The organism is Clostridium sp. AM27-28 (assembly GCF_003480955.1).
Classification (GTDB): Bacteria; Bacillota; Clostridia; order Lachnospirales; family Lachnospiraceae; genus Otoolea; species Otoolea fessa.
This window is the reverse complement of record NZ_QUJT01000001.1, coordinates 290,858-404,174: the sequence shown is the minus strand read 5'-3', so window position 1 is coordinate 404,174 and position 113,317 is coordinate 290,858. Positions and strand designations below refer to the sequence as shown.

Annotated in this window: 124 protein-coding genes, 3 pseudogenes and 2 riboswitches (2 of these 129 cut by a window edge); of the genes and pseudogenes, 11 read left to right on the top strand and 116 right to left on the bottom strand. The window is 49.8% G+C overall.

Features of this window, described 5'->3' with window-relative positions; all coding sequences use genetic code 11:
• Together DW720_RS02005 and DW720_RS02000 are read left to right on the top strand one after the other, a co-directional pair.
• Positions 1–1,674: the 3' portion of a diguanylate cyclase gene (locus DW720_RS02005; RefSeq protein ID WP_118749241.1), read on the top strand. It extends 87 nt beyond the left edge of the window; the window shows 1,674 of its 1,761 coding nt (coding positions 88–1,761); its start codon lies beyond the left edge, outside the window; the stop codon is at positions 1,672–1,674.
• Positions 1,675–2,044: 370 nt separating this feature from the next.
• Positions 2,045–2,335, top strand: a complete 291-nt coding sequence (locus DW720_RS02000) for a hypothetical protein (protein WP_182436504.1) — start codon at positions 2,045–2,047, stop codon at positions 2,333–2,335.
• On the opposite strand, the gene DW720_RS01995 is transcribed toward DW720_RS02000, so the two are convergent.
• Positions 2,321–3,472 (bottom strand): HAMP domain-containing sensor histidine kinase, encoded by a 1,152-nt coding sequence (locus tag DW720_RS01995; protein WP_118749195.1) that lies wholly within the window; start codon positions 3,470–3,472, stop codon positions 2,321–2,323. The genes DW720_RS02000 and DW720_RS01995 overlap by 15 nt on opposite strands.
• Positions 3,469–4,146 (bottom strand): response regulator transcription factor, encoded by a 678-nt coding sequence (locus tag DW720_RS01990; RefSeq protein ID WP_074925768.1) that lies wholly within the window; start codon positions 4,144–4,146, stop codon positions 3,469–3,471. Before DW720_RS01990 ends, DW720_RS01995 begins: the two co-directional genes overlap by 4 nt.
• Positions 4,147–4,293: 147 nt before the next feature.
• Between DW720_RS01990 and DW720_RS15665 the strand changes: the two genes are divergently transcribed.
• From DW720_RS15665 to DW720_RS01975, 4 genes and pseudogenes are all read left to right on the top strand, one after another.
• Complete coding sequence (locus DW720_RS15665; RefSeq protein ID WP_181357199.1) at positions 4,294–4,440, top strand: CD1871A family CXXC motif-containing protein; 147 nt, start codon at positions 4,294–4,296, stop codon at positions 4,438–4,440.
• 25 nt (positions 4,441–4,465) lie between these two features.
• Positions 4,466–5,359 carry a 4Fe-4S binding protein gene (locus tag DW720_RS01985; RefSeq protein WP_182436508.1) on the top strand — a complete coding sequence of 298 codons (894 nt, stop codon included), beginning with the start codon at positions 4,466–4,468 and terminating at the stop codon, positions 5,357–5,359.
• 11 nt (positions 5,360–5,370) lie between these two features.
• Complete coding sequence (locus tag DW720_RS01980; RefSeq protein WP_182436507.1) at positions 5,371–6,321, top strand: TlpA disulfide reductase family protein; 951 nt, start codon at positions 5,371–5,373, stop codon at positions 6,319–6,321.
• Positions 6,322–6,410: 89 nt separating this feature from the next.
• A pseudogene (locus DW720_RS01975) lies at positions 6,411–6,652 on the top strand (peptide-methionine (R)-S-oxide reductase); the annotation flags it as partial.
• 336 nt (positions 6,653–6,988) lie between these two features.
• On the opposite strand, the gene DW720_RS01965 reads toward DW720_RS01975, so the two are convergent.
• On the bottom strand, positions 6,989–7,141 hold the full coding sequence (locus tag DW720_RS01965) for a hypothetical protein (protein WP_243099684.1): 153 nt from the start codon (positions 7,139–7,141) through the stop codon (positions 6,989–6,991).
• Positions 7,142–7,337: 196 nt separating this feature from the next.
• Entirely contained in the window at positions 7,338–8,654 is a 1,317-nt protein-coding gene (locus DW720_RS01960) for a hemolysin family protein (protein ID WP_107000749.1), read from the bottom strand.
• A gap of 636 nt (positions 8,655–9,290) precedes the next feature.
• Between DW720_RS01960 and DW720_RS15660 the strand changes: the two genes are divergently transcribed.
• Positions 9,291–10,673 carry a helix-turn-helix transcriptional regulator gene (locus DW720_RS15660; protein WP_182436503.1) on the top strand — a complete coding sequence of 461 codons (1,383 nt, stop codon included), beginning with the start codon at positions 9,291–9,293 and terminating at the stop codon, positions 10,671–10,673.
• 26 nt (positions 10,674–10,699) lie between these two features.
• Positions 10,700–11,365, top strand: coding sequence for a type I restriction-modification system subunit M N-terminal domain-containing protein (locus DW720_RS16175; RefSeq protein WP_347560688.1), 666 nt, complete (start codon positions 10,700–10,702; stop codon positions 11,363–11,365).
• Between the two features lie 521 nt (positions 11,366–11,886).
• On the opposite strand, the gene DW720_RS15855 is transcribed toward DW720_RS16175, so the two are convergent.
• From DW720_RS15855 to DW720_RS01510, 87 genes and pseudogenes are all read right to left on the bottom strand, one after another.
• A complete protein-coding gene (locus tag DW720_RS15855; protein WP_227589447.1) occupies positions 11,887–12,048 on the bottom strand; it encodes a hypothetical protein in 162 nt (53 codons plus the stop codon).
• Positions 12,049–12,342: 294 nt separating this feature from the next.
• Positions 12,343–13,272 (bottom strand): thioredoxin-disulfide reductase, encoded by a 930-nt coding sequence (gene trxB / locus DW720_RS01930; RefSeq protein WP_117796825.1) that lies wholly within the window; start codon positions 13,270–13,272, stop codon positions 12,343–12,345.
• 14 nt (positions 13,273–13,286) lie between these two features.
• Complete coding sequence (locus tag DW720_RS01925) at positions 13,287–13,610, bottom strand: thioredoxin family protein (RefSeq protein ID WP_107000750.1); 324 nt, start codon at positions 13,608–13,610, stop codon at positions 13,287–13,289.
• 161 nt (positions 13,611–13,771) lie between these two features.
• A complete protein-coding gene (locus DW720_RS01920; protein ID WP_117470959.1) occupies positions 13,772–14,953 on the bottom strand; it encodes an MBL fold metallo-hydrolase in 1,182 nt (393 codons plus the stop codon).
• A 37-nt stretch (positions 14,954–14,990) separates the two neighbouring features.
• Positions 14,991–16,034 (bottom strand): ribonucleotide-diphosphate reductase subunit beta, encoded by a 1,044-nt coding sequence (locus DW720_RS01915; protein WP_117796824.1) that lies wholly within the window; start codon positions 16,032–16,034, stop codon positions 14,991–14,993.
• A 10-nt stretch (positions 16,035–16,044) separates the two neighbouring features.
• The gene (locus DW720_RS01910) at positions 16,045–18,561 is read right to left on the bottom strand and encodes a ribonucleoside-diphosphate reductase subunit alpha (RefSeq protein ID WP_181357201.1); all 2,517 of its coding nucleotides are present in this window, start codon (positions 18,559–18,561) and stop codon (positions 16,045–16,047) included.
• 165 nt (positions 18,562–18,726) lie between these two features.
• Positions 18,727–19,938, bottom strand: coding sequence for an FprA family A-type flavoprotein (locus tag DW720_RS01905; protein WP_107000753.1), 1,212 nt, complete (start codon positions 19,936–19,938; stop codon positions 18,727–18,729).
• A gap of 22 nt (positions 19,939–19,960) precedes the next feature.
• Complete coding sequence (locus DW720_RS01900; protein ID WP_107000754.1) at positions 19,961–21,874, bottom strand: acyl-CoA dehydrogenase family protein; 1,914 nt, start codon at positions 21,872–21,874, stop codon at positions 19,961–19,963.
• A 22-nt stretch (positions 21,875–21,896) separates the two neighbouring features.
• Positions 21,897–22,328 carry an Rrf2 family transcriptional regulator gene (locus DW720_RS01895; RefSeq protein ID WP_015553424.1) on the bottom strand — a complete coding sequence of 144 codons (432 nt, stop codon included), beginning with the start codon at positions 22,326–22,328 and terminating at the stop codon, positions 21,897–21,899.
• 343 nt (positions 22,329–22,671) lie between these two features.
• A pseudogene (locus DW720_RS15850) lies at positions 22,672–23,241 on the bottom strand (GTP pyrophosphokinase family protein).
• Between the two features lie 98 nt (positions 23,242–23,339).
• Entirely contained in the window at positions 23,340–25,034 is a 1,695-nt protein-coding gene (locus DW720_RS01885; protein ID WP_107000756.1) for an FAD-dependent oxidoreductase, read from the bottom strand.
• A complete protein-coding gene (trxA, locus tag DW720_RS01880; RefSeq protein WP_107000757.1) occupies positions 25,031–25,351 on the bottom strand; it encodes a thioredoxin in 321 nt (106 codons plus the stop codon). The genes DW720_RS01885 and trxA overlap by 4 nt, the downstream gene beginning before the upstream one ends.
• A 28-nt stretch (positions 25,352–25,379) precedes the next feature.
• Positions 25,380–25,955, bottom strand: coding sequence for a 4Fe-4S binding protein (locus DW720_RS01875; RefSeq protein ID WP_117796821.1), 576 nt, complete (start codon positions 25,953–25,955; stop codon positions 25,380–25,382).
• The gene (locus DW720_RS01870; protein ID WP_005946404.1) at positions 25,952–26,155 is read right to left on the bottom strand and encodes a 4Fe-4S binding protein; all 204 of its coding nucleotides are present in this window, start codon (positions 26,153–26,155) and stop codon (positions 25,952–25,954) included. The genes DW720_RS01875 and DW720_RS01870 overlap by 4 nt, the downstream gene beginning before the upstream one ends.
• 12 nt (positions 26,156–26,167) lie before the next feature.
• Positions 26,168–26,413, bottom strand: a complete 246-nt coding sequence (locus DW720_RS01865; protein ID WP_107001011.1) for a ferredoxin-thioredoxin reductase catalytic domain-containing protein — start codon at positions 26,411–26,413, stop codon at positions 26,168–26,170.
• 132 nt (positions 26,414–26,545) lie between these two features.
• Positions 26,546–26,704, bottom strand: coding sequence for a rubredoxin (locus tag DW720_RS01860; RefSeq protein ID WP_107000760.1), 159 nt, complete (start codon positions 26,702–26,704; stop codon positions 26,546–26,548).
• Positions 26,705–26,793: 89 nt separating this feature from the next.
• On the bottom strand, positions 26,794–27,006 hold the full coding sequence (locus DW720_RS01855; protein ID WP_107000761.1) for a DUF6219 family protein: 213 nt from the start codon (positions 27,004–27,006) through the stop codon (positions 26,794–26,796).
• A 76-nt stretch (positions 27,007–27,082) separates the two neighbouring features.
• On the bottom strand, positions 27,083–27,457 hold the full coding sequence (locus DW720_RS01850) for a desulfoferrodoxin family protein (protein WP_107000762.1): 375 nt from the start codon (positions 27,455–27,457) through the stop codon (positions 27,083–27,085).
• 20 nt (positions 27,458–27,477) lie between these two features.
• Positions 27,478–28,020 (bottom strand): rubrerythrin, encoded by a 543-nt coding sequence (rbr, locus tag DW720_RS01845; protein ID WP_107000763.1) that lies wholly within the window; start codon positions 28,018–28,020, stop codon positions 27,478–27,480.
• A 79-nt stretch (positions 28,021–28,099) separates the two neighbouring features.
• On the bottom strand, positions 28,100–28,756 hold the full coding sequence (locus DW720_RS01840; protein ID WP_118749192.1) for a Crp/Fnr family transcriptional regulator: 657 nt from the start codon (positions 28,754–28,756) through the stop codon (positions 28,100–28,102).
• Position 28,757: 1 nt separating this feature from the next.
• Entirely contained in the window at positions 28,758–29,537 is a 780-nt protein-coding gene (locus DW720_RS01835) for a DUF134 domain-containing protein (RefSeq protein WP_118749191.1), read from the bottom strand.
• Between the two features lie 187 nt (positions 29,538–29,724).
• Positions 29,725–30,817 (bottom strand): annotated as a pseudogene (locus DW720_RS01830) (conjugal transfer protein TraE); the annotation flags it as partial.
• Positions 30,804–31,310 carry a helix-turn-helix domain-containing protein gene (locus DW720_RS01825; RefSeq protein WP_227589453.1) on the bottom strand — a complete coding sequence of 169 codons (507 nt, stop codon included), beginning with the start codon at positions 31,308–31,310 and terminating at the stop codon, positions 30,804–30,806. The gene DW720_RS01825 and the pseudogene DW720_RS01830, both read right to left, overlap by 14 nt.
• 22 nt (positions 31,311–31,332) lie before the next feature.
• Positions 31,333–31,500, bottom strand: coding sequence for a hypothetical protein (locus DW720_RS15655; protein WP_002576412.1), 168 nt, complete (start codon positions 31,498–31,500; stop codon positions 31,333–31,335).
• Positions 31,497–31,811 carry a phage antirepressor KilAC domain-containing protein gene (locus DW720_RS15845; protein WP_243017077.1) on the bottom strand — a complete coding sequence of 105 codons (315 nt, stop codon included), beginning with the start codon at positions 31,809–31,811 and terminating at the stop codon, positions 31,497–31,499. Before DW720_RS15845 ends, DW720_RS15655 begins: the two co-directional genes overlap by 4 nt.
• Before the next feature lie 75 nt (positions 31,812–31,886).
• On the bottom strand, positions 31,887–32,327 hold the full coding sequence (locus DW720_RS15840; protein WP_243031998.1) for a BRO family protein: 441 nt from the start codon (positions 32,325–32,327) through the stop codon (positions 31,887–31,889).
• A 433-nt stretch (positions 32,328–32,760) separates the two neighbouring features.
• Positions 32,761–33,150, bottom strand: a complete 390-nt coding sequence (gene rpsI, locus DW720_RS01815) for a 30S ribosomal protein S9 (protein ID WP_022358510.1) — start codon at positions 33,148–33,150, stop codon at positions 32,761–32,763.
• Positions 33,151–33,178: 28 nt separating this feature from the next.
• Positions 33,179–33,613: a 50S ribosomal protein L13 gene (rplM, locus tag DW720_RS01810; protein ID WP_107000767.1), complete on the bottom strand. Its 435-nt coding sequence runs from the start codon at positions 33,611–33,613 to the stop codon at positions 33,179–33,181.
• Positions 33,614–34,016: 403 nt separating this feature from the next.
• On the bottom strand, positions 34,017–34,826 hold the full coding sequence (locus tag DW720_RS01805; protein ID WP_022358508.1) for a putative hydro-lyase: 810 nt from the start codon (positions 34,824–34,826) through the stop codon (positions 34,017–34,019).
• A gap of 36 nt (positions 34,827–34,862) precedes the next feature.
• On the bottom strand, positions 34,863–35,960 hold the full coding sequence (locus DW720_RS01800; protein ID WP_118522218.1) for a biotin-dependent carboxyltransferase family protein: 1,098 nt from the start codon (positions 35,958–35,960) through the stop codon (positions 34,863–34,865).
• A gap of 2 nt (positions 35,961–35,962) precedes the next feature.
• The gene (gene pxpB, locus DW720_RS01795; RefSeq protein ID WP_022358506.1) at positions 35,963–36,691 is read right to left on the bottom strand and encodes a 5-oxoprolinase subunit PxpB; all 729 of its coding nucleotides are present in this window, start codon (positions 36,689–36,691) and stop codon (positions 35,963–35,965) included.
• Between the two features lie 223 nt (positions 36,692–36,914).
• Entirely contained in the window at positions 36,915–38,138 is a 1,224-nt protein-coding gene (locus tag DW720_RS01790; protein WP_117796818.1) for an NRAMP family divalent metal transporter, read from the bottom strand.
• Positions 38,139–38,162: 24 nt separating this feature from the next.
• A complete protein-coding gene (locus tag DW720_RS01785; RefSeq protein ID WP_022358636.1) occupies positions 38,163–38,924 on the bottom strand; it encodes a 5-oxoprolinase subunit PxpA in 762 nt (253 codons plus the stop codon).
• A 353-nt stretch (positions 38,925–39,277) separates the two neighbouring features.
• Positions 39,278–40,642 (bottom strand): sigma-54 dependent transcriptional regulator, encoded by a 1,365-nt coding sequence (locus DW720_RS01780; RefSeq protein ID WP_118749190.1) that lies wholly within the window; start codon positions 40,640–40,642, stop codon positions 39,278–39,280.
• Between the two features lie 75 nt (positions 40,643–40,717).
• Entirely contained in the window at positions 40,718–42,034 is a 1,317-nt protein-coding gene (locus tag DW720_RS01775; protein ID WP_118749189.1) for a HAMP domain-containing sensor histidine kinase, read from the bottom strand.
• A gap of 61 nt (positions 42,035–42,095) precedes the next feature.
• Positions 42,096–43,523 (bottom strand): sodium:solute symporter family protein, encoded by a 1,428-nt coding sequence (locus tag DW720_RS01770; RefSeq protein ID WP_118749188.1) that lies wholly within the window; start codon positions 43,521–43,523, stop codon positions 42,096–42,098.
• Between the two features lie 2 nt (positions 43,524–43,525).
• Positions 43,526–44,557 (bottom strand): tRNA pseudouridine(38-40) synthase TruA, encoded by a 1,032-nt coding sequence (truA, locus tag DW720_RS01765; RefSeq protein WP_118749187.1) that lies wholly within the window; start codon positions 44,555–44,557, stop codon positions 43,526–43,528.
• A gap of 156 nt (positions 44,558–44,713) precedes the next feature.
• Positions 44,714–45,715 (bottom strand): succinylglutamate desuccinylase/aspartoacylase family protein, encoded by a 1,002-nt coding sequence (locus tag DW720_RS01760; protein WP_118749186.1) that lies wholly within the window; start codon positions 45,713–45,715, stop codon positions 44,714–44,716.
• Between the two features lie 50 nt (positions 45,716–45,765).
• The gene (locus DW720_RS01755) at positions 45,766–46,548 is read right to left on the bottom strand and encodes a dipeptide/oligopeptide/nickel ABC transporter ATP-binding protein (protein WP_118749240.1); all 783 of its coding nucleotides are present in this window, start codon (positions 46,546–46,548) and stop codon (positions 45,766–45,768) included.
• Complete coding sequence (locus DW720_RS01750) at positions 46,536–47,390, bottom strand: ABC transporter ATP-binding protein (protein WP_118749185.1); 855 nt, start codon at positions 47,388–47,390, stop codon at positions 46,536–46,538. The genes DW720_RS01755 and DW720_RS01750 overlap by 13 nt, the downstream gene beginning before the upstream one ends.
• Positions 47,387–48,211, bottom strand: coding sequence for a nickel/cobalt ABC transporter permease (gene opp1C / locus DW720_RS01745; protein WP_107000778.1), 825 nt, complete (start codon positions 48,209–48,211; stop codon positions 47,387–47,389). Before opp1C ends, DW720_RS01750 begins: the two co-directional genes overlap by 4 nt.
• Complete coding sequence (opp1B, locus tag DW720_RS01740) at positions 48,211–49,152, bottom strand: nickel/cobalt ABC transporter permease (RefSeq protein WP_117796486.1); 942 nt, start codon at positions 49,150–49,152, stop codon at positions 48,211–48,213. The genes opp1C and opp1B overlap by 1 nt, the downstream gene beginning before the upstream one ends.
• An 11-nt stretch (positions 49,153–49,163) precedes the next feature.
• The gene (nikA, locus tag DW720_RS01735; protein WP_118481853.1) at positions 49,164–50,789 is read right to left on the bottom strand and encodes a nickel ABC transporter substrate-binding protein; all 1,626 of its coding nucleotides are present in this window, start codon (positions 50,787–50,789) and stop codon (positions 49,164–49,166) included.
• Between the two features lie 170 nt (positions 50,790–50,959).
• Positions 50,960–51,862: a LysR family transcriptional regulator gene (locus DW720_RS01730; protein ID WP_107000780.1), complete on the bottom strand. Its 903-nt coding sequence runs from the start codon at positions 51,860–51,862 to the stop codon at positions 50,960–50,962.
• Between the two features lie 150 nt (positions 51,863–52,012).
• Positions 52,013–52,813, bottom strand: a complete 801-nt coding sequence (locus DW720_RS01725) for an energy-coupling factor transporter transmembrane component T (RefSeq protein ID WP_118471526.1) — start codon at positions 52,811–52,813, stop codon at positions 52,013–52,015.
• Positions 52,810–53,673: an energy-coupling factor transporter ATPase gene (locus DW720_RS01720; RefSeq protein WP_107000782.1), complete on the bottom strand. Its 864-nt coding sequence runs from the start codon at positions 53,671–53,673 to the stop codon at positions 52,810–52,812. Before DW720_RS01720 ends, DW720_RS01725 begins: the two co-directional genes overlap by 4 nt.
• Positions 53,674–53,675: 2 nt before the next feature.
• The gene (locus DW720_RS01715) at positions 53,676–54,536 is read right to left on the bottom strand and encodes an energy-coupling factor transporter ATPase (protein ID WP_107001012.1); all 861 of its coding nucleotides are present in this window, start codon (positions 54,534–54,536) and stop codon (positions 53,676–53,678) included.
• 149 nt (positions 54,537–54,685) lie between these two features.
• Positions 54,686–55,681 (bottom strand): peptidylprolyl isomerase, encoded by a 996-nt coding sequence (locus tag DW720_RS01710; RefSeq protein WP_107000783.1) that lies wholly within the window; start codon positions 55,679–55,681, stop codon positions 54,686–54,688.
• A 215-nt stretch (positions 55,682–55,896) separates the two neighbouring features.
• Positions 55,897–56,553, bottom strand: coding sequence for a Maf family protein (locus DW720_RS01705; protein WP_107000784.1), 657 nt, complete (start codon positions 56,551–56,553; stop codon positions 55,897–55,899).
• 99 nt (positions 56,554–56,652) lie between these two features.
• Complete coding sequence (locus DW720_RS01700) at positions 56,653–57,114, bottom strand: divergent PAP2 family protein (RefSeq protein WP_022358457.1); 462 nt, start codon at positions 57,112–57,114, stop codon at positions 56,653–56,655.
• 78 nt (positions 57,115–57,192) lie between these two features.
• The gene (gene glgA / locus DW720_RS01695; RefSeq protein WP_022358456.1) at positions 57,193–58,638 is read right to left on the bottom strand and encodes a glycogen synthase GlgA; all 1,446 of its coding nucleotides are present in this window, start codon (positions 58,636–58,638) and stop codon (positions 57,193–57,195) included.
• A gap of 387 nt (positions 58,639–59,025) precedes the next feature.
• A complete protein-coding gene (locus tag DW720_RS01690) occupies positions 59,026–59,694 on the bottom strand; it encodes a hydrolase (RefSeq protein WP_117796493.1) in 669 nt (222 codons plus the stop codon).
• A gap of 207 nt (positions 59,695–59,901) precedes the next feature.
• A complete protein-coding gene (gene spo0A / locus DW720_RS01685; RefSeq protein ID WP_107000786.1) occupies positions 59,902–60,708 on the bottom strand; it encodes a sporulation transcription factor Spo0A in 807 nt (268 codons plus the stop codon).
• 428 nt (positions 60,709–61,136) lie between these two features.
• A riboswitch (cyclic di-GMP riboswitch) is annotated at positions 61,137–61,212 on the bottom strand.
• A gap of 214 nt (positions 61,213–61,426) precedes the next feature.
• A complete protein-coding gene (gene spoIVB / locus DW720_RS01675) occupies positions 61,427–62,734 on the bottom strand; it encodes a SpoIVB peptidase (RefSeq protein ID WP_347560687.1) in 1,308 nt (435 codons plus the stop codon).
• Positions 62,735–63,124: 390 nt separating this feature from the next.
• Entirely contained in the window at positions 63,125–63,661 is a 537-nt protein-coding gene (locus DW720_RS01670; RefSeq protein WP_022360547.1) for a L17 family ribosomal protein, read from the bottom strand.
• Between the two features lie 178 nt (positions 63,662–63,839).
• Complete coding sequence (locus DW720_RS01665; protein WP_107000788.1) at positions 63,840–64,802, bottom strand: DNA-directed RNA polymerase subunit alpha; 963 nt, start codon at positions 64,800–64,802, stop codon at positions 63,840–63,842.
• A 126-nt stretch (positions 64,803–64,928) separates the two neighbouring features.
• Entirely contained in the window at positions 64,929–65,522 is a 594-nt protein-coding gene (gene rpsD / locus DW720_RS01660; protein ID WP_107000789.1) for a 30S ribosomal protein S4, read from the bottom strand.
• Positions 65,523–65,540: 18 nt separating this feature from the next.
• Positions 65,541–65,942: a 30S ribosomal protein S11 gene (gene rpsK, locus DW720_RS01655; RefSeq protein WP_022360550.1), complete on the bottom strand. Its 402-nt coding sequence runs from the start codon at positions 65,940–65,942 to the stop codon at positions 65,541–65,543.
• Positions 65,943–66,017: 75 nt separating this feature from the next.
• Positions 66,018–66,386, bottom strand: a complete 369-nt coding sequence (gene rpsM, locus DW720_RS01650) for a 30S ribosomal protein S13 (protein WP_022360551.1) — start codon at positions 66,384–66,386, stop codon at positions 66,018–66,020.
• Positions 66,387–66,517: 131 nt separating this feature from the next.
• Positions 66,518–66,631: a 50S ribosomal protein L36 gene (gene rpmJ, locus DW720_RS01645; protein WP_003497809.1), complete on the bottom strand. Its 114-nt coding sequence runs from the start codon at positions 66,629–66,631 to the stop codon at positions 66,518–66,520.
• A gap of 249 nt (positions 66,632–66,880) precedes the next feature.
• Complete coding sequence (gene infA, locus DW720_RS01640) at positions 66,881–67,099, bottom strand: translation initiation factor IF-1 (protein WP_022360552.1); 219 nt, start codon at positions 67,097–67,099, stop codon at positions 66,881–66,883.
• 1 nt (position 67,100) lies between these two features.
• The gene (locus DW720_RS01635) at positions 67,101–67,373 is read right to left on the bottom strand and encodes a hypothetical protein (protein ID WP_117796495.1); all 273 of its coding nucleotides are present in this window, start codon (positions 67,371–67,373) and stop codon (positions 67,101–67,103) included.
• A 252-nt stretch (positions 67,374–67,625) separates the two neighbouring features.
• Positions 67,626–68,375 (bottom strand): type I methionyl aminopeptidase, encoded by a 750-nt coding sequence (gene map / locus DW720_RS01630; protein WP_118749184.1) that lies wholly within the window; start codon positions 68,373–68,375, stop codon positions 67,626–67,628.
• 3 nt (positions 68,376–68,378) lie between these two features.
• Positions 68,379–69,023, bottom strand: coding sequence for an adenylate kinase (locus DW720_RS01625; RefSeq protein ID WP_022360555.1), 645 nt, complete (start codon positions 69,021–69,023; stop codon positions 68,379–68,381).
• Between the two features lie 108 nt (positions 69,024–69,131).
• Positions 69,132–70,448: a preprotein translocase subunit SecY gene (gene secY, locus DW720_RS01620; RefSeq protein ID WP_118749183.1), complete on the bottom strand. Its 1,317-nt coding sequence runs from the start codon at positions 70,446–70,448 to the stop codon at positions 69,132–69,134.
• A 1-nt stretch (position 70,449) separates the two neighbouring features.
• Positions 70,450–70,890: a 50S ribosomal protein L15 gene (rplO, locus tag DW720_RS01615; RefSeq protein WP_022360557.1), complete on the bottom strand. Its 441-nt coding sequence runs from the start codon at positions 70,888–70,890 to the stop codon at positions 70,450–70,452.
• A gap of 23 nt (positions 70,891–70,913) precedes the next feature.
• Complete coding sequence (rpmD, locus tag DW720_RS01610; RefSeq protein WP_022360558.1) at positions 70,914–71,096, bottom strand: 50S ribosomal protein L30; 183 nt, start codon at positions 71,094–71,096, stop codon at positions 70,914–70,916.
• 15 nt (positions 71,097–71,111) lie between these two features.
• A complete protein-coding gene (gene rpsE, locus DW720_RS01605) occupies positions 71,112–71,621 on the bottom strand; it encodes a 30S ribosomal protein S5 (RefSeq protein WP_022360559.1) in 510 nt (169 codons plus the stop codon).
• Between the two features lie 19 nt (positions 71,622–71,640).
• Complete coding sequence (rplR, locus tag DW720_RS01600; protein ID WP_022360560.1) at positions 71,641–72,009, bottom strand: 50S ribosomal protein L18; 369 nt, start codon at positions 72,007–72,009, stop codon at positions 71,641–71,643.
• Between the two features lie 17 nt (positions 72,010–72,026).
• Entirely contained in the window at positions 72,027–72,569 is a 543-nt protein-coding gene (gene rplF / locus DW720_RS01595; protein ID WP_022360561.1) for a 50S ribosomal protein L6, read from the bottom strand.
• A 99-nt stretch (positions 72,570–72,668) separates the two neighbouring features.
• On the bottom strand, positions 72,669–73,070 hold the full coding sequence (gene rpsH, locus DW720_RS01590; RefSeq protein ID WP_022360562.1) for a 30S ribosomal protein S8: 402 nt from the start codon (positions 73,068–73,070) through the stop codon (positions 72,669–72,671).
• Positions 73,071–73,271: 201 nt separating this feature from the next.
• Positions 73,272–73,457 carry a type Z 30S ribosomal protein S14 gene (locus DW720_RS01585; protein WP_022345134.1) on the bottom strand — a complete coding sequence of 62 codons (186 nt, stop codon included), beginning with the start codon at positions 73,455–73,457 and terminating at the stop codon, positions 73,272–73,274.
• Positions 73,458–73,471: 14 nt separating this feature from the next.
• Positions 73,472–74,011, bottom strand: a complete 540-nt coding sequence (rplE, locus tag DW720_RS01580) for a 50S ribosomal protein L5 (protein ID WP_022360563.1) — start codon at positions 74,009–74,011, stop codon at positions 73,472–73,474.
• A 23-nt stretch (positions 74,012–74,034) separates the two neighbouring features.
• Complete coding sequence (gene rplX, locus DW720_RS01575) at positions 74,035–74,340, bottom strand: 50S ribosomal protein L24 (RefSeq protein ID WP_022360564.1); 306 nt, start codon at positions 74,338–74,340, stop codon at positions 74,035–74,037.
• A 12-nt stretch (positions 74,341–74,352) separates the two neighbouring features.
• On the bottom strand, positions 74,353–74,721 hold the full coding sequence (gene rplN / locus DW720_RS01570) for a 50S ribosomal protein L14 (protein ID WP_022360565.1): 369 nt from the start codon (positions 74,719–74,721) through the stop codon (positions 74,353–74,355).
• 27 nt (positions 74,722–74,748) lie between these two features.
• Complete coding sequence (gene rpsQ / locus DW720_RS01565; RefSeq protein WP_107000794.1) at positions 74,749–75,003, bottom strand: 30S ribosomal protein S17; 255 nt, start codon at positions 75,001–75,003, stop codon at positions 74,749–74,751.
• A gap of 39 nt (positions 75,004–75,042) precedes the next feature.
• Positions 75,043–75,243 carry a 50S ribosomal protein L29 gene (gene rpmC / locus DW720_RS01560; RefSeq protein ID WP_022360567.1) on the bottom strand — a complete coding sequence of 67 codons (201 nt, stop codon included), beginning with the start codon at positions 75,241–75,243 and terminating at the stop codon, positions 75,043–75,045.
• On the bottom strand, positions 75,233–75,670 hold the full coding sequence (gene rplP, locus DW720_RS01555; protein WP_022360568.1) for a 50S ribosomal protein L16: 438 nt from the start codon (positions 75,668–75,670) through the stop codon (positions 75,233–75,235). The genes rpmC and rplP overlap by 11 nt, the downstream gene beginning before the upstream one ends.
• Positions 75,670–76,326 carry a 30S ribosomal protein S3 gene (gene rpsC, locus DW720_RS01550; protein WP_022360569.1) on the bottom strand — a complete coding sequence of 219 codons (657 nt, stop codon included), beginning with the start codon at positions 76,324–76,326 and terminating at the stop codon, positions 75,670–75,672. Before rpsC ends, rplP begins: the two co-directional genes overlap by 1 nt.
• A 12-nt stretch (positions 76,327–76,338) precedes the next feature.
• Positions 76,339–76,725, bottom strand: a complete 387-nt coding sequence (gene rplV / locus DW720_RS01545; RefSeq protein WP_022360570.1) for a 50S ribosomal protein L22 — start codon at positions 76,723–76,725, stop codon at positions 76,339–76,341.
• A 26-nt stretch (positions 76,726–76,751) separates the two neighbouring features.
• Positions 76,752–77,033, bottom strand: coding sequence for a 30S ribosomal protein S19 (gene rpsS / locus DW720_RS01540; RefSeq protein WP_022360571.1), 282 nt, complete (start codon positions 77,031–77,033; stop codon positions 76,752–76,754).
• A 14-nt stretch (positions 77,034–77,047) separates the two neighbouring features.
• Positions 77,048–77,887, bottom strand: a complete 840-nt coding sequence (gene rplB, locus DW720_RS01535) for a 50S ribosomal protein L2 (RefSeq protein WP_022360572.1) — start codon at positions 77,885–77,887, stop codon at positions 77,048–77,050.
• A gap of 91 nt (positions 77,888–77,978) precedes the next feature.
• Positions 77,979–78,278 carry a 50S ribosomal protein L23 gene (rplW, locus tag DW720_RS01530; protein WP_022360573.1) on the bottom strand — a complete coding sequence of 100 codons (300 nt, stop codon included), beginning with the start codon at positions 78,276–78,278 and terminating at the stop codon, positions 77,979–77,981.
• Positions 78,278–78,898 (bottom strand): 50S ribosomal protein L4, encoded by a 621-nt coding sequence (gene rplD / locus DW720_RS01525; RefSeq protein WP_022360574.1) that lies wholly within the window; start codon positions 78,896–78,898, stop codon positions 78,278–78,280. Before rplD ends, rplW begins: the two co-directional genes overlap by 1 nt.
• Positions 78,899–78,927: 29 nt before the next feature.
• Positions 78,928–79,563, bottom strand: a complete 636-nt coding sequence (gene rplC, locus DW720_RS01520; protein ID WP_022360575.1) for a 50S ribosomal protein L3 — start codon at positions 79,561–79,563, stop codon at positions 78,928–78,930.
• A 105-nt stretch (positions 79,564–79,668) separates the two neighbouring features.
• Positions 79,669–79,986, bottom strand: a complete 318-nt coding sequence (gene rpsJ / locus DW720_RS01515; protein ID WP_022360576.1) for a 30S ribosomal protein S10 — start codon at positions 79,984–79,986, stop codon at positions 79,669–79,671.
• 423 nt (positions 79,987–80,409) lie between these two features.
• Positions 80,410–81,798: a cell wall-binding protein gene (locus DW720_RS01510; RefSeq protein WP_118523458.1), complete on the bottom strand. Its 1,389-nt coding sequence runs from the start codon at positions 81,796–81,798 to the stop codon at positions 80,410–80,412.
• 555 nt (positions 81,799–82,353) lie between these two features.
• Between DW720_RS01510 and DW720_RS01505 the strand changes: the two genes are divergently transcribed.
• Positions 82,354–83,220 (top strand): class I SAM-dependent methyltransferase, encoded by an 867-nt coding sequence (locus DW720_RS01505; RefSeq protein WP_118523457.1) that lies wholly within the window; start codon positions 82,354–82,356, stop codon positions 83,218–83,220.
• Positions 83,221–83,266: 46 nt separating this feature from the next.
• Here the strand turns inward: DW720_RS01505 and DW720_RS01500 are convergent, their stop codons facing one another.
• From DW720_RS01500 to DW720_RS01465, 8 genes are all read right to left on the bottom strand, one after another.
• On the bottom strand, positions 83,267–84,061 hold the full coding sequence (locus DW720_RS01500; RefSeq protein WP_118523456.1) for a creatininase family protein: 795 nt from the start codon (positions 84,059–84,061) through the stop codon (positions 83,267–83,269).
• A gap of 183 nt (positions 84,062–84,244) precedes the next feature.
• Positions 84,245–84,856 carry an ECF transporter S component gene (locus tag DW720_RS01495; protein ID WP_118749182.1) on the bottom strand — a complete coding sequence of 204 codons (612 nt, stop codon included), beginning with the start codon at positions 84,854–84,856 and terminating at the stop codon, positions 84,245–84,247.
• Between the two features lie 181 nt (positions 84,857–85,037).
• Positions 85,038–85,155: riboswitch (FMN riboswitch) on the bottom strand.
• Positions 85,156–85,285: 130 nt separating this feature from the next.
• Positions 85,286–86,467: a S8 family peptidase gene (locus DW720_RS01490; RefSeq protein WP_243022686.1), complete on the bottom strand. Its 1,182-nt coding sequence runs from the start codon at positions 86,465–86,467 to the stop codon at positions 85,286–85,288.
• 28 nt (positions 86,468–86,495) lie between these two features.
• A complete protein-coding gene (locus DW720_RS01485; protein WP_243099683.1) occupies positions 86,496–88,517 on the bottom strand; it encodes an alpha amylase C-terminal domain-containing protein in 2,022 nt (673 codons plus the stop codon).
• 48 nt (positions 88,518–88,565) lie between these two features.
• Positions 88,566–90,446 (bottom strand): ABC-F family ATP-binding cassette domain-containing protein, encoded by a 1,881-nt coding sequence (locus tag DW720_RS01480; protein WP_118749181.1) that lies wholly within the window; start codon positions 90,444–90,446, stop codon positions 88,566–88,568.
• A complete protein-coding gene (locus DW720_RS01475; protein ID WP_022360584.1) occupies positions 90,443–91,213 on the bottom strand; it encodes an exodeoxyribonuclease III in 771 nt (256 codons plus the stop codon). The genes DW720_RS01480 and DW720_RS01475 overlap by 4 nt, the downstream gene beginning before the upstream one ends.
• A 275-nt stretch (positions 91,214–91,488) precedes the next feature.
• On the bottom strand, positions 91,489–92,679 hold the full coding sequence (locus DW720_RS01470) for a dicarboxylate/amino acid:cation symporter (RefSeq protein WP_118749238.1): 1,191 nt from the start codon (positions 92,677–92,679) through the stop codon (positions 91,489–91,491).
• A 36-nt stretch (positions 92,680–92,715) separates the two neighbouring features.
• Entirely contained in the window at positions 92,716–93,642 is a 927-nt protein-coding gene (locus DW720_RS01465) for a sugar phosphate nucleotidyltransferase (RefSeq protein WP_118749237.1), read from the bottom strand.
• Positions 93,643–93,929: 287 nt separating this feature from the next.
• Here DW720_RS01465 and DW720_RS01460 point away from each other — a divergent pair, with 287 nt between their 5' ends.
• Positions 93,930–94,292 (top strand): helix-turn-helix transcriptional regulator, encoded by a 363-nt coding sequence (locus DW720_RS01460; protein ID WP_022360587.1) that lies wholly within the window; start codon positions 93,930–93,932, stop codon positions 94,290–94,292.
• Positions 94,293–94,465: 173 nt separating this feature from the next.
• Here DW720_RS01460 and DW720_RS01455 read toward each other — a convergent pair whose 3' ends face one another.
• The 7 genes from DW720_RS01455 to DW720_RS01425 form a co-directional block, all read right to left on the bottom strand.
• Positions 94,466–96,103 (bottom strand): ATP-binding cassette domain-containing protein, encoded by a 1,638-nt coding sequence (locus DW720_RS01455; RefSeq protein WP_022360588.1) that lies wholly within the window; start codon positions 96,101–96,103, stop codon positions 94,466–94,468.
• Between the two features lie 142 nt (positions 96,104–96,245).
• Positions 96,246–97,745 (bottom strand): 4-alpha-glucanotransferase, encoded by a 1,500-nt coding sequence (gene malQ / locus DW720_RS01450; protein ID WP_118749180.1) that lies wholly within the window; start codon positions 97,743–97,745, stop codon positions 96,246–96,248.
• A gap of 14 nt (positions 97,746–97,759) precedes the next feature.
• Positions 97,760–99,070: a dihydroorotase gene (locus tag DW720_RS01445; RefSeq protein WP_118749179.1), complete on the bottom strand. Its 1,311-nt coding sequence runs from the start codon at positions 99,068–99,070 to the stop codon at positions 97,760–97,762.
• 89 nt (positions 99,071–99,159) lie between these two features.
• Positions 99,160–99,537, bottom strand: a complete 378-nt coding sequence (locus DW720_RS01440) for a VOC family protein (RefSeq protein WP_118749178.1) — start codon at positions 99,535–99,537, stop codon at positions 99,160–99,162.
• Positions 99,534–100,250: an MBL fold metallo-hydrolase gene (locus tag DW720_RS01435; RefSeq protein ID WP_118522228.1), complete on the bottom strand. Its 717-nt coding sequence runs from the start codon at positions 100,248–100,250 to the stop codon at positions 99,534–99,536. The genes DW720_RS01440 and DW720_RS01435 overlap by 4 nt, the downstream gene beginning before the upstream one ends.
• Before the next feature lie 238 nt (positions 100,251–100,488).
• A complete protein-coding gene (locus DW720_RS01430; protein WP_022360593.1) occupies positions 100,489–100,878 on the bottom strand; it encodes a thioesterase family protein in 390 nt (129 codons plus the stop codon).
• 149 nt (positions 100,879–101,027) lie between these two features.
• Entirely contained in the window at positions 101,028–101,426 is a 399-nt protein-coding gene (locus tag DW720_RS01425) for a zinc ribbon domain-containing protein (RefSeq protein WP_118749177.1), read from the bottom strand.
• A 463-nt stretch (positions 101,427–101,889) separates the two neighbouring features.
• On the opposite strand from DW720_RS01425, the gene DW720_RS01420 reads away from it, so the two are divergent.
• On the top strand, positions 101,890–102,837 hold the full coding sequence (locus DW720_RS01420) for a DNA glycosylase (protein WP_118492932.1): 948 nt from the start codon (positions 101,890–101,892) through the stop codon (positions 102,835–102,837).
• On the opposite strand, the gene DW720_RS01415 is transcribed toward DW720_RS01420, so the two are convergent.
• From DW720_RS01415 to cysE, 10 genes are all read right to left on the bottom strand, one after another.
• Positions 102,834–103,691, bottom strand: a complete 858-nt coding sequence (locus DW720_RS01415; protein ID WP_022359449.1) for an EamA family transporter — start codon at positions 103,689–103,691, stop codon at positions 102,834–102,836. The two genes, DW720_RS01420 and DW720_RS01415, sit on opposite strands and share 4 nt — an antisense overlap.
• Before the next feature lie 6 nt (positions 103,692–103,697).
• Positions 103,698–104,576: a radical SAM protein gene (locus DW720_RS01410; RefSeq protein WP_118569965.1), complete on the bottom strand. Its 879-nt coding sequence runs from the start codon at positions 104,574–104,576 to the stop codon at positions 103,698–103,700.
• A complete protein-coding gene (locus tag DW720_RS01405) occupies positions 104,539–106,260 on the bottom strand; it encodes a metallophosphoesterase (RefSeq protein ID WP_118749176.1) in 1,722 nt (573 codons plus the stop codon). The genes DW720_RS01410 and DW720_RS01405 overlap by 38 nt, the downstream gene beginning before the upstream one ends.
• Entirely contained in the window at positions 106,257–106,754 is a 498-nt protein-coding gene (locus DW720_RS01400; protein ID WP_118749175.1) for a pyridoxamine 5'-phosphate oxidase family protein, read from the bottom strand. Before DW720_RS01400 ends, DW720_RS01405 begins: the two co-directional genes overlap by 4 nt.
• Positions 106,754–107,770 (bottom strand): LysR family transcriptional regulator, encoded by a 1,017-nt coding sequence (locus DW720_RS01395; protein ID WP_118469061.1) that lies wholly within the window; start codon positions 107,768–107,770, stop codon positions 106,754–106,756. The genes DW720_RS01400 and DW720_RS01395 overlap by 1 nt, the downstream gene beginning before the upstream one ends.
• 378 nt (positions 107,771–108,148) lie before the next feature.
• A complete protein-coding gene (locus DW720_RS01390) occupies positions 108,149–108,646 on the bottom strand; it encodes an 8-oxo-dGTP diphosphatase (protein WP_118469059.1) in 498 nt (165 codons plus the stop codon).
• Positions 108,647–108,670: 24 nt separating this feature from the next.
• Positions 108,671–110,125: a metallophosphoesterase gene (locus DW720_RS01385; protein ID WP_118749174.1), complete on the bottom strand. Its 1,455-nt coding sequence runs from the start codon at positions 110,123–110,125 to the stop codon at positions 108,671–108,673.
• 292 nt (positions 110,126–110,417) lie between these two features.
• Positions 110,418–110,690: a GIY-YIG nuclease family protein gene (locus DW720_RS01380; protein WP_022359457.1), complete on the bottom strand. Its 273-nt coding sequence runs from the start codon at positions 110,688–110,690 to the stop codon at positions 110,418–110,420.
• Positions 110,691–111,157: 467 nt separating this feature from the next.
• Positions 111,158–112,729: an SPOCS domain-containing protein gene (locus DW720_RS01375; RefSeq protein ID WP_118749173.1), complete on the bottom strand. Its 1,572-nt coding sequence runs from the start codon at positions 112,727–112,729 to the stop codon at positions 111,158–111,160.
• Positions 112,730–112,811: 82 nt separating this feature from the next.
• Positions 112,812–113,317: the 3' portion of a serine O-acetyltransferase gene (cysE, locus tag DW720_RS01370; RefSeq protein WP_022359459.1), read on the bottom strand. The gene runs 175 nt beyond the window's last position; only the last 506 of its 681 coding nucleotides appear in the window; its start codon lies off the right edge, out of view — the gene reads right to left on this strand; its stop codon occupies positions 112,812–112,814.

The window sequence follows — 113,317 nt, the reverse complement described above, 5'->3', positions numbered from 1 at the left end:
GAAAAAGAGCAGAGACGCACAACAGCACAATTAAATGCAACAACCTATGGAGAACGTATAGAGAATGAGATTATAAATGGAATAGAGATTACAGATGTTCTGAAACAGCTTTTGATCAGCGGAACTGGAGAAATCAATCAATTTGACACAATTGCAAAAAATATTATGTCGGATTCTGTTGAAAGCATACAGCTTGCTCCGGCTGGTATTGTAACGGATATTTATCCGGCCGATGGAAATGAGGCAGGTAAGATTGATCTGATTCATGATAAAGAACGTGGTGAAATTTCCATATATGCAAGAGATCATCATACAATCGTTACACAGGGACCTTTTGAATTGAAACAGGGTGGATATGGAATTGCTGTCCGCAATCCTATTTATCTGAAAGATGAAAACGGGCAGGAATATTTTTGGGGATTTACCATTGTTATCCTTCGTGTTCCGGATATTTTTTCAGATGCGACAAGTGCACTTTCGAAATTTGGATATGAATATAGTCTTTCAAAAACGGATAATCCATGGAGTGATAATTATAAAGTTGTTTATCAGTCAGATCGTCAATTAACGAATCCGGTTTCCTATGACTTTACGATAGGAACGGAGAACTGGAAGTTTGAAGTAATGCCTGAAAATGGCTGGGGAAACAATACATTAATAGCAGTAATCAGTGTTTTCTTTATTGCGATTACCATGCTTTTGGTAACTCTTACCCGGATGTGGCTGGTATCAAAAGAAAATAAAAACAAATTTCAAATACTGGCACACACAGATTCTCTTACAGGTATTTACAATCGCTATGGATTCGATGAACTGGCAGAAAAGATGATTAATAAAAATCCGAAAGCGAAATTTGTGGCTGTACTTCTTGATATTGATGATTTTAAATTTATTAATGATATCTATGGACATGTTTACGGAGACAAAGCATTAAGGAGTCTGGCAGACAGTATGAAAGCTTTTTTCCCGTCTGATGCGTTACTAGGAAGAAATGGTGGAGATGAGTTCTGTATTCTTTTAAAAAATTATTCCTACGAGGATGTAAAAGAGAAGCTACAGCAATTCACTATGGCTCCAAAGACATTTTCATATAAGGGAAAAGAATATCCATTTTATATTTCTCTTGGATATTCGGAATATCCGACATTTGCGTCTAACCGTTCACAGCTTATGCGCTGTGCAGATGCAGCCCTTTACGAAATAAAACTTCATGGAAAAAATGGCTGCATGGCTTATAGGGAAGGACTTGAATTAAGGGTTCGTAAACAACTGGGATTTGCATTTAGGGATATCTCCGAGCACCTTCCAGGAGCATTTATCATATACAGAGCAGACAAAGAAGATGATGAACTCTTTTATGCAAATCAGGAGTTTCTTCATATGGCCGGATATAAAGATATGGATGAACTATTCAGACTTACAAAGAAAAGTTTCAGCAACCTGATACGGGAAGATGAGAAGAAGAAGATAGAAGCAAGCATTTGGAAACAGATTGATAATGGCAATGGAAATGACTATATCCACTTTCATTTACGAAGAGCGGATGGATCGTATCTGTCTGTGCTTGACCATGGGAGAATTGTTGAGAGCCAGCAATATGGCAAAGTATTTTATGTATTGTTCATGGACTGGGAGGATATGAAAAGTCATTACAGTGAAAAATTTTCCGGATAATCGAAGGAAATATTGTAAAAAATATTGTTGTAAATAGAAAAATCCTGCTCATATTCATATATTGAACAGGATTTTTTTTAAATCGCATGTGGAGCTTCTATTTTATTTGCCAAGGTATGATCTGTTTTCGCCAGTGAATTAAGCAATGCCCGCATCTTTGGATCCAGATTCTTTTTCTCATAAAATGCTTCTTCAAAACCCATGATAACTTAGAGGATGACACTCATCAAGGTATCCACCAAGTTAGCCACCAAGATTCTACGCCGTCAGCAGTTATACTGCTCCTAATAAAATTGTGTTAATAGGGTTATTTAAATACAACAGGTCAGCATGAGCAAAAAGTGGGATTCCAAGCCCGCGCTGGACGAGCATGGTTGCCGTGGAGCGTGAGGACTTTGACCGACTTTCCACTCTGGCAAAGAAGTACGTTACAGCAGAGAAAAAGGAATCCAAACTGCAAAAGGCGGTGGATGCGGCAAACAAGCTAATTGCAAAACTCAGGGCTGAGATTGACAGTTTGAAACAGGAAATTTCTGATTATAAGTCTGTCCACAGCAAGCTCCGTGCGGCGGAATTGGAGCGTGAAAATACGGAGAGGGACGCCGCAGGGCGGCAAGCGAAGCAGCGAAAAACGAATAAAAGGGTTTTAGGGCTTCGTTGATTGTTGCGTTGGCAACCCCACCGCAATGGTAGTGCCCTTCTCCGAACTTTTCTCCACCCAAACGGAGCCGCCGTGGAGGTCGGCGATCTCCCATACCAGTGAGAGACCCAGTCCTGCGCCACCGTATTCCCGGCTGCGAGACTTGTCCACCCGGAAGAAGGGCTGGAAGATACTGCGCTGATACACCTCCGGGATGCCGCAGCCGGTGTCGGAGACGCGGAGCAGGAGCTTTTCCCACTCCTGAGTGACAGAAACCCGTACCGATCCGCCCGGCCGGTTGTACTTGACAGCATTCTCCGTCAGGTTGAAGATCAGCCGGTAAATCAGTGCATCGCTGCCGGTCATAATGCCGTCGCCCTCCGCCGTCAGCGTGACGCCGAGCTTATCTGAGAGCGGCGCAAGATCTGTGAAGATCTCCTCGATCATGGGAGCGAGCTGGATCCGCTCGTTCCGCGCCACCTGCTGCAGATTGCTCATCTCCAGCAGTGTCCTGGTCATCTGTATCAGCCGTTCCGTCTGCTCACGCAAAAGCGTGAGGAACTCCGCCGTCTCCGGTCGCACATCAGGATGCTCCGCGGAAAACAGCTCCAACTGCGCCTGCATTAGTGCCAGTGGCGTGCGCAGCTCGTGGGCGGCGTTGCCGGTGAACTGCCGCTGGGCAGAAAAGGCGTTGTTCAGCCGCTCCAGCATCTGGTTGAACGAGCGGCTCAGCTGCCGGAACTCCGAAATAGCATCTTCATCGATCCTCATATCGGCAAGATTGTTCAGCTGCACCTGCTCCACCTGCGAGGTAAAGCTGCGCAGGGGCTTGAGAGCGCGTCCGCTGACGAAATAGGCGAGGATGCCGCTGAGCAGCGTTATCGCCGCCGTGATGTACCAGTTGGTGGTGCGGAAGCGCCCCTGCACCCCATCGACAATGATCGTCAGATCCTCGTCAGGGGCCATGAGCTGTGGGTCAAAGCTCGCCGCTCCGCCATCATTCAGGATAACCGTGCCGCCGCCTTGTAAGTTGTCCGCAATGGTGTCCATATAATACACACCGGAGGAGCACAGCAGCAGATTCATGGCCACGCAGGTAACACCGATGAGCAGGACGGACATCAGCGTGATGCGCCACTGCAGGGAAAGCCGCTTCATTCCTCCTCACCTCCCATCAGATAGCCCTCGCCGATGCGGTTGCGGATGGGGTCATAGCCCAGCACGGCGCGGAGTTTTTTGCGCAGGGCGGAGATGTGGACGCGAATGGAATTGCTGAAGCTGTCCACGCTATTGTCCCAAACGTGATCCATCAGCTCCTCCTGACTTACTGGCCTTCCTTGATGCACCATCAGGTATTCCAGGATTCCTGTTTCCTTCCGGGTGAGCGTCAGCGTCTGCCCGTTGACGGTGGCGGTACGGGAGCGGGTGTCAAAGGTCAGGCCTCCGCAGCTTAGCAGCACATCCTGCTGAGTAAACTGCCGCAATGTCAGGCTGCGGATGCGGGCCTCCAGCTCGGCGAGGTGGAAGGGCTTCGCCAGATAGTCGTTCGCCCCGGCGTCCAGCCCCTGCACCTTGTCCTCCACTTCGCTGCGGGCGGAGAGGATCAGCACCCGCGTCTCCCGGTCGGTCTGCCGCAGGGTGCGCAGCACCGTCATGCCGTCCTTTTTCGGCAGATTCAGATCAAGAAGCACCAGATCGTATCGTTCCACGCCCAGAAGCGCCAGCGCTTTTTCCCCGTCATAGCAGTAGTCCACGCTGTAGGCCAGCCGCCGCAGGCTGCGGACGATGGTCTCGCACAGGGCGCGTTCATCTTCAATTACTAAAAGGTGCATGAGAGCCCTCCTTTTTATTTCTTCGTTTTTGTGTTGCTTTCATTATAGCAAAAACAGATAAGGTTTGTGTTAAGTTTTCGTTCTTAACAGAGACTTTAACTCTCCCGCGCTATGATGGGGACAGAAAATCGGAAAGGGTGATGAAAAATGAGCTGCGAGAAAAAGGCAGCGGCGCAGATCGTGCTGCTGATGGCCGGAGCCGCCATGCTGTGCTTCGGTGTCTGGCGGGGCGAGGCGGCGACAGTGCTGAGCAAAGCAATCAAATTATGTCTGGAGTGTGTGGGCATTGGGTAAAAAGTTTTCAGGCGTTTCACAGACCATGTCCCGCTTCCGGGGCTGGATTCAGGCGGGGGCGACGCTGCTGACCAACCTACATCTGCCGAACTTTCTCAAGGGCGGACTGTATCAGGGGGCGGGGAAGACCGTCTGCGTGCCGGGGCTGAACTGCTACTCCTGTCCGTCGGCGTCCGGGGCCTGCCCCATTGGGGCGTTTCAGGCGGTGGTGGGGTCTTCCAAGTTCAGCTTCTCCTACTATATCATAGGCTTCCTCATTCTGCTGGGCGTACTGCTGGGGCGCTTTATCTGCGGCTTTCTATGCCCCTTCGGCTGGTTTCAGGAGCTGCTGCACAAAATCCCCACTAAAAAGCTTTCCACAAAGAGGCTGAAGCCGCTGACATACCTGAAATACGCTGTCCTGCTGGTGATGGTTTTCCTGCTACCGGCATTCCTTGTGAACGATGTTGGCATGGGAGACCCGTTCTTCTGCAAATACCTCTGCCCCCAAGGCGTGCTGGAGGGAGCCATCCCGCTGTCCCTTGCCAATTCCGGCATCCGGGCGGCGCTGGGCAAGCTGTTTACATGGAAATTCAGCATCCTGCTGTCGGTGATTGCGCTGAGCGTACTGTTCTACCGACCGTTCTGCAAGTGGCTCTGCCCGCTGGGCGCGTTCTACGCGCTGTTCAACCGGGTGTCCCTCTTCCAGATGAAGGTGGATAAGAATAAGTGCGTTTCCTGCGGGAAATGCGCCAGAGCCTGCAAGATGGATGTGGATGTGACGAAAACGCCCAACCATACCGAGTGCATCCGCTGCGGAATGTGCATCCGCGCCTGTCCGACGAAAGCCGTGTACTTCCGCTACGGCTTCGGAGACGGTAAAGATAAGGCAAAAGCAGCGGAAACACTACAGACAAACAACACTAACAGGGAGGAATAAAACGAATGAAGATGAATAAGACGAATACTGCCGGCAGAATTCTGGCTCTGCTGCTTACTGCACTGATGGTGCTCTCTCTGGCAGCCTGCGCCACAAAGGGCGGAGACAAAATGGACGGAATGAGTAGCGAACCGAAGAATGCCGAGGAAGCGGTCGCCATGCACAAGGAGCTGATGGCGCAGGAAAATGCCATTCTCTCGGAGAACACAGCGCTTTGGGAAAAAGTTTTCATAGCGGCCGACAAGGGCATGACCATGCAGGAGGACGGCAAAAACTATGGTGAGTTCTTGTTGGACACCATCGAAAGTTCCAAAGATCAGTTTACGGAGGATGAGCTGAAGCTGCTCAAGGAGGCGGCAGAGAAGATCCGCGAGATTGAAAACAAGCTGACCATGATAGAGAAAAAGTACCCCGAGGCGGCACAGCAATCTACGGATGGCGCTATGAGCGTGCCCGCGGGCAGCGACATGACCACGCCGCCTGATGACGGCAGCATGCAGAAATTCCCCGTCTTTGAGGGCAAGGACCTGGATGGCAACACGGTGAAGAGCGACGAGCTGTTCTCCGCCAACGCCGTCACCGTGGTGAATTTCTGGTTCACCACCTGCAATCCCTGCGTAGGCGAGCTTTCCGAGCTGGATGCGCTGAACAAGGAACTGGCGGAGAAGGGCGGCTCCCTCATCGGCGTCAACACCTTCACGCTGGACGGCGACGAAACGGCAATTTCCGAGGCGAAGGATGTGCTTGCCAAGAAGGGCGCCACCTATCAGAATGTGTATTTTGACTCCGACGGTGAGGCGGGAAAGTTTACCACCAACATCTTTGCCTATCCCACCACCTATGTGGTCGACCGCAGCGGCAATATCGTGGGTGAACCCATCGTAGGCGCCATCACGGAAAAGAAGCAGGCGGAGACGCTGCAAAAGCTCATCGACCAGGCTCTTGCCGCCGATATGGGCTGACAAACGAATTTATCTTCTCCGAAAGGAGGGATACACCATGTATCGGAGAGTATTGCCGCTTCTGCTCACCGCGGTACTGCTGCTGAGCGGCTTTCACAAAGCCCATTGAAGAGCCTGCCGTGGTGGAACTGGAGGACCTGAGCCACGGCATGCGCCGTACAGAGGTCAGAAGCCGTGCCGGAGATTCTCACCTTGGTCATGTGTTCACTGGCGATCCGGAGTCCCCAATGGCGTGCGCTACTGTATCAACAGTGCGGCTCTGCGCTTTGTGCCTTACGCAAAGATGAAAGCAGAGGGTTATGGATATCTTCTGTATCTGTTCGAGGAATGAGTTCGCAAAATACTGTTATGTTTCTTAATATTTTTGCTATCAACATGTTCTCCTGCGGCCTTACGATCTGTCAAATCCATCCATGCTTTTGCCTTAAATGGAATCAAATATGCCGCATCCAAGACAGTCACTCCGTGCTTAAACTCTACGTCCTCATAGGTAACCTTGACTCCAAGAACTTTATCGAGATATTCCATGTCATCACCTGCATTCTTAACTCTTTTTCTGTATTATAACTTTTTTTGAGTTAAGATACAATATTTGAGTTAAGAGCAGTCAAAGATCAACATTATAAAAAATCATTTTCAAAGAAAAAAGCCCGGTGCAGCATGAGCATTACACCCACACTGCACCGGACATTCCATCATCGACTGCTTTGTCTATTTTCTTCTTCCTGCCGCACTTCCTGCTCATGCAGCTGCTCTTTTTCTGCTCGTCCTCTTTCAGGTTTTCCTGCATAATCTTCTGCGCCACAAGCCAATACTGCATTTCCGATTTGGTCTTGCGGTACTCTGCATGTGTTCGTCCGTCAACGGCAAAATTGGACTTCATGGATTAAACAAATGTGTGTCTCCCTCTTTTTTATCGCAACATCATTCTATCCCTGTTGTATTTGAAAATGTATATGTACTCTTCTGATATATCCCCTTGTTTCTAAAATAATTTTCAAATGCATTTCAAAATTTTATTCTAAAATTTCTATAATTGCATGTTCAACTTGATGTTCTTTTATTTTGTCAATGATTATATGCATATTTTCTATTTCTAATTCTATTTTTGTATCCCCATCCTTTGGTACCATACCAAATTTTTGAAATACAAATCCAGTAAATGTGTCACAATCTTCTGCTGTAAATGTAACACCTATAGCGTCTTCAATATCACTTAATCGTATATTTCCTTTCACTTCCCACTTGTTATCGCTTATTCTTATAATAACAGTTTCTTCTTCCGACGATATTGGTTCAATATCGTTTAAATCGCCAACAATTTCTTCTAATAAATCAAAAAGAGTTACTATTCCAACCACTCCACCATGCTCATCTAATACAATCGCCATAGATTGCTTCGATTGTTTCATATTTTTAAAAAGCACATCTGCTTTTGTAGTTTCCATAACAAAGTATGGTGCAGAAATTGCAGAATCTATAACCATATCCTTACTTTTTTCTTTTAATCTAAAATAGTCTTTTGCATTTAAAATACCAATAACATGATCTATCGAATCTCCACAGACGGGATAAAGGGTATGTCGTGTATTGTGGATCGTTTCATCCCACTCCTTCACATCATCAGACATCCATAATATTGTCACATCTGTTCGATGTGTAGCAATCGTACCAGCCATAATATCATTAAATTCAAAAACATTTTGAATAAACTCTTTTTCTTGATGATCTATTGTTCCTTTTTCACTTCCCGCATCAACAAGCATACGTATTTCTTCTTCACCTACTTGATCTTCCGCTTCATTTGGATCAATACCACAAATCCTCAAGACAATATTTGTTGATATTGAAAGAAATGAAACGATTGGCTTAAATAGGATAGAGATTCCCGTAACCAATCCTGAAATCCCCATTGCCAGTTCTTCAGATTTTTTCATTGCGATTCTCTTTGGAACTAATTCGCCAAAAACCAACGTGAAATATGATAAAATCAATGTAATCAATATAACAGCTATGGTATCTAAAGTAGAACGTGGAATATTCACACCCATCCCAACAACCCAATCAACTAAAGGTTCTGAGAAATTATCTGCTGCAAAAGCACTTCCTAAAAATCCCGACAATGTGATTGCAACCTGAATTGTCGCAAGAAATCGTGCCGGCTCTTGCGTTAATCGTACTAATCTCTTTGCCCGACCATTACCTTGTTCTGCCATTCGTTCTAGCTTTGTTTCATTCATTGATAAAACAGCGATCTCTGCACTCGCAAAAATCGCGTTTAATATAATTAAAATAATCTGCACTACTAAAAGAATAAAAATTGATGTACTCATAAATAAAACCTTTCTACAATAAAATTATCTAAATATCACACTTACTTAAAAGCAACAAAAGACATGGTCTATGTTCCGAATACATAGTCCATGCCTTGCGATATATAAATAAAAATTCTATTGAATTGGTTCGCTTCAGAATCATTATCACTTTCGTCCATGTTAAATATTCCTCCTCTCAAATAGTATTGTAGTACAGTATAACAAAAAGACCTAACATAATCAATTCGAAAAAAGCAAAAGTGTGTTAAATTTATGTAAAACATAAAATCCGATTATTTTTAATTTCTTTGGGAAATTCAATTTTCTTTATCATCACTTAACATCATTTTAAAGTAAAAAGCAAGCCATTTTCAGACTTGCTTTCCACCATATCATCTTCCTTATTGATAAATCATTTCTTTATTCACAATCTCCCTTGCACATGCTTGTATATCACTCATTCTCGTCTAAAACCTCTTTCTTTGTGCGTCTATGCTTTCCCTGCTCATCATAAAACATATTTCGGGTAGCAACCTTTACTTCGGGTTGTTCCAACATTTTCCGTTCACTAAATACCAGATGAATATGATAATTCGTCTTTGCAATGGTATTTTCAATCACACATCGTTGTGTCAATTTTACCAAGGAAGGCTTTTGCCCCAGGTCACGATACCTTTTAAGGAAAAGCCCACAAGTAATCTGCCCGGTGACAATCTGAGGTATTACAGACAGAGAAAGTCTCTGACTACCAGACAGCTTGCAGAGCAAATAGATGTTGTACCCGCAACTATCCTGATGTATGAACGAAATAAGCACCCGATCAAAGATTTTGAACATAACCCTATTTCTGATCAGTTGCTGGAAAGTATGGAAGCCAGCAAAAAAATAGCAGATAGTTTAGCGCCCATTCTGGAGCAAGAGGAAAAACTCAAGCGAATCGCAGAAGGTGCTACTGCACACATCCCCAATTTTGAGATTCCGACGCTTGCGTTGGATGCAATTTCAGAACCTTCGCCAGCTATGAAAGCGATTGCTGAACAGAGTAAAGCTATGAAGTTGGCTACCAGCGTAGGTACTGCAATAGATGCCCTACAACACAGTAGTACCATCCAGACTTTAGGAGAACTTGCAATAGTCGCTAATGTCCCCAACTATACTTTCAAGAATCCGCTGCTTGAACAAGCCAATTTAGGGATGACGGCGATGCTCCAGTCTTTCAATAATAGTGCGGTAAAACTACTTGCGGATTCTGTTCATGGAATTATAAGCTCCTTTGGGTCTGCACTTACAGCGACAATTCATTCGCCTGTGATGGATTGGCTTCAGAGCATTGACATCTCTCCAATGCGCTCTGTGTTGGAGAATCTTGCACTGGAACCGGATATTCTTGGGAGATACAAGAAGTTCAATCAAGCGTACTTGACGGCTATGTATGAATGCAAATGGTTCCCCTACGCTGGCTGGGCAACGGATATTACCATGACAGCGGAAATATCGGACATCCTGGCAACAAGCCGAGGTGCAAGTAAGCGACGAGAAAAGCGTATCGACAAGGTCATTCTCGACTATTACGACAAGAATGAAATCAAATTCATCAAGCGAATATGGAGAGAATCTGATTTAGAACCACATATCAAACGAATTCTGGGACAGGCTCTTGAAGCACATCTCCGTGGTGAATATGCCCTGTGTATTTCCAGCTTGGCAACTATGTGGGAGGGCTTAATCTACATAAAGGCAAACAATGCTACCATGCAGGATCGTCACCGGCAAAGGATGGCGATCACTAAAAAAGAACTGGAAGATCTGATCGAGGCAAACGACTACGACAAGATCTTCAGCGATTATTTTAATACCTTCATTGTTTCTCAGTGCAATAAGGTTGATGATGTGGTTGATGGTGTGCCGAACCGGCATGGCGTTTCTCACAGCTGGTATCACAGCTATCCGAGCAAAAAAGCTTCTCTGAATGCTATTTTGCTTACCGACTTCATAATTGGTCTGGAGCCACTTGAAGGCACCCAGGCCAGTGCATAAAGAAAATACGAATCGAGGTACACACGATGTCTAACGATAAAATCCAAGCGGTAGGAGTAAATATTGCAGAAAAAGCAACGATGATCTGGAATGTGGCAGATATGCTCCGTGGCCCCTTTAAGCCCCATGAGTACAGACTTGTAATCCTTCCTATGACCGTGGTTAAACGTTTCCACGACTGTCTGCTTCCCACCCACGAAGCAGTCTTGGCACAGTATGAAAAGGTCAAGAAGCTGGCCGTCATTGATGGCTTTCTGACCAAGGCTTCCGGTTATCAGTTCTACAATACCAGCAAGTTCACATTTGAAAAGCTGCTGGCTGACCCGGATAACATCGAAGCCAACTTCCGGGACTATCTGGCTGGGTTCTCTCCCAATGTCCAGGATGTTCTGTCCAAATTCGATTTTGACAACATCATCAAGAGAAACAGTATGAATGTCATAATCGGATCAGTTGGCATATCCCATTATTTCGGATGTGTTAGCCCTGTCTATTATGTTTTCAAGGAAACAGAAGATGCTGATTTAAGGTTTATTAGTTACATCTTTAGCACTGTAGGTTTTCAGAAAGAGCTGCGGAAATATGCCAAGGGTATTATGGAAATTCGTTTAAGAATATCCGTATCAGATACACTTAGACGGGTTGTGCCATTACCAAAACTGGAAGAACAAGCCTGCCAGGTATCATGCTGATACAGCACCCAGCAGTGCTTTCTGAAAATATGGTTTCTCTGTACTTTTTCTTATCACCCCAGAGATGTAGGATTTCTCACAGGCGGCAGTGTGCTTCACTGCTCCATTGGAATTTAACCATCCCGCCTTCCTTATGGCCGGACCGCGAATTACGGAAGTATCATTGTCCCTGTCTGGCTTTAGCACCGCCGCCGGTTGCAATCCGGCATTTGCTTCTGCGAAACCGCTATCGCCCCGATGGGCTTCATGGCGTGCAGTCGATGGCTCGACCAAACAGGAATGTACCTGAAGAATGAGTATTCAGTTTTCAAGGGACATCCGGACTTTCGTCCTTACAAAGTAAGTTTAACAAGAATCCTCCGGTTTCGCGTTGGCCTCGTAGGCGCACTTTGGTTGTCCTTGCAGGACTACATATGGTTTGTTTTGATTTTTTCAGTGTCCTATGCAGTCGGATTGGGGCAAAAAAAATACCTCGTTGGTTTCCCAACGAGGCATCGAAGACGATTCTATCTCATACGACTTCACATCATGCATCCGAAGATTTCTTTTACAAAATTCGCTTGTTTTTTTCCAGAACGCTTAAACTGATCATATGCTCCTTCTGCATGAATAATCAGCATTTCAATTTCTGGAGCAGTAATGACATTTACCACGTCAATTTTCTGCTCATATGCTTTACTCAATCGAAATTCCTCTCTGCGAGAATCCAAAATCCGTATCACAGAAATCTGCTCATCGAATCCTTTCCGTAAGTACTATGCATAAAAGCACAGCCGCAGAGTACATCTGTGGCTGTGTTTTGTGTTCAGTTGCTCACTGTTGCGTGGACTGGATATGGAGAGACAACATATCTCCCGATCTTACATGGGTGATCTTATCTGCCATCACTCTGGCAGTTTTCCTTGCAGATATGTCGGCATCCCCACTGCGGTCGTATCCGGCCTGACCTTAAACATGGCTTTTTCAATCTACCTTCCTTATCGGTTTTCCGCGATATATTTCTCCGCCATGTGGACTGCCACCGCGCCGTCCGCCACGGCGGTGACCACCTGACGGAGGGGCTTCGTCCGCACGTCGCCCACGGCGTAAACGCCGGGAATACTGGTTTCCGTGGTCTCTCCGGCCACGATATAGCCGCCGCCGTCCAGCGCCAGTTGACCCACCGCCAGCGCCGTGGCGGGCTGTCGGCCCACGCTGACAAATACGCCGTCGCAGTCCACCACGCTTTCCTCACCGGTGACGGTGTCCCGCAGGCGTACGCCGGTCAGCCTGTCCCCGGAAAGCAGCGCGGAAACGGTGCTGTTCCAGCGGAATTCCACATTTTCGGTCTGTTCCAGTGGCTCGTGATAGATCTTGGTGGCCCGCAGGGTGTCTCTGCGGTGGACGAGGATCACCTTTTTCGCCACGCGGCTGAGAAGGAGGGCATCTGCCGCGGCGGAATTGCCGCCGCCCACCACGACCACCGTTTTGTCCTTGTAAAACATCCCATCGCAGGCGGCGCAGTAGGCCACGCCCCGGCCCAACAGCTCCGTCTCTCCGGCAACGCCCAGCGTTCTGGGGTCTGCGCCGGTGGCCAGCACCACGGTTTTCCCCCGGAAGATCCCCTCGCTGGTCTCCACGAGCTTGGGAACCGCCGTCAGATCCATGCGGAGAACTTCCGCGTATTCGCTGCGTGCCCCAAAACGCTCCGCCTGCTTTTGCATCTTCTCCGCCAGAGAGAAGCCGTCGATCCCGTTCTCAAAGCCGGGGTAGTTGTCGATCTGCTCGGTCAGGGCCATCTGCCCGCCAGCAGACAGCTTTTCCAGCACGACGGTGTCCAGCCCCGCCCGGGCCGCGTACAGGGCGGCGGTGTAGCCGCCCGGGCCGCCGCCCACCACGAGCATATCATAAACATGATTGTTGTTCATATCTGAATCCTCCGTTATTTCGCCAAGGCTTCCTGAATGAAGCGGTCGATCTCTGCCTTTGAGCCGGGCGCGGTGATGGAATCCACGGCCTTTCCGTTCCGGTACAGCACCAGAGTTGGGATGACCTCGATCCCCTCGGCCCCCGCCAGCCGCGGCTCCTCGTCAATATTGATCTTGCTGACAACGAGGCTGTCCGCGTATTCCTCTCCAATCTTCTCATACGCAGGGCCGATCCTCCGGCAATAGCCGCACCAGGGCGCCCAGAAATCCACCAAAACGGGCTTTTCGCCCCGGGTCGCCTGCTCAAACTGCTCCTGATTCATATTCATAGCTGCCATATCTGTCAGCTCCTTTCTTTTGTTTGGGTATTCTCAAGACTCCGTTCTCGCCCCACACCACATCGTGACCTCAACCTGAGATGACGGTACTCTGCCCTTGGGACATAAAGCAGATGAGTAAGACCATCATCTGTACGAGAATAGCTGCGGTTTGTTGCAGCTTATTCCGCGCAGAGCTCCGCCACAAGAGCGTCCATCTGCGCTTCGCTGGTTTGGTTCAGTGCGCCGCGCAGCGATACCTCCGTTTCACACAGTCGGAGTTCCTTCATCTTTTCCAACTCGGCGCGCATCAGCCGCGCGGCAGCAGGGGCCCATGAGCCGTTTTCCATGAGGCCGATCCGGCGGTTTCGGAATCCCTTTGTCTGTAAATGATCCAAAAAGGCCTTCATGGGCGGGAACAGTCCTCCGTCATAAGTGGAGCAGGCCAACACCAGTTTCCCGCAGTAGAACGCACTGGCAACAGCGTAGGAAAGATCTGTCACAGTGAGATCACATATGCTGACCTGCACGCCTTTTTTCTCTAATTTACCCTTGAGGGTCTTCGCCGCATGGGCAGTATTTCCATGGATGGATGCGTGGGCAATCAGTATGCTCTCCGATTCTTCTGGTTCCCATTGTGACCAGAGATCATAGAGCCGCAGACACTCCTCCAGCCCTTCTGTAAGCACGGGACCATGGAGCGGGCAGATCGTTTGGATCTCCAGCGCGGAGGTCTTTTTCAGCAGAGCCTGCACCTGTGCGCCATATTTCCCGATAATATTGTAATAATACCGTCGGGCCTGCGGCACCCAGGGGGCACGGGCAGTCCGTTCCAGTGAGCCAAAGCGTCCGAAGGCATCCGCCGAGAACAGGATTTTTTCCGTTTCCTCATACGCCGTCATCACCTCCGGCCAGTGTACCATCGGTGCCAGCAGGAAGCGCAGCCGGTGTGAGCCCAGAGAGATCGTGCTGCCCTCGCCAACCTCCAGCATACGGTCTTCCGACAATGCACCCGTGCCAAAGAACTGCTTGATCAGGGTAAATGTTTTCGCGTTTCCCACGATCTTCATCTCCGGGTACTCTTGCGCTATCCGCATGAGGCTGCCGGAATGATCCGGCTCCATGTGTGTGACCACAAGATAATCGGGGTTGCGCCCCCCCAACACCTGCGCTACATTGGAAAGCCATTCCTCCGCCGCCCGTGCGTCCACGCTGTCCATCACGGCGATTTTCTCGTCCAGAATGACATAGGAGTTGTAGCTCACTCCCATAGGCTGGACGGGGTACTGGTTTTCAAAGAGTGCCAATGTGTTATCATCCACCCCTACATAGCGGATGGCATCTGTTACCGTTCGGATATCCATATAAAAAATACCTCCTATTCTGATGTCTTTGGTTTTCTTATAAATCGTCTATCAGTGCGGTGCTCTTGGCGTAGGCGGTACTGCGTGCCTCAAAGAAATCGGTCTTGACCATATTGGCGTCAGCGTACTGGCTGACCCATTCCATGCTCTCCGGTTCGCTCTCAAAGCCCGGATACAATGCCGGATAGCCAAGGCTCGTCCAGCGAAGATTCCCGAGATAGCGGATGTAATCGCTAATCATCTGCCGGTTCAACCCCGGGATGTCGTCGCCGATCACATAATGCCCCCATGCGATCTCCTGCTCCACGCCCTCACGCATCATCTCGCGCAGCGCTTGTACGCTCTCGGCGGTGAACAACTCCGGCTGCTCCTTTTGCAGCTCCGTGATGATATTGCGGAACAGCCACAAGTGCGTGTTCTCGTCGCGGTTTATATAGCGGATCTCCTGCGCCGAGCCGGGCATCTTCCCGTTTCGGGAGAGATTGTAGAAGAACATAAAGCCGCTATAAAAATAGATGCCCTCCAAAATATAGTTCGCCATCATCACGCGCAGCAGCGTGGGAGCGTCCTTCCGCTCCTGAAACTCGTTGTAGCAGTCCCCAATGAAGGTGTTGCGGCGCAGCAGATGCTCGTCCGTTTTCCATTGGTAGAGGATGTCATTGCGCTCCACGGGGGAACAGATGGTGTCGAGCATATAGCTGTAGCTCTGTGAGTGGACACACTCCTGAAACGCCTGAATGGACAGGCAGAGATTGACCTCGTTGGCTGTAATGTAGGCGCCGATATTAGGCAGGTTCGCTGTCTGAATGGAATCCAAAAAGACAAGAAAACTCAGAATTTTATCGTAGGCGCTGCGCTCGGCTGACAGCAGGCGGGGATAGTCCTTCACATCCTGCGAGAGATTGATCTCCTCAGGGATCCAAAAGTTGTTCATGGCCTGCCGGTACCAGTCGCTGACCCAAGCGTACTTCATATTGTTGAAGTCGTTGAGGTTGGTGGTATTGCCGCCGATCATGCGCCGCAGGCGCACATCAAGGTCGCCCTCCGGGTTAAAGAGGGGCTTTTTCTTCAGTTCCATCATGCTATCCTCCTTATGACGAGCAGCTTTCACAGGCCTCGACCTCAAGGGCCTTGCTGCGGACATAATAAATGGTCTTGACGCCGGCCCTCCACGCCTCCAAATACAGTCTGAGCACCTGACGCATGGAATAGTCGTTGGTGATATAGAGATTCATGCTCTGCGCCTGGTCAATATGTCTCTGGCGAAAGCCCGCGGCGCGTACCGACCAGCTTTGGTCGATCAGATGCGCCGCCTTATAGTACCACCATGTATCCATAGAAAGCTCCGGAGCAACGCGGGGCAGCATGCTGCCCTTTTTTTCCTCTAAAAAGAATTTCTTCATAATTGGATCGATGCCCGCCGACGTGCCGGAGAGGATGGATGTGCTGGAAGTGGGTGCGACAGCCAGCAGATAGGCGTTGCGCATTCCCTGCACCGCCACCGTTTCCGCAAGCGCCCGCCACTTTTCTGAGGTATAACCTCGCTTTTCAAAATACGCGCCTGTCTGCCAGTCGCTGCCCTCAAAGAGCGCATAGCGGCCCTTTTCCCGTGCCAGTGCTGTGTCCGCCTTGACGGCGGCGTAGTTGATATGCTCGAATACCGCATCGGTGAAGGCAAGGTGCTCATCGCTCTCCCATCGGATGCCGCGCTTTGCCAGCATGTGGTGGTAGCCGCTGACGCCCAGGCCGATGCTGCGGTACTTCTGATTGGTAAGCCGCGCGTATTCCAACGGGTAGAAGTTGAGGTCGATCACATTATCCAGTGCGCGGATGGCCGTTTCCACCGTGCGTTCCATATAGGCCTCGTCCTCCACCGCCAGATTACCGAGAGACAGACTCGCCAGGTTGCAGACCACAAACTCACCGGGGAGTGTGGCCGTCACCACCACTGTGTCGCCGTTCTCCGTGTGCACCTCAGTGCTGATATGCTCGATGGGCGCCATGTTCTGTGCGATCTCCGTGCAGAGATTGGAGCAATAGATCATTCCCGTGTGGCCGTTTGGGTTCATACGATTTACGCTGTCGCGGTTGAAGGCGAAGGGCGTGCCGGTCTCCACTGCCGAGCGAAGCACCAGCCGCACGATGTCCTTGACGGTGACGCTGCGCTTTTCGATGCGCGGGTCATTGACGCAGTCCAGATACCGCTTCTCCCATTCCGTACCCCAGTAATCCTCCAGTGCGTAGCCCTTGACCGTGAGGATCTCATGCGGACACATGAGATGCCACGGCGCGTCTATGTTCTCCTCCGCCAGTCGCCAGAAGAGATCCGGATAGCACACGGCGGGAAACACATCATGCGCCTTCATGCGGTCGTCGCCGTTGTTGGTGCGCAGTTGAAGGAATTCAGGCAGATCCCGGTGCCATGCGTCTAAGTAAACCGCCGCAGCGCCCTGCCGCATCCCCAACTGATCCACCGCCACGGCGGTGTCGTTGACCAACCGGATCCAGCGGATAACACCGCCCGCCGCCCCTTGAAAGCCGCGGATGGTGCTGCCTGCAGCGCGCACCTTACCGAAGTACATCCCCATTCCACCGCCAAATTTAGAGACCTTTGCGAAGTTGTCCAGCGAGCGGTAGATGCCGTCCAGACTGTCCGGCACAGTGTCCACAAAGCAGCTTGAAAGCTGATGGTAGGGCTTTCGTGCGTTGGACATGGTAGGTGTCGCCATCGTGACCTCCATACGGCTGAGCATATCGTAAAAGCGTTTTACCCACCCCATGCGGTCAGAGCCTTCGTTCATAGCAAGATGCAGCGCGATACCCAAAAACATCTCCTGCGGTGTTTCCAGCGGCACGCGGCTGCGTGACTGGATCACATAGCGTTTGAGCAGCAGGTCAAGGCCGGAGTAGGTGAACAACTCGTCCCGTTCCGGGCAGAGAAAGTCCTCCGCCATAGCGATCTCCTCGTGGGTATAGTGGGCAAGAATATAGTCACCGTAGAGTCCCTTATCCGTCAGATAGCGAAGCCTGCCATAGAGGTCGCCGACGCCGCGCCCCTCCCATTCCTGTGCGTTGCGACAGCGAAAGGAGTGGTTCAGAAGCCGCGCCGCGATGAACTCCCACTTGGGTGCCTCTGCCGTAGTCAGCTCTACCGCTGCCTTGGTCAGTGCCTCAGCCCTCTCATCCTCCGTCATGCCCGGGCGACAGAAGCTCTCAAACTTCATTTGAAGCGCCGCGAGGGAGTAGATTTCCTCGGTAAAATCCATCTGGATACGGCGCAGCACCTCGTCAAGCGAGTTATCCCCCACCGTCTGCGCGATGGTATGCCGGACGCGGCGCAGCGCAGACCGCTTTTCGCGATAGAGGATGTACGCCTTGGCCACCTCATAGTGTCCGCGCTCCATGAGCGTCCGCTCCACCTCGTCCTGCACACGTTCCACGGTGAGCGGTACTGTGACGGAGAGATTGTTGAGAACGGCGGCGAGGATCTCCTCCAGTTCTCCGCCCCCAATCTCCCTTCCCTGTCCATCAAACGCTTTTTTCATGGCGTTGAAAATTTTCTCCTGTTGAAAAGGAACAGACTTCCCGTTTCGTTTTCTGATCTCCATTTCGATCCTCTCATCTTCTCCGGTCACTTTTCATGTCCTTTTGGGCAAAGAGCGGGCAAGCGCAGTATCACGCTTGCCCGCTCTATTTTTGAAAGCCGGTTTTTCTGCAGCCGACACGGCGGGGCTGTTTGTTGTCTGTTGTCTTGGTTTTGGCTTTCCTGCCAGTTACTTCATAGATTCCAGAATGGCGTCCGCCAGTGCTTCCAGCTCAGTGCGCTTGTCCGTGCCCATGGACGAGGCGAGGCTGAGCCGCTCGTTGAGCACCGTCATGTTCTTAAGCTCATCGTTGACAAATTTCTGCATGAGGTCACCGGACTTCACCGCCCATGAGCCGTTTTCAATGATGGCAAAGGTGCGGTTTTGCAGATTCAGTGCCTTCATATCCATGAGGAAGTCATGCATGGCGGGGTAGATGCCGAGATTGTAGGTCACAGAGGCCAGGACAATGTGACTGTACTTAAACGCCTCGGAAATCAGCTGGGAGACATGAGTGGAGGACACATCGTACATCGCCACCTTGCTCATGCCCTTATCGCAGAGCGACGCCGCCAGCGCCTGCGCCGCGTTCTCCGTGTTGCCGTACATGGAGGCGTAGACGATGAGCACGCCCTGGGTCTCAGGGGCATAGCGGCTCCATGTGTCGTACTTTTCGATGAACCAGCCCAGATCCTTGCGCCACACGGGGCCGTGGAGCGGGCAGATGTACTGGATCTGATCCAAAACGCCGCCGGCCTTTTTCAGCAGGAGCTGGATGTGAGGGCCGTACTTGCCCACGATGTTGGTGAGATAGCGGCGGGCGTCGTCCAGCCAGTCCCGCTCGAAGTCCACCTCGTCGGCGAACAGCTTACCGTCCAGCGCGCCGAAGGTGCCGAAGGCGTCGGCGGAAAAGAGGACGCCGTCGGTGACGTCGAGGGTCACCATGGCCTCCGGCCAGTGAACCATAGGCGCGCCCACAAAGGTGACGGTGTGCTTGCCAAAGGAGAAGGTGTCGCCCTCCTTCACCTCGATGCACTCATGTCCGTCCACATGGAAGCCGAACTGCCGCATGAGCATGAATGCCTTCTCGTTGGAGATCAGCTTCACCTTAGGATGGCGCAGCAGGATCTCCTCGATGCAGGCGGCGTGATCCGGCTCCAGATGGTTGACCAGCAGGTAGTCCAGCTCGCGGCCATCCAGCACATACGCCAGATTTTCCAAAAGCTGGCGGCAGGCAGACCAGTCCACCGTGTCAAAGAGCACCGTCTTTTCATCCAGCAGGCAGTAAGCGTTGTAGCTTACGCCCCGGGGAATGGGAAAGCAGTTTTCAAACAGGGCCAGGCGATGGTCGTTGGCGCCCACCCAGTAGAGGTCGTTTGTTACTTTACGCACGCAATACATCTTATCTTACCTCCTTCACGGCTCAAGCCTTTACAAATTGATCCTTCGTCTCCGCGCACTCCGGGCACACCCACTCGGCGGGAAGCTGCTCAAAGAGCGTACCCGGCGCGATCTCGCCGTCCTCGTCGCCCAACTCCGGCACATACTCGTAGCCGCAGCCGCTGCAGACGTAGCGGTCGCCGATGGGGGCGGGCTTCGGCGGTGTGGGCCGCTTCATCTTTACCATAGGCGGCGCGGGCAGCTTTTCGCCGCTATCCAGCGCAGCAGTGAGCAGGGGCAGGATCTCCTCCACATCGCCCACGATGCCGTAGTCGCAGTTCTTGAAGATAGGCGCGTTACCGTTCTTATTGATGGCCACGATGGTGGAGGCGTCCTTGATGCCCTTAAGGTGCTGGGATGCGCCGGAGATGCCACAGGCGATGTACAGATTGCCGGTGAACTTCTGACCGGACATACCCACATAGCGGTTCAGCGGCAGATATTTGAGAGTCTCCGCCACAGGGCGGGAAGAACCGATGGCCGCGCCGGCAGCCTTGGCCAGCGACTCTACCAGTTTCATGTTCTTTTTCTCCCCGATGCCCTTGCCCGCGGAGACCACCCGCTCCGCCTGCGGGATGGGCGTATCCATAGGGATGCCCACGGAGAAGTCGTGACCATCCTTCTTCAGCGCCGCTACAAGGTCGGCCACCTGCTGGGCAGCATCCCCTTCCCGGAAGATGGTCTTTTTGCGAATGCCGGTGATGGGCGCGGGTTTCTTGGCCGCCGAACGGCTCTCGCCGCCGGAGCTCTTGCCCAGCCTGCCCACCAGATGAGAGGCGATGACCACCCGCTGGATCTCGTTAGTGCCCTCGTAGATGGTGGTGATCTTGGCGTCGCGGTAGGCCCGTTCCACCTCCATGCCCTTGAGGAAGCCACTGCCGCCGTGGATCTGCAAGGCATCGTTGGTGACCTCCAGCGCGATGTCCGAGGCGTACATCTTCGCCATGGCGGACTCCATGCCGTAAGGCGCGTGCTGCTCCTTCAGCTCCGCCGCGGAGTAGATGAGGAACCGGGCGCAGCGCAGCTTGGTGGCCATATCCGCCAGCTTGAAGGCGATGCTCTGCTGGGCCGCGATGGGCTTGCCGAACTGGACGCGCTCCTTGGAATAGCTCAACGCGTGCTCAAACGCGCCTTGGGCGATGCCCAGCGCCTGCGCGGCGATGCCGATGCGTCCGCCGTCCAGCGTGGACATGGCAATCTTGAAGCCCTCGCCCTCCTTGCCCAATAGGTTTTCCTTGGGAACCTTCACGTCGTTGAAGATCAGCTCCGCCGTGGAGGAGGAGCGAATGCCCATCTTGTCATAGTGGTCGCCGAACTCAAAGCCCTTCCAGCCCTTCTCCACGATGAAAGCGGAGATGCCCCGGGTGCCGATGTCCGGCGTGGTGACGGCGAAAACCACATAGGTGTCCGCCTTAGGGGCGTTGGTAATGAAGATCTTGCCGCCGTTGAGGAGGTAGTAGTCCCCCTTATCCAGCGCCGTGGTCTCCGTGCCGCCGGCGTCGGATCCGGCGTTGGACTCCGTGAGGCCGAAGGCGCCGATCTTCTCGCCCTTGGCCAGCGGAACCAGATATTTCTTCTTCTGCTCCTCGGTGCCATAGGCGAAAATGGGCCATGAGCCGAGGGAGACGTGGGCGGAGAGGATTACGCCCGCGCCGCCGTCCACACGGGCCAGCTCCTCCACCGCGATGGCGTAGCTCAGGGCATCAAGACCGGCACCGCCGTACTCCTTGGGGTAGGGAATGCCCATCCAGCCCAGCTTACCCAGCTTCTTGACAGCCTCCTCGGGAAACTCATTGTTCTGATCCATTAAAAATGCGAGGGGCTTGATCTCCTCCTCCGCAAAACTCCGGATCTTCGCGCGCAGCTCTTCGTGCGCCGCCGTGGTTTGAAACAGCATATGGGTACCTCCTCTTAAAATTTTACAGCTTGCTTGTATCTTGGGGATCGGATCCGCCGGTCAGCAGCCTGCGCAGGCTCACGGCACGGAACGCCTCGTCCTGCTTTTGCTGCAAGGCCGCCAGCTGACAGTGGATGGCGCACCGCCCATGCTTGTCCTGCCAGCGGCATTCATATCCCGGCTCCATGCAGGCGCACAGGATGCCCCGCTCCCCCACGACCCCCATGAGATCGTAGAGGGAGGTCGCGTCCAGATCGCAGGACAGCGCGCAGCCGCCGAGGGCGCCGCGGCTCACCCGCACCAAATTGCCGGCGGAGAGCTTGCGCAGAATCTGGTAGGCAAACTGATTGGGGATCAATTCCGTTTCCGACATCTCGGCCACCGAATGCTTCTCCCCGTCCAGCAGCACCCGCAAAATGCGCAGTGCGTAGTCCGTCTCTTTGGTGATGATCATGCTCCACATCCTCTTTTCGCTTGCTTGTTAATGCCATTATATCAATCTTGATAAATTTTATCAAGATAATTTCCAAAAAAATATATCGTTTTAACACAGACCGCTCCAGCCCGGGTCAGCTTCGCTTTCCATTCAGCGAAAAGCCATGTTCCTTACAATATAGAAGCCGAAAAAGCTGTGCCGTGGCAGTCCGCCGAAAGCAGAAAAGACTATGCCTGAAAACCAGAAAGCGGAGAAATTGGTTGGGGCTCGCAGGGGTCGCCCACCCAAGGCGGATAAGGCGGTCCCTGGCAAGTCCAAGGCAAGCACCAAAGTGCGTGCTTTTCATTTTATATTCGACACATTATGTTATGATATGCAGTAAATGTTCCATCTTACCGTCCCATTCTCTGCTGGAATCGGCGCACTCTTTCAGTTCAGTTTCGACTTCAGCATTTATCGGCAAGTTTTTCTTATAGCGGATGGTATGCTCAAGACTTGCCCAGAAGTCCATAGCGATTGTACGGAGTTGTATCTCCACCGGCACATGGATCACTTTTTCCGCAAAGAATACCGGCAGCCGGAGCGTCAGGTGCAGACTGCGATAGCCATTTGGCTTAGGGTGTGAAATATAATCTTTCTCTGTGATGATTTCAATGTCAGACTATTTTTTTAAGCACTTTGCCAAAAAGAACACATCCTCCTCGAAAGAGCAGATCACCCGCACACCGGCAATATCCATGATATTTGTCTGCATGGTCGGAAAATCCAGAGGAAGTCCGCGTTTCTGCATCTTATTCATAATGCTGGACGGCGACTTCAAGCGGCTTTTTATACTTTCTATCGGATTGCGATCATGCTGCAATGAAAACTCTTCGTTTAGAATTTCCAACCTGCTTTCCAGTGCTTTCAGCGCACATCGGTATTGCAGCATGACTTCCTGATACCTGCGATTTTCGCTTAAAAGGCGCTGGCACTGCAAATCATCTAAGCCTTTATCTGCCGCAACCGTCAAGCCAAATAAATTCTCACTCATAGCTTCTCCATTCCGCAGGGATAGGCGCTCCGCGCTGTCTGCCGCTCTTGTATTACGACCTGATAAAAACTGTATCCGCCGGAGAGATGGGAACAGGTGAAACCGTACTGCGTCAAAAGTCGGCAGGCCAGATAACTGCGAAGCCCTGTCTGGCAATTCACATAAACAGGCTTACCCCGGTCTAACTCGTCCAAATGCTCCCGCAGATCGTCCAGTGGAATATTGCGGAATCCATTCAAGTGCCCACGCCGATATTCGCCTTCTGTACGGACATCCAGCAGTGTCGCATTGCCATCGCAAGGCAAGTCCTCAACCTCATTCCAATGGAACTGCCGTACCTTCCCGCTCTCCAAATCCTCGATCATAAAACCGGCCATATTGACCGGGTCTTTGGCAGAGGAATAGGGCGGCGCATAGGAAAGGTCAAGCTCCGTCAGTTCCAAGGCTGTCATTTTTGCGCGAATGGCCGTTGCCAGTACATCAATGCGCTTGTCCACGCCCTCGCCGCCAACGATCTGCGCACCCAGCAGCCGCAGGCTTTCTTTTTCATACATCACCTTCATTGCCATAGACTGTGCGCCGGGATAATAGATAGCGTGGGATGCCGGGAATAATACGACTTTGTCGTAAGCGATCCCTGCTGCCTGCGCTGCCTTCTCATTGATCCCCGTGGAGGCCGCTGTCAAGCCAAACAGTTTCAGAACAGACGAGCCCTGAGAGCCGTGAAAGCGGCTGTTTCCGCCGCAGATATTGTCAGCGGCAATGCGTCCCTGCTTGTTGGCAGGCCCCGCCAGCGAGATCAATGCTTTTTGGCCGGTCACGAAATGGGTGACCTCTACGGCATCGCCCACAGCGTAGATATCCGGCACGGAGGTTTCCATCCGCTCGTTGACAGCGATGCTGCCCCGGATGCCCAGCTCAAGTCCGGCCTCTTTTGCCAGATGGGTGTCCGGCGTGACGCCGATGGCCAGCAGCACCATGTCGGAGCGCAGCGGCTCACTTTCCTCCAGCAGCGTCAGCACGGAATCTCCGTCCTGTCGGAATCCGGTGACGGTTTCATCCAACCGCAGAGCCACACCGTGTCTGCGCATTTCCGCATGGACAAAGCTGGCCATATCCGCATCCAGCGGCGCTAATAGCTGCTTCAGACGCTGGACGATGGTAACCGAAACGCCCATCTCCACAAGGTTTTCCGCCATTTCCAGACCGATAAAGCCGCCGCCAGCCAAAACAGCGGTTTTCGGCTTCTGATCCTCTACAAAGCGTCGAATGCGGAGGGTGTCTTCCACGGTGCGCAGGGTAAAGACCCGCTCGCTGTCCACACCGGAAAGCGCAGGAATCGTCGGCTTTGCGCCGGGGGCAAGAAGCAGTTTGTCATAGGTTTCCGTGTAGACCTTCCCGCTGTCCAGTGCGTGGACGGTGACGGTTTTCTCTGCGGGATTGATCGCAGTTACTTCCTGCCGTACTCGCACATCAATGCGAAAGCGATCCCAAAAGCTCTCCGGAGTTTGCAGCGTCAATTCTTCCTGCTCCTTGATCACACCGCCCACATAATACGGCAGACCGCAGTTGGCATAGGACACATAGCCGCTGCGCTCGATCATGATGATCTGCGCGTGTTCATCCAAACGGCGGATGCGGGCGGCGGCAGAAGCACCGCCCGCCACACCGCCTACGATTACAACTTTCATCTTGCGCCCTCCACCATTGCGGCAATCTCCGACTTAGGCCGATAGCCCACCGATTTGGCAACGGCCTTTCCATCCTTGAATACGACCAGCATCGGGATACTGGACACCTGAAAACGCATTGCCAGCTCCATCTGCTCGTCCACATTGACCTTTCCCACCTTGAGCGCGCCGCTTTTTTCTTCGGCAAGCTCATGCAGTATGGGAGAGAGCATTTTGCACGGTCCGCACCAGTCGGCGTAGAAGTCCAGCAAAATGGGCTTGTCGGAACGCAGTACCTCATTTTCAAAATTCGCAGCAGTAATTTTCAGTTCAGCCATGAGTAAGGCTCCTTTCTGTTATCTTTGTTTATTCTTTGTTTTTCAGCTTGCAAATCCCCTGCGTCATGGTTCCCATGGGGCAGAAGGCACACCATGTACGGGGCTTGTAGAGCACCATGACGATGAGGCCGATGAGCAGCGAGGTCAGCATGAGGCTGTAAAAGCCGAAGCTGAATTGGGCTACCCAGTCTGTCACCGTTCCGGCAGTGTAGGCCCAGCCCCACGGCACACGGAAGGTCCAGAACAGCTTAATGGCCTCCCGCAGGGACGAAGTACCCGCAGCGACCAGATATGTCTGAAACACCATGTTGCCGAACATCGTCAGGAAAAAGATCAAAAAGCCATAACGGAACCACTTGGAGGACATCCAGCGGGGCGTGGGCTTGCAGCGGGAGCATTTAAGGTCTGTCCCCAGCTTGCTGAACAGTTGACCCCGTCCGCAGAGGTGGTTGCAAAAGTATTTGTTCCCACCAAAGATGGCTAAGAACAGCGGCAGAAGAAAATCGATCATGCCCAGCCACGCGAACAGGATATTGAAAAAGCCCAGTGCAAAATAGATGATTGCATATACCCACAGGTAATCGTACCAATGCTTTACTTTCATGCGTCAGCCCTCACTTTCACCTCAATGCAGCCGACGGGACAGAGCTTTGCGCACTTGCCGCAGCCTACGCATCGTTCCGCCTCCACAGCGGCGTAGCAGCCGCGGCGCACCTTGACGGCCCCCAGTGGACAGGTATTTTCACACACGCCGCAGGCGACGCACCGCGTCTTATCTATGGCGGCCAGTTTCTTTGACAGCATAGCGTTCCTCCCTTAATCCTGCAAGGATTTGTAATAGAGCATACAGTGGCAGAATCCCTCGAAGCCCGGATCTGCAATTTGATCCTTAAACTCCTGGCACATACATTTGGTCGCCTCTGTGCTCTCCCTGCGGCAGGGGCAGTACCCGCCGGTGCGCTTGAGTCCTTCTCTGATGGTGCTGACAATCTCCTGATCGGAATTGAGCTTGATTTTCATGTTCGCCACCTCTTTCTTGTTGATTGATTGTGGCTTTATCATACCGCAGTACAAAGCATTTTTCTGTGACGAGGTTACGTTACGGCAAATTTTTATATAAGTGAGAAAGAGCCGTGAAGCGGTATCTTACATACTGCTTCACGGCTCTTTGTTTATAGGTTTTGTTGTGCTTCCTTACTCAGCCACAGAAAACTGGTCTTTGCCAACAAAACATAAGGGGCATTCAAAATCATCCGGAATATCTTCCCATTTTGTACCCGGTGCAATGCCGCCTTCCGGATAGCCATTTTCTTCGTCGTATTCCCAACCACACACATCGCATACATATTTCATAATGAAATTCTTCTTTCTTGTTTTTTATTTCGCACACAACATTAGCCCGACTTTATCGTCATCAGAAACAATAACGATTCCTATCTTACTCAAAGAATATCCACAGCTTCCGCTTGTTTTACTCTCTTTGTTTTCTTATTCCCTGAAATCATTTTATGACCCGTATATACTGCCATAACCATGCAGATCAAGGAACTAAGCGCAAGGTACTTATGCGTTGTTTTTGAGCCTTTATATCCAGTGCAAAAAGTTCCAAACATGGTAATTACCGCTCCGATTGACCAATATTTATGTGCTTTCATGACTTGTTTGCCTCCTGCCTGCAATACATGACATTCAGTTCTCTATGTTGGTTCTAAGATACCATGCGCGGAACGATCACGCTTTCCACAGACTGTGGAGGTTGCAGTAGGCGTAGACCGCCTCGACTTCGTCGCCCTCGCAGAGCGCAAAGCAAACCTCCGGCTTCTCGCCCGGGTGCAGTTCCTTGCGCTGGTTGCCCTGATTGGTGTGGAGGGACACCCACTCGATGTAGTGCTCCGGCAGCATGGGATGCTCTACGGAGCCGACCTTGACATGAACGATGCCGTTTTCCACAGTCCAGACAGGGACGTGCTTCTCCACGGCGGCGTCGGTGGTACCGGGGATGATCTCGCTCATCGGCTCACCGCAACAGATGACGGGAACGCCCGTGTCCTTGACCTTGGCAATGATGTTGCCGCAATGCTTGCAAATGTAAAACTTCTGCTCCATGATTCGTTCTCCTTTTCTCTTTAATAGTTTTCTGCGTGAATTTCAAAGTAGCTCTGGGGATGGTTGCAGGTCGGGCAGACCTCCGGTGCTTTCTCACCGATCACGATATGCCCGCAGTTGCGGCACTCCCATACCTTGACCTCACTCTTGGCGAAGACCTCCGCCATCTCCACATTGTGCAGCAGGGCACGGTAGCGCTCCTCATGATGCTTTTCAATGGCGGCTACCAGGCGGAAACGCTGGGCCAGCTCATGGAAACCCTCCTCGTCGGCGGTTTTGGCAAAGCCGTCGTACATATCCGTCCACTCGTAGTTCTCGCCCTCAGCGGCGGAGAGAAGGTTTTCGGCGGTGTCGCCAATGCCGTTCAGCTCTTTGAACCACAGCTTGGCGTGTTCCTTCTCATTATCAGCGGTTTTGAGGAACAGCGCCGCGATCTGCTCGTAGCCTTCCTTCTTGGCCTTGGATGCAAAATAGGTGTATTTGTTGCGCGCCTCGGACTCACCGGCAAAGGCAGCCATCAGGTTTTTTTCGGTTTGAGTTCCTGCGTATTTCGTTTCTTTCATGGCGGATACTCCTTCCTGTTTTTCTGCTTTTATTGTAGCAAATCTATGATTTTCTTCTGTAACGAAGTCACATTTCTTTTTATTTTAGACGATTTAGTCTGTTCTTATCCCGCAGCGTGATTGCACCACGCTTCAGCTCCACCAGCCCGTCCTCCGAGAAGCTTTTGAGCATCCGTGCCACTGCCTCCCGTGCCGAGCTGATGTGCTGGGCGATCTGCTCATGGGTCATGCGTATCGTGTCGGAGCCGGTACGTTCCGCTTCGGCAAAGAGAAATTCTGCCAGCCGCTGATCCAATCCCTTGAACATAATCTGCTGCATCGCCCACATCACATCAGAAAACCGTTTCGTTGCCAGTTCATAGAGAAAACAGCGGACATGGAGATTTTTCTCCTTGAGTGCAGCAATGACATTTGTAGAGATAATCAGAATGTCCGTATCCATTCCGGCAGTCATTTGTGTATCAAAGGTGATCTGACTGATCACGCAGGAGGCGGAAAGCACGCATAGTTCGCCCGGATACAGGCGGAACAGCGTTACCTCCCGCCCCTCATCAGAGAGAAGATAGGTGCGGATCTCGCCGGAAAGAATAAACAGCATTCCGAGACATTCATTGTCGCTGCTGTGAACGAACGCACCCTTTTTATAATGACGGACAAAGGCACTTCGGCGTAGTGTGTCCATTTCGCGTTCGGTCAAGGATGACCAGAACGGAAGTTGTGTCAGTGTGCGTTCCATATCAATGGCAGCTATGCTTGCCGCAGCCGTGGTCACCGTAGGAGTGACCAGCCTCGCCGTGTTCATGGTCATGGTGGTCACAGTGAACATTGGGATCGTAGCCCAAACTTCCGTTGAGCAATGCGCTCACCGCCGCGTCAGCGTCCCCGCTGACATCGCCGTAGAGCTTGATGCCCGCTTCGGCGAGTGCTGCCTGCGCACCGCCGCCGATGCCTCCGCAAATCAAAGTGTCCACGCCGTTCTGCATCAGGAATCCTGCCAGTGCGCCGTGACCGCTGCCGTTGGTATCAACGACTTCCGCATGGACGATTTTGCCGTCCACAGATTCATAAAGCTTGAACTGCTCGGTGTGACCGAAATGCTGAAAGATCTGACCGTTGTCATAGGTAACTGCAATTTTCATAATGGAATCTCCTTTGCAAGTTTTGCCTGATTTTTCCATGTTGGCTCTCTGCATCCGGCAGCAACGGCCGCAGTGAGCTGCCTCCTGTCCTCCGCAGATGCGGTAGTTTCCCCCGGTGATGTGCAGCGGTTTCCCGTGGACAAGACACGCTACGATCTTGCTCCGTGCGCTTTCGTAAATCTCCTGCACGGTAGAGCGGGAAATCTCCATTTGAGCGGCACACTGCTCGTGGGTTTGCTGCTCCAAGTCAACCAGCCGAATGACCTCGTATTCGTCCAGCGTCAGCAGGATCGGCTCGGTATTCTCGCACCCGTTAGGACAGAATGTATCGACCTGTGGTACGCCACAAATTCGACGGCACCGTGGCGGTCTTGGCATGGGAGCTTTCCTCCCTTTGTATTCGGTATATTCCAATTATAGCACTTTGAGCAGAAAAAGCAATTTTTCAAAAGCTGCTACATTTTCCGTCCTCATATGTGTGCTGGCTGATATTCGGTGTCGAAGACTACGTGTGAGCCATGTTCGTATTGTCAGATTATCTACATTTGACAGAACTTCGCAGGGTATCCTCTTCCGAATAGTTCGCATTGATGTCCATCGGGTTGATATACTGCGCGCTGGAAGGGCTGATTTTAATGACCTGCCCCTCAAATTTCTTCACCAGTGCCGTGTACTCGGCTTCCGGATCGCACACAATTACATCGTCATCCGTCACCAGAAACGCATTGGCGATTTCTCGCTTGGCAGAGAAGGATTTACCGGAACCGGGAGTACCCAGAAAAGTCCAGACGGCGCAGGTTGCAGTTGTACTTCTGCGCGATACTGGAAGCTTGAAACACATTGGTTTCCAGCTCCTGCTCCGTCTCGCCGGTATTCATCACCAGAAAGGTCAGCAGGAACATACGCTCATTCTGGCTCTGCAATTCCTTCAGCAGTGCCTTTGCGTCCCTGCCGTAAGTTGCCAAATCTGACGGAATGATGTCCATATCGTATCCGGAACGGACAGCTTTCTTCTGTTCCTCAATCTTGGAACGATCCAGCTCCGTAATGGTGTGCTTGATGGATTTGATTGCTTTGTTCTGGTCTACCGACTGAATGTGCATGGTCACAATCTGGCTGGATTCCATATCCAGAAAGTCCTTCAGCAGCTGATCCGACAGGTCGGAAGCCGTAATCTGGAGATAGGACATGGAACCATACATCCCACCCATCTGAAAAACACGGTTCTTCGGAAAGGCAAACCCGGTCGGGGCAATAAAGTCCTTTACCGACAGCCCGCTCTCCGGCAGCCACTTCCAATCGAAATTGAATCGGTCATGGTCACCCATGTGGAACATATCGTGCATCAGATGAAGCCGTTCCTTACCGTTCAGCAATTTTGCCCGGACACCCAAGCGTTTGAAGTTGTTCATCAGGTCGATCTCAATGTGATTGAGCCTCGGCTTTGCCTGTTTCATGGATTCTGCTTCAATGCCAAACGTCAGGTACTTCGTCTTGGTCAGGCCGTTGTTGCCCTGGGCAAGCTGGCGGCGCAGCATGGTGCTGTACTCCGTGCGCACCGGATTGAAATGATCCTTCTGGTACGGGATGCGCACCATCTTCTCAAAATTCGAGGCATCCGTAGCCATATTCATAAAAGAAAGCTCAAAGCGGATACTCAGAGAGCCGTTCCACCCGCATCTGATAATCTCCTGGGAACTCCTGCCGGAGCTTGCCGTATTCCGTGTCAGAGAGAAGGACATTTTCGTATGAGCCATACCGGTGCTGGATTTCCTTCTTCTCTCTTTTATTGATTGTTTCAGTACTTGTTCTATTAGTACTTAATTGCGCGGGATTTTCCGTAACCGGTGTGTCCGTATCCGGATTTACCGTATACGGCTTTTCCGTACACGGCTTTTTCCTTGGCATCTCATAGATCACATACTCCGCTCTGCCCATCCGACCGTTACTCTCACGCTGCTGGTTCCTTTCCAGATATCCAAGACGTTCCAGTTCTTTCAGAGCTGTAAGCACCCCATCTACGCCATCCGGTGTAATCGAAGATAATCCCCGTACCGAATAGTTCCATGTGTCCGGTAAACTAAGCAGCATAGAGAGAAGTCCTTTTCCTTTCAGGCTGAGACCCTGATCCCGCAAGTGGTAATTGCACATCGTTGTGTAATTGCTGTTTTTCTCAACCCTGAATACCGGCATGGTGCTCACCATCCTTTTTCGCAGGCTCCGTTTTTTTCTTCGGACATTTGCGCGGACGATCTTCGCTGTCCTCCCGTCGATGGTATTTGCCGGTATCCTGCATCATGCGTTCAAACGCCTGAAGGCGTCCCTCTGTAAAAAGCGTCATTCGATCACACCCCATTTCTTAAACAACTTGAAGAGATGATTCTTTCCCTTGCAGGTCACTCTCGTCTGCTGCACCAGTTTTCCGCTTCTGCCGTAGCAATCCCGGACAATAAAATAGCCCCTTGCAGATTTGTCTGCAAAAGGCATCAGCCAGCCGCTTGGACTGCGGTACAGATAGCGATGATCCAGTAAGAGAGCTACTGCCGTCTTCTCCGGGATTCCGATTTCCTTACAGAAATTCCGGATACAGGTGCAATCCTCAGAATTTACAAAGGTGTCGAAGTAGTTTGCCTTGGGCTGCGCCGCATCCAGCTGTTTGCGGATACCCTCAAGCTGCTCTCTCTCGGCTACAAGCTCCTGCGCCAGAGTGTAGATGACCTCCGGATGCTAAATCACCTGATCCAAAATAGAATCGCTCATATACACACCATGCTTTCGGATGGACGGGAGAACTTCATCAAACACCCAGTGTTCAAACCGTTCTGCCGATGGCAGCTTGCTGTGAACGATCAGCCGGTAAACATCACCTTCCGTGATAAAGGAGATTTCAACGACCTGCTCTCCAGCATCTCCATACTGATTCACCTTCTGAACGACCACCTCGCGTTTCATTAGGGGGCCTCTACAATGGCGTTTCACTGCGGCGTAGGGATTCACATATCCCAACGCTTTCGCCACGTCGCTTGCACAGAAGAAGGTCTTGCCTGCCTCCTGTAACAACCGGATCGAACCAAACTCCTGGTTCTCAAACACCTCCATCATCTGCCTCGACTGTCCGCCATGACTGCCCACATCGGTGTCATGGGTCTTCTGATTAAAATCCGTCATACCTGTTACCTCCTGCTCAAATTTGTCTCGCCGGATTTCGGGCGAAAAAAATAGAGCCTCGACCCATTCTCGTTTTCAAAGAATGAGCCAAGGCTCTATGTAACAGGATACCTGATATTATTTTTTTGCAGAATTCGTCAGAACTCGCCAAACGAACCTGACACTGTTTTTCATTCCGTTTCAGCCAGATGTTTGCCGAAAATCTGTCAAGGATATGGGGCTAATTTCCCCTCCAAAATGGCCTTCTGTAAACCCATTTTCCCACCCATTAGGCTCAAAAATAGGCCGTAAACCCATGGTAAACCCATCAAAATGGGTTAATTTGAAGTCAAATTTCCTCAAATTTCACCATCGGAATCAGATGATTTCAGGCATAGAAAAAGCCCGGAAAATGGCGTATTTCCGGGCTTTTTTAGCATTATTAAGCTGTAGATTATCGCTTGCTGAACTGCGGAGCGCGACGAGCTGCTTTGAGACCGTACTTCTTACGCTCTTTCATTCTCGGGTCACGAGTTAAGAAGCCTGCTTTCTTCAGTACCGGACGGTAATCAGCGTCTGCCTGAAGAAGTGCACGGGAGATGCCGTGTCTTACAGCGCCAGCCTGACCTGTGAAGCCGCCGCCACGTACATTTACAAGTACATCGAACTTATCAACTGTCTCGGTTGCTACGAGCGGCTGACGAACAACCACTTTCAGGGTCTCAAGACCAAAGTACTCGTCGATGTCTCTTTTATTGATAGTAATCTTGCCGGTTCCCGGTACAAGGTATACTCTAGCGATAGATTTTTTTCTTCTGCCTGTTCCGTAAAATTTGTTAGCCATTATAGTTTCCTCCTTCCAGTGCCTTTAATTAAAACTTGATTTCTAAAACTTCCGGCTTCTGAGCTGCCTGCTCGTGCTCCGGACCTGCGTATACATGAAGTTTTGTAATCATGCTTCTTCCTAAAGGTCCCTTTGGAAGCATACCTTTAACTGCTAACTCGATAACCTTCTCCGGCTTCTTAGCCATCATTTCACGAAGGGTCGTCTCTCTCATGCCACCTACATAATCAGAGTGATTGTAGTAGATTTTCTGATCCATCTTCTTACCGGTTACTTTGATCTTCTCTGCGTTTACTACGATTACATAATCGCCGCAATCCATGTGCGGTGTGAAGATCGGTTTGTTCTTGCCTCTTAATACCTTTGCTACCTCAGATGCAAGACGACCTAATGTATATCCTGTAGCGTCAACTACATACCATTTTCTTTCGATTGTTGCTGGACTAGCCATAAAACTCTTCATTGGTTGACCTCCTGTTTTACTTCATATAATTGAGATTAACTATATCATGAAATGCCTGCTCCGGGGCTTTGGTGCCGACATCTTCCTGACTCATGTCATACTGACTTATTATATTACACGCTTCCGGACGTGTCAAGCGGTTTTTCCTTGAAAATACAAGGTTTTTTCCCCGGATTTACAAGATAAGTTCGTTTCATTCCATGCATCTGATATACGCATGGGATACACATGAAAAAGGAAGACTTCCTCCTCTCAGATTCCATCTTCCCTTTTCGCCGCTTTTTAGGTTGGTAATGAACTTTTTCTCTTTTCTCAAGAGAATTTATTTGAAGGAGACTGGGAAATCTCCGTCAAACCTTATTTTTCGATAAAACCGTTCCTGCAATGGCAGAACCGATTCTGCCTATTTCTGCTTCTTCGCTTCCAGATAATCATTCAGCTCCGTATTCAGGACATTGGTAATGAACATATGTCCCGGTGCATGGGTAATGACTAACGGAAGTTTTGCATTTTCAATCGCTGCCTGAGGGGTAACGCCGCAAGCCCAGAATACCGGGATCTCACCCTCGCGGATCTCGACTGGATCGCCATAGTCTGGTTTGGAAATATCCTTAATACCGATCGCTGCCGGATCGCCGATCTGGACCGGACCGCCGTGTACGTTTGGATAACGGTCTGTGATCTCTTTGGCTTTCTGTGCGTTTTCTGGGGTCATGGGACGCATGCTGACAACCATCGGTCCCTTGAACACGCCGGCGCTCTCACACTGGATGTTGGTCTTGTACATGGAAACATTGCAGCCCTGCGCGATATGGCGCACTTCAATGCCGGCTTTCATAAGCGCCTCCTCAAAGGAGAAGCTACAGCCAATCAGGAATGCAACCGAATCTTCTTTCCAATAAGAAGAAACATCTGTTACCTCATCGACTTTCACACCGTCTCGGTAAATGAAATATTTCGGGATGTCCGTCACGATGCTCGCGCCCTCGCCCATATCGTGGATATCCGGTGTGCCCTCTACGACTTCCAGGATTGGACACGGTTTCGGGTTCTTTCTTGCAAATTCTTTAAAATCATCCGCGTACTTCTTCGGCAGGATAACCAAATTTGCCTGTGCATATCCGGCACACATGCCAGCCGTCGGGCGGGTAATCTCGCCAGTCCGAATCAGTTTCCATACTTCCGGTGGTGTCATTTTGCTATAATCTGCCATATACGTTCCCTCCATATCTTTCAATACATCTGAGGTTTATCTGAATCTTTCAGTCTCTTCCTCTAATTCAACCATATATTCAGTTCCATCGATCACAACCCGGTAGGTTCCAATCGGATTCCAGTATCTCTTCGATTCACATCCAACCGCTACCTGAATCACCGCATCGAGTTCTCCGCACGATTCCGGTACTTTTGCCAATTCTTCTTTGAGTGCCTTGAGTTTTTCCACCTGCTCAATGTAGAGCTTCTGTGCTTCCTCAACCGTTACTTTCTGGAAATGTACTTTATAACCCGGTCTGGACTGTGCAACCAGCGGAAGATCCACAGAGATAACACCAGCAATCTTCGTATAACCGCCGGTGGTCTGATGATCCGCCATCATGATAATCGGTTGTCCGTGGGACGGCACCTGAATCGCACCAAAGGCGATACCGTCTGTAATAATATCGCCACCATTTTTATGCTCGATGACCTCGCCCTCAAGACGGCAGCCCATACGGTCGGACTCATTCGTAAATGCATATGTGCTACTTAAGAACGTCTCTACACCTTTCTCGGTAAAGCAGTCATCCTGCGGTCCCATGACAACGCGGATGGTTTTCTCAGTCTGGGAGAAGTCCTCCGGCGTCACTTTTCTCTTTCTCATATTTGGAAGGGTCGTCTTCGGAGCAGCAAAACCAATCTCGTCTCCGCCGCCGATCTTTCTTCCCTGATAACCGCCTACTTTCAGCTTTAAGTTAGTGGATTTGCTGCCCATCTGTACCGGGATATCCAGCCCGCCTGCCACTGCAATGTACGCGCGGCTTCCACTTGTCATACCGGCAAAGTTCATGGAATCGCCCTTATGTACTAAAACTGCCTGATACATCGGAAGATCTTTTCCATTTACCTTCGGAACCAGATTGCCGCCGGTTACTGCGATAATATTGTCTTCTGTAAATTCCATCATCGGTCCCATCAGGGTTACTTCCAGAACCGCCTCGTTTTCATCATTTCCCACCAAAATATTCGCGATCGCTGCGGAACGCTGATCCATAACGCCTGATACAGACATACCGGACTCCTGATAGCCGGTGCGTCCCATGTCCTGTACGGTTGTGAGGAATCCGCCGCTTGCAAACTTAATGCCCATCTTTATACCTCCTTATCGTACACAACGTATTTGTAGGTTCCATCTTCGACTTCTTTTTCGATCTTTTTATACTCTTCCTCGGTTACTGCAGCAAACTTGATATACTGTCCCGCTTCCAGAAGCACTGGTTTCTCGCGGTCTGCATCATAGAGTTTTAACGGAGTCCGTCCAATTAACTGCCAGCCTCCCGGAGATGCTACCGGGTAGATACCGGTCTGCTCACCGGCAATACCAACGGAGCCGCCCTCAATCTTCACTCTCGGGCTCTTCAGACGCGGGGTTGCGATCTCTTTGCTCATGCCGCCCAGATATGGGAATCCAGCGATGAATCCAATCATGTAGATTAGATATTCTTCAGATGTATGAATCTTGATGACCTCTTCCACGGTCTTGTGATTGTGCTCCGCAACATTTTCAATATCCGGACCCATCTCTCCGCCGTAGAGAACCGGAATTTCGATAACAGTTGGCGGCGGGATCGGAATGCTGGATAAGGAACCCATCAATTTATCAAATTTTTCTGTGAGTGCCTTGAATCCGATCACTTCCGGATGATAATGTACTAATAAGGAGCGGTATGTCGGAACCGTCTCCACAATTCCCGGTATATCGCTTTTTTCAACCGCAATCTTGAATGCGCGGATTTTCTTGTTGATCTCCGGGCTGATTTCATTGCCAAACTCAACGCACACAGCGCTGTCGCCCGCTACAAGGTATCTTACCTCGCTCATATATACCTCCTGTCAGATAAACGAAGCCCCCGCCTGCCTGTTCTGCTTTTCTTCGAAAAACCTAAAAACTGCTTCCGACCCAACAAGCCAGTTACAGGGAAACGCCCGGCAGACCTGCTGCCATAAGCCAGCCATCTGCGTGCTCATCCAGCCAGTCCGCCGGGCGCCTGTCCGTTTAATCGTTTTTTATTATTTTACCACATTTTTTGCATTTTTTCATTCATTAACCAAAGATGGTAAGAATCTTCGGCAGAGCCTTGATTCCGGAGTAACCGGTCAGAAGAACAACGCATACACCAAGTACGATGAGTACGGTCGGATGTTTGTAATTTTCACCGACGATATCTTTCCTGCGGCTTGCCAGAAGAATGACAAGCAGTGTAATCGGAAGAATCAGTCCGTTTACGGAACCTGCCAGAACCAGAAGAGTTGCCGGCTGTCCAAGTAATGTCATGATAACGGTCGATACAGCGATGAAGCCGATAACGAACCATTTCTCATTCTCCATGATGAACGGATGCAGGGTCTTTAAGAAGGATACGGATGTATACGCTGCACCGATGATGGAGGTGATAGCTGCAAACAGGATAACCAGACCGAAGATCTTGTAACCGATGATGCCTGCGCCTGCCTTAAAAGCTGCTGCTGGCGGGCTTGCTACCCATGCTTCGCTTCCAACTACTTCCGGAGTTGCTGTAACAACGCCTAAAACTGCGAGGAACAGTAAAATTCTCATAACTCCCGATACGCTGATGCCCATTAATACGGAGCGGCGAACATGCGGAAGATCCTTGGTTCCGGAGAAACCTGCATCCAGAAGACGATGTGCACCGGAGAATGTGATGTAACCGCCGCAGCTTCCGCCAAGCAAGGTAATAATCGGGAATACCAGGTTCGGGAATTCGTTCAGATGTCCAACACTGCCGATTGCCTCAACAACCGGAGGTTTGGAACGGAATGCTACATAAAGTACGGTAACAATCATGATGCTTCCTAAGTATTTGGTCAGCTTATCCATGAAGTTTTTCGCATCCTTGGATAAGAAGATCAGAATACCGATGACACCGGCTACAACGGTTCCGACTTTCAGCGGAAAACCGAATACGATGTTAAAACCGGTTGCGGCGCCGCCGACGTTACCGATATTGAATACCAGACCGCCGAGAGACACAAGGAACGCGATGAAATATCCGAGTCCCGGAACAACTTTATTTGCGATATCTTGTCCACGCATACCGGACACACCGATGATGGACCAGATATTTAACTGGGTTGTAACATCCAGAAGAATGGTACAGATGATTGCCAGTGCGAAAATAGAGCCGTACTGACCGGTAAAGGTTGCGGTCTGCGTCAGGAAACCAGGTCCGATCGCGGACGTTGCCATCAGGAACGCGGCGCCAATCAGGGCTGTCGTGTTCGCATTACTTTTTTTCTTTTCTCCCATATTTCTCTTCTCCTTACATATGTATTAGCGGAACAGATTTTTAATCTCCACTCCCTCGGCTACCAGGGTCTCACGAATGTTCTTTACGAACTCCAGCGCTTTTGGGTTGTCTCCGTGTACACAGATGGAATCTGCCTTGATGGAAATGTCGTTTCCGTTGATGCTCTCAACTTTTCCTTCTTTTACCATTCTTACGACACGTTTGATTGCCAGGTCTTTATCTTTGATGACTGCTCCCGGAAGTTTTCTGGAAACCAGGGTTCCGTCATCGTTGTATGCACGGTCTGCGAACACCTCGCTCGCTGCCTGTAAACCAACCTCCTCAGCCGCCTTGATCATCTGGGATCCTGCCAGACCCATGAAGATGATATCTTTATCTACTTCATAGACTGCTTCACACATCGCTCTCGCCAGCTTCTCATCAACAGCTGCCATGTTGTAGAATGCACCGTGCGGTTTTACGTGCTGGATTTTTACGCCTTGGCTCTTAGTAAATGCGCTCAATGCGCCGAGCTGGTATTTCAGATATGCTTTCGCTTCTTCCGGAGTTACCACCATGTTTCTTCGACCGAAGCCCATCAGATCCGGAAATCCCGGATGTGCTCCTACTGCGGTTCCGTATTTCTTTGCCAATGCGATGGTCTTATCCATAACCATCGGATCACCTGCATGCCATCCACAGGCTACGTTGGCGGAAGACACGTACTGAAGAATTTCTTCATCCATACCAATCGTATAGTTACCGAAGCTCTCACCTAAATCACTGTTTAAATCGACATAAAACATGGTTCATTCCTCCCTTTCTTAGCTCACACATCTCATTTTTGCGGCTTAGCGTTTCTTCTGTCTGTTTTCAACAACCATCGGAAACTATTTTTAAGATGAGATGTTTTTTGTATGTTCCCCTTGTTTTTTTGCTTCTAATGATATTTTATCTGACTTTTATGTATTTTTCAATCATAATTTTAATATTTTTTAAAATAATTTAATTTATATGCAAAAATCGTGCAAAAACGCACGTTTTAGGCGTGCGTTTTTGCACGATGTGATTTTTTGCACCTTTTTACCATTCATTCCTGCACCCGGTTTACCAGACAACCGTTTTCGTCCTTCCTCCTGATACAGTTTTTCTGCTTTTTCTACTTCTCCCCGTCTTCCCGCTCCATCTTCCGTTTCATTGAGAACCGGGTGACACCGAGCAGCGCCGCCGCCCGCGTCAGGTTATTGCCGGAAAGTTTCAACGCCTCCGACATATATCGTTTCTCCAGCGCCGCGACCTCCTGCTCGAGGTCGATCGGTCCTTTTTTCAGATCTTTCAGATAGATGCAGTCCCCGCTCTCCGGCCTTTCCTCCCGCTCGACCGGCGCCAGCTCCACGTGTTTTTCCAGGATATTTCCCTGGCTGAAGAGAAAACAACGCTCAAAAATATTTTTAAGCTCCCTGACATTGCCCTTCCAGTCGTACAAGAGCAGCTCCCGCATGAAATCCGGATCCACTTTTTCAATATTGCGGGCAAAGGCTTTATTATAATAGTCAAGGTAATAGTCACAGAGCACCGGGATATCCTCGCGCCGGTCACGAAGCGGCGGAATCTCGATCTGCATGACATTCAGCCGGTAGAACAGATCCTCCCGGAATTGCCCCGCCTTGATCGCCTCCTCGAGATTTCTGTTCGTCGCCGCAATGATCCGAACATCGACCGCCGTGTCCTCCAGCGCGCCGATCCGCTTAAATTTCCGGTCATCCAGGAAGGTCAGAAGTTTCGTCTGCATCGCCATCGGCAATTCGCCGATCTCGTCCAAAAAGACCGTACCGCCGTCCGCCAGCTCAATCAAGCCCTTTTTCGTCTTGAGCGCCCCCGCAAACGCGCCGCGCTCGTAGCCAAAGAGCTCGCTCTCCATCAGGTTTTCCGGAATCGCACCGCAGTTAATGCGTACCATCAGGTTATCCTTGCGGGCGCTGTTCGCATGAATCTGCCGCGCCACAACTTCCTTGCCCGTTCCCGTCTCCCCGCGCAGGAGTACATTGACCGACAAATTTTCCCCAAGCACCTGAATAAGGTGCCGGATCCGGGCAGCTGCCTCACTGACACCTAAAAACTGCGGCACATCGCCTTTCAGGAAGACGAGTGAATCCCGGTTGCGCTTCTGCTCCAGACACCGTTTGATCAGCATATCGATCTCATCCACATCAAACGGCTTTAAAATATAATCATATGCGCCGCGCTTCGTCGCCTCAACCGCCTGGGAGACGGAACCGTACGCCGTCATCATGATGACCTGCAGTTCCTCATCTGCATTTTTGAAATTGACAATCTCATCCATCCCGACACTGTTTTCGAGGAGATTGTCGAGAAGGAGCACCCCCGGATGATATTTCCTGACAAACTCCAGCCCTTCCTCGACGGTTGCGGCTGAATAGGCGTCATATCCCCTGTCTTTCAGTCCTTCCTCCAGTGTATAGCGAATCAGAAATTCATCGTCCACAATCAAAATTCGATCCATGTGCATCCTCCTCCCTGTTTCATAACATTATACCTTAAATACTAAATTCGTGAAATACCTCATTAAATGGTCATACTATACCATTTTCCCCGGAAATCTTAAAACCACGTCTGTCCCTACCCCCGGCTTGCTCACGATCTCCATCGTTCCTCCATTTGACTCCACCAGGCGGCTCACGATTGAGAGCCCAAGCCCGGTTCCGTTGATGCTCTTTGTATAAAATGGTTCCAGCGCCTTGGAAACTTCTTCCTCCGTCATGCCTTTTCCGTTGTCCCGCACCGTCACAAGCACTTCTTTCTCCTGCGCGGCTGCCATGAGCTTGATCTGTCCCTCGCGGTCCGGTACCAGCGCCCTCAGGCTGTTGCTGATCAGGTTGTGGATGATCTGACGGAACTCATTTTCATTGAGACTCGCCCTCAGTCCCTCTTCTGCCTCCACCAAAAGCGATGCGCGGCGGCTGTCCGGTCCTTTCGCATAGATCATTCCGATCTCCTTTAAAACACCGGTCACAGAAACCTCCGTTTTCAGTGATTCACGCCGGATTGACAAAGTCAGAAGATTCATGATCAGCGCCGTAACGCGGTCGATCTCATGGATCATGCTGTCACAGAGCATCTTATCTCCGTCCTTGACTGCCCTGCCCTTTAAAAGCTGAATCCCGGAGCGGATGCCCGCGATCGGGTTCTTGATCTCATGCGCCAGCGTCGCTGCCATCCGGCTGGTATATTCCATTTTCGTGTAATTATCCATGTTTTTGAGCAGTCCCTCAAAGGTAACCGCCAGCTGCCCGATCTCGTCGTGGCGGCTGACCGCCTCAAACCGGTATTTCTGATAACTGCCCTTGTTTTCCTCGATTTCTTTACAGGTATGGCTCATCCGGCGGATGGGGCGCGTGATACTGTGGGAAATGAAAATACTTGCCTGGCAGATGAGAATCAGCGCCGCGATCGCGCCAACTACCAGATAGCTCTGCTGCTCTAAGATGCGGTTCCCGAATATTCTCTCATTTATCCGGTACTCCAGCCGCCAGCCAAATGGATTTTCCCCCTCGCTGACTGCCAGCACCGATGTATTTTTCCAACGGCTTCCGACCGTGATCTCCTCACCGTCACGGTTCAGAATCCGGATCCGCCCGCGCTCAAAATTCCGGTATTTTTCCGCGATCTCCTCCTCCGGCAGACGCTTTTCCAGGAAGTGCAAATCGCGGTTTACATTCTCAAACAGCGTATCAGCCAGCTCAAGCTCACTGTTTTTCTGCATCGTGTAGCCATTATAATAGGAAATCATACTGAAACTGCCGATTACCAGGATTCCGACCAGCACAAATGGAACCATGACCTCATTTTCAATTTGTAAAAACCAATTTGAAAGACGTTTCAGCCATTTATTCATCGCTCGTTTTCGCCTCCTTCTCGCTGTTGTCTGCCACCTTCATGTTTCCAAATGCCCGCCTTTAGCAAGCACGTTTTTTCCATATACTCTCCAGCACCGGGACAAGGACAAAAACCAGGGTCGAACACAGCGTCACCGGAAATCCCCAGTAAACCGGCAGCTCACGCGGCTGAAGCAGCACCGTCCCGGCTACCCCTGTCACAAATGCCGCCCATGCGCCCGTCCTCGTCGCCCGCTTATAATAAAGCGTACCGTAGAGAAGCGGTGTCAGAATTGCTGAAAACAATCCCCAGATATCCGCGCCGAAAAACAGGCTGTTGGACGGTGGATTTAAGGAGAGCAGAAGCGCCAGTGTTCCGCCAAGAAAGATAAAGAGCTGCGTCAGCCCCAGGATGTGGTCCTCTGTTTTCTTCCATTTTCCATACTGCGCCACCACATCGTAGGACATCATCGAGCCAATCAGAAGCAGCTGCGAATTCGCCGTCGACATGCACGCGCCGATCACGCTGATCAGGAAAAATCCGCTGAACCGCGAGCGGATCAAATAATTAATCGCGTAGACAAAAATATCGTCTGAACCGAAGTAAGAGTGCAGATAAGGAAACAGAATCCGAAGTCCCAGACCGATCTGGGTCAGGCAGAAATAAAAAAATGTCAAGAACACCAGCGAACAGATCAGGACTTTCCGCGCCGTCTCACGGCTCTTTGCCGCCACAATCCGGATCAGATACTGAGGATTCGTTGCCAGCCCCATACCCCAGCCAAAAAACATCGTGAGGTACATGGCAAGGCTGTAATCCTTCATCAGATTTCCAAAACTGTCCGTCCCGCTGCCTGCCGCATTTCGGCTGAACACCTCCGCGTTTGTCAGAAATCCGCTTCCCTCTATTCCTCCGACCACGACAAAATAAACAACCACTATGCTGATCGTGAGCATGATGAGGTTGCCGCCGTCCGTCTTGGTAACCGAATTGAATCCTCCAAAGGTAGAATACAGAATAAACAGATAAACCAGAAAAATTGCAACTTTATAATCAATATTTAAGAGCGTCGCCGCCGCGATTCCAAATCCCTTGATCTGGATCACCAGATAAAAAACGTAACCGCTCGAGAGCAGCAGGGCACAGCAGGTCCGCAGAAGGCGGGAATGGTAGCGATCCCCGATGAACTGCGGGATCGTGAGCAGGTCGCAGTCATAGATACGCCCGCTGATAAGATACAAGAGCCCCGCGCCGATGAACCACGGGATAACTGTCACGGCGATCACTGAGGTTCCATTTTCAAAAACATTGCCCGTATATCCCAGAATGGTCGCAGCGGACACCCAGGTTCCGACGAAGGTGCAAAACAGCCGCCAGAACCCGCATTTCCGTTCTCCGATAAAAAATTTTCCAATCGAATCGCTCTCACCGAACGATGATTTTCCTATGATCAGGATAATCAGCGAATAGACGCTGAAACAGACCAGATAATCAAATGTTCTACTCATACTTACTGATGTTCACCCTCGTAGATGGCTTCCAGCCAGCCTTCTTCCGCCTCCGGCTGCCGTCTCAGCCGGTAATATCCGTAGATGCTCCCCTCTTCTCCAAACGTATCCCGCACAAATACCTGTTTCGCACCATTTCGGTATGCCTGATGGATCACGCGACGGAGCACACCGTCAAGCTCTTCCGGCTCACAGCGCTCGATCGTGAGGTAGGCAAGCCCTTTCTCCGGGACATTTCTCTGATCCAGCACATAGTGCCAGTGCTTATTTTCGCCCTCCAGGTACGGTGCCAGCTCTTTTTCGTACTCCAGACTTACGAGCGTCAGCCCGCGCGCCGGGATCGTAGGACCTGCTGCCGCCCGGTTTTTCTCCTCCAGAATCTCCTCCATCTTCTCCGGCGGGTAAACGCCCATACCGATCTTAACCAGCGTCCCGGCGATGATGCGGACCATATTGTAGAGGAAACCGCTGCCGCTGATGCGGATCGTAATCAGGTCGTCCGCCTTCGTCACGGTCAGGCTGTAGATCGTCCGCACTGTCTCCTCCGCCTGGGTCCGCACCGTACAGAAACTCTTGAAATCGTGCTCGCCGATGAGATAGGATGCCGCCTTCTGCATTTTCTCTAAATCCAGATTGAAATAGCAGAAATGACTGTATAAGCGCTGCAGCGGCATATCGATCTTGCGGTTCAAAATCTTGTATTCATAGGTTTTCACGCAGTTTGCCTTGCGTGGATGGAAGGTAAGCGGCACCTCCTCCGACGCCTGGATCCGCACATCGTCCGGCAGGCGCTGGTTGAGTGCAAAGCAGATCTTATCCCCCGGAATCCGGCTCTCGGTATCGAAAACTGCCACATTTCCCATCGCATGGACACCCGAATCCGTCCGGCTCGCCCCGATGACCTGAATATCCTCTTTTAAAAGAGAAGAAAGCGCCTGGTTCAGCACCTCCTCAATGGTCACTCCGTTGGGTTGAAGCTGCCACCCGCAGTAGGCGGTTCCGTCATAGGAAACCACTAGCTTAATTCGTCTCATATATATTCCTCTATTTCTATATTTATCCTCAAAAATCTATTTTCTGCTATTTATCATACCATATAATCCCCTTTTTTTGACAGATATTTTTTTATTGACCGTCTTTTCCTATGCAAAAAGCACCTTTGGATCCTTTCATCCAAAGATGCTTTTTTCTTAGCATTCGCCATATGCTACCAGCGGTTCTCCCTCACTTACCCCCAGTGACAAGGTATAGTAAAAGACCATACCGTCAAGCTCTGATTCATAACGATACATCAGGCTGCCGTCAAGCCGCCGGATTTCTCCCAGTAAATCTCCTTTTTTCAGGCAGCTTCCTTCCCGGATAGCCGGATACCAGAATCCATTTCCCGGTGCCTCCAGATAGCGCATGGTCCGAATCTCCTTTTGCTCTATTTTCCCGGACGGAAGCACCTCTGATTCCGGGGAGCTTTCTGAATCTTTTAAATTCATTCCTTTGACTGATTCCAGAATACTTTCTGGCAAAATATCCAGGTGAACCAACAGTTCATACAGATTTATCCGATATGCATCCACTTCCCTTTCTGTCCAACGCCCCAGTCCGCCCCGTTCTAGTAGAAGAGCCGGGATTCCTTTCTGCGCTGCCCAGCTGTACAGACCATTTTTTGCCGTTGATGCCACTCTCCACGACAAAGACATTGCTCTTGCCGCTGCAGCCGCCTCTTTTTCTACCGTCTCGCCTGCTGCAATCGGAAAAAAAGCAAACGGAACTACCATCTCGTGAATATCTCCACTATGGAGATCCACAAGGAAATCCGCACCTGGATACAGATACGTTTCCACAGCTGCTGCTATCTTCGCTGACCGGCTTCCCATCTCCGTTCCCGGAAATGCCCGATTTAAATTGATACCATCCTCCGGTACCAGCTGCTTGATTTCCTTATAAAATCCACCTTCATTGGCAATCGGAAGAAATACCGCCTCTCCCTCCATCTGCCTCGGATCCAGTTCCTGAATCAGACGGGAAACTGCCAGAATTCCTATGTACTCACAGCCATGTACCCCCGCTGTAACAATCAACCGTTTTCCCGGTCTTGAACCACAAAAAGCCGCCGCTTTCAGGCTGCATTCCTCATCCACCGGAATTTCCAGCCACTGCTTCGTGCCTGCCTCCACCTTCGTTTCATATATTTTCATGTTCTATTTCCTGTTCTGAGAACTTTTCTGCTCATTTTACTCAATTCCATCTAAACGATCGCCTGCAGCAGCCTGCGCGCATATTCATCCGTTGTCTTTCCAAGTTCCCGGACCGGACAGCATTCTGTGATATGCCCGCGGTATAAAAACAGCACCTCATCGCACAGATAGGTAACCGACGTCAAATCATGCGTAATAAATACATATGTCAGATTCAGTTTCTCCTTTAAATCTATAAGCAGATCCATAACCTGCACCTGCGTATGTGCATCCAAAGAGGAAATCGCCTCATCGAACAGAATTATCTCCGGTTCACAGGCTACCGCCCGGGCAATGCAGACTCGCTGGAGCTGACCGCCGGACAATTCATGGGGATATCGATCCAGAAAATCTGCACTCAGTCCCACCATCTCCATCAGCTCTCCGGCACTTTTTTTAATTTTCTCTCTTGAAAGCTTCCGAATTCCCTTTTTACGTGCTGCTGCCCGCTGTCCCTCCGCCAGAATATCCCGTATACGGAAACGCGGGTTCGCCGAGGTTGTATAATCCTGAAAAACAATACTGATTTTCTTCTGCAGATTCTTTTTTCCCTGACGGTTTCGGTAAATCTCCTCCCCATCCAGAAGCACCTGCCCGGAATCCGGTCTTAAAAGTCCGCAAAGGACACGTCCAACCGTCGATTTTCCGCTTCCGGTTTCTCCTAAGATCCCCAGGCAGCTTCCCCTTTCCACCTGCAAAGATACGTCAAACAGCACCTGGTCCCTGGAGGTTCCAAACAATTTATCCTGACGCTCACTCCGGAAGCTGACACATATATCTTTTAATTCAAGCATAATTCCTCCTGATTATCCAGGCAAAGCCGGTAGCGCTCCATGACCGAGCGCCGTGTCTCTGCAAGCATCCGTGTATACGGATCCTTTGCATGCCTTAAGATATGTTCAAAATCGCCCTGTTCGACCAGTTTTCCTCCATTCATCACGACGATCTCGTCCGCAATCTTCGAAACCGCCCCCAAATCATGGGAGATAAATATCATCGCCGTATGACTTTCTTCCTTGATCCGCTGAAATTCCTTCAAAATTTCAGCCTGGGTGATGGCATCGATTGCCGTTGTCGGTTCATCTGCCACCAGAAGTACCGGTTTCATCGCCAGTGCCAGCCCAATCATGATTCTCTGAAGCATTCCTCCGGAAAGCTGGTGTGGATACTGCCCCAGCACTTCCTCCGGATTATGAATCCTCATTTTTTCCAATACTTCCAGGGAAGCCTCCCGGATCTTTGCCCGTTCCCAATCTGTATGGACCGCAAAGGTCTCGGCCATCTGGCTTCCAATCCGGTAAAGCGGGTCAAAGCAGGTCATCGGATTCTGGAGAACCATGCCTATCTTCTGCCCACGCAGCCGCCGCTGTTCATCCCGTCCTGCCCGGCATAGATCCTTTCCCTCAAACCATGCCTGTCCTTCTATCCGGAACTGGCGGTCCAGAAGTCCCAGAATTGCTTTTACCGTCAAGCTTTTTCCGCTTCCGGATTCTCCCAGGATGCCCAGGCACTGTCCCGGCTCTACCTCAAAGCTTACATTCTCAACCAATTTTTTCTGTTTATTCCTGGTTTTCAGTTCTACATTCAGTCCATCCACGCGCAGAATCGGCTGCACCCGCTCATGATTCAGGCTCATTTCTGCACCTCCTTCGGATCCAGCACATCCCGCAGGGCATCTCCCATCAGGTTAAACGCTGCTACCAGAATTACCACCGCAATTCCCGGAACCAGCATCTGTACCGGATTGCTGGTGAGGACATTCTTCGCCTCGCTCAGCATCGCTCCCCATTCCGGTGTCGGTGCCTGTACACCCAGTCCCAGAAATGAGAGGGTTGAAATATTGATAATCGCCCATCCGACATCCAGAGAGGATAAAACTGCCAGATCTGCCGCAATTGACGGTACAAGATGGCGAAATAATATAAAAGATTCTGGTGTTCCTATACATCGTGAAAAGCGCACAAAGTTCCGGTCACGATACTGCATAACACCTGTCCGGATCATCCGCGCATACCAGGCCCATTTAATAAACACATTGGCCAGAATTACATTCTGCACGCTGATTCCCAACAGGGCTACCACTGCAAACACCATGATCTGGCTCGGAAATGAAAGCATTACATCGACTGTGCGCATGATCACCTCTTCCACGATCCCGCGGAAATAACCTGCCAAAAGTCCCATCAACGCTCCCAGGCCAATCGTTCCAAGCATGGTCAGGACTGCCAGCCCCAGCGTCGGACGGATTCCATAAATCATTCTCGACAAAATACACCGTCCCAGATTATCGGTACCAAGTGGATACTGCTGGCTGAATCCGGCAAATTTATTTAAAATATCCGTTGCATACGGATCATTCGGTGCGATAAACGGTGCAAAGATCCCTATGAGCGCCACGATAAGCACCAGACCAATCGTTCCAACGGCCGCCCGGTTTCGAATCAATCGTCCTACCATCAATGACTCTCCTTTCTAAGACGCGGATCTGAAATTGTCTGAAGAATATCAAATAATAAATTAAATCCGACAAATAGTACTCCGATCAATAGCACATACGTCTGGATCACCGGATAATCCCGGTTAAAAATCGAGCTGATACAGAGTGTCCCAAGCCCCGGCCAGGCAAATACATTCTCAACGACGATCGTTCCGGAAATCAGCTGCGGTATGCTCATTCCGATCGCTACAATACAAGTATGCATCGAATTTTTCAAAATGTGTTTAAGAAGAATCTGCCGGTTTGGAATGCCTCTCACATTGGCATAGAGAACATAATCCTGTTTCATGTTTTCCAACATATTATTGCGGATCAGGCGGATATACGTCGATATATAACTCAATGATACCGTAAACGATGGCAGAATCAGGTGTTTAAAGCTCCCGCTTCCGCTCGTTGGAAGCAGATCCAGCTTGATCGAAACCAGCCAGATCAGAAGAAGCCCTACCCAGTATGCAGGCATCGCCGTTGTCATAAAAACAATCGCCCGCATGATGCGGTCAAACACACCATCCTTATAAACGGCACAGAGCACTCCAATCGGAATGCTCAGTACCAGAACCATCACAAACGATACACCCGCAAGCTGCAGAGTCGCCGGAAGACAGCGCATCAGTTCGCCCGCAACTGTACGGCTCGGATTGACGTAACTGATTCCAAAATCTCCCCTCAGACAGTCAGCCAGCCAGGAAATATATCGTATCAGATATGGTTTGTCCAATCCAAGTTCCGCCCTTACCTGTGCCACCGCTTCTTCTGTAATAATCGGTACCTGGCGGATGCGCAGTGCCACCTCCGCCGGATCGGATGGTATCAGGTTAATAAACACAAAACACACAAACGAAATGATAATAAGAAGCGGAATTGCCGACAGGATTCGTTTTATGATATATTGTTTCATTTATTTTTCCTTTATTTCTTCTCTCCAAAATAGAAATCAGCGAACGGAACCTCATACTGAGTCTGCGTAAAATGGAAGCCCTGCAGATCCGAACGGTAGATTGCCTTATTGCACTCATAAGTAAGCGGAATATAGACCGCATCCTCATGCAGACGGGTCAGCACAAATGTATACAGCTCCTGACGGCGCTCTTCATCCGTGGAAACCAGGATCTCTGTAATCGCATCATCGATATCTGCCTTATCTTCCAGTCCCTGCTGTGCCGCAAAATCTCCATAAACCGGAGCGCGCATCGCCGCCAGGGAGGACTGCGGGTCATACGGAGTTCCCCAGCAGATATTAAATACCATGTCAAAGTTTCCAGCCTTCATACTATCACGGTAAGACTGTTCTTCCTCTCCATGAATGTTCAGGGAGACACCCAGCTTCTGGTATTCGCTCTGGAGGTACTCCGCAATCGCTTTTTCCGTCACACTATCGCTGTTATAAAGCAGCTCCAGTTCCATTTTCTGGCCGTCTTTTTCACGTACGCCGTCTCCAGCCAACGTCCAGCCTGCTTCCTCCAGCATCTTCGTTGCTTCTTCCACATCATACTCATATGGGGTCAGATTGATATCGCAGTAAGGAACGGTAGATGCAAACAGTGTATCCGCCGGCTGTTCCAGACCATAAAAAATACCTTCTGAAATCGCTGCTTTGTTTGTCGCATGCTGAAGTGCCTTACGCACTTCCTTCTCATCCAGAATATCACGGGTTGTATTCAGTACAATCTGCCGGGTCGAGGTCGGATCCGATAACGCAACCGTAAAATTGTCATTTCCCGTATACTGGTTAATTGCATCCGCATCAATCATATTTTTACCGAAAATCAGATCAATTTCCCCTTTTTCCAGTGCCATGATACGCGTCTGATTATCCGGTATTACTTTTACCGTAATCTTTTTGATGGACGGCTGCTCCCCCCAATAGTTTTCGTTTGCTTCAAATACTGCATACTCATCTGTCACAAAATCGGTCAGGACATATGGACCTGTTCCAATGTATTCGTTTACGCCATCCTTTGTGCTTCCGTCCTTCATCGCCTTCGGAGAAATCATTGCAAACGGACGGGTAACTCCCAACTCTGTCAGCAGAGGATAGTACGGCTCCGACAGTTCGATCACAAAGGTTTTATCATCCGGAGCCGAAACCCCAACCAGAAGATTCATCATTTCCAGCCAGGTGTGACGATCTTTGTTTTCAATGATTGCATCAAAGTTTGCCTTGATCGCGTTGGCGTCACACACCTCTCCGTCCGAAAATTTCACTCCATCACGGATGTGGAACGTGTAGGTCTTTCCATCTTCACTGATATCCCAGCTCTCTGCCAGGCAGCCCTCATACCCATTTTCTGTAATATTGACTAAGGTCTCGTAGAGCATTTCCTGTGCATACATTTCACCTGCATACAGATGTGGATTCAGATCACGGATATCCCGGTAATTAACAAATACCAGTTCATCCTTCGTGCTCTCTGCCGATGCACTCTGCTCTGATTTTGTCCCTTCTGTACTGTTTGAAGCGTTTCCGCCACATCCAGCCAAGACAGCCACGGAAAGAACACCAGCTGCCGCTATGAGTCTTTTACTTTTTTTCATATATGTCCTCCTGTTATGCCTGACGCAGGTTTGAAAGCCTGCATCTCTTTTATCTACTTTGTTAAAACAATTCGTTTTTACCGGCAGATAAAAGGATAACATAGTTACGCACAACTAACCACTATCGTTTTACAGGGGGATTGCTATAACGATTTGTTATATCTAAACAATTAAAGCATTTTTTTGAAATGTTCTAAAAACCACGCTGCCTCCGCACTCAGCTTTTCTTCATTCTGGTAAATATATCCGATTACCAGAAATGGTTCACTATTCCGGATCTTCAGATTACGGATTGGATATTGTTTATAATCCTCATATAAAAAATCAATTCCCAGGCTGCAGATATCGCTCTGCATCAGGAGATTCATTGTCATATGATCGCTATTGGTATGTACAACCGTATTCAGCATATCCGTGCTGATCGCTCCCAGGCTCACATGGTTTAAATGATGCTCCATTGAGAAAAAATCCCGGATTCCGCTGACGAATTTTAACTGCGGAAGCTCGGTAAAATCGATACTCTCATCCTCATAACGCGGATGATTTGGTCCCACATAAACACAGGCAGGTTTGACATCCAGTTCCTGAAAAGACAATTTTTTGTGGGACAAAATATGCCGGAATGCCGGAACCTGTTTCTGTGCTACATACACAATCCCCAACTCCGAAATTCCCTGGGATACCTGATCACTAATCTCCTCCACACTGCCTTCCCGGTGGGAAATCTGGCACTCGCAGCCATATTTCTTATAAAAATCTGTCAGAAGCCTCGCAATCATGTTGCTCGGGTAGGTAGAAACGGTAAATTTCCGTTCCTGCGTATCTTCTGCCAGCGAGTTAATAAGACTCACATGATTTAAAATATTGTGTGCATACTCCCGGACCGTTTCTCCATATGGGGTAACCCTGAGCCCTCTGCTTGTCCGCTCAAATAACGCACGCCCCAGCTCCTGTTCCAGCATCCCGATCACCTTGCTGACATTCGGTTGGGATGTGTATAGGCATTCTGCTGCCTGATTAAAACTACCTTTTTCACAGGCAACCATAAAATATTCAAGCTGTTTTAATTCCATTGAAGTCCTCCTTCTGTTGTTCTCCATTCCACCTTATGTTAGCTGTAACTAACCAAAATACAAAAATCAAGAGGCACACAGCTTGCACAGCCTATGCACCTCTCTTTCGGTTCCAAAAGTGCCTACCCGCGGACAGTAACCCCTTTTTCGCTAAAAAACGATCCGCAGTACAATCACAATTCCCAGATAAGCCAGAAGAATCAAGTAGGTAATCCGGTCTCTCCTCTCATAATGCAGCGGCTTCATCTTGGTCCGACCACTTCCGCCCCGGTAGCAGCGCGCCTCCATCGCCATCGCCAGATCCGTCGCGCGGCGGAACGCCGATACGAAAAGCGGTACCAGAATCGGGATCATGCTCTTTGCCCGCTGTACGAGATTGCCAGATTCAAAATCAGCGCCTCTCGCCATCTGTGCCTTCATGATCTTATCCGTCTCCTCAATCAGAATCGGGATAAAGCGCAGCGCGATCGACATCATCATCGAGATCTCATGCACCGGCACATGGAGACGGTTCAAGCATCCCAGACTCCGCTCCAAGCCGTCCGTAAGCTGGTTCGGGGTCGTCGTCAGCGTCATGACAGAGGAACCAATCACCAGATACATCAGGCGCAGACCCATGAAAACTGCCAGCCGCAAGCCCTCATGCGTCACTTTTAAAAATCCAATCTGGAAAATAACCCGTCCGCTCGTCAAAAACAGGTTAAAGCTGATACTGATAAGTAACAGGAACACGATCGCCCTAAGTCCCCGCACAATAAATTTAAATGGTACGCGTGAGGTGCGGACCGCCATCGCCAGAAATACGGTTGCCACTGCATAGCAGAGCAGGTTGTCCGCGAAAAATAATGAAATAATGTAGATCAGCGTTCCAAACAGCTTGGTACGCGGATCCAGCCGGTGAACCACTGATTCGACCGGATAATACTGTCCGATTGTGATATCCCGTATCATTGTTTCTCCCTCCGCTTGTTATACAGCGCCAGAATCGCCTCCCGCGCCTCTTCTACCGTCGTGATCGTGTCGTCGATCGGAATCCCGCGCTCCCGAAGTCCCTGCACCACATAAGTGATCTGCGGCGCGGCAAGACCGATCGCCTCTAACTCCTTGTAATGGCGGAATACCTCCTTCGGCGTATCGTCAAACATCTTCACGCCGTCGTTCATGACCATGATGCGGTCCACGTAGCGCGCCATGTCCTCCATGCTGTGGGAAACCACCAAAATCGTCAGCCCGTGCTCCCGGTTCAGGCGCTCGATCTGACCTAAAATCTCATCGCGCCCCTGCGGATCGAGTCCCGCCGTCGGCTCGTCGAGGATCATCATCTCCGGACGCATCGCCAGTACACCCGCGATCGCGACGCGGCGTTTCTGTCCGCCGGAAAGTTCAAACGGGGACTGCTTATAAAATTTTTCATCCATGCCGACCAGCTTTAAGGCATGGCGGGCACGTTTTTCCACCTCTTCCTGCGGAAGCCCCAGATTTTTCGGTCCGAAACAGACGTCTGTAAAAATATCTGCCTCAAAGAGCTGGTACTCCGGATACTGGAACACCAGCCCCACTTTACTCCGCAGATCCTTTAATTTATAACCCTGGCTGTAAATGCTGACACCCTGATACTTAATGTCGCCGCTGGTCGGCTTGATCAGACCGTTTAAATGCTGGATCAGGGTTGATTTTCCCGATCCAGTGTGACCAATCAGACCGACAAATTCGCCGTCCTGAATCTCAAAACTCACGTGCTTTAATGCCTGGCGCTCTAACGCCGTGCCCTCGCCGTAGGTGTAGCACAAATCTTCTACCTGTATTGCCATCTCTATTCCTCTTTCAAAAGCGGTACCAGTGCGTCCAGAAGCTCCGATTTACGAAGGATTCCATCTGGAAGCGGAATTCCCTTTTTCTTAAGCTCCCACGCAAGCTCCGTCACCTGCGGCACATCCATCCGGTATTGTTTTAGTTCCTCCACGCGGGAGAAAATCTCCTTCGGCGTGCCGTCCATCACGATATGACCGTCATCCATGACGATCACGCGGTCTGCATCGACCACCTCTTCCATATAATGGGTGATCAGCACCATCGTGATTCCTTCCACCCGGTTTAACTCATGGACGGTGCGGATAACCTCCTTGCGTCCGTTCGGATCGAGCATCGCCGTCGGCTCATCGAGCACGATACATTCTGGTTTCATCGCCATGACGCCCGCGATCGCCACACGCTGCTTCTGTCCGCCGGACAGATGGTTCGGGGACTGCTTGCGGTACATCGTCATCCCGACTGCCTTTAAGCTCTCATCCACTCGCTTCCAGATCTCCTCGGTCGGAACTCCGATATTTTCCGGACCGAATCCGACGTCCTCTTCCACTATATTTCCTATGATCTGGTTATCCGGGTTCTGAAAGACCATGCCCGCATTTTTGCGGATATCCCACAGATGCGCCTCGTCCCTCGTATCCATCTCCGATACAAAAAGCGTACCGTCAGTCGGGCTCAAAATGCCATTGATCTGCTTGGCAAATGTGGACTTGCCGGAACCATTGTGTCCCAGGATTGCCACAAAGCTGCCTTTCTCAATCTCCAGATTCACATGATCCAGGGCGCGCTTTACTTCCTCTACCTGCCCCTCTTCATCGCGTCTTATATAATCAAATACAAGATTGACCGCTTTTATGATATTCATGTATTTTTCCTCCACAGTATGTCCGCCTGACCGGACATTACCGTTCATTGTAGAAGAATTTTCCCCGGTAGTCAAGCGGTTGTTCCGAATTGTTATCCTTTTTTTTAAATAAGTTTACTTTTTATCTACCCGCCCCAGGTACAGACTACCTATTTGATCGCATATTCCGCGTAAATCTCAAAGAAATCCGCGTCATTTTTCTCGAACTCCGAGGTCAGATCCAGACTGTCCCAGAGCCCGCTGCTGTAAGAAACGGAGATCGTATTGCTGAACCGGTCGTAGATCTCCTGAAAGGCGCGTTTTTTCCGCTCCTCGTAGATGCGCTCCTTGCGCGCCGCCGTCTCGTCCTCGTCATAATCGTCCGTACATTTGAGCACATAGTACGCGTCGTCCGCATGGATCACCTGGCTGACTGCGCCCTCGGCAAGGGAAAATGCCTCTTTCTCATAGGCATCCGACTCATCACCGCGCCCCAGCACCCGGTCACTCACCGTCAGCCCCGCCTCCTCGGCACAGGACTGGAAATCGGCATCTTCCTGCGATGCCGCCCGCTGGAAGGCGTCTGCCTCGCTCTCATCCGATGTCTTTATCTGACTGACATGGATCACCTTTGCCTCACTGTCGCTGACCTCCAGCGCCACATTGTCCGTGAGCTGTCCCGCCAGCTTCTCCGCCAGACCATAATCCTCATAGATATGCTGGACATCCGCCTCTGTCACGCCCATCGAGTCAATCGCCGACTGCGGCAGACGCCCAAAATACTCGGCTGCTGCCCGGTCCATCGCCGCCCGCTCCTCTGAAGTCAGGGAAATCCCCCGATCGGCTGCCAGCAGGTTCATGATTTTCAGCTCATCCATAAACGAACGGATCTGTTTTTTTAGATACGTTTCAAAATCATCGCCCTTTTCTCCAACTGAAACGCCCCAGATCTGATCCGTACAGACCTCCTCATAGCGTTTTTTCTCCGTCATGGCAATCACCATCACTTCCGCGCGGGAATAACCCTTTTCATTCTTCTTTCCCACCACGATCGTGCTGCCGTCCGAGCCGCATCCAGTCAAAAGCCCCAGGCTGAGCGCCAGCCCCGCAAGCAGGGCACACGCCGCCCGGTGGATATGGTTTGTCTTCCTTTTCTGTTTCTGCATGGATACTCCCTTTCTCCTGCATATTTTAGCAATTCCTGTCACATATTCTCTCTGAGCGGCTGATTTATTACTGTTCACACATATGACCAGCAGCGCTGCGTTCTGTCAATCCTTCCACTCTGGTTCACGGTCTGCCACCACGTTTTCTTACGGCACTTTCGGTTCCAAAAGTGCCTACCCGTGAACAGTAACTTTCTTTCCATCAGCCATCCACCTCAGGCCGTATGCTTGAGCAGATCTTCTATCTTCTCCGGGCAGATCCGCTTCAATTCCTGATAGAGCCTTCCGACCGGCAGCCCCATCACATTCGTGTAAGAACCATCGATTCCGCGGATATGCGCGGCAAAACTTCCCTGAATGCCGTATGCACCCGCCTTGTCCATCGACTCGCCGCAGTCTACATACGCCTCGATCTCCGCATCGCTCATCGGATATACATCCACCCGCGTCTCAACCGCAAAGCAGCTCTCCCGATCCTCAGTCAGGATCGCCACGCCCGTGTATACACGGTGGCTGCGCCCCTGGATCCGTCCGATCATCTCAAGCGCCTCATCCCGATCCGCCGGTTTTCCTAAAATCTCGTCATCCACACTGACAACGGTATCGGAACCAATGATAATCCCGGAAAATAGGATTCCCGTCGTCCGCGCCTCCTCACGCACCTGCGCCATCACATCGCGCGCCTTCTGTCCCGCCAGTTCCATCACAACCTGCGCCGGTTCCGTACAGAGCGGATTTTCCTCCAAAGTGCTCGGATGAATCTCCGGTTTCAGCCCAATCCGCTCCAAAAGCTCCCTGCGGCGCGGAGACGCACTCGCCAGAATTAACCGGCAGGCTGGTTTGATATTTTCTATGTCTCTTCTCTGTTCCATTGTTCTGTTCTCATTTCCTCAGTTTCATTTAACGCTTAAATACACGTTATCCCTATATTTATACCATCTATCAGCCAAAATGAAAAGATCCGATGTTCGTTATATGAACATCGGATCGAGAATAAATGCAATCAAAATGCCTAAAATCGCGCCTGCTGCTACCTGTATCGGCGTATGCCCCACATATTCCTTCAATTTTTCCTGTAACACCACGCCATCCAGCTTGAGGAAATCATCGAACAGCAGACGGTTCAATACCCGCGCCTGCTTTCCTGTCTCCTGCCGGACACCGATCGCGTCATACATAACAACCATCGCCAGAATAAAGCTGATGGAAAATTCAAAGCTTCCCACTCCGTACCGCAGCGCCGCCGCCGTTGCCAGCGAACATACAGTGGATGAGTGGGAACTCGGCATACCGCCGGAGCCAACCAGACGCTCCGGGTTGAACGAATGGTTCAGCCCGATGTCCAGAATCGTCTTGAGCACCTGGGCGACCACCCACCCGGTCACGCCGGTCATCAGCGTCTGGTTTGATGTCAATTCCTGAAAAAAAGTCATGTTTCTCTCCTGTACTATCTTAATTCCTCTGTTTTCTTCCACACATATGCCACTGTCTCTAAATCACTCGGTCAGTCATTAATATCCTATCAGCCAGTCATACAATTCCTGATATTTTCCAGCCGATGTCTGCCAGGAAAAATCAGCCGCCATGCCGCGGTCTACGATCTTGTTCCACTCGCGCTTCTTATTATAATAGATGTATTTTGCATAGCGGATGCAGTCGAGCATCTCATGTGCATTGTAGTTAGCAAATGAAAATCCTGTTCCGGTTCCATCGTATTCATTGTATGGCCATACAGTATCCTTGAGCCCACCCGTCTCACGCACGATCGGCACGGTTCCGTAGCGAAGCGCCATGAGCTGGCTCAGCCCACATGGTTCAAACAGCGACGGCATCAGGAATGCGTCACAGGCTGCATATACCTTATGCGACATATCTTCTGAATAATAAATATTAGCGGAAACACGATCATTGTACTTCCAGTCATAGTGGCGGAACATATTTTCATACCGTTCATCTCCGGTTCCCAGCACAACCAGCTGTACATCTTCCGTACAGATCTCATCCATCACACACTGTACCAGGTCAAGTCCCTTCTGGTCGGTCAGACGGGAGACGATACCGATCATGAACTTTTTCTCGTCCTGCGCCAGTCCCAGCTCCGCCTGCAGCGCCTTTTTATTCTTGGATTTCTCCTTGCGGAATGTCTTTGCGTTATAATTTTGTACGATCCGTTTATCTGTCTCCGGATTAAATTCATCGTAATCGATACCATTTAAGATACCGCGCAGACTGTTGCTTCTCGCACGCATCAGACCGTCCAGTCCCTCGCCGTAGAACGGAGTCTTGATCTCCTCCGCGTAGGTGTTGCTGACCGTCGTGATCGCATCCGCGTATACGATGCCGCCTTTTAACATATTGCCGTCTTTGTAAGCTTCCAGCTTATCCGGTGTAAAATAGTAGTCCGGCAGCTCAGAGAAATGCTGGATTGTCTTCACATCCCACACCCCCTGGAACTTCAGGTTGTGGATCGTCATGACGGACTTGATATCCCGGAAGAACTCGCCGCCGTGGAATTTGTCCTTGAGATGCACCGGGATAAGTCCCGTCTGCCAGTCGTGGCAGTGGATGACATCCGGCTTGAAGCCGATCACCGGCAGGGATGAGAGAGCCGCCTTGCAGAAGAAAGAAAACTTCTCCAGATCGTAATACCAGTCCCCATACGGGCGATCACCCCAGAAATAACTCTCATTATCAATAAAATAGAAGGTCACGCCCTCATATTCATATTCCAGGATGCCCACATACCGGTTCTGTCCCAGATAATCCATATAAAAATGGTTCACATACTTCATTTCATTGCGGAATGACTCTTTGATGCACAGATACTTCGGGATCATGACACGCACATCAAAATACTGCTTATCAAAACATTTTGGAAGGGATCCGACAACGTCTGCCAAACCTCCTGTTTTGATAAATGGAACCGCCTCCGATGCAATAAACAGAATATTCTTCATAGCTACTACCTCCCAACCGTGCCCGCTCGCGATCTGGCACCCTATTAAAATTATTATACAATAGAATCAGGGAATTAGAAAGTAGGCGACAGAGAAAAAAATCGGGAAATATATGACAAATAGTTCCGATTTGCAGACTGTATTTTCTGAATTGGATGTTTTGCATAGTACCGGATGAATTATAAATTTTACCGCATGAAAAAGAATGTGCCTTGGCACATTCTCGCGCCGAGCGCGGTCGCTTGCGACATGTTTCTGCTTCGCGCGAGTGCGCATCCTCGCGGAGCGTTTTTTTGTTTCATAGGACGCAATTTCCTATGAAACAAAAATAAAAGACGGAGCCGAAAAGAAAATTATGTTTTCTCTTCGGCCCCGGCTTTTGTATAATCAGGGATTGATCTCCCTGTATTTCTTCATCGTCCGCGCAAACAGCTCGCCGTTGGACGGCGGCGTGTACGTGATCGCATTGGCTCCTGCCTCGATCGTCTCCAAAATCGATTCATTAGTCGGTCCTCCGGTCGCGATAATGGCAACGTCCGGATACTCCTTCCGGATCTCGGCTACCATCGATGCGGTGGCGGCAGCGCCTGATACATTTAAAATATCGGCTCCCGCCTCCAGTTTGCGGCGGACATCCGTGTGAACCGAAGCAATCGTCGCAATGACCGGAATGTCAACCACCCGCTTGATCTCCGTGATGACCTCATCCGCGATCGGCGCATTGACCACTACACCGTAGGCTCCCTGATGTTCTGCCTGAAGCGCCAGACGGACGGAACGCTTTCCTCCGGTCAGACCGCCGCCGACCCCGACAAACACCGGCACATCCGAGATGCTGATGATCGACTGTGAGATAGCTGCCTGCGGAGTAAACGGATAAACTGCGATGATCGCATCCGCGTTGATATTTTTGATGATTGCCACATCCGTTGAGAAGGCGATCGATTTGATACGCTTTCCAAAGATGCGGATTCCTGAACATTCACTGATACAATACGGACACATAATCGTGTGATCCCGCAGGGTTCCATTGTACGCCGGTACTTTTTTTTTCATAGGCAATTCTCCGTTCTTTTAGCTGCTTTCCTGACCTCTCTGTCCAGCTGTTTTATACAGGGGCAGTTTTTCAGTCCTGCATCTTTTATTTCCCCTTTATCTTATCATACACACATTTACCCATGCAATCAGTCACTTTCATAAATGTGTTACAATAGTGTTAAAAAGGCTTACAGCACTTTCGGCTCCAAAAAGCACCGCACGATTTTATACATCCCGCTTATAATCCAGGCAAATCTTATCAACAATCAATGCGATAAATTCCGAATTGGTCGGCTTTCCTTTCCCTGTGCTGACGGTATATCCAAATAGATCGTTGATCGTGTCCATCTTGCCGCGGCTCCATGCGACCTCAATCGCGTGGCGGATTGCCCGCTCGACACGGCTTGAAGTGGTCTGGCGCTTCTTGGCGATGGTCGGGTACAGGATTTTCGTCACAGAACCGAGCATTTCTTTATCACTGACTGACAAAATAATCGCATCCCGCAGGTACTGATATCCCTTAATATGAGCCGGAATCCCAATCTCATGCAGAATCTGCGTCACATCGCTCTCCAGATTCTGTCTTTCATATTCCGCCGACACCATATACGGCTCCACCTTCCGGCTGCCCGCCAGGGTCGAAGCGCGGTTCCTGTAATTCTTCAGGCGATGTACCTTGTCTAAAACCGCCTCCTTCGAAAATGGCTTTACTATGTAATAACAGGCGCCCATCCGAAAAGCATCCGCTGTCAGATTCTCGCTGCTCGCAGCTGTAATCATAACAAAGGAAGTGTCAGCTGAACAGTCTTGATTTGTCTTGATGCGCTCCATAACCGAAATTCCATCCATTCCCGGCATCACTACGTCCAGAAATACAATATCCGGCTTTGTCTTTACGATCATATTATAGGCATCGGTTCCGTTTTCCGCTTTTCCGACCACCTGAATCTCCTTATCACTTTCCAGTATATTTCCAAGCATATCCAATGCCTGACGATTATCCTCTGCGATCGCAATCTTCATTTCTGCCATAATATTCTCCTCCTCGGCACCTGTGATGATTAAAATAATTATAAATTCTTTTTTTAACAAGTTTCAACTCGTTTTGATCGCGCAGTTCGACACTCAACGCTCATTTTGTCTATCAATTCTTTTGATGCAAAATAAATTACACAAGATGCAAACTATATATAAGCATGTATTGTAGCTAACCGTATCTGTTAAGATTCCGCTATAAACCTTCTACCGCCCAGCCGCCATACGCCTATCTAACGATCCCTTATCACCACGTTTTACCGATTCCGGTCGAAAGACACACAAAATACACGCAATTAAAAAGCCTCCACGACCGGTTTCTGAACATGAAAATTCCATCTTTGCAGATCAAGTTTCGATAAATTCCTATAAAAAAACAGAGTTACGCCATAGCCATACAACTATAACATACTCTGTTATCGTGTTAATGCAACTGGCTGCCATTTTACAGGCCCTATAGCTTTGCGTCGCAGCTTTTCAACTGTTTTGCCAAATATGTAATTTGCTCTATTATATACGCTTTTTTTATATCCTGTCAATAAAGAGAGCAAAAACTTTGTACTTTGCATGTTACTGTTCACACACGTGTGCCCAGCAACAGGATTTTGCCGATGCTGCGCATTCAAAATCGGCAAAATCTGCTGCCAGAACTGTATCATATGGAATTTTAAGTTCAGAAAATTCCCACCCGTAAACAGTTACTTTGCATCCAGATTCAATGTCCCAGCATATTCTCCACCAGAATCCCATACCCACGCGTCGAATCCTGAATAAAAACGTGCGTGACTGCTCCGATGAGTTTTCCGTTCTGGATGATGGGGCTGCCGCTCATGCCCTGGACGATCCCGCCGGTCAGGGACAGAAGTTCCGGATCGGTTACGCGAATGACCATGTCCTTGTTGTGGCGGTTGGAGGAGTGGTCTATTTTCTGAATCTCAATCTCGTAGTCTTTCAATTCCCCGGACACGCTGCTGCGGATGCAGGCACGGCCTTTTTTGACGTCCTGACGGTAACCGATCGGAATTGCAGGGTTCTTTACCCGGCTTAAAAAGCGCGGATTTGCCGTCCCGAAAATGCCCTGATCCGTATTAGCCTCCACACTTCCCAGCCGCGACTGATTTCCATAGTAGATAACGCCCGACATCACGCCCGGCTTTCCGAAACTTCCCTTCTCCACGCCCAGAATCTCCGTATCGTATAGTTCGCCGCCGGAGGTCTGCACCAGAAGTCCCGTGTCGCCGTCGCTGATACCGTGTCCCAGCGCTCCAAACGCGCCGTTAGCACATACATAGGTCATCGTACCGATGCCCTGCGTATCGTCGCGGATCCACAGCCCCAGCTTATAGTCTCCCTCCTGCGTCTGTACCGGCGTCATCTGTACATCCATCGTCTCTCCCTCGCGGCGCACTGAAAGTGTCAGAGCCATATTTCCCGCTTCCTTGACTGCCCGTATCATATCTTTCTTGTCCGTCGCCGGCGTCCCGTTGATTGCCTCGATATAGTCTCCAGAACGCAGGATTCCGTCCGCCGGATCCATCACTTCCCCCGTCTGTGCCGTTACCCTTCCGGTTCCGATCACCATCAGTCCATCGGATTTCATGTAAATACCCACCGGCAGCCCACAGGGAACCGCATACTGGACATCCGACACATCTACCTCGATATCCTTTAATTTCCATATTCCAAAGAGTTTGAGACTTAAACGGTACGTTCCCTCCTGTTCAGAATAGATGGAAAAGGGCTGGTTGAGCTGCAGATGGATCTGGTCGGACGGAATTTTAGAGCTGCCGTTTAGAAGCACCTCCTCGCTCTCACTTTCCAGCAATGCCCGAAACGGCAGCCCAAAGCGAACTTGCTCCTGCCGGTCCACCACCACATTGATGCGGTCGGGAACCGCGTTCTTCACATATTGATAAGACACGCCGGCAAGCGCAATGACCCCCGCACCAAAGATCACTATCAGAACACGGCGAAGTTTTTCCTTCCGACTTGTTGTTTTCCACATACTAGGGTTTTTTCGCACGTTTTTTCCTCCTTCTACTCCTATGTACTTCCCCCGTTCCGTAGATTCCACCCTGCGGCGAATTTCAACGAAATGCAGATGTACACTCTGTTTGAATCCAAGAAATTGTTCCATAAAATCGTTTAATCCTAGTATGCGGAAAACCATAAAATTCAGTCTGCTATTTTTGCGCCATTCTTTCTATTTTTTTCATTCAAGTGTTATTAAAACCCTGACTTTTTCTCAAGGTAAATGGAAAACCTGAAAAATTCCATTCTAACGTCAAAAAACCCGGTTCAGAAGACAGATTTCTCTGTCTCCCAAACCGGGGGTATAAAATCATCTTACGATTCAAAACTTGCGTAAAAGAACGAAGATTTGATACAACTTAAACAAACGAATCTATCTAAATTATACCAGCTCTAACAGAACTTCCATAGCGCCGTCGCCCTTACGCTGACCGATCTTAACGATACGGCTGTAACCACCATTGCGGTTAGCGTACTTCGGTGCAAGCTCATCAAACAGCTTAGCCGGCATATCTACCTTCTTAGTGTTTTTCTTCTTGCCTGCTCTTGCAGTCGGAACGTCTGTTACATCGTAGAGAACCTTCAGCATCTGTCTTCTAGCGTGAAGTCTGGAAGCTTTATCTTTCTTGATCTCTTTCTCTACTTCGTCGTAAACGGTAACTTTCTTGCCGTCAACAACTTCTTTTACTCTCTTGCCGTTCTCGTCTTTGCGAGCTACCTTAGCGGTAACTTTAACGGTCTCGAAGTTATCTTTCTCTTTTACTGCCAGAGCGATCAGACCCTCAGCGATCTTCTTCACTTCTTTTGCTCTTGCCTCAGTGGTAACGATCTTGCCGTTGAATAACAGTGCGGTTACCAGGCTGCGCAGCATTGCTTTTCTCTGACTGGAAGTTCTTCCAAGTTTTCTATATCCTGCCATGATTCTTTCTCCTCCATTTGCGGAAGCCGGCACTCATGCCCTTTGGACTTACTGAATGTCTGCTATATAAAATATAATTGTTTGATGGTTATGCAGGGACCTGTGCCATTCGGACTTATCCGTCCCCGTATCTGCATGAAAGGGACGCACTGCAAAGCACGTCCACCCACGCGGTATCTTAAGCCTCTTCGCTCGGGTTGAGCTGCAGACCTAATTCTTTCAGTTTTGCAAGAACCTCTTCCAGGGATTTGCGGCCCAGATTTCTGACTTTCATCATATCTTCCGGTGTGCGGTTGCACAGCTCCTCCACTGTATTGATTCCGGCTCTCTTTAAACAGTTGTAAGAACGAACGGATAACTCCAGCTCGTCGATGTTCATCTCAAGCACTTTCTCTTTCTCGTTGTCTTCCTTCTCTACCATAACCTCTGCGGTCTTGGCATTCTCGGAAAGGTCAATGAAGAGGTTCAGATGCTCGCTCAGAACCTTTGCTGCCAGGCTGACAGCTTCGTCTGGTGCCAGCGTTCCATTTGTGTATACATCTAATGTCAGCTTATCATAATCTGTCACCTGACCCACACGGGTGTTCTCAACGGTCATATTGACACGCTCCACCGGTGTGTAGATAGAATCAACAGCCAGAACTCCGATCGGAAGATCTTCACTCTTGTTCTTATCTGCGCTGATGTAGCCGCGGCCCTTCGTGATCGTCAGCTCCATGTAGAATTTGCTGTCCGCGCCGCCGCTTAATGTAGCGATGACCTGGTCCGGATTCAAAATCTCAATGTCAGAATCAGCGTGAATGTCAGCTGCTGTGATGACGCCTTCGCCCTCGAACTCGATATAAGCCGTCTTCGGCTCATTCGTCTCGCTGCTGTTTTTGATCGCCAGACTCTTGATGTTCATGATAATTTCAGTTACATCCTCTTTTACACCAGGGATAGAACTGAACTCATGCAAAACGCCGTCGATTTTCACTTGACTTACTGCTGCACCAGGCAAAGAGGAAAGCATAATTCTTCTTAAAGAATTGCCTAATGTGGTACCATAGCCTCTTTCCAGCGGTTCAACCACAAATTTGCCATATCTTTTGTCTTCGGAAATCTCAGCAATTTCAATTTTTGGTTTTTCAAAATCGAACACGATAGCCCCTCCTTTTGGGAACATTTTTGAGGGTCTGCCATACTCTTGTAGTCTCGGAATCTCCCAAGCAGCTGCCAAAGCAGATACATGGGAGATTCTGGACTAACATAATAGTAATACTTCTTATTATTTGGAGTACAGCTCGACGATAAGCACTTCGTTTACAGGAACGTCAATTTCGTCTCTGCTCGGTAACTCTTTAACAGTACCTTTCAGGTTCTCAGCGTCAACTTCCAGCCATGCCGGTACCATTCTTCCGCCGGTTACCTCAGCGATATCTTTATATCTCTGTGAAGATTTGTACTTCTCTTTGATCTCGATTACATCGCCAGCCTTAACTAAGTAGGACGGGATGTTTACGCTCTTGCCGTTTACGAGAACGTGCTTGTGATCTACGATCTGACGTGTCTCTTTTCTTGTACGGCCAAAGCCCATTCTGAATAATACATTATCCAGTCTGCACTCCAGAAGGATCATCAGGTTAGCACCGACCTGACCATTCATTCTGGATGCTTTTGCATAGTAATTTCTAAACGGTTTCTCTAACACACCGTAGATGAATTTTGCTTTCTGCTTTTCTCTCAGCTGGAGTGCATACTCGCTCATCTTTCTGTTGGCTCTCGTTAATTTTCTCGTTGATTTCTTGTCGATTCCTAAATAAACCGGATCAAGGTCAAGAGATCTACATCTTTTAAGTACAGGAACTCTATCTACTGCCACTTTACTTGCACCTCCTAATTAGACTCTTCTACGTTTCGGCGGACGGCATCCGTTATGCGGAACCGGAGTTACGTCCTTAATGCTTGTTACTTCCAGACCACATGCCTGAAGAGCACGGATTGCTGCTTCACGACCTGATCCCGGACCTTTTACCATAACGTCTACAGACTTTAAGCCATGGATAAGAGCTGCCTTCGTTGCAGTTTCTGCAGCCATCTGAGCTGCATATGGAGTAGATTTCCTTGAACCTCTAAATCCCAGACCGCCTGCACTTGCCCATGATAAGGCATTACCCTGTGCATCTGTTAAAGTAACGATTGTGTTATTAAAAGATGACTGGATGTGCGCCTGTCCGCGTTCAACGTTTTTCTTTACACGCTTTTTTGTCACTTTCTTGCCAGTGGACACTTTTTTAGCCATTTTAAACTAACCTACTTTCTCAAATATTGAATCCTGTTGCTAAACCTAACCTGATTCAGTTTCCTTGTTACTTAATTATTTCTTCTTGTTTGCTACTGTCTTTCTCGGACCCTTACGAGTTCTAGCGTTGGTCTTTGTCTTCTGACCACGAACCGGAAGGCTCTTTCTATGACGGATGCCTCTGTAGCATCCAATCTCCTGCAGTCTCTTGATGTTCATAGCGATCTCTCTTCTCAGATCACCCTCAACCACCTGACTGTCAGCGATGATTGCCGCAAGCTTCTTAACTTCGTCGTCAGTTAAGTCCTTAACACGAGTGTCAGGATTAACTTCAGCTTCGGCCAGGATACGGGCTGCACTTGCTCTACCGATACCGTAGATGTAAGTCAAGCCGATCTCTACGCGTTTCTCTCTTGGTAAATCGACACCTGAAATACGAGCCATGTGTGTAGTACACCTCCATTAGTTTTTCTTACTTCTTCGTTGATAATGTATAAATTTGCTTAAACTACTGAACAACTCATCCGAGTGGTTCATAATAGAAAGCCGCGCGAAAAAATAGGTGCTAAATCAAATTAGCCCTGTCTTTGTTTGTGCTTCGGATTCTCACAGATTACTCTGATACTGCCTTTTCTCTTGATGATCTTGCACTTTTCGCAAATTGGTTTAACCGATGATCTAACCTTCACAGCAATTCTCCTTTCCGTAATAGTCCGTCCAATCTCGGACATACAATTTTTTATAACCTATTGCAGTCCTGTGTCGGACTTACAGGTACAACAGACTCGTTCCATCCCCCTGCCGTGAGAGGACAAAAGGGCGGATCTTACCTGATGCTTCAACAAAGTTCGCTAAAGCATTATAACATTTAAAATCCTATAATGCAAGCGAAATTTACACTTCTCTCAATATTTTTATTGAGAAAAATGGATTGGTCTTTATTTATCTCTCCAAATGATTCTTCCCTTAGAGAGATCGTATGGCGACATTTCCATTGTAACCTTATCGCCCGGCAGAATACGGATGTAGTTCATACGGAGTTTTCCGCTGATCGTAGCAAGTACGATGTGTCCGTTTTCCAGTTCTACCTTAAACATAGCGTTCGGCAGCTTCTCTGCTACTACGCCCTCAATCTCAATTACATCTGCTTTCGACATTCTATATACCTCCCTGCAATGATTTCTGAATGAAATAGCGGATCGCTTCATCCTGGACTGCCGCGCCGTCCGCAAACTGGGCTGCCAGCGCCTCATCCCATTTGTGGGAGAACTGCACGTGCTTTCTCTTCTTGCGTTTCGGCTTGGCGGCGGTTTTAGTGCGTCCGTCTGCCAGATACACGTAGCGTGCATCTTCTCTGACTATAATATAATAAGTGCCTTTGTCGTGGCCCGCAAGTGAGCGGACCAGACAGCCAGTTCCATATTCCGTCATTCTGATCTCCGTTTCTGTAGACAGGTGTTTCCGCTCCCGCCGCAGGCTTCTCAGATTACAGTTTGTTCGCTTGCTTATTTGCTCACTTAGTTCGCAAACAGGGCAAAAATTCATGCAGATTTGTCTTCGACAAAGAATTTTCGCCATTGCCCGCCTTATTGATCGGCTCGGACATCTGCCTCAAGATGCGTACATACTGTAATCTGAAAGCCTGCTTAGGTATTCGTAAAACTTCCCCAGCTTACTTCTTCTTTATAAGGAAAGGATCTCAGGTTCGCCCTCTGTAATAAGAATCGTATTTTCATAATGAGCAGCCCAGCCGCCATCTTCCGTCATGACGGTCCAGTCATCATCGAGCCAGACTACTTCGTAGCTGCCCTCGGTAATCATCGGCTCGATCGCGAGCGTCATGCCGGGCTGTAAGAGAATTCCTTTTCTTTTTCTTGCAAAATTCGGAATCTCCGGATCCTCATGCAGATGGGAACCGATTCCATGACCAACCAGATCCCTGACAACACCAAAACCGAAACTTTCGGCATATTTCTGGATCGCTGCAGAGATGTCATTGAGATGATTGCCAGCTTTGGCAAATTTAATTCCCTCAAAGAAGCTCTGTCTGGTAACTTCAATCAGTTTTTTGGCATCATCGTCGATCTCTCCGATGCCGTAAGTCCGGGCTGCGTCTGAGTGGTATCCTTTGTAGAGCACTCCTGCATCCAGACTGACGATGTCTCCCTCATCGAGGAAATGTTCCTTGTGCGGGATTCCATGTACAACCTCATCATTGACAGAGACGCAGATCGATGCGGGATAGCCGTTGTAATTTTTGAACGAGGGAATGCAGCCGTAACTCCGGATGATTTCCTCTCCCATATGATCAATATCCCAGGTGGACATGCCCGGCCGAAGATTCTTCGCCAGTTCCTCATGCGTTTTGGCGAGAATTCTTCCCGCCTCACGCATCAGTTCAATCTCCCTGGGAGATTTTATCGTCACTGCCATGTTTTAAGCTCCCAAAATATCCGTAATGTTCTTGAATACGTCTTCCATGGTCTGTGTACCGTCTACCGTATGAAGAACGCCCTTCTTCTCATAGTACTCGATCAGCGGGTGTGTCTGGTCATGGTATATTTCCAGACGTTTCTGTACAGTCTCCGGCTTGTCATCATCACGAAGCACCAGCTCAGAACCGCACTTGTCGCAGATTCCTTCTTTTTTCGGTGCTGCGAACTGGATGTGATAGGTAGCGCCGCACTTTAAGCACGCACGGCGCCCTGCCATGCGGTTTACGATGTTTGCATCCGGCACATCTACGTTGAGCGCGAAATCAATCGCCTCGCCGTTTGCTGCCAGCGCCTCTGTCAGACTCTCTGCCTGCGGGATCGTTCTTGGGAATCCATCCAGAATATAGCCGTTCTTGCAGTCAGCCTCATGGATCCGGTCAAGAAGCATGCCGATCGTTACCTCGTCCGGTACTAAAAGCCCCTGATCGATGAACGATTTTGCTTTTTTACCAAGCTCTGTGCCTGCCTTGATATTGGAACGGAAAATATCTCCGGTAGAAATATGCGGAATGCCGTATTTTTCTGCAATTCTCTGAGCCTGTGTTCCTTTTCCGGCTCCCGGTGCTCCTAACATAACAATCTTCATAATGGTTACAATCTCCCTATATACAACAGAATCGCCTCCAGGCAGGAGCTGTCTCCGGCCACCTCCAGCCGTAAAGTAAGCAAGCTCCCGCCCAGAAAGCGAGTTGTCTTAGTCGTTTAAGAATCCTTTATAGTTGCGAACCAGCATCTGTGATTCGACTGCTTTGATTGTCTCAAGTACTACACCTACGATAATGATAAGAGAAGTACCTCCGAAGGAGAGACGGCTCACTGAGAACAGTCCAGAGACAATGATCGGAACCAGGCAGACAATGATCAGTCCGCAGGCACCAATCAGTATAATATACTCCAGAATTCCATCCAGGTAATCGGATGTTGGCTTTCCTGGACGAATGCCCGGGATGAAGCCGCCGGATTTCTTCATGTTGTTTGCTACTTCAAGCGGGTTGAATGTAATGGATGTGTAGAAATACGCAAACACAATAATCAACGCGATGTAGACAATTAAACCAACTGAATAAGCCGGACGCTCTGGATTAAACCAGGAGCTGGAATTCAGAGCCAGAAGAATCTTTCCTCCGATGGTGTCATAATTAACCTGGAAAAATCCAGCAATTACCACCGGGAAAGACATCAGGGATGAAGCAAAGATAACAGGAATAACACCTGCTGTATTTACTTTTAACGGTATGCTTGTGGACTGACCGCCAACCATCTTACGTCCCTGCATCTTTTTAGAATACTGAACCGGAATTCTCCGCTCTGCATCCTGTAAAATGATAACAAATACAACCATCGCTACGATAACCGCTACGATAATCACGGCTGTTACAACTGCAACCGCCACGATCTTGCCCTGCAGGAAACGCTCATAGAGCGTAATCATATCGCTTGGCATGGTTGAAATGATATTGAACAGAAGCACGATAGAAATACCGTTTCCGACGCCGTTCTCGGTGATTCGCTCACCGATCCACATCAGCATGGCACTTCCGGCTGTCATTGTCACAATAGCGACAATCACATTCAGGGCAGTAAACTCAACTAAAAGTCCCTTGCCGCCGAAACCGATCGCCATAGCGACGGACTGCATCAGCGCCAGTGCAACCGTAAGGTAACGCGTATATTCCGCAATCTTCTTTCTTCCGTCCTCGCCCTCCTGCTGCATTTCCTCTAATTTCGGAATTGCAATTGTCAGAAGCTGCATGATAATGGAAGAAGTGATGTACGGGGTAATACTCAATGCGAATACCGACATGTTCGTGAACGAACCGCCGGTAATCATATTGAAGAAACCAAACGCATCATTGGACTGTCTTGTAAACAGTTCCTGGAAAAATGTTGTATTAACTCCGGGAATCGGCAGCTGCGATCCGATACGGATCACAACCAGCATAAAGAACGTATAGAGGAGTTTTTCTCTGACCTCTTTTATCTTAAATGCATTCTGGAGTGTTTTTAACATATTAGATCACCTCGCAGGTTCCGCCAACGGCCTCGATCTTAGCTTTCGCGCCTTCACTTACCGCATCAACCTTTACGTTCAGCTTTTTGGTCAGCTCGCCATTGCCGAGGATCTTAACGCCGTCACGCGGGTTCTTTACGATGCCTGCTTCGATTAATGTTTCAACCGTAACAACTGTGTCGTTCTCGAATCTCTCAAGAGCGCTTACGTTGATACCAACGATGGTCTTAGAATTTCTGTTTGTGAAGCCTCTCTTCGGGAGACGTCTATATAACGGCATCTGACCGCCTTCAAATCCTGGTCTCGGAGCGCCGGAACGAGCTTTCTGTCCCTTATGTCCCTTACCAGCAGTCTTACCGTTGCCTGATGCGTGACCACGACCTCTTCTGAAGCTGTCGCTGTGCTTAGAGCCTACCGCCGGCTTTAAATTGGATAAATCCATGACTGCACCTCCTTGCAAATATCTTAGATTTCCTCTACTTTAACTAAATGTCTAACATTCTGGATCATGCCTCTGATAGCGGCGTTGTCCGGCTGCTCAACTGTCTTGCCAGTCTTGTTTAAACCAAGAGCTGCAACCGTTGCTTTCTGCTTCGGGATAGCGCCAATAGGAGACTTAACCAATGTGATTTTTAATTTCTCTGCCATTTTTATCTCCTCCTATTAGTTCAGAATTTCTTCTACAGACTTACCGCGAAGTTTTGCAACCTCTTCCGGAGTCTTTAAAGAACCTAAGCCTGCCAGGGTAGCAAGAACTACGTTTGCCTTGTTGTTGGAACCAAGGGATTTTGTACGGATGTTCTTGTAACCAGCCAGATCCAGTACGGCACGAGCCGGACCACCAGCGATAATACCGGTACCTTCCGGAGCCTTCTTCAGAAGTACGTTAGCGCTTCCGAATTTGCCGAGGAAATCGTGCGGGATGCTATTGTTCTCATCGAACGGAACCTCCATCAGGTTTCTGGCAGCTGCCTCTTTACCCTTGCGGATTGCTTCCGGAACCTCAGCAGCTTTTCCCATACCAGCACCAACGTGGCCGTTTTTATCTCCAACTACTACTAAAGCGGAAAAACGCATTGTACGTCCGCCCTTAACGGTCTTGGATACACGTTTGATTGCCACTACAGTATCCTCTAACTCGAACTGGTTGGCATCAATTTTTGTACGTTTCATGTGTATGTTCTCCTTCCTACTAGAATTCCAGACCAGCCTCGCGGGCTGCATCTGCTAATGCCTGAACTTTTCCGTGGTAAATAAATCCGCCTCTATCGAAGACAACTTCTTTAATACCTTTTTCAAGCGCTCTCTTAGCGATTACAGTTCCAACGTGAGCTGCTGCTGCAACATCGTTCGTCTTCTCCAGTTCAGCTTTAACTTCCTTCTCGGCAGTGGAAGCTGCTACTAAAGTTTTTCCAACTGTATCATCAATGATCTGAGCATACATATGATTATTACTTCTAAACACTGCTAAACGCGGTCTCTCGGCTGTGCCAGAAAAACGGTTGCGTAATCTAACGTGTTTTTTAACGCGAATTTCGCTTCTTGACTGTTTGCTAACCATCTTCACACTCTCCTTAATTATTTCTTACCAGTCTTACCAACTTTACGTCTGATAACCTCATCGGCATACTTAATACCTTTGCCCTTGTACGGCTCAGGTCTTCTCTTATCCCGAATCTCAGCTGCATACTGGCCAACTTTTTCTTTGCTGATACCTTTAACAGTGATCTTGTTCTGTCCTTCCAGAACAGTCTCAATGCCTTCCGGATCTTCCATCTCTACCGGATGGGAGTAACCAAGGCTGAGAACCAGTTTCTTGCCCTGCTTCGCTGCTCTGTAACCAACACCGTTAACTTCCAGGACTTTCTCATAGCCTTCTGTTACACCATGAATCATGTTGTTAATTAAGGTTCTTGTCAGACCGTGTAAAGATTTCATTTTCTTTAAGTCGTTCGGTCTGGTAACTACGATATGACCATCCTCTTCTTTGATGTTCATCTCAACCGGGAGTTCTCTCTCAAGAGTTCCCTTCGGACCTTTTACAGTCACTAAATTGTTCTCTGCGATTGTTACGGTTACGCCCGCCGGAATCGCAACTGGCATTCTTCCGATACGTGACATGCCTTTTACCTCCTACTTAGATTTTCGGAGAAGCCTGAGCGGCTTCTCTGTTTTCAGTTGTATCTATACCTTGTCTAAACCGATGATGATGCTTTCGGCTTACCAAACAAATGCAAGAACTTCTCCGCCTACGCCGAGTTCTCTTGCCTGCTTGTCAGTGATAACGCCCTGGTTGGTGGAGATGATAGCTACACCTAAACCGCCCAGTACCTTCGGCATATCTTCCTTGTTTGCGTAGATACGCAGACCCGGTTTGGAAATTCTCTTGATGCCGGAGATGATTTTCTCGTTTTTGTCTTTACCGTACTTTAAGGTAATACGGATAGTCTTGAAATTGCCGTCCTCAACAACGTCATATTTCTTGATGAAACCTTCCTTTACCAGGATGTCAGCGATTGCTAATTTCATCTTAGAAGACGGAACATCTACTGTATCATGTTTTGCAGTGTTAGCATTACGGATTCTTGTAAGCATATCTGCAATCGGATCGCTCATTGTCATTTTGAGTGTGCCTCCTTATAATTTGACTACCACTTACTGTAAGTGGGTTTCGGTGGGTTTTGGGAACACTAGGATGTGTCCTCTATAATATAGGCATCGTCCACTCGACTAAGCTCGTCTATCGTCTTCGACTCTGACTCACTAAGTCTCGGGACGGGCTTTCGCACTAGATTCGAAACTACCTCATCAAGTGCTCAATGCCTACCAGCTTGCTTTCTTTACGCCCGGAATTTCGCCCTTGTAAGCTAATTCACGGAAGCAAACTCTGCAGATGCCGTATTTTCTTAAATATGCATGCGGACGACCGCAGATTCTGCAGCGGTTATATTCTCTGGTGGAGAATTTTGCCGGACGCTGCTGTTTAATCTTCATTGAAGTTTTAGCCATGATAAATCCTCCTATTATTTAGCAAATGGCATGTTGAACTGAGTTAACAGCTCACGTGCTTCTTCGTCGGTCTTAGCAGTGGTAACGAAGATGATATCCATACCTCTTACCTTATCTACTTTATCGTACTCGATCTCCGGGAAGATAAGCTGCTCTTTGATACCCAGAGCGTAGTTGCCTCTGCCGTCAAATGCGTTCGGATTTACACCGCGGAAGTCTCTTACTCGCGGAAGAGCCAGGTTGATCAGACGATCAGCGAACTCATACATCTTCTCGCCACGCAGGGTAACTTTACAGCCGATAGCCATACCCTCTCTAAGTTTGAAGTTAGCGACTGATTTTTTCGCTTTTGTAAGAACTGCCTTCTGGCCAGTGATGATTTCCATATCTCTTACAGCAGAGTCCAGAACTTTAGCATTTTCTTTTGCCTCGCCAACGCCCATGTTGATAACAATCTTGTCCAGCTTCGGCACTTCCATGATATTTTTATATCCGAATTTTTTGATCATAGCGTCTACGATTTCGCTCTGATACATTTCTTTTAATCTAGCCAATTTTAACGTTCCTCCTCTCTGTATTAGTCAATTACTTTACCGGTTGCCTTAGCAACGCGGACTTTCTTGCCGTCTTCTACTTTGAAGCCAACTCTCGTAGCCTTGCCATCCACTACCAGCATAACGTTGGAAATGTCAAGCGCGCCTTCCTGATGGATGATGCCGCCCTGCTGATTAGCTGCAGACGGTTTGGTATGCTTTGTTACCATGTTGCATCCCTCAACCAGGACTGTATTCTTCTTTACATTAACGGAAAGAACTTTTCCGGTTTTGTCTTTGTCTTTACCTGTGATAACCTTTACCAGGTCGCCTTTTTTAATTTTATGCACAGCTGACACCTCCTACAGTACTTCCGGAGCCAGGGAAACAATCTTCATAAACTGTTTCTCACGAAGCTCTCTGGCAACCGGCCCAAAAATACGGGTTCCTCTCGGGTTCTTGTCGTCTTTGATGATAACGGCTGCGTTCTCATCAAATTTGATGTAGGAACCATCTTTACGGCGTGCGCCCTTAACGGTACGTACAACAACGGCCTTCACTACATCGCCTTTCTTTACAACACCGCCTGGTGTTGCATCTTTAACGCTGGCAACGATTACATCGCCAATATTTGCATATCTTCTAGTAGAGCCGCCCATAACGCGGATACAGAGTAATTCTTTCGCACCGGTATTGTCGGCAACCTTTAATCTGGTCTCCTGCTGAATCATGCCCAATACTCCTTTCTGATTTAGAAATTATCTCGCTTTCTCGATAATTTCGACGAGTCTCCATCTCTTATCCTTGGATAACGGTCTTGTTTCCATTACCTTTACAGTATCACCGATACCGCACTCGTTGTTCTCGTCGTGTGCTTTTAATTTATAAGTTCTCTTAACAATCTTACCGATTAAAGGATGTTTTACGTGGTTTTCGATAGCAACTACGATTGTTTTGTCCATCTTGTTGCTTACTACCTTACCGGTACGTGTTTTTCTAAGATTTCTTTCCACGGTAGATATCTCCTTTCCTATTTTAGGAATCTATGATAATTAGTTCGCTTTCTCTGTAATAACAGTCTGAATACGAGCGATGTTTCTGCGAACTTCTTTAATTCTGCTTGTATTATCCAGCTGGTTGGTAGCGTTCTGGAATCTTAAGTTGAAGAGTTCCTTCTTAGCAGCTACTAATTCTTCGTTTAATTCTGCAGATGTCTTAGCTTTTAAATCTTCTACATACTTATTAATTTTCACTGTTATCACCGCCTTCTAAATCTGCTTTAGAAGCAATCTTGCACTTGCACGGAAGTTTGTGCATAGCAAGACGAAGCGCTTCTCTCGCTGTCTCCTCTGGTACACCCGCGATCTCGAACATTACGCGGCCTGGTTTTACTACTGCTACCCAGTACTCAAGTGCGCCTTTACCGGAACCCATACGAGTCTCAGCCGGTTTAGCAGTTACTGGTTTATCCGGGAAAATCTTAATCCAAACTTTACCACCACGTTTGATGTAACGGGTCATGGCAACACGGGCTGCCTCGATCTGGTTGGATTTGATCCAGCACGGTTCTGTAGCGACTAAACCGTACTCACCGTAGTTGATTACATTTCCTCTAAGCGCCTTGCCGGCCATGGTACCACGGAACTGTTTACGACGCTTTACTCTTTTCGGCATTAACATTATTTATCGCTCCCTTCCTTATTTCCTTTCGCAGGAAGTACCTCGCCTTTGTAGATCCAAACCTTAACACCGGTCTTGCCGTATGTTGTGTTTGCCTCAGCGAAACCGTAGTCAATATCTGCTCTTAATGTCTGAAGCGGGATAGTGCCCTCGCTGTAGAACTCTGTACGAGCCATATCAGCACCGCCAAGACGTCCGGATACGGAAGCCTTGATACCCTTAGCTCCAGCCTTCATGGTTCTGCCCATAGCGGACTTCATCGCACGACGGAAGGAAATACGGTTCTCAAGCTGCTGAGCGATGTTCTCTGCAACGAGCTGAGCGTCTCTGTCTGGTCTCTTAACTTCTTTGATGTCTACAAAAACTTTCTTGTCAGTTAATTTCTGAACCTGAGCTTTTGTCTTCTCGATCTCTGCGCCGCCCTTACCGATAACAACGCCCGGTTTAGCAGTGTAAAGAATGATTTTTACTTTATCAGAAGCGCGCTCGATTTCGATTTTGGAAACACCGGCGCTGTATAATTTCTTCTTAAGGAAGGTTCTGATTTTGTGATCCTCTACCAGGTTATCTGCAAAATCAGCTTCCGCATACCATCTGGAATCCCAGTCTTTAATAACACCGACTCTTAAGCCGTGCGGATTAACTTTCTGTCCCATAATTGCCTCCTCTTATTTCTCATCAAGCACGATTGTGATGTGGCTCATTCTCTTTTCGATTCTGTAAGCGCGGCCCTGTGCTCTCGGTTTTACTCTCTTCATTGTCGGTCCTTTGTTAGCGAAGCATTCTGCAACGTACAGGTTCTCCGGATTCATCTGGTTGTTGTTCTCTGCGTTAGCAACAGCAGACTCGAGTAATTTTTTAATTAAAGTAGAAGCATATCTAGGATTGTATGTTACAATACCAAGCGCTGTCTTCACATCTTTGCCTCTGATGGCATCTAATACGAAGCATGCTTTCTGAACGGATACTCTGGCGTAAGACAGCTTAGCCGACGGTCTCGTATCCTTATTAGCATTTCTTTCTCTTTTAATCTGGGATCTATGTCCTTTAGCCATTGGTGAAACCTCCTTTCAAGCGTAACTTACTTACGTCCTGCTTTCTTCTCGTCTTTTCCGTGGCCTCTGTAAGTTCTAGTGGCTACAAACTCACCGAGTTTATGTCCAACCATGTCCTCTGTCACGTATACCGGAACATGTTTTCTACCATCGTGAACTGCGATTGTATGTCCAACCATCTGCGGGAAGATTGTGGAACGGCGGGACCAGGTTTTGATAACCTGTTTCTGTCCTGCTGCGTTCATCTCATCTACTTTCTTTAAAAGATGAGCATCTGCAAATGGTCCTTTTTTTAATGAACGACCCATTAGTATACCTCCTATTACTGTTTACCGTTTCTTCTTCTTACGATTAACTTATTAGACTGTTTGTTTTTCTTTCTGGTCTTCAGGCCGAGTGCCGGTTTGCCCCAAGGTGTGCAAGGACCTGGACGACCGATACTGGTCTTGCCCTCACCACCACCATGCGGATGGTCATTCGGGTTCATAACAGAACCGCGGACAGTCGGACGAATACCCATGTGACGTTTTCTACCAGCCTTACCGATATTGATCAGGTTGTGGTCGCCGTTGCCAACTACACCGATAGTAGCGCGGCAGCTGATCGGAACCATTCTCATCTCTCCGGACGGTAATCTAAGGGTTGCATATTTGCCTTCTTTAGCCATTAACTGAGCAGAGTTACCAGCGGAACGAACCAGCTGACCACCCTTGCCCGGAAGAAGCTCGATGTTGTGAATCTGTGCACCAACCGGGATTTCAGAAAGCGGTAAGCAGTTACCAACTTTTGCCTCAGCCTCTGCACCGCTCATAACCTTCTGTCCAACCTGTAAACCAGCCGGAGCAAGGATATAAGCTTTCTCGCCGTCTGCGTAGCAGATCAGAGCGATGTTTGCTGTACGGTTCGGATCGTACTCGATACCAAGTACGGTTGCTGCGATACCGTCTTTTGCATTTCTCTTGAAGTCGATGATTCTATATTTTCTTCTGGAACCGCCGCCTCTGTGACGAACGGTGATTTTACCCTGGTTGTTACGACCTGCGTTCTTCTTTAAAGAAACTACTAAGGATTTCTCCGGTGTGGATTTTGTAATCTCAGAGAAATCAGAGCCGGTCATATGTCTTCTGGAAGGTGTATATGGGCTGTAAGATTTAATTCCCATGACTTTGACTCCTTTCGTTCAACGCCTCCTGGCGTTTCTTCATGTTTTTCACGACATAGTGTTCGTCGTATAATTGTCTATTGAGGATGAATTATAAACCAGCGAAGATCTCGATCTCTTTGCTGTCCTCGGTCAGCTGAACGATAGCTTTCTTTGTTGCAGCTGTCTTACCGAAGGTCATGCCTCTTCTCTTTGTCTTGCCGTCCATGTTCATGGTGTTGACACTCTTAACTTTGGTGCCCGGGAACATCTTCTCAACGGCTTCTTTGATCATAGTTTTGTTTGCCTCGGTGTGTACCAGGAAGGTGTATTTCTTGTCTGTCATAGCATTCATACTCTTCTCAGTTACAACCGGTTTGAGGATTACGTCATAGTACTGTACGTTTGCCATTATGCATATACCTCCTCGATAGAAGCTACAGCAGCCTTGGTTGCTACTACTGTGTTGTATTTCAGGATATCGTAAACGTTGATGGTGCTTACGGAAGCAGTCTTAACGTCTGCCACGTTTCTAGCGGATAATACAGCCTTGTCACAAGCCTCATCCAGAACAACTAAAGCTTTGTTTACTTTCAGGTTGTTCATAACCTCAACAAATTTCTTTGTCTTGATCTCGTCGAAGTTCATAGCCTCAACTACGATGAACTTGTTCTCGTTTACACGGCTTGTCAGAGCGGATTTAAGAGCAGCTCTCTTCTCTTTCTTATTTAAACGGATTGTATAATCACGTGGTGTCGGAGCGAATACTACGCCGCCGCCCGTCCACTGCGGAGCTCTTGTTGAACCCTGTCTTGCATGTCCGGTACCTTTCTGTCTCCACGGTTTCTTACCACCGCCGGAAACTTCGGAACGGGTTTTTGCTTTCTGAGTTCCCTGACGTTTGTTAGCAAGCTGTGCTACAACTGCCATGTGAACCAGATGTTCATTTACTTCTACACCGAATACAGCATCATTCAGTTCTAATGTGCCAACTTCGTTGCCTTCTAAATTGAAAACAGATACGTTTGCCATCTGTATGTTCCTCCTTTCCCGTAAAAGCCTTATCTAGCGACCTTTACTGTCTCTTTGATTGTTACTAAGGATTTCTTCGGTCCCGGTACAGAGCCTTTAACAAGGAGTAAGTTGTTCTCAGTATCAACCTTAACAACCTCCAGGTTCTGAACAGTTACTTTTACGCTGCCCATGTGACCCGGCATTCCTTTGCCCTTAAATACGCGTCCCGGTGTGGTTGCAGAACCGTTGGAACCCTGATGACGATGGAACTTGGAACCGTGAGCCATCGGTCCTCTGTGCTGGCCGTGTCTCTTGATGGCACCCTGGAAACCTTTACCTTTGGAAATAGCAGTTGCATCAATTTTATCGCCTGCTGCGAAGATGTCTGCCTTGATTTCGTCTTTTACAGAATACTCTTCAGCATTCTCTAAGCGGAACTCTCTTACATATCTCTTGTAAGCAACGCCTGCCTTGTCAAAATGACCCTTAACCGGCTTTGTCACAAGTTTTTCTCTCTTGTCTACAAAACCAACCTGTACTGCTTTGTAGCCATCGTTCTCTTCTGTCTTAACCTGTGTAACAACACACGGTCCAGCCTGAAGAACGGTTACTGGAGTTAAAACTCCGTCTTCGTTGAAGATTTGAGTCATTCCGACTTTGGTAGCTAAAATCGCTTTCTTCATTAATCTGACCTCCTGTTTTTCTACAGCGGAACGCGTTCGTCAAACTCCCGCGTTCATCCTAGAACTGTCCAGATGTCTCTATCTAAACTAGTATAGGATTCTTAATTATTTGTTTTTCATCTTTACGTTGATGGACACGCCAGCCGGCATTTCCAGTCTCTGCAGTGCATCAACTGTCTTCTGGCTCGGAGCAATGATATCGATGAGTCTCTTATGAGTTCTCTGCTCGAACTGCTCTCTGGAATCTTTGTACTTATGAACTGCTCGCAGAATGGTTACTACCTCTTTCTTAGTTGGCAGCGGCACCGGTCCACTCACCTTTGATCCGTTTTTCTTTACAGTCTCAATGATTTTTGCAGCGGATGTATCTACCAGCTGATGATCATAAGCTTTCAGTGTGATTCTCATTACTTGACTTGCCATAAAAAAAGTCGCCTCCTTTTCGTACTATTAAGCACGACAAGCGGTGACTGTACACATACCCGTGTGTGTCCTCGCAGTCCACACACCAAATCCGTCATTTGTCTTCAGGATACTCTATTTTTGTACAGTGACTTGTCGCCAGTTTCCTAACTTGACATTCGCTCCGCGGAATAACCTGCTTATCATAAGCAGCAACCTCTCGTTTCATCGCTATCATGCCACAGCTTCGTTATAATAACACAGCTTTCCGGGAAATGCAAGTGTTTTTTTAAGAAAAAATCTATATTTTTCAAGAAAAAACAGGAGTTTCTTCTTCCGGTGGGTAATTACACCTTTTATATAGAAGAAACTCCTGTTTATCCACAAGAATATATTTCCATGCAGAAATTTTATCTCAGTCGAGAAGACTCCCAGCTTTTTTAATTAATCCTCCCAATACGTCGGTTCCACCGGGGTTCTAGCCTCGTCGCTGCCATCGTTGCTTGTGCCGTCCACCTCTGTGACAACACCCGAAGAGCTTGTCTTAAACTTTGTGCCGTTCGCATCCTTCACGGTGCTGGATTTCACTACCTTGCCGCTCGTCGTTACCAGATAGTTTTTGTCATTGACTTCAATGACTTCATACTTGGTACCGCTGTCTGCCTTCTGAAGCTTACCCATGTAGTACAGGAATCCATCCTCCACACCTGAGTAGCCGCGTCCAGCCTTGTTGCCGCTGTCAGTGAAATAGAACTGTCCGGTCGTTCCGTCGCCCTCTACTACATTTCCCTTGCCTTTTACGACTGAGCTGGTCGCCTTGTCCGCGCCGAAGAAATAGCAGGCATACTGACCGCTCGTTCCTACCTCCAGACGTCTCAGACCATAGACCGGGTTGCCCTTCTCATTAAATAAGTAGGTAATATTGTTGATGCGAACCAGGTTGCTCGTCGAAGCGTCAGAAATCTTCGGACCCACCTTCGGCTCGCCGTTGCTTGAAAAATAATACCACTGTACATCGCTGCCGAGATCCAGATTATAATCATCATCCTCCGGCGGAGTCGTGGAGAGCCAGCCAGTCTGTACCTGACCGTTGCTCTGATAATAACGGTAATTTGCAAATCCAGAGGAATTTCCCATATCGACCCAGCCGGTCTGCATCGCTCCGTTTTCGTCGAAGCAGTAGTAGGTTCCGTCAATCTTATACTGTTTATATTTGGCACCGCCTAAAGAAGGCACATATTTCTTTCCTGAACTCTGAAAGTAGTACCAATGATGATCCTCATCGTCGTCGCCGGGTTTCACTTCATCATCGTCCTTTTTGGCATCATCCGGATCTTCCAGATAGGCCCAGCCGATCTGCATGACACCATCTGCATTCGTGTAGTAGGTGTCATCATCCACCCAGCCCGTCTGCATCGCTCCATCACCGTCGAAGTAATAGTACTTGCCGCCGATCTTGGACCAGCCGTCGGATACCATCTTTCCGCTGGTGGAGAAATAGTACCAGACCGTCGTAGCGGAAGTCTCGTTCCATGCCGGATTGCGCTTCGGCAGCTTCAGCCACTTGTCAGTCGCCATGATGCCGGTACTCTCGACAAAGTATTCGTCGTCCACCCAGCAGTTCGACGCGATGTTGCCCTGGGAATCGAGATAGCGCCAGAGATTGTCTGCGCCCTTCTTCCAGGTATTCGTCACCTTATTGCCATTGTTGTCCACATATATCCAGCTGTTTCCAGACTGCTGCCAGCCTTCTGCCGCGTAAGATGTCAGGGTCGCCGCCCCTATCATCAGCGCTGCGGAAAGGACGCAGACTGCCAGTTTCTGTCTCTTCATATACAAGCCCTCCCAGTTCACGATTGATAACGTCTATTCTCCCACCTGCTGCGCATTCGCACACTTCCCGTCGTGTAGAGACTGCATCAGATGCTTATAACGCCTTGTTTTGTTCCAGATACGTGCAATCTATCATTTACCTAATATACATTTTAACAGGAGATGTAGGAATCTTCAAGGAGATTTATCTTTCAATTTATTTACTTTTTTTGGCAGGAAGCCGTTCAAAAGGTTTGACACGCCAATCAATGACCGATATAATTAGGTATGCATTTCAACTGAACCGTTTTTCCGGTCAGACAGACTGCGTCTATGGTTACTGTGCACGCATCGTGCCCAGTAACGGAATTTGCCGTGGCTTCGCATTTAAATACGGCAAATTCCTGCTGTCACCACGTTTTCTTACGGCACTTTCGGTTCCAAAAGTGCCTACCCGGGAACAGTAACCATTTATGCCATTTAGATGGAAATGGCTTATGGATAACACCGATTATAAAGGCGGCAGATACCCTTTTCCGGGGTTTGCGCCTCATTTTTTTGAAAGGATAAAATTTTATGTGGATTGCAGATGGATGGAACGATTATGAAGTGATTGACTGCTCCGAAGGAGAGAAACTGGAGCGGTGGGGCGACTATCTTCTGGTTCGCCCGGACCCGCAGGTTATCTGGAACACCCCCAAGACACACCGCGGCTGGAAAAAGATGAACGGACACTACCACAGAAGCTCCAAGGGCGGCGGCGAATGGGAATTTTTCGACCTGCCGGAGCAGTGGTCGATCTATTACAAAGAACTGACCTTTAACTTAAAACCGTTCAGCTTCAAGCACACAGGTCTCTTCCCGGAGCAGGCGGCAAACTGGGACTGGTTCGGTGACCGCATCCGCAATGCCGGACGCCCAATCAAGGTTTTAAACCTCTTTGCCTACACAGGCGGCGCTACCCTGGCGGCAGCCGCAGCCGGCGCCAGCGTGACCCATGTGGACGCCTCCAAGGGCATGGTAGCCTGGGCGAAGGAAAACTCCCGTTCCTCCGGGCTGGAAAATGCACCCATCCGCTGGATCGTCGATGACTGTGTGAAATTTGTTGAGCGTGAGATCCGCCGCGGCAACCATTACGACGGAATCATCATGGACCCGCCGTCCTACGGCCGCGGACCGAAAGGCGAGATCTGGAAGATCGAAACTTCGATTTACCCGTTCGTGCAGCTCTGCACGAAACTGTTATCGGACAACCCGCTCTTCTTCCTCATCAACTCCTACACCACCGGGCTGGCGCCGTCCGTCCTGACCTATATGCTCTCAACCGAAGTTGCCTCCACCCACGGCGGCACAGTGAAATCGGACGAGCTGGGACTTCCGGTTACCCGCACCGGACTGGTATTACCATGCGGTGCATCCGGACGCTGGGAATCTGGTAAATAACACTGGTATTCGGATGACATAGACACTCCATTTTTAAGTTTGATTCCTATTCATTCCAATCCCGGATATCTAACAGCCCCGGGACCAGTTCCCGCGCACTCGTCTCTAATATAATTCGCCCCTTCTCGGCGCTTGCACCAGACGGATCTCCTCCAATTCCAATCGGCGATCCGTCTTTTGTTTTCCAGTCCTCCGACACCCAGCCGATCGAAACCGGACCGTATGGCTTCAGGGCGCGGGTCTTCTCAAACGCCGTCGGCTCTCCCGCTTCCGAAAGTTCCAGCTTCACAAGACTTTCATCGACTGCCATTACCATCGATGTCTCCATCTCTCCACCGTGGAAATCCCAGATATTTCCCTTTGAAATCGTTGCTTTTACATCCGGATGACCAAATGCCCCCGCTGAAAGGATAAACGGTGCAATCCCCAGCTCACTCCGAAGTTCCCGGCTTAAAACCTGCGCAATCGGCGCATTCCCACCATGGCATACCAAAAAAGCCAGCTTCTTAAAACCGTGATGCGCCAAGCTAACGCATATATCATATAAGAGATGATAGTAAGTGTCCGGCCGAACTGTGACCGAACCGCAGAAATTCTTATGCTCTGTACTTAAGCCCACCGGAATCACCGGAAACAGCAGCATCGGGAAGTCTTCTTCCCCCTCTGCCTCCAGTGCCTTTTTGATCTCCTGACTCATCGCCTCCGCGATAATATCATCCGTTCCCAGTGGTGCCTGATTGCCGTGCTGTTCCAGAGCCCCGAGCGGAATCAGGACAATCGTGTTCTCACGGTCCACCTGCTCCATTTCCCATCTTGTCAAATCTCTATAGTTACGTATCATAGTATCTCCTCCTCTTATAAAAACAGATATGTCTTTGCACGTTCCATCAAACAAAAAAGGATTGTCCGGGATTCTTCCCCCAGGCAGCTTTCCCAGCGGTTTCCCGACAATCCTTTCTATGAAATGGTTCTGCCGTTTCACAGCAAACAGCCAAATCCGTCAAACCATTCCTCTTATTTCATTTTATACTGCTTTCGGCACAATCTTCGCCGCACGCAGGCGTACAAACAAAAGCTGTCCAACGATATAGTTGAGTCCCACTTTCAATACGTTGAATGGGATCGTCGCCAGGATGATAAATCCATTCAGGTCTTTGATCGCCGGGTTGACCGACGCTACCATGCGGATCACTTCATCCAGCGGCAGGCTCATCGCTTTCGCATATAACGGAAGCGTAATGTTCGCATTGATAAAGCATGCACACGCGGTGCGGATCACGATACTGAGCAGAAGCGCTTCTACAGCTGCCTTACGGTTAACGCCCAGCTTCTGATAGAGGAACCACAGCGGCCATACGAACAGGAACGCCGCAATCAGGTTGGCCAGCTCACCGACGTACATCGTGTTAGTTCCGACAGTAATCAGCTTGATTAACAGCTTGATGACTTCTACACAGATACCGGATACCGGTCCCATCAGAAACACGGCAATCACAGACGGCACATCACTGAAATCCACCTTATAAAACGGCGGCATCATCGGAACCGAAAATTCCAATGACATCAGCACGCCAGCAACCGCTGCCAGCATCGCCGTATAAATCAATTTTTGAATACTCCATTTTCCTGTCTTCATCTTAAATCTCCTTTCGGTTTTAAAACTCATTTCTCCGAAGGAGGAGTATGAATCAAGTGCCGGACTAGCTGCATTTGTAAAACTAAAAAAATCCCAGGTTGTTCGGGACCTGGGATGATAAATCACAACTTAGCCGATGTACACCAGCCTGCTTACGCTCAAGCGGTACACTCTCTGACTCCTGCCTCTTCTCTCATCCAGACTATACTGTCGGTTTCGGAATCTCACCGAATCGGCCGCCGTCGCGGTTCGCGGACTATACCGCCGGTAGGGAATTTCGCCCTGCCCCGAAGAAATCATGGTAATTACTCCGTCTTCATACCTATAAACATATGAATCTGCGGAGTAATTATCTCACCCGTTCATAGTATCACATACAAACGAGAATTTCAATATTTTTTTAACAATCTTTCTTTTCGTTTTTCTCATCTACGGCATCGCCGCCCCGGCATCCAGCATACCTCCGGTTGCCACTTTGCCGGACAGACTCTCAAGCGGCCGCGCCGACTGCAAAATACGGTTTCTCACATCCATAAGCGACAGGGACGCATCGCAGGAGTACAGCATTGCCGCCGTTCCGGTTACCATCGGTGCCGCCATCGACGTGCCGCTCATGTAGGCATAGTCATTGCCCGTGATCGTACTCAGGATATAATTGCCCGGCGCTGCCAGATCCACGCTTCTCACCCCGTAATTGGACGCACGGTCGAGCTGACCGTCAAAGCGCAGGTTTGCCACGGAAATGATATTGTCCAGTTCAAAGCTTGCCGGGTACATCGGCTGCTCATCGATGCTGTAGCCATTGCCGGAGGCGTCGCCGTTTCCAGCCGCCACAATAAACAGCATCCCCGAATCCTTGATCGCCTGATACAGCTCCTCGCTATATTTCATCGTGCCAAAGCTCAGATTGCAGATCGACGCGCCATTCGCCTGCGCATACCGGATCGCCTTAACCACGTTGCTGACGGTTCCGACACCGGACGATGTTCCAAGCGTCTTGATCACCATGATCTTCACATACGCCGGATCGCAGATTCCAACCGTTCCGACTCCATTTCTCGCCGCCGCGATCGTGCCCGCCGAGTGGGTACCATGATTGTCATCCGTCCCGGTAAATACCTGGGCATTATTATCATAGAAATTCCAGCCGTAAACGTCATCGATATAACCATTTCCGTCATTGTCAATGCCATCGCCCGGAATTTCCCCCGTATTCGTCCAGATCGAACCGCTAAGCTCCGGGTGAGTTATGTCAACTCCCGTATCAATCAGCGCCACAATCACCTGACGTTTTCCACTTTTCGCGTCATATTTCTTCCATGCCGGGACAATATTCATATCGATCCCTTCCAGAGAACGGACCGTTCCATCTGCTGAGAGCGCCGGGCTGCCGGTAATCGCCCCAATCGCTGCATCCACTGCCGCCGTATGGCTCGGCACCAGACGCAGTTCACCTGTATTTAAAAAAGCCCACTGATAGGAGGCATAGGAATCCGCATAGGGAACCGACTCCCGTGACGGACCCGCCGCATATGCCGGAAGCGCCGCGTTCCCTGCCATCATGGCAGCACACAGGGCGGCTGCCAGCCCTCTAAAAAGTTTCTTTTTCAACTTGCTTTATCCTCTTTCAATTCCGTTCTTACAGTTCGCGCGCTGCCGCAACCACAGTCTCCGCTTCCTTTGCCGGTTCTTTTCTGACATTCTGCCGTTTTACCGATTTTACCACTTTCCCAGCTTTTTTGCCATCCTTTTCGGATGCCGGACCGGAAATTGGCTTAAAGCCGCGAAATACCAGAATACTCCGCGGCGGAACCATATACTGACGAAGCTCTTCCTGCGGCTCCTGCCCTGCCTCCAGGCTTTCCGACGGACAGATTCCGTTATTATCTGCGTCGTCTGTGTTGATGCACAAAGTCCACTGCATTCCCTTCGGAAGTTTCGGAAGATCAAATTCATGCGGCTCCCAGTGCATATTGTAGGCGACAAAGAAATAGTCATCGCTGGTGCCGTCCGCTCTTCGCCCGTACTCGCCGCAGTAGAGAATGCCGAGCTGGCGGCGGAAATTTTCAAACTCCGGGCACCATGTTTTGACGCCGTGGTAGGAAACATCCGGGTGTCCGCAGACGAGGTAATCAATATTTTTCGGCTCCACCGGCAGATGGAACACTGGATGCGCTTTGCGGAACGCTATCATATATTTTACAAATTCGTAAATATCCCGGTTTGTCTCCAGCTGATGCCAGTTGAGCCAGGAAATCTCATTGTCCTGACAGTAAGCATTATTGTTGCCATTCTGGGAATTGCCGAACTCATCGCCCGCTAAAAACATCGGCGTTCCCTGGCTCAGAAAGAGCAGCAAAAATGCGTTGCGGAGCTGTTTTTTCCGCATCTGCACAATCTTCTTTTTCCGCGTCGTGCCCTCGACGCCGCAGTTCCACGTATAATTATAATCGCTTCCGTCCCGGTTATTCTCCCCGTTCGCTTCGTTGTGCTTCTGCTCACAGGAAACCATATCCATCATCGTAAAGCCATTTGTCGCCGCCATATAGTTGATCACGCCATACGCGTCCGGATTCCGGCGTGTCTGGTAAATGAGACGGCCGACCTGATCCTCATCGCCCTTTAATACCCGGCGCATATCGATCAAAAATCCTTCATTGTACTCGCCCAGATGCCAGCGGCGCTCCCGCAGCTTCGGTGCCGCTGCCGTTTTTGGCACACGCACGCCATCCCAGGAAGCAGCTAATAGCTTCGTATCAGCTAACAGCGGATCTGACGCCAGCAGTTCGGCCGGCGCAAACCCGGACAGGTGCACGCCATCCACATGATACTCGTAAACCCAGAAACGAACCGCCTCCTGCGCCAGTGCCGCGCTCTCCTCGCCGGTAAAATAAAGCTCAACCAGCACTTCAATATCATTTTTATGAAATTCTTTCACCAGATCCTTAAATTCCCGCTCCGGTTCTTTCTCTTTCCCGGATGTGTACGAAGCTTTCGGCGCAAACAGGTATCCCGCCCCATAGCCCCAGTAATTGAGCCGGCCGGTCGGTGTCCCGGTCGCATACGGATTCCCGTCTGCCCCATCCTCCATCATCACTTCCTGAAATTCATTCGGCATCATTAATTCAACTGCTGTGATACCCAATTCCTTTAAATAGGGAATTTTCTCCGTCAGCGCACGGAACGTTCCCCGCTCCCCGGTGCCGGAAGAAGTATGACGGGTAAATCCGCGCACATGCAGCCGGTACAGGATCGTCTCATCATACGGATGTTTCAGCAGCTGATCCATTTCCCAGTCATACGTTTCTTCCGGGAAACGGCAGCGCACCGGACGGAGCGCCGCTTTTAAATCGCCCCAGCGCTCATGTCCTGTATAGATGCGCCCGCACGGATCCGGCAGCTCCCCCTGCTCAGTCTCGATCGTGTATTCCAGTCCCGAAAAATCATCGCCCGCAAGCTCCATCATCCAGAGATCCCCCACCCGTTCTTCCGGGGAAAATGGGATCCGGACACCCTGTTTTTTACCTGTCTCATAAATTGCCAGATGGCAGAATGTCCCCGGTGCCTCGACGCACAAGTGCATTCCCGTCTCTGTCCGCTTGATTCCCGGTGTAAAATCAGGGGTTCTTATCTTCTGTCTCACGATTTTTTCTGCTTTCACCTGTATCCCCTCCACGTTTTCATACGGCACTTTCGGTTCCAAAAGTGCCTATTTGTGAGCAGCCGCCTGCGCTTCTATTTTCTCCGCCAGATCGTTCAGATACATCCAGCGGTCCATCTTTTCTTCCAAAAGAGCTTCTTTTTCCTCTTTTTCCTTTATGATGCCGTTCAGAGCCGTATAATCGCGGGCAGAGTCCTGCATCTGCTGCTCCAGATCCGCGATTGCCTCTTCCAGCGCCGCGATATCATCCTCGATCGTCTCCCACTCTTTCTGCTCCATATAGCTGAATTTGAGCTTTTTCTCGCGCTGGCGGCCGCGGTTTTTATCCTTTGCCGTCTCCGCTGCATCTGGCGTTCCCGCACCAGAAGCGCATCCGGTCTTCTGGCCTCTGCCGCGTTCCTGACCGGATGCCGTCCCAGATGCCTCCATCTCTGCCGCTATGCGTTCCCCGCAGGCTGCCTGATAGTCGGTATAGCCGCCCTCATACTGACGGATCGCGCCGCCTCCCTCAAAGGCGAAGATCCGGCGCACTACGCGATCAAGGAAATACCGGTCATGCGATACCGTAATCACGATCCCCTGGAAATGATCCAGATAATCCTCCAGAATCGTCAGCGTGCCGATATCCAGGTCGTTGGTCGGCTCGTCGAGCAGAAGGACGTTTGGCGCGCCCATCAGGATATGGAGCAGATAGAGTCTGCGCCGCTCGCCGCCCGATAGCTTGCCGATCAGCGTGTACTGCATATGGGACGGGAACAGGAACCGTTCCAACATCTGGGATGCCGATACCAGCCCGTCCGCCGTCCGCACGTACTCTGCCACATTTTTAATATAGTCGATCACGCGCATCGACTGATCCATATCTTCGTTTTCCTGTGAAAAATAACCCATTTTTACGGTCTGGCCGATGATCGTCTCGCCCGAATCCGGTTTCACCCAGCCGGTAATCATCTTCATCAGCGTCGATTTGCCGCTGCCGTTCGGTCCGATGATGCCGATGCGGTCATCCTTCAAGAAGATATAGGAAAAATCATCGATCAGGAGGCGGTCACCATACGCCTTATGAAGATGGTGTGCCTCGACCGTGGTCCGTCCGAGACGGCTGGAAATCGAGCTCATCTCCACATTTCCATCTACTTTCGGCGCTTCCACCTCACTCAACGCCTCGAAGCGCTGAATACGCCCTTTCTGCTTCGTGCTGCGTGCCTGTGCGCCGCGCCGGATCCACGCCAGCTCCGTCCGCAGGATATTCTGCCGTTTCTGCTCCGAGCTCACCGCCATCGCCTCGCGCTCTGCCTTTAATTCCAGATAGCCCTCATAACCGGACTGATAACTGTACAGCTTTCCCTTATCCAGTTCGACGATGCGGTTCGTCACGTTATCAAGGAAATACCGGTCGTGCGTGATCATCAGAAGCGCGCCGCGGAATTTTTTCAGATACTCTTCCAGCCAGTCCGCCATCGCACTGTCCAGATGGTTCGTCGGCTCGTCTAAAATCAACAGATCCGCCGTCGATAACAGCACCGCTGCGAGCGCAACGCGCTTTCTCTGTCCGCCCGAAAGTGTCTCCACCTTGGCACTATAATCGGTGATTCCAAGCTTATTCAGCATGGATTTCGCATCGCCCTCGAGATCCCAGGCGTGCTCATGCGCCATATTTTCCCGGATCACGCAGTCTAAGACGGTCCGTCCCGCTTCAAACTCCGGATTCTGAGGCAGATAACGGATATAGAGATTTCGTCCCTTTACCACCGTACCCTCATCCGGCTCTTCCAGACCGGCTACAATCTTTAGAAGAGTAGATTTTCCGGTTCCGTTGATGCCGATGAGACCAATCTTATCACCTTCACCGATGGAAAATGCCACGTCATCAAAAAGCAGCCGTTCCGTATATGATTTTTTCAGATGTTCTGCTGTCAGTAAATTCATGTCTCATCCCGATCCTTTATCTGTAATTCTACCGGGCAGTGATCCGAACCCAGTATCTCCGTATGAATCTGCGTGCCCGCCAGCCGGTCCTTCAGGCTCTTGGAAACACAGAAATAATCAATCCGCCACCCAGCATTCTTCTCGCGCGCCTTAAACCGGTACGACCACCAGGAATAAACGCCCTCTTTATCCGGGTAAAAATAGCGGTACGTGTCGATATATCCAGAGTCCAGAAGCTCCGTAAACTTGCTTCTCTCCTCATCCGTAAATCCGGCATTTTTCCGGTTCGTCTTTGGATTTTTCAGGTCAATCTCCGTGTGTGCCACATTCAGATCCCCACAGAAAATAACCGGCTTTTTCTCCTCCAGCTTCTTCAAAAACTGGCGGAAATCATCCTCCCACTGCATCCGGTACGGAAGTCTCGCCAACTCATTCTGGGAGTTCGGCGTATAGCAGGTCACCACATAATAATCCGGGTACTCCGCCGTAATGACGCGCCCTTCATGATCGTGCTTCTCAATACCAAGACCGTAGCTCACGCTAAGCGGCTCCTCCTTCGAAAACAACGCCGTTCCCGAATATCCCTTCTTCTCCGCATAGCTCCAATACTGATAATACCCCGGAAGCTCCAGATCAATCTGCCCTTCCTGCAGCTTGCTCTCCTGAATACAGAAAATATCCGCATCCAGCTCATGAAATACATCCAGAAATCCCTTTCCCACACACGCCCGCAAGCCGTTTACGTTCCAGGAAATCATTTTTTTCATTCTATCTCTCCTTTTTATCAAATAAGGTTTTTCCGATACATAAAAAGACAGCAGGCAGGTGGCAGACGCTCCGAAACTGGTCTGTGGATGCAGAGCAGGCTTTCGCCTATCAGTTGTACGCATCTTGAACACGCTTGTCCGAATGGGGCGGACGCAAGTCCGACACAGGCGAACAAGTGTAGTGAAAGCAAGCGAACAACGATAGTGCGAAGAGCCAGCGGCGCATTCACAGACCTGTTTCGGGGCGGCTGCTGCCTGCCCCACCTCTCTCATTTTTATAAATCTACGTGTAAATCCTGATGTTTAATCCCATGTCTCTCCACATATCCCGTCAGCATCAGGGTCAGCGCACCGTCACCCGTTACGTTGCAGGCAGTACCAAAACTGTCCTGAAGCGCAAAGATCGTCAGCATCAGCGCCGTTCCAGTCGCATCGAAACCGAGGACACCGGTGATCAGTCCCAGGGATGCCATAACCGTACCGCCCGGAACACCCGGTGCACCTACGGCAAATACACCTAAAAGAACACAGAACAGAACCATCGTCATCATATCCGGGAGGGCGCCGTACAAAATCTTGGATACCGTCATGACAAAGAATACCTCGGTCAGAACCGAACCGCACAGATGGATATTCGCAAACAGCGGAATACCGAAATCAACCATATCGTCACGAAGCGGCTCTGCCTTTTTGGCACAGCTGAGCGCCACTGCCAGGGTCGCCGCAGAAGACATCGTACCGACTGCCGTCAGATATGCCGGACCATAATGCTTAATAACGCCTCTCGGGTCACGGCCAGAGTAAATACCAGCCAGTGTATACAGCAGCGCCATCCAGATATAGTGGCCTGCCATAACAATCAGGATAACCGAAATGAAGATCGGAGCCTGTTTTGTGATGGTTCCCTCATATGCCAGGGAACAGAACGTAAATGCGATGTAAATCGGAAGAATCGGAATGACAATCTTCTGTACTATCTCCAGAACGATCTTCTGGAACTCGTCTAAGAGTTTCGTTACCGTCACCGCCTTGGTCCAGGTCGCTGCCAGACCAATCATAACGGAAAATACCAGCGCACTCATGACGCCCATGATCGGCGGAATGTCCAATTTAAAGACAACCTCCGGCAGACTGCGCAGTCCATCGACTGCCGACTGAATCGACATATGCGGAATCAGCGTATATCCGGCTGCCATCGAAAACAGCGCCGCGCCAAGAGACGATGTATACGCCAGAATCAGCGCTACTCCAAGCAATCTGGAGGCATTCTTTCCAAGCTTCGTGATCGACGGGGCAATAAAGCCGATGACGATCAGCGGTACACAGAACGAAATAATCTGCCCAAAAATATAATTCAGCGTCACAACGAGATTCATAAAACTTTCATTTGCTATAAGACCGGCAATAATACCGATCGCTACACCCAGCGCCAGCCGAAACGGCAGGCTTTTCATCAACTTGCTCATACCCATTTTTCCTTCCTAATACCTATCTCTTCATTCTTACTCTTCCCAAAGTTTTTTCGGATACAGACCGCCGTCCTTCATCCCCTGGATCGCGTCTGTCACAATCTTCTTATCTTCCTTGTAGGTCACGCCGTACCAGCGGTCCACGCTCTTTAACACGGTCACCTCGGCTTTCCCCTCTTTCAGAAGTTCATCCACCACAAACGGGAGGAAATACTCACATTTGAGTGGATTTACCGACAGGTTTTTCTCCAAAAATGGAACAAAACGCGCCTTTAACTCCTTTAAGATGCTGGAAGTAAAGCCCCAGAGGTTCATCGATACAAGCGTATCCTCCCCCAGCTGCTCCCAGGTTGCGCCGTCATCCTCGGTATATTCCGCCTGATCGCCGTGCTTCTCGATGCGCGTTCTCTCGTGGATATCCGCCAGATGTCCATCCGCATCCACCGTACAGACGCCGCGCGCCACATGCCCGTTTTCCGTCAATGTGTTGTAGAGATGATAGGCAACCATCGCATACTGATATTTGTCATCATCACCGCAGGATGCCAGACGATCATAGATCGCCTTGAACGCGGATTTTCCATAGTAATCATCCGCGTTGATCACCGCAAACGGTCCGTCGATCACCTCGCTGCAGCAGAGAATCGCATGACCGGTTCCCCACGGTTTGACGCGTCCCTCCGGAACCTCAAATCCATCCGGAAGGCGGTCATTTTCCTGATACACATACTCCACCTGCACATGCTTTTCCATGCGGTTTCCGATATGTTCCTTAAACTCTTTCTCAATCGATTTCTTGATAATAAATACGACCTTTTCGAATCCAGCCTCGACTGCGTCGAAGATCGAAAAATCGATGATCAGATCTCCTTCCCGATCGACCGGATCAATCTGCTTCAAGCCGCCGTACCGGCTGCCCATACCAGCCGCCATGATCACCAGAACTGGCTTCTGACTCATGAAAATTGTCCTCGCTTTCTGTTTCTTATCCACAATCCTGCCCGTTTTCATTCAAAGCAGAATTGCCTATTTCCTTTTATTTTAAACTAATTCGGGCAGACTGTAAACAGTAAAACAAAAACCCAGCTGCCGTTTTATTCCATAGAGCGGATATTCTTTTTTGTTTACATTTTTATAAATGTATTTTTTACTGTTTCTACACCAGTTAATTGTATCTTTTAATTCTGCGCATACTTGTATGATAGATTGTTTTCACAAATATTTGATGTATGTGGGAGGTGCTTTAAATGATTGCTGCTGGTGACCGGCTCCGTGATTTACGGGAGGACAAAGGAAAAACGCAGGCGGAAATTTCCAGTCTGCTGGGTACAACTCAGCAAATCTATTCCCGCTATGAAACAAACCGGACGGATCTGCCTCTTCGGCATCTGATAAAACTGGCGGATTATTACCAGGTCAGCGCCGATTATATTCTCGGTCGAACCTCCTACCCGAAGAATCCGCCCGAAATGGCGAAACCATTTCTTAAAAATGTCACCTATGGAGAGGTCAATGGGCGTATCTCATCATTCCAGACTTCCACGAAAAAGCAGTTGATCGAATACATCAATTACCTGGTTTATCTGGAATCACGCCATAAGAAAGATTGATCACGCCAAAAACGGGACATTGACACCATAGATGTGCAAAAGACAGCTCCAGGCATCGCTCACATGCAGCGTCTGGGGCTGTCTTTTATCTTTCAGACTTTTGTGCTTTCATCTCGGCAATTGAATAACCGAGGATTCTCGCTTATTATCCTAAATCACTTTGATTCCAGCTCTTAGTCGTCCTCTTCCTCACTATCCGTAACAGTAAATACCTGACGTTTTCTCGCCATCTCATCGTTTGCCAGATACTCATCGTAAGTAGTAATCTTATCGATCAGCTTGCCGTTTACGATTTCCATGATACGGTTTGCGGTCGTCTCAACGATCTGGTGGTCACGGGAGGAGAATAACAGCACGCCCGGGAACTTGATCATACCGTTGTTCAGAGCGGTAATGGACTCCATATCCAGATGGTCGGTCGGCTCATCCAGAATCAGGACATTGGAACCGGAGATCATCATCTTAGAAAGCATGCAGCGCACCTTCTCACCACCAGAAAGAACGCGGACCTTCTTCACGCCGTCCTCACCGGCAAACAGCATACGTCCTAAGAATCCGCGGACATAGGTCACATCCTTAACCGGAGAGTACTGGGTCAGCCAGTCTACGATCGTGTCGTCGTTATCGAACTCTTTCGAATTGTCCTTCGGGAAATATGCCTGACTGGTGGTCAGACCCCATTTATAGGATCCCTCATCCGGCTCCATCTCGCCGGAAAGAATCTTGAAGAGAACGGTCTTTGCCTGCTCGTTCGGTCCTACAAATGCTACCTTGTCCTCGCGTCCGAGAATGAAGGAAATATTATCAAGAACCTTCACACCATCGATAGTCTTAGACAGGTTCTCTACGCTTAATACCTCATTACCGATCTCACGTTCCGGACGGAAGTCGATATACGGGTACTTACGGCTGGACGGTTTGATCTCATCTAACTCAATCTTCTCCAGAGCACGTTTTCTGGAGGTTGCCTGCTTAGACTTGGAAGCATTGGCGGAAAATCGCTGGATGAACTCCTGCAGCTCCTTGATCTTCTCTTCCTTCTTCTTGTTGGCTTCCTTCATCTGCTTGATCATCAGCTGGCTGGACTCGTACCAGAAATCGTAGTTTCCGGCATAGAGCTGAATCTTGCCATAGTCGATATCTGCGATCTGGGTGCAGACTTTATTTAAGAAGTAACGGTCATGGGATACCACGATAACCGTATTCTCAAAGTTGATCAAGAACTCCTCGAGCCATGCGATCGCATCGAGATCCAAGTGGTTTGTCGGCTCGTCGAGAAGCAGGATGTCCGGGTTTCCGAACAGTGCCTGCGCCAGAAGAACTTTGACCTTCTGGGCACCGGTCAGATCTGCCATCTGTTTGTAGTGGAGATCCGTCTCGATTCCCAGACCATTTAAAAGGTTCGCCGCGTCGGACTCTGCCTCCCAGCCGTTCATCGTGGCGAACTCGCCCTCCAGCTCGGCAGCCTTGACGCCGTCCTCCTCGGAGAAGTCTTCCTTCATGTAGATGGCTTCCTTCTCTTTCATAATCTCGTAGAGTCTCGCATTTCCCATAATAACGGTATCAAGTACCGGATATGCGTCATATTTAAAGTGATCCTGCTGTAAAAATGAAAGTCTCTGTCCCGGTGTGATGATAACCTCACCATTGGTCGGTTCCAGCTGTCCGGACAGGATTCGTAAAAAGGTAGACTTTCCGGCACCGTTGGCACCGATGAGTCCGTAGCAGTTTCCCTCGATAAATTTAATGCTTACGTCCTCAAATAACGCCTTCTTTCCTACTCGCAGTGTTACATTGCTTGTACTAATCATGGCAATTTCCTTTCATACTGTTCAAATCGTTCATACTCCCCAGGTGCATCTTTGCCCCGGGCGGGTGTAATCCATGTATATTTTACAGGTTTTTCCCGAATTTGCAAGCATTTTACGGGTTTTTATTCCCATCCGCCAAAAACTAAAATCTTCCGAACGTATCCACCAGCCAGGACAAATAATCTGCCCGCTCATCCGTAAACTGCCCCGGAACCAGACGCCAGCGCCAGTTTTCCCCGAGGGTTCCCGGCGTATTCATGCGCGCCCAGTTATCGAGTTTCAACACATCCTGCATCTGGAAAATGGCGACGCTCGCGACTGAACCGTATGCCGCGCGGAACACGCGGTCTACCACCTCACTCTGGTGTGCTGCACCGAGGTAATCGGCAATGTACTGAAGTTCCCACCACTGACGTTTTTCCGGTTTAAAATACCCCGCCAGCGTCTCATTGTCGTGCGTTCCACCGTAGACTACGGAGTTCGGGTCATAGCAGTGCGGCAGATGCTCGTTGAAACGGTCGCCACTGAACGCAAACTCAATGATCTTCATGCCCGGATAGCCCGTCTCTGCCAGCAGATCCTTGACCTCCTGACAGAAGACACCCAGATCCTCCGCGATGATCTTCGTCTCGCCTGCCGCCTCGTCAAGTGCGTCGGTCAGCTTTTTGCCCGGACCTTTCTCCCACTCGCCGTCTTTCGCAGTCACAGCGCCATACGGGATTGCATAATACTGCACCACGCCGATGAAATGGTCGATCCGCACCGCATCGTAGAGCTTCGCGGACGCTTTCATCCGGCTTCGCCACCAGGCAAAATCGGTTTGTTCCATTTTCTCCCAGTCGTAAAGCGGGTTGCCCCAGAGCTGTCCATCCTCTGAAAATGCATCCGGCGGCACACCCGATACCTTGAGCGGCGTCAGATTTTCCTCATCGAGCTGGAACAGCTCCGGGTGGCTCCAGACATCCGCGCTGTCGAGCGCCACGTAAATCGGAATATCGCCGACGATCTGAAGTTCTTTTTCTTTTGCATACTGTTTTAATTTTTTCCACTGTTCAAAAAACTTAAACTGTAAGAACTTCCAGTAATTTATTTCTTCTGCCAGCTCTTCGCGGCATGCCGAAAGCGCCTTCGGACGGCGGAACCGGATGTCCTCGTCCCAGTCCATCCAGCCTTTTCCTTCATATTTACCCTTGACTGCCATGTAGAGCGCATAGTCGTCCAGCCATTCTTCATTTTCTTCCAGAAATGCCTGATATTCCACACTTTCCTTATGGCTGCTCCGCTCATACGCCTTGCGCAGAAGCGGAAAACGGTAATAATACAGCGCGTCATATTTGACCTGATCCTGCTTGTCGCACCACCAGCAGGCGTCTATCTCATCCTGGGTCAGAAGTTTCTCGTCTTTCAGCGTATCCAGATCAATAAAATACGGATTTCCCGCAAATGCAGAGTAGGACTGGTACGGGCTGTCCCCGTAGCAGGTCGGTCCCATCGGAAGCACCTGCCAGTACGTCTGGCGTCCGCGTTTTAACTGATCAATAAACTCATACGCCGCCCGTCCGAACGTACCGATTCCATACGGCGACGGCAGGCTGAAAATCGGCATCAGCACGCCTGCGCCGCGTTTTAACATTGTCTTCATCGCTTCGTTTCCTCCTATTCTGCCCGATATACTGTCTCACCGCTGCAGATGGTATAGTGAACCTTTCCATAGAGCTTCGCTCCCACAAACGGGGAGTTGGACGCCTTGGAATGGAATTTTTCTACGGTATATGGTGTCTGGTCGTCAAAAAGAACCAGATCCGCCGCGCCGCCCTCGCGGATGCGTCCCGCCTCCTTCATCCGGTACAGCTTCGCCGGATTCAGGCACATTTTCTCAAACAGAGTCAGATAATCAATGTGACCAGCTTTTACCAGCCTGGTAACCGCCAATGGCAGGGAGGTTTCCAGCCCGATGATGCCGCTCGGCGCCTCGGTCAGCGGTTTTGCCTTCTCCTCGGCGCTGTGCGGTGCATGATCCGTCGCAATCATATCAATCGTGCCGTCCTTGATTGCCTCAATCAACGCCTCGCGATCCGCGGCACTCCGCAGCGGCGGATTCATTTTCGCCAGTGTTCCGTACTCCAGAACCGCCGTCTCGTCCAGTGTAAAATGATGCGGTGTCACCTCCGCCCAGACATGCGCGCCCAGCTTTTTCGCCAGGCCGACCATCTGCACCGCATTGCGGGAACTGATGTGCTGGATATCCACATCTGCGCCCGTGTGAAGCGCGATCATGCAGTCGCGCGCCACCATCGAATCCTCCGCCAGCGCCGGGGAACCACCGATTCCCAGCTGCTCGGACACCGGACCGCGGTTGATGCCGTTGTTGAAAATAAATGCCGGATCCTCCTCATGGAAGCTGAGCGGCACATTGAGGCGTTTCGCCGTCTCCATCGCCTCTTTGACCAATTTTTCGCTCATCAGCGGGATTCCGTCATCCGTAAATCCGATCGCACCCGCCTCTTTGAGGGCGTCCATATCGGTCAGTTCTTTTCCCTGAAATCCCTTCGAGACTGCCGCGCAGGTTTCCACATGGATTCCCGTTTTCGCGCCCTTTTCCAGAATATACCGGACAATCTCCGGCGTATCGGCAACCGGTTTCGTGTTTGCCATACAGACCACCGTCGTAAAGCCGCCCGCCTTCGCAGCCGCCGCGCCCGTCTCGATGTCCTCCTTGTAGGTCAGACCCGGATCGCGGAAATGCACGTGGACGTCCACCAGTCCCGGCGCGACGATCAGCCCTTCTGCGTCCAGCACCTCGGCATCTGCCGGAATGGACGGTGCGTCAGATGCCCCATCCGATTCTGCTTTTGTATCTTTTTTCACGATTTTCTGGATTTTCCCATTTTCAATCCACAAATCTGCCCTTCCGTCGAATCTGCTCTCCGGATCGATGACTCTGCCGTTTTTAATTATTTTTACCATTCTAACCCCTTTTTAACTCATATGTTAAAACGTAACTGTTCAGTACCTTCACAGTTACGTCAAAACATTTTTTCAGACAAACTCAGCCCTTAACTCCTCTTCGCCGGCACGATCTCCAGCCAGTATCCATCCGGATCGTTAATGAAATAAATACCCATCGCCGGATTTTCAAAACAGATGCATCCCATTTCCTTATGTTTGGCATGTGCCGCCTCCATGTCTCCCGTCTCAAATGCCAGATGGAACTCATTGTCGCCCAGGTTGTAGGAGTCCTTCTCCCAGTCGCGCAGCCAGGTCAGCTCCAGCTGGTAGCCGGTCGTGGCGTCGCCCAGATAAACAAGGATAAAGCTTCCGTCTGCCGCCTCCTTGCGGCGTACCTCCTTAAGTCCCAGTGCTTCCTCATAAAATTTCAGTGACTTGTCCAGATCGATGACATTGAAATTGTTGTGTGCAAATGTAAATTTCATCGGATAAACTCCTCTCCTTCCTTGTGAATCTCTACAATCCGATCCCGCCAGCCTTCACTGGATGGATGTTCGATTAATTTTGGTATAATCGTATAATCTTCCCAGAAATGCATCGGAAAAATCCATTTTGTGTCCGCCTGCTCCATAAAACCGGCAGCGCCCAGATAAAACCACTGCTCCTGCCTCGGATCGACCGGGATAAATGCCAGATCCGCCGTGCGCCCGGAAAGCTTTTTCATCTCCTGTTTATAAGAAGCCGCCATATTCCGGTTCCATGCCATATCTTCGCCTTCCCACCACCAGTTATTTAAGTCACCGGCGTGATAAATCTCCTTTCCTTCGCAGGAGAGCCAGAAGGCGACGCCTTCGTCGGTGGAATGGAACGTCTCGACGATAAGGCTTTCTTCAGAAATATTCAGGCAAAATCTTTCTCCTGCCTTTACCAGCCGTATCCTGTCTTTATATCGTTTACGATATTCCTCCGGTATCTTTTTCCCAATCTCTTTTGAGAGAATATAAAAAACATTTTCCCGTTTCTCTCCCAGCTGAAAGATTACCGGAGCATAATGATCGGCATGGAAATGGCTCGCAAAGATAAAGAGGGGCTTCCCTGCCGGAAACTCCGGGAGAGTTCCCTTAAAATAATCAAACAGAATCACGGCATTTTCAAGCTCAACTGAAAACGAGCTGTGATGAATATATGTGATTTTCAAACGAATTAATTCCCTTCTATAATGAAAAAGAATGTGCCTTGGCACATTCTCGCGCCGAGCGCAGTCGCTTGCGACATGTTTCTGCTTCGCGCGAGTGCGCATCATTGGCACGTTAGTGCCTTTTTGTGTAATAGGAAATTTCAAGGAATTTCCTATTACACGAAACAACAGCCAGCCAAAAGTATCCCGCATACGATACTCGCAGCGCTTTCAGCCGGCTGTGCTCTCTTCGCAACCTTTAGTTTTCTTTCTTGCTCTGTGCTTTTGCTAAGAATTTCTCATTTTTGATGATGAAACGCTCATGTGTGCCGCCGCCGATGGAACCTTTCGCGTCAAATGCCTCTACCTTAAATACGAGACGTCTGCCGTCTACTTCTACCAGCTCACTCTCGCACCAAACCTGCATGCCGACCGGGGTCGCTGCATTATGGGCAATTTCCAGCTTTGTACCAACGGTTCCCTCACCGTCGTTTAAGTACGGAGCCACGCTCATCCACGCGGTTTTCTCCATCAGTGCAACCATCGCCGGAGTTGCAAACACCGGTAACAGACCGCTTCCCACTGCTGCTGCGGAATTTTCATCCGTAACCATAACTTCCTGTCTTCCCTTGATACCAGCTTCTAACATATTGTCTGCCTCTCTTTCTTTTTTGCGCCAAAATCTGCGCTGTATCAAATTTGTTACTGTTCACGCATACGTGTACAGTAACTCAGATTTCTGTAACCGTCCCGTGCTTCCACAGCCGCCATCACTCTTTTCGTCTGTATTTCCCCGCCTTACAGCGGTTTGCCGCACTTTGGACAGTACGAAAAATCCTCCTCCGTCTCAAATCCACAGGACGGACAGACCTTATGACGGTGTGATGCATCACTTCCCGTCCACGGATTTCCATTTCCATCCTGCCGAAGTGTCAGATCGCTTTCCGTGATCTCGACCTCCTCGCCCCGAAGCAGCCTCTTTCCCACCTCCGGATCCAGCTCATAGACCGCACCGCAGCACGACATTTTTACGAAAAAGCGCCGGTTCCATTTAAAAATCGGGATAAAAAAGAAACTAAAATACATATAGGTCATGTACACCTGATACCGCCCATAAGCGCCGCAGCGCCCGCAGATCACTGTTTTCAGGTACTCCAGCGGCTTCACGCCGGAACTGATGCCACCGATAAAAAACATCCGTCTCCCCTCCTGCCATAGAACAAAGCATGTGCTCTGGCACATTCTCGCGCCGAGCGCGGTCGCTTGCGACATGATTCCTCTTCGCGCGAGTGCGCACATATATACATCATACCTAAGTAGCGCGTCTTTCGCAAGATTTTTTTACGCTCTGATGCAATTCCTTTGTTACTGTTCACAGGTAGGCACTTTTGGAACCGAAAGTGCCGTAAGAAAACGTGGTGGCAGCAGGAATTTGCCGTATTTAAATGCGAAGCCACGGCAAATTCCGTTACTGGGCACGTATGCGTGAACAGTAACATTCCTTTCTGATAAAAGGTAACCGTTTGCAGGCAAAGGTCTTCTATGCTATGATACGTCTCATAAGAATTACATGATTTGATACTTTATGATTCAAGGTTTTATAACTTGATATTCCATTGATATAAGCAAAAAATATTTTAAAAAAAGAGGATGCCCTGCCATGAACACACATACAACAAACCTGCCTGCAATCGAAACACACACTTTCCCCAACTCCCACATCATCTCCTGCCTGAACCTGAACCTCGCCCAGATAGCCGCCTCCGGTCAATGTTTCCGTATGCTTCCGGTTCCGGAAAAACCGGGGATCTGGTCACTCATCAGCGGGACGCACTATCTGGAAATTTCCGGGACGCCGGACGGTTTCTTCTTCGACTGCCCGGACGAAGCGCTTCCTTTCTGGAAACAATACTTCGATCTCGGCACCGATTACGGCTCTTTCATCGCCTCCATCCGCGCAGACGATGCCTACCTCGCGGCGGCGGCAGACGCCGGTTCCGGCATCCGGATTCTCCGTCAGGATCTCTGGGAAATGATGATCACCTTCCTGATCTCCCAGCAGAAAACCATCCCAAAGATCCGCGAAGCCGTCGAAGCTCTGGCAAAAAAATACGGTGCGAAGAGAACCGCCGCCCTGTCCGACGGTTCCATCCGCACCTACTATTCTTTTCCCTCGCCCGAAGAACTGGCATCTGCCAGCCTGGACGACCTATTAACCTTAAAACTCGGCTACCGCGCCAAATACATCCACCGCCTCATCCAGGATGTCCTCGCCGGAACCGTATCCTTAGAATCCCTCGCAGCCCTGCCGCCGGACGAAGCCATGACCGCACTTACCAGCCTCTATGGCATCGGTCCCAAGGTCGCCAACTGCGTCTGCCTCTTCGGACTCCACCACATCGACGCCTTCCCCGTCGATACCTGGATTGAACAGATCCTGACCAAAGAATACCTTCCCAAACACCCCATCCGCTACCGCCGCCTTCCAAAAAGCCGCCTGTACACTACTATTATCCAGGATTTTTTTGGAAGCTATAAAGGATACGCAGGGGTAATGCAGCAGTATATCTTTTATTATGAGCGCAGCATCCGAAACGGAAAATTCTAAAGATTCAGCAGCGCCAACGCCACCAAAATAATCCCGCATCCCCCAATCTGTCTCCGGCTGATTGGATCCCCGAGCACCAGCACGCTCACAAAGCTGACCACCAGGATCGTGCCGACACTAAAGCTCGGATACACGATAAACGCCGGCAGTCTCGACACACTCGCCAGCAGCAGCGAGGTTGAAAAATAGTTTGGAAATCCGACTGCCACACCACTCAAAAAGTCCATCTTTCCAATCTTGCGGCGGGTTCTCTGTTGCTCGAGAAATGCCAGAACCACAGTCAGAACCAGTGCGGTCAGGAACGTATAGAACAGAAACAGCGCATCAAACCGTCTCTCGCCGATCCTCTCCGTTACCTTGGACATCCCGTCTGCCATACCGCTGACGACAAATAAAACGAGCAGAAGTCCCGCCGAACCCATCCTCCGTCTGCGTCCGCAGCCGCGGTCCCCCTCGCTGTTGATGACCCAGATCGCCACAATAACCAGCACGATCCCCACCAGCTGGAACAGCGTTGGGATCTCACCTAAAAACAGGATACTCGCCGTGACCGGAATCACGATACCAAGCTTCGCAAATGCCGACGACAGAACTGCCCCATTTTCACGGATGCATTTCTGCATCAGAACCAGATTTCCTGTAAACAAAAATCCATTCACGATTCCCGTAAGAACCGCCGTCCGGCTGCCTGCCGCAAAGATATTTTTATCTGGAAGCAGAACAAACGCCACCACCAGGCAGGTCACATAATTTCCAACCAAAATCCCATATCGGTTATCGCTGAACGTCTCACTGATCCGCAGCGCCAGCGCCAGGGACGCGCTGAAAAGAATCGCAAAAATCAGATAAATCATATCCACTTATAAGAGATCGCCGGTCTCCCGGAATTTCCGGTAATGATGCGTTCTCTTTGCCTCCTCCAGTTTTTTAAGCATGGCCGGAATATCCCCGTTTAAGGTTCCCGCCAGAATCACGTAGTTCGACGCATGGTTCGTCCGGAATACTGTGCCCGGAGAATCCACATTTTTCAGGAAAATTTCCATTTCATCCACAATTTCATCCGGAGTTATCCGCTGGAACCGCCCTTCCACGACATCTGCATACATCGGCGTGCCCTCGTACAGGCGCAGCGTCAGGAAGGATGCGTACTCCGGGTTCATCGCCGTGATGAGCTTCGCACAGGACAAGGCATGTTCCTCCACCTTGCTGCGTCCGCCAAGCCCCGAAATCAGCGTCACTGAGGTCGCGATGCCGCAGCGTTTCAATTTTTGTCCTGCCTCAATGGTCTGTTCCGCCGTCACGCCTTTATTGATATATTTTAAAATCTCATTGTCGCCGGATTCCGCACCCACATAGACGATTCCGAGTCCCGCCTTGCGCAGGCGGATCAGCTCTTCTTCCGATTTTCGCAAAATATCCTGTGCCGTTCCGTAGGAAGCCACCCGCTTCACGCCCGGATACAGGCGGTGGATCGCATCCAGAATCACCAGAAGATCCTCTGTTTTCATAACCAGCGCATCGCCGTCCGCCAAAAATACCTTATCGATATACGGCGCATACGGATTGTGCGAAACCTCCGTCAAATCTGCCAGAATCTCTGTCAGGCTCCGGATCCGGAACTTCTTTTCTTTATACATATTGCAAAAGCCGCAGGTGTTGTGTGCACATCCGATCGTCACCTGAATGATCAGGCTGCGCGCCTCACTCGGCGGTCTGTATACAATTCCCTCGTAGTCCATATGATTCCTCCTTTTTCTGTATCTCCTCTGCCGGACTGCCCGCATCTGCTCCGGCAGTTTCCTCATTTTCTGCATTCTCCGGGTTTTCTATCGTCTCCCCCGGCAACGGGAAATCCACACCCGCTTTCAGCTCCAGCACCGTGTTGTCCGTCCGGGCATCGTGCAGGATCGCCTGCAGCCTTGCCAGCCAGAAATCATTGCCGCTATAACGGATCCAGTACTGATATGCCTCGCTTTTTCTGATCTTTGCCACATCAATCTTCGTGCCCGAACAATAATCACGGTTCATATCGGCATAGAGCCTTGCCATCTCTTCTTTGATATCCTTTGATGCCGACTGCAGCGCCTTAAACGCCTGTTCCGAAATCACATCTACCAGAAACTGATCCGCATAAGCATCAAAATTGAGAAGATTCTCGTCTTCTTCCCCGTAGCGCTGCGCCCAGCCTGCTATGTCTACCTTTTTTGTATGGTAGGACAGACTGCCATCCGCCTGCCAGTTTAGGATACTGTACTGGCACGGCGCCATTGGAAGCGGAGAAGTCACTATCTCCCGGATTCCATATCCGCCCGGTGTGTTCAGATTTGACGTATGCTTCTTGATTCTCTGCAAATGCAGATGCCCGCTCAAATACACCGGAACTCCATATGCTTCCAGAAGCGCGGTCACTTCTTTCGTATTTTCAATCGTGCATTCCTCCGGATAGAGTGTACTCTCATCCAGCAGATTGTGGTGTGAAACCGGAATGACCGTCACACCCTGTTTTTTCGCCTCCTCCAGCTGTGTTTTCATCCACGCAACCGTCTCTTCGCTTAGCTTTCCGCCCGTCTCATGGACCGGTTCACACATGCAGCTGTCCAGCATCATCAGCCAATATTTTTCATCCAGGCGGTAAACATAACTCAGCGAATCCGAAGCCCGGGACACCGCCTGATCATAGCCAAACTTATGGTAAATCTGGTAAAACTCTTCCGAACTTGTTCCCTCTGCCGGGGATACCTGATCATCAAAATACGTTGCCGCCCACGGGTGGTTAATATCATGGTTGCCCGGAATCACCAGCACCGGAATTCCCGCTGCCTGCACCCGCTCTAGCTTCTCTGCAAGCGCTTCATGGTTTGCTTTCTCACCATTCTGGGAGAGATCTCCGCTCAAAACCAGTGCCGATGGATGCGCCGTCCGCACCTCCTCCAGAAATGCCTCCGTGATCTCATCCAGATACGGCACGATCGTCCCATCATTTCCCATCGTATAGGTATCAAACGCCGACTGGAAATCTGTCATCTGCGGGGACTGATAGTGAAGATCCGTCGCCAGCCAGATGGTCGGCGGCATATAAACTGTCTCTTCCTGTGCCTTCTGGGGCTCTTTTTTTCTTTTATACAGCTGCTTCCGGGAAGTCCGGCGCTTTAAAGCCGTTTCTCCATCCGAAGCGTTCTCATCTGCATCATCCTGTATCACTTCCCCGGCGGATGATTCATCCTCCTCCAGATTCCCGGCGGCTCTATTTTTTTCATTCTCCGCCACATCGCCACCATCTGTCTCAGCTTCCGAAGCTTCCGTCCCGGATGCATGCTTTTTCCCTGCATCCGGCACCAGCCATACAACCAGAAAAAGTGCGAGGACCAGCAGCAGAAGCTGTGCCCCCCGCACCAGAATCGACATCTGTCTTAACTGTTTCATGGCTGCTCCGGTTTCGGCGCATTGCTCTTACCTGTCAGAGTTTCCACACGCAGGCAGAGGACGGTGGTTCTCGCCGCTACCTCCGGAGCAAACTCATACGGTCCGCCCTCCGGGTCATACTGCTGCATGATCCTTGTCAGTGCCTCTCCTTTCTCCCCAGGATCAGCCACACGGGATAACCGTCCAGTGCCGCAGACACTCTCATAAATCATCGTGCTTCTGCATGCCGGTTCCAGAATCTTTATCTCTTTTTCATTCTGCACACAGAATGCCACCCGGTTGTCGCGCTCCATATGCTCAATCTTCGTTCCCACCGGAGCGCCGTGAAAATACAGCACCGGCGTCTCCTGGTCTTCGTTCCACACAAAACCATAATTTAACGGGATCACATACGGGTATTTATCCCCAGAAAAGGCGATACTACACACCCGGCAGTGTTCCAAAATGGCTTTCTGCCCGTCTTTCGACTCAATCGCACGTTCTCCTCTTCGCATTATTTATCCCCCTTCTTATCCGAACCTTTCTTCTCCTGATTCTCTTTCTCCCGTTGCTCCCGTACCTTCTGGAACGCCTCGTCGCCGACTGCCACGCGGATAAACTCCTCCATCGCCTTCGTGAGGTACTTATTTCTCTTCTTGTACAAATAAACGTAACGGACCGCCAGCTCTTCATTCATCTTGTAAAAGCACAGCGGCACTTCATATGGAAGATTGACGATCAGGCCATCCGGGATGAAGGCCGCGCCCACGCCCCGTCCTGCCATGTTGAACGCAGAGACAACCTGGTCCGGTTTCATGATAATATTCGGCGAATAATTCTGGCGGCTGCACATCTTCATGCTACGCTTGTAAATGCTGTTTTCCTCTTTAACGAAGATAAACGGAGTACTCTTTAAGAGCGGCAGCGGCAGTACCGGGAACTCCGCCTGACTGTGGCGTCCTGCCCGGATATCTTCCGCGGTAAGCTGATACTGGGTCAGCTCCTCATTGATCGGAAAACTCTTCGGAACAGCCAGAATAATTCTCTCCGTGCTATAATAATACTTTTCATAATTTTTGTCATCCAGTTCCGAGTTATCGATCAGAAGATCCAGTTCCTCGGCAACCAGCTTATCGGTCAGCTGTGTGGTCGTGCCCTCCTGCAGATCAATCTTGATCTGCGGATACCGATGGGAAAACTCGCTCAACACGCCCGGAAGTACAAACGAGGTAAAAAAGATCGTTCCGCCAACCGACAGCTTGCCCGCCAGAAGCCCATTTAAATTATTCAGTTGATTGAGCGTGTTCTGTTCCAGCGCAAACAGCTTTTCGATCGCGTCGATATAAACTTCACCGCCCGGCGTCAGTCCGATCGGAGAGGTGCTCCGGTCAAAAATCGGAGTTCCTATCTTTTTCTCCACCTTCTTGATCGCCGTGCTTAACGCCGGCTGCGTAATATACAGTTTCTGCGCCGCCTTCGAAAAACTCTTTTCCTCGTAGACCGCGTATACATACTCTTTTCCGTCGAACATGTTTCCTCCTATGTACCCTGCTTTTTCTCATCGCTGCATCCTGCGGGATATTTCATCCCGAAACTTCCCGCCCGTGAACATTCTCATTCCGTTCCATTCTTTTCCCTTTATCTACAGAGTTTCCGGCACTTTTGTCCACTTATGATTCTATAACAAAAAATTTATAATAATTATCTTCTTATTTATATTTGATTATATACGATGAATGATATATAATCAAGTTAAAGATAAGGAACAAGAGAAAATAATTCATCTTCTTATCTTTCTGGCATAGCCAACCACCCCGATTTTCCCCAAAATCGGTTCCCATATATTGATTATTCCTCATGAGCACGCACTGCAGAACCCTCGTTCCCCAACCAACCCGCAGTTGCGTGCTTATTTGTATGTAATTTTTACCCCGTCCAGCTCAGCTTCTATCAGCTCGTCCCCATCATATGACAATTTCAATGAAAAAAACGTATCCCTTTCAATCAGAAGCTTCAAAAAGATCCGATCGCCGTCCCAGAGCCGCAGAGCCGGCACATCCTTTTTCGCCACCCAGGCAAGCTCGCCCTCGTCACATTCGCGAAGCGTTCCCTCAAATCCATCCGCCGTGTACAGGCACATATATTCCGTCGGCCAGCCTTTCGCGATAAACGTCACGATTCCGCGGAATCGCCAGGAAGTCAGAGTCAGCCCTGTCTCCTCCTTCACTTCGCGCAGCAGGCAGTTCTCCGGGCTTTCATTCTCCTCAAAATGTCCGCCGACGCCAATCCATTTTCCTTCATTCACATCCTGTTTCTTCTTGATTCGGTGCAGCATCAGATATGAATCGTCTTTTTCAATGTAGCAGAGCGTTGTCAGCGGCGAACGCTGTTTTTTTGTCTCTCCCATGCCTCCTGGTACCTCCATTTTTATTTAATGTACGCTCGGAATCTTCAGATGCCCGTAGTCCTTCGCCTCGTCCTCCAGGATATTCTGCAGAAAATCGCTCAGTTCGCTGACATAGCCGATCTTGTTCCAATCTTTCAGCACCGGATTTTCCTTTGCGGCTTCCTCGATCTGATACATCCGTCCTTCATAATAATTCACGCACAGATCCGCGTAGTACGAAGCCATTTCCTGTTTCTTCTCGTCCGTAAAAAATGCGTGGCGATCCTCGATATGGCGATTCAGATCCCGGATTGCATCGCGGATTGCCGCCCGACGCAGGATCGACTCCGAATAGGCCGTAAAATCTGCCAGATCTCGGTTGTGGTACGAGTGGCGTATCGCCCAGCCGTCCACATCGACAGGTTTCGCATCATACTGGTAGGTCCCGTCGTTCCAGATGCGGACAATCCCGTAATGGCACGGAGCCATCACCATGGAACCCGTCACAACCTCATAGATGCCCGTGTCCTCGTCTTCCTTATAATGCTGGATATGCAGATGTCCGCTCAAGTGCAGGCGCACGCCATAATCCGACAGCATCCGCACCAGTTCCTCGTTGTGCTCGATCGTACAGTTGTCATAAAAGGTCCGGCTCACTCCGCTCTCATCCAGCAGGTTATGATGGCTGACGGATATCACGCGGGCGCCTTCCCGCTCCGCCTCTTCCAGAATCGGCTCCATCCACTCATACGTTTCCCGGCGGATCATGCCGCCGACCTCATTTTTCGGTTCATACTGACAGGAATCCAGCATCAGCACCCAGTTTGCACTGTCTATCTTATAAAGATAACTCAGCGATGCCGGATCCCGGCTGTCCGCCGCTACATAGCCAAAATCCGCATAGATATCCCGGAACTCGTCCGCTGTGATGGACTCCACCTTTTCCGCTCCATCCGCCGTATAGCGGCGGGCATCCGGGTTATTGATATCGTGGTTTCCCGGTATAACCGCGACCTCAATTCCCGCCTCGCTGAGTCTTTCCAGAAGTTCTGCCAGTTCCTCATGGCTCGCTTTCTCTCCGTCCAGCGTCAGATCTCCGCTCAGAATCAGGAGGTCTGGATCTTCCTCCTTCATATCATCGAGAAAAGCGTCCATGACCTCCCAGCCGTACTCCAGCACGCGCCCGTCTCCGCCCCTCGCCATTCCGACAAAGGAATCACAGCGGTTTCCTGCCAGTTTCTCGGCAAAATAGTGCATATCCGTTGCCACCACGATCTTCTTTTCCACGAAATGGTCCTCGGTTTCCTCTTCCCCGCTTTCTTCGTCTTCGGCAGCCTCATGGCTCTCCTGTGTCTCCTCTGTCTCAGTTGTCTCAGTCTCCGACTCCTGTGTGGCACCCGGACTTTCCGTTTCCGCCTCGCTGGAAACCTCCGTCGTGTCTGCCTCCTTCGATAGAAACGAACAGCCGCCAAGCAGCGCTGCCAGAAGGGCTGTTGCCATCACTATACATCCTTTGTTTCTTCTACCTTTTCTCACTGTACCTATCCGCTCCTGTTTTCTCTCCATCTTTCAATTTCTGTAACTGTTCAGTACCTTCACAGTCACGCGCAAAAATCCATTAAAAATTGCCTACGGCAATGGGATTTTTGCCTGCTGGCCCATGTTTTCGTACGGTCAGCACAGTAAATGTGCAGACCTACTGAACAGTTACCAATTTCTACTGCTGTTTCTTGCCTTTACCGCTATTGTTTGTACCAATTCTTCGTACATAATCTGCCCCGGCGCGATATATCTACGTCTCGTCATCCACCGGAAGCTCCGTCCGTCCCAGCGCTGCCATCGCCTCTTTTTCCTTTTTGGTCAGTTTCTTGATCGCTGCCTCCCGGCGCATCGCCTCGCTGCGCGTCGCATATTCTTCATAGTATGCCAGCACTACCGGACGGCGGGTTTTCGTGTATTTTGCACCTTTCCCGGCATTGTGCGCCGCCACCCGCGCTGCCAGATGGTTCGTCCACCCGCAGTACAAGGTTCCGTCCGCGCAGCGCAAAAGATATGTATAATTCATGCCTCATCCTGCCTTTATGGTTCGCACTCCCGACAAAAATTTCTCAGTACACAGGAAAACGCATCCGGACGCCCTATGTAAACGGCGCCGCGCCTTGCAATGCACGGGCACCGCCCGGTTCGGGAAACTCCTTCCCCGGATCTATCATCAAGCACCGGCCGGATGCGTTTTCCTGGCTTACAAGGCAAAAATCCTTTGTCAAAGTCAAATCTGCATGGATTTTTGCTTGTAACTGTAAAGATATTGAACCGTTACAATAATAGTATATAAAGTTTTCCCCCAAATGCAACCATTCCGGCTGGATTTTTTGTTACTGTACACGCATACGTGTCCAGTAACGGAATTTGCCGTGGCTTCGAATTTCAATACGGCAAATTCCTGCTGCCACCACGTTTCCTTACGGCACTTTCGGTCCCAAAAGTGCCCACCCGTGAACAGAAACGATTTTTTCTCTCTAAAATTCCTACCTATGAACAGTTACCCGCCGTTACCTCTTTGATCAGAAGCAGCCGCGCCCCTGCACCGGCTTCCTCCCCGTCGATTTCATTCATTTCCCGCACCTGATCCACCGTCGTGTGGAATTTTTTTGCAATTTTCCACAGAGAATCCCCCGGCTGCACAATATAACCCACAATCCCTGGCTGCTGCTCCCAGCGCTTTAAATCGAACGGCTGTGTCTGCACGGATGTAACCACCTCTTCCTGCATCGGCTGGAATACAAGCAGTTCCACCGTGAGCTGCGCCTTGACCTCCGCCTCACCGCCGCCCAGCATCACCGCGCCGAGCTGTTCCAGCCCCAGATTCAACTGCCAGACGCAGTCTTCCCGGATCCCCTCCGCCTCGACCGTGCCGGAAAATGGCAGAACCTCAGAAATTGCCCCGACCGGCGCCGCGTCATCATCCGTCAGATACAGGAGACTGACTTCCAACACTCCCTCGATCGCCAGACCGTTTTCTGACGGGCGGCTCTCATCCAGCCGGACAATCCCACTGCTGTGGCAAATCTGCAGAATTCGCTCCGGTTTCTGAAAAGAAACACTTCCGCCCACCCGCATTTTGCAGCTGTTGCGCGTCAAAAGCCGGTCAAAGCACACCTTCCCTTGCTCGCTCACGACCTCGCAGCCGGTCGAATAGAGATCGCTTAAAAGTTCCACTGATTCTTCTTTATAAAGGCGGATGTCCAGCTCCAGCACCGCCTCCACTTCCACTTCGCGCATCTCCCCATCGCTGTCCGGCTTTTTGCCCGCCTCTGCATGAAGAATCCGGACCCCGACCGCCGGGATCATCTCCTCCACCGCCTCCGAGAGTTCCACTTCACCGGAAAACGGAATACTCTCCTCCAACCACTGAACCGGCGTGTGCTCGCCCTCGCCGCTGTAAATCAGGAACACCGACAATTCACCGTCCAGATGCAGTTTTCCATCCAACGGGCGCACCGAAACATCCCGAAGACGCATCTCCTGCCAGAGAATCGTCTCAATATTCGGCTTATTTGCCGATACGCTTACTTCCTCCCGGACCCGGTAGATATCTTTGCGCCGCACTGCAAGCGTCGCTGCCGGAACGCTTCTCTTCAGGACTTGCAGCCCCGCATCATCCGTCTCGACATCCGCGGCAGCCTGCACATCGACGCGGCTTTCCGCCCGCACCGTAAGCGTCAGCACCGCTTTGGCGCTCAGCTTGCGCGAATGAATCATGGTAATATTCAAATCTTCGATATTCCATACGATCTGCGTATAGTCGCGCTCCGAAAGCTCCGGCACATTGACCGTTTCCTCAAATGGGATCTCCCCGCCCATCGCCTGCAGCCCGCCCGACTCCCGGCGGTACAGCACCCGGAACACAAGCTTTCCCCGGATCAGCACCTTTTCTCCCTGAATCCGTGAATTTTCTATCTGAACCTCCCCGTCTGACAGCAGTATCTGCACCGCATCATCCAGCGCATCCGGCACAATAAAATCATCATCCAGCGTCAGCTGCGACACCGCCGTCCCCCTCTGCCGGTTCATATGTATCTCTTTTTTGATCAGCTCTATCATAAAAAACGCCCCTTTCCAAACCGCACGCATTTCTCTCAAAGAAATTTATGCAGCCGAAAGGGGTGTTATGAATAATTTTGTGTCAGGCTTTCTCCTGTCCTGCCCGCACTGCCTCCAGTTCCTTCCGCAGGTTTGCCGACTCTTCTCTAAGTTCCTGAAGCTCTTTCCGGAGCGCGTCGATTTGCTCTAAAATACGCTGATCGTCCTCGCCGATGATCATCTTCTGCTTCTTCGGCAGCGCCACGCCGTCCTTCTTGACCGGACGCGCCGGAATGCCGACAGCCGTGGTATTTTCCTCGAGCGGGCGGAGCAGAACCGCATTTGCCGCTACGGAACAGTTATCACCGACCTCGAAAGAACCGAGAATCTTTGCGCCGGAACCGACCGTCACATTATTTCCCAGCGTCGGATGACGTTTACCCTTCTGTGTTCCGACACCGCCCAGCGTCACACCCTGGTAAATCGTACAGTTGTCACCGACCACCGCCGTCTCACCGATGACAACGCCGCAGCCGTGGTCAATCAGAATACCGTGTCCGAGCTGTGCACCCGGATGAATCTCAATCAATGTAAAGAAACGTGCCACCT

Coding starts and splice junctions, on each gene's coding strand:
- DW720_RS02000 (WP_182436504.1), top strand. CDS start 2,045: ATGGTTGCCGTGGAGCGTGAGGACTTTGACCGACTTTCCACTCTGGCA.
- DW720_RS01995 (WP_118749195.1), bottom strand. CDS start 3,472: ATGAAGCGGCTTTCCCTGCAGTGGCGCATCACGCTGATGTCCGTCCTG.
- DW720_RS01990 (WP_074925768.1), bottom strand. CDS start 4,146: ATGCACCTTTTAGTAATTGAAGATGAACGCGCCCTGTGCGAGACCATC.
- DW720_RS15665 (WP_181357199.1), top strand. CDS start 4,294: ATGAGCTGCGAGAAAAAGGCAGCGGCGCAGATCGTGCTGCTGATGGCC.
- DW720_RS01985 (WP_182436508.1), top strand. CDS start 4,466: ATGTCCCGCTTCCGGGGCTGGATTCAGGCGGGGGCGACGCTGCTGACC.
- DW720_RS01980 (WP_182436507.1), top strand. CDS start 5,371: ATGAATAAGACGAATACTGCCGGCAGAATTCTGGCTCTGCTGCTTACT.
- DW720_RS01965 (WP_243099684.1), bottom strand. CDS start 7,141: ATGCAGTATTGGCTTGTGGCGCAGAAGATTATGCAGGAAAACCTGAAA.
- DW720_RS01960 (WP_107000749.1), bottom strand. CDS start 8,654: ATGAGTACATCAATTTTTATTCTTTTAGTAGTGCAGATTATTTTAATT.
- DW720_RS16175 (WP_347560688.1), top strand. CDS start 10,700: ATGTCTAACGATAAAATCCAAGCGGTAGGAGTAAATATTGCAGAAAAA.
- trxB (WP_117796825.1), bottom strand. CDS start 13,272: ATGAACAACAATCATGTTTATGATATGCTCGTGGTGGGCGGCGGCCCG.
- DW720_RS01925 (WP_107000750.1), bottom strand. CDS start 13,610: ATGGCAGCTATGAATATGAATCAGGAGCAGTTTGAGCAGGCGACCCGG.
- DW720_RS01920 (WP_117470959.1), bottom strand. CDS start 14,953: ATGGATATCCGAACGGTAACAGATGCCATCCGCTATGTAGGGGTGGAT.
- DW720_RS01915 (WP_117796824.1), bottom strand. CDS start 16,034: ATGATGGAACTGAAGAAAAAGCCCCTCTTTAACCCGGAGGGCGACCTT.
- DW720_RS01910 (WP_181357201.1), bottom strand. CDS start 18,561: ATGGAGATCAGAAAACGAAACGGGAAGTCTGTTCCTTTTCAACAGGAG.
- DW720_RS01905 (WP_107000753.1), bottom strand. CDS start 19,938: ATGTATTGCGTGCGTAAAGTAACAAACGACCTCTACTGGGTGGGCGCC.
- DW720_RS01900 (WP_107000754.1), bottom strand. CDS start 21,874: ATGCTGTTTCAAACCACGGCGGCGCACGAAGAGCTGCGCGCGAAGATC.
- DW720_RS01895 (WP_015553424.1), bottom strand. CDS start 22,328: ATGATCATCACCAAAGAGACGGACTACGCACTGCGCATTTTGCGGGTG.
- DW720_RS01885 (WP_107000756.1), bottom strand. CDS start 25,034: ATGAAAGTTGTAATCGTAGGCGGTGTGGCGGGCGGTGCTTCTGCCGCC.
- trxA (WP_107000757.1), bottom strand. CDS start 25,351: ATGGCTGAACTGAAAATTACTGCTGCGAATTTTGAAAATGAGGTACTG.
- DW720_RS01875 (WP_117796821.1), bottom strand. CDS start 25,955: ATGAAAGTAAAGCATTGGTACGATTACCTGTGGGTATATGCAATCATC.
- DW720_RS01870 (WP_005946404.1), bottom strand. CDS start 26,155: ATGCTGTCAAAGAAACTGGCCGCCATAGATAAGACGCGGTGCGTCGCC.
- DW720_RS01865 (WP_107001011.1), bottom strand. CDS start 26,413: ATGATAAAGCCACAATCAATCAACAAGAAAGAGGTGGCGAACATGAAA.
- DW720_RS01860 (WP_107000760.1), bottom strand. CDS start 26,704: ATGAAATATGTATGCGATGTGTGTGGTTGGGAATACGACGAAGAAAAT.
- DW720_RS01855 (WP_107000761.1), bottom strand. CDS start 27,006: ATGAAAGCACATAAATATTGGTCAATCGGAGCGGTAATTACCATGTTT.
- DW720_RS01850 (WP_107000762.1), bottom strand. CDS start 27,457: ATGGAGCAGAAGTTTTACATTTGCAAGCATTGCGGCAACATCATTGCC.
- rbr (WP_107000763.1), bottom strand. CDS start 28,020: ATGAAAGAAACGAAATACGCAGGAACTCAAACCGAAAAAAACCTGATG.
- DW720_RS01840 (WP_118749192.1), bottom strand. CDS start 28,756: ATGGAACGCACACTGACACAACTTCCGTTCTGGTCATCCTTGACCGAA.
- DW720_RS01835 (WP_118749191.1), bottom strand. CDS start 29,537: ATGCCAAGACCGCCACGGTGCCGTCGAATTTGTGGCGTACCACAGGTC.
- DW720_RS01825 (WP_227589453.1), bottom strand. CDS start 31,310: ATGTGCAATTACCACTTGCGGGATCAGGGTCTCAGCCTGAAAGGAAAA.
- DW720_RS15655 (WP_002576412.1), bottom strand. CDS start 31,500: ATGACGCTTTTTACAGAGGGACGCCTTCAGGCGTTTGAACGCATGATG.
- DW720_RS15840 (WP_243031998.1), bottom strand. CDS start 32,327: ATGACGGATTTTAATCAGAAGACCCATGACACCGATGTGGGCAGTCAT.
- rpsI (WP_022358510.1), bottom strand. CDS start 33,150: ATGGCTAACAAATTTTACGGAACAGGCAGAAGAAAAAAATCTATCGCT.
- rplM (WP_107000767.1), bottom strand. CDS start 33,613: ATGAAGAGTTTTATGGCTAGTCCAGCAACAATCGAAAGAAAATGGTAT.
- DW720_RS01805 (WP_022358508.1), bottom strand. CDS start 34,826: ATGGCAGATTATAGCAAAATGACACCACCGGAAGTATGGAAACTGATT.
- DW720_RS01800 (WP_118522218.1), bottom strand. CDS start 35,960: ATGGGCATTAAGTTTGCAAGCGGCGGATTCCTCACAACCGTACAGGAC.
- pxpB (WP_022358506.1), bottom strand. CDS start 36,691: ATGAGCGAGGTAAGATACCTTGTAGCGGGCGACAGCGCTGTGTGCGTT.
- DW720_RS01790 (WP_117796818.1), bottom strand. CDS start 38,138: ATGGGAGAAAAGAAAAAAAGTAATGCGAACACGACAGCCCTGATTGGC.
- DW720_RS01785 (WP_022358636.1), bottom strand. CDS start 38,924: ATGTTTTATGTCGATTTAAACAGTGATTTAGGTGAGAGCTTCGGTAAC.
- DW720_RS01780 (WP_118749190.1), bottom strand. CDS start 40,642: ATGGATCGAATTTTGATTGTGGACGATGAATTTCTGATTCGCTATACA.
- DW720_RS01775 (WP_118749189.1), bottom strand. CDS start 42,034: ATGAATAAATGGCTGAAACGTCTTTCAAATTGGTTTTTACAAATTGAA.
- DW720_RS01770 (WP_118749188.1), bottom strand. CDS start 43,523: ATGAGTAGAACATTTGATTATCTGGTCTGTTTCAGCGTCTATTCGCTG.
- truA (WP_118749187.1), bottom strand. CDS start 44,557: ATGAGACGAATTAAGCTAGTGGTTTCCTATGACGGAACCGCCTACTGC.
- DW720_RS01760 (WP_118749186.1), bottom strand. CDS start 45,715: ATGAAAATATATGAAACGAAGGTGGAGGCAGGCACGAAGCAGTGGCTG.
- DW720_RS01755 (WP_118749240.1), bottom strand. CDS start 46,548: ATGCTTGAATTAAAAGATATATGTGTCAGCTTCCGGAGTGAGCGTCAG.
- DW720_RS01750 (WP_118749185.1), bottom strand. CDS start 47,390: ATGAGCCTGAATCATGAGCGGGTGCAGCCGATTCTGCGCGTGGATGGA.
- opp1C (WP_107000778.1), bottom strand. CDS start 48,211: ATGGTAGGACGATTGATTCGAAACCGGGCGGCCGTTGGAACGATTGGT.
- opp1B (WP_117796486.1), bottom strand. CDS start 49,152: ATGAAACAATATATCATAAAACGAATCCTGTCGGCAATTCCGCTTCTT.
- nikA (WP_118481853.1), bottom strand. CDS start 50,789: ATGAAAAAAAGTAAAAGACTCATAGCGGCAGCTGGTGTTCTTTCCGTG.
- DW720_RS01730 (WP_107000780.1), bottom strand. CDS start 51,862: ATGGAATTAAAACAGCTTGAATATTTTATGGTTGCCTGTGAAAAAGGT.
- DW720_RS01725 (WP_118471526.1), bottom strand. CDS start 52,813: ATGATACGGGATATCACAATCGGACAGTATTATCCGGTCGAATCAGTG.
- DW720_RS01720 (WP_107000782.1), bottom strand. CDS start 53,673: ATGGCAATACAGGTAGAAGATTTGTGCTACACCTACGGCGAGGGCACG.
- DW720_RS01715 (WP_107001012.1), bottom strand. CDS start 54,536: ATGAATATCATAAAAGCGGTCAATCTTGTATTTGATTATATAAGACGC.
- DW720_RS01710 (WP_107000783.1), bottom strand. CDS start 55,681: ATGCAGAAACAGAAAAGGAAGACAAACCATATCCACCGGGCGGCGTGT.
- DW720_RS01705 (WP_107000784.1), bottom strand. CDS start 56,553: ATGGAACAGAGAAGAGACATAGAAAATATCAAACCAGCCTGCCGGTTA.
- DW720_RS01700 (WP_022358457.1), bottom strand. CDS start 57,114: ATGACTTTTTTTCAGGAATTGACATCAAACCAGACGCTGATGACCGGC.
- glgA (WP_022358456.1), bottom strand. CDS start 58,638: ATGAAGAATATTCTGTTTATTGCATCGGAGGCGGTTCCATTTATCAAA.
- DW720_RS01690 (WP_117796493.1), bottom strand. CDS start 59,694: ATGAAAAAAAAAGTACCGGCGTACAATGGAACCCTGCGGGATCACACG.
- spo0A (WP_107000786.1), bottom strand. CDS start 60,708: ATGGCAGAAATGAAGATTGCGATCGCAGAGGATAATCGTCAGGCATTG.
- DW720_RS01670 (WP_022360547.1), bottom strand. CDS start 63,661: ATGGCAGGATATAGAAAACTTGGAAGAACTTCCAGTCAGAGAAAAGCA.
- rpsK (WP_022360550.1), bottom strand. CDS start 65,942: ATGGCTAAAAAAGTGTCCACTGGCAAGAAAGTGACAAAAAAGCGTGTA.
- rpsM (WP_022360551.1), bottom strand. CDS start 66,386: ATGGCTCGTATTTCAGGTGTCGATTTACCAAGAGAGAAACGCGTAGAG.
- infA (WP_022360552.1), bottom strand. CDS start 67,099: ATGTCGAAAGCAGATGTAATTGAGATTGAGGGCGTAGTAGCAGAGAAG.
- DW720_RS01635 (WP_117796495.1), bottom strand. CDS start 67,373: ATGACGGAATATGGAACTGGCTGTCTGGTCCGCTCACTTGCGGGCCAC.
- map (WP_118749184.1), bottom strand. CDS start 68,375: ATGGCAGTGACGATAAAATCTCCCAGGGAGATTGAACTGATGCGTGAG.
- DW720_RS01625 (WP_022360555.1), bottom strand. CDS start 69,023: ATGAAGATTGTTATGTTAGGAGCACCGGGAGCCGGAAAAGGAACACAG.
- secY (WP_118749183.1), bottom strand. CDS start 70,448: ATGTTAAAAACACTCCAGAATGCATTTAAGATAAAAGAGGTCAGAGAA.
- rplO (WP_022360557.1), bottom strand. CDS start 70,890: ATGGATTTATCCAATTTAAAGCCGGCGGTAGGCTCTAAGCACAGCGAC.
- rpmD (WP_022360558.1), bottom strand. CDS start 71,096: ATGGCAGAGAAATTAAAAATCACATTGGTTAAGTCTCCTATTGGCGCT.
- rpsE (WP_022360559.1), bottom strand. CDS start 71,621: ATGAAACGTACAAAAATTGATGCCAACCAGTTCGAGTTAGAGGATACT.
- rplR (WP_022360560.1), bottom strand. CDS start 72,009: ATGGTTAGCAAACAGTCAAGAAGCGAAATTCGCGTTAAAAAACACGTT.
- rplF (WP_022360561.1), bottom strand. CDS start 72,569: ATGTCACGTATCGGAAGAATGCCAGTTGCGATTCCGGCGGGCGTAACC.
- rpsH (WP_022360562.1), bottom strand. CDS start 73,070: ATGACAATGAGCGATCCGATTGCAGATATGCTTACAAGAATCCGTAAT.
- DW720_RS01585 (WP_022345134.1), bottom strand. CDS start 73,457: ATGGCTAAAACTTCAATGAAGATTAAACAGCAGCGTCCGGCAAAATTC.
- rplN (WP_022360565.1), bottom strand. CDS start 74,721: ATGATTCAGCAGGAGACCAGATTAAAGGTTGCCGACAATACCGGTGCG.
- rplP (WP_022360568.1), bottom strand. CDS start 75,670: ATGTTAATGCCGAAAAGAGTAAAGCGTCGTAAACAGTTCCGTGGTACC.
- rpsC (WP_022360569.1), bottom strand. CDS start 76,326: ATGGGACAGAAAGTTAATCCGCACGGCTTAAGAGTCGGTGTTATTAAA.
- rplV (WP_022360570.1), bottom strand. CDS start 76,725: ATGGCTAAAGGACATAGATCCCAGATTAAAAGAGAAAGAAATGCTAAT.
- rpsS (WP_022360571.1), bottom strand. CDS start 77,033: ATGGGTCGTTCATTAAAAAAAGGACCATTTGCAGATGCTCATCTTTTA.
- rplB (WP_022360572.1), bottom strand. CDS start 77,887: ATGGGAATTAAATCTTACAGCCCATATACACCTTCCAGAAGACATATG.
- rplW (WP_022360573.1), bottom strand. CDS start 78,278: ATGGCAAACGTACAGTACTATGACGTAATCCTCAAACCGGTTGTAACT.
- rplD (WP_022360574.1), bottom strand. CDS start 78,898: ATGGCAAACGTATCTGTTTTCAATTTAGAAGGCAACGAAGTTGGCACA.
- rplC (WP_022360575.1), bottom strand. CDS start 79,563: ATGAAGAAAGCGATTTTAGCTACCAAAGTCGGAATGACTCAAATCTTC.
- rpsJ (WP_022360576.1), bottom strand. CDS start 79,986: ATGGCAAGTCAAGTAATGAGAATCACACTGAAAGCTTATGATCATCAG.
- DW720_RS01510 (WP_118523458.1), bottom strand. CDS start 81,798: ATGAAGAGACAGAAACTGGCAGTCTGCGTCCTTTCCGCAGCGCTGATG.
- DW720_RS01505 (WP_118523457.1), top strand. CDS start 82,354: ATGTGGATTGCAGATGGATGGAACGATTATGAAGTGATTGACTGCTCC.
- DW720_RS01500 (WP_118523456.1), bottom strand. CDS start 84,061: ATGATACGTAACTATAGAGATTTGACAAGATGGGAAATGGAGCAGGTG.
- DW720_RS01495 (WP_118749182.1), bottom strand. CDS start 84,856: ATGAAGACAGGAAAATGGAGTATTCAAAAATTGATTTATACGGCGATG.
- DW720_RS01480 (WP_118749181.1), bottom strand. CDS start 90,446: ATGAATTTACTGACAGCAGAACATCTGAAAAAATCATATACGGAACGG.
- DW720_RS01475 (WP_022360584.1), bottom strand. CDS start 91,213: ATGAAAAAAATGATTTCCTGGAACGTAAACGGCTTGCGGGCGTGTGTG.
- DW720_RS01470 (WP_118749238.1), bottom strand. CDS start 92,679: ATGAGCAAGTTGATGAAAAGCCTGCCGTTTCGGCTGGCGCTGGGTGTA.
- DW720_RS01465 (WP_118749237.1), bottom strand. CDS start 93,642: ATGAGTCAGAAGCCAGTTCTGGTGATCATGGCGGCTGGTATGGGCAGC.
- DW720_RS01460 (WP_022360587.1), top strand. CDS start 93,930: ATGATTGCTGCTGGTGACCGGCTCCGTGATTTACGGGAGGACAAAGGA.
- DW720_RS01455 (WP_022360588.1), bottom strand. CDS start 96,103: ATGATTAGTACAAGCAATGTAACACTGCGAGTAGGAAAGAAGGCGTTA.
- malQ (WP_118749180.1), bottom strand. CDS start 97,745: ATGAAGACAATGTTAAAACGCGGCGCAGGCGTGCTGATGCCGATTTTC.
- DW720_RS01445 (WP_118749179.1), bottom strand. CDS start 99,070: ATGGTAAAAATAATTAAAAACGGCAGAGTCATCGATCCGGAGAGCAGA.
- DW720_RS01440 (WP_118749178.1), bottom strand. CDS start 99,537: ATGAAATTTACATTTGCACACAACAATTTCAATGTCATCGATCTGGAC.
- DW720_RS01430 (WP_022360593.1), bottom strand. CDS start 100,878: ATGTTAGAAGCTGGTATCAAGGGAAGACAGGAAGTTATGGTTACGGAT.
- DW720_RS01425 (WP_118749177.1), bottom strand. CDS start 101,426: ATGTTTTTTATCGGTGGCATCAGTTCCGGCGTGAAGCCGCTGGAGTAC.
- DW720_RS01420 (WP_118492932.1), top strand. CDS start 101,890: ATGAACACACATACAACAAACCTGCCTGCAATCGAAACACACACTTTC.
- DW720_RS01415 (WP_022359449.1), bottom strand. CDS start 103,691: ATGATTTATCTGATTTTTGCGATTCTTTTCAGCGCGTCCCTGGCGCTG.
- DW720_RS01410 (WP_118569965.1), bottom strand. CDS start 104,576: ATGGACTACGAGGGAATTGTATACAGACCGCCGAGTGAGGCGCGCAGC.
- DW720_RS01405 (WP_118749176.1), bottom strand. CDS start 106,260: ATGAAACAGTTAAGACAGATGTCGATTCTGGTGCGGGGGGCACAGCTT.
- DW720_RS01400 (WP_118749175.1), bottom strand. CDS start 106,754: ATGCGAAGAGGAGAACGTGCGATTGAGTCGAAAGACGGGCAGAAAGCC.
- DW720_RS01395 (WP_118469061.1), bottom strand. CDS start 107,770: ATGTTCGACGGAAAAGAGTATGTATACGCGGTCTACGAGGAAAAGAGT.
- DW720_RS01390 (WP_118469059.1), bottom strand. CDS start 108,646: ATGGGAGAGACAAAAAAACAGCGTTCGCCGCTGACAACGCTCTGCTAC.
- DW720_RS01385 (WP_118749174.1), bottom strand. CDS start 110,125: ATGGCAACAGCCCTTCTGGCAGCGCTGCTTGGCGGCTGTTCGTTTCTA.
- DW720_RS01380 (WP_022359457.1), bottom strand. CDS start 110,690: ATGAATTATACATATCTTTTGCGCTGCGCGGACGGAACCTTGTACTGC.
- DW720_RS01375 (WP_118749173.1), bottom strand. CDS start 112,729: ATGATAGAGCTGATCAAAAAAGAGATACATATGAACCGGCAGAGGGGG.